This window comes from Candidatus Pantoea rara (assembly GCF_051136265.1).
In the GTDB taxonomy this organism is placed as follows: Bacteria; Pseudomonadota; Gammaproteobacteria; order Enterobacterales; family Enterobacteriaceae; genus Pantoea; species Pantoea rara.
Genome location: NZ_CP194943.1, coordinates 113,449 through 226,929, shown reverse-complemented (window position 1 = coordinate 226,929; position 113,481 = coordinate 113,449). Strand labels below are relative to the sequence as shown.

107 protein-coding genes, 3 pseudogenes and 1 riboswitch (1 of these 111 only partly in view) are annotated in these 113,481 nt (G+C 52.0%); of the genes and pseudogenes, 45 read left to right on the top strand and 65 right to left on the bottom strand.

Annotated features, from left to right (window positions below):
- Positions 1 to 59 precede the first annotated feature (59 nt).
- The 12 genes from ACR8BF_RS19555 to ACR8BF_RS19500 all read right to left on the bottom strand — a co-directional run bounded on the left by ACR8BF_RS19555 (position 60) and on the right by ACR8BF_RS19500 (position 10,861).
- Positions 60 to 401: a YebG family protein gene (locus ACR8BF_RS19555; RefSeq protein WP_434746201.1), complete on the bottom strand. Its 342-nt coding sequence runs from the start codon at positions 399 to 401 to the stop codon at positions 60 to 62.
- Positions 402 to 557: 156 nt separating this feature from the next.
- Positions 558 to 1,352: an SIR2 family protein gene (locus ACR8BF_RS19550; protein ID WP_010247078.1), complete on the bottom strand. Its 795-nt coding sequence runs from the start codon at positions 1,350 to 1,352 to the stop codon at positions 558 to 560.
- Complete coding sequence (locus tag ACR8BF_RS19545; protein ID WP_090965337.1) at positions 1,349 to 1,909, bottom strand: non-canonical purine NTP pyrophosphatase; 561 nt, start codon at positions 1,907 to 1,909, stop codon at positions 1,349 to 1,351. Before ACR8BF_RS19545 ends, ACR8BF_RS19550 begins: the two co-directional genes overlap by 4 nt.
- Before the next feature lie 148 nt (positions 1,910 to 2,057).
- Positions 2,058 to 2,957, bottom strand: a complete 900-nt coding sequence (locus ACR8BF_RS19540; RefSeq protein ID WP_434746200.1) for an ABC transporter substrate-binding protein — start codon at positions 2,955 to 2,957, stop codon at positions 2,058 to 2,060.
- Positions 2,954 to 3,748 (bottom strand): amino acid ABC transporter ATP-binding protein, encoded by a 795-nt coding sequence (locus ACR8BF_RS19535; RefSeq protein ID WP_434746199.1) that lies wholly within the window; start codon positions 3,746 to 3,748, stop codon positions 2,954 to 2,956. Before ACR8BF_RS19535 ends, ACR8BF_RS19540 begins: the two co-directional genes overlap by 4 nt.
- On the bottom strand, positions 3,732 to 4,658 hold the full coding sequence (locus ACR8BF_RS19530; RefSeq protein ID WP_434746198.1) for an amino acid ABC transporter permease: 927 nt from the start codon (positions 4,656 to 4,658) through the stop codon (positions 3,732 to 3,734). The genes ACR8BF_RS19535 and ACR8BF_RS19530 overlap by 17 nt, the downstream gene beginning before the upstream one ends.
- Before the next feature lie 9 nt (positions 4,659 to 4,667).
- Positions 4,668 to 5,180, bottom strand: a complete 513-nt coding sequence (locus tag ACR8BF_RS19525) for a GNAT family N-acetyltransferase (protein ID WP_434746197.1) — start codon at positions 5,178 to 5,180, stop codon at positions 4,668 to 4,670.
- Positions 5,181 to 5,190: 10 nt separating this feature from the next.
- Positions 5,191 to 6,132 (bottom strand): ABC transporter substrate-binding protein, encoded by a 942-nt coding sequence (locus tag ACR8BF_RS19520; RefSeq protein ID WP_434746196.1) that lies wholly within the window; start codon positions 6,130 to 6,132, stop codon positions 5,191 to 5,193.
- Entirely contained in the window at positions 6,125 to 7,456 is a 1,332-nt protein-coding gene (locus ACR8BF_RS19515) for an LLM class flavin-dependent oxidoreductase (RefSeq protein ID WP_179898300.1), read from the bottom strand. The genes ACR8BF_RS19520 and ACR8BF_RS19515 overlap by 8 nt, the downstream gene beginning before the upstream one ends.
- An 80-nt stretch (positions 7,457 to 7,536) precedes the next feature.
- Positions 7,537 to 8,688 carry an amidohydrolase gene (locus ACR8BF_RS19510; protein WP_434746195.1) on the bottom strand — a complete coding sequence of 384 codons (1,152 nt, stop codon included), beginning with the start codon at positions 8,686 to 8,688 and terminating at the stop codon, positions 7,537 to 7,539.
- Between the two features lie 19 nt (positions 8,689 to 8,707).
- Complete coding sequence (locus ACR8BF_RS19505; protein WP_434746194.1) at positions 8,708 to 9,706, bottom strand: MsnO8 family LLM class oxidoreductase; 999 nt, start codon at positions 9,704 to 9,706, stop codon at positions 8,708 to 8,710.
- 420 nt (positions 9,707 to 10,126) lie between these two features.
- Positions 10,127 to 10,861: a GntR family transcriptional regulator gene (locus tag ACR8BF_RS19500; RefSeq protein WP_179898297.1), complete on the bottom strand. Its 735-nt coding sequence runs from the start codon at positions 10,859 to 10,861 to the stop codon at positions 10,127 to 10,129.
- Between the two features lie 445 nt (positions 10,862 to 11,306).
- On the opposite strand from ACR8BF_RS19500, the gene ACR8BF_RS19495 reads away from it, so the two are divergent.
- The 8 genes from ACR8BF_RS19495 (at position 11,307) to ACR8BF_RS19460 (ending at position 22,094) form a co-directional block, all read left to right on the top strand.
- Complete coding sequence (locus ACR8BF_RS19495) at positions 11,307 to 11,756, top strand: PTS sugar transporter subunit IIA (RefSeq protein ID WP_179898296.1); 450 nt, start codon at positions 11,307 to 11,309, stop codon at positions 11,754 to 11,756.
- A 48-nt stretch (positions 11,757 to 11,804) separates the two neighbouring features.
- On the top strand, positions 11,805 to 12,077 hold the full coding sequence (locus ACR8BF_RS19490; protein WP_179898295.1) for a PTS sugar transporter subunit IIB: 273 nt from the start codon (positions 11,805 to 11,807) through the stop codon (positions 12,075 to 12,077).
- Positions 12,078 to 12,116: 39 nt separating this feature from the next.
- Complete coding sequence (locus tag ACR8BF_RS19485; RefSeq protein ID WP_179898294.1) at positions 12,117 to 13,490, top strand: PTS ascorbate transporter subunit IIC; 1,374 nt, start codon at positions 12,117 to 12,119, stop codon at positions 13,488 to 13,490.
- A 550-nt stretch (positions 13,491 to 14,040) separates the two neighbouring features.
- Positions 14,041 to 15,603 (top strand): pyridoxal phosphate-dependent decarboxylase family protein, encoded by a 1,563-nt coding sequence (locus ACR8BF_RS19480; protein ID WP_292986212.1) that lies wholly within the window; start codon positions 14,041 to 14,043, stop codon positions 15,601 to 15,603.
- A gap of 1 nt (position 15,604) precedes the next feature.
- The gene (locus ACR8BF_RS19475; RefSeq protein WP_434746193.1) at positions 15,605 to 16,897 is read left to right on the top strand and encodes a lysine N(6)-hydroxylase/L-ornithine N(5)-oxygenase family protein; all 1,293 of its coding nucleotides are present in this window, start codon (positions 15,605 to 15,607) and stop codon (positions 16,895 to 16,897) included.
- Between the two features lies 1 nt (position 16,898).
- Entirely contained in the window at positions 16,899 to 19,253 is a 2,355-nt protein-coding gene (locus ACR8BF_RS19470; RefSeq protein WP_434746192.1) for a GNAT family N-acetyltransferase, read from the top strand.
- 76 nt (positions 19,254 to 19,329) lie between these two features.
- Positions 19,330 to 20,559 carry an MFS transporter gene (locus ACR8BF_RS19465; protein WP_179898290.1) on the top strand — a complete coding sequence of 410 codons (1,230 nt, stop codon included), beginning with the start codon at positions 19,330 to 19,332 and terminating at the stop codon, positions 20,557 to 20,559.
- A gap of 365 nt (positions 20,560 to 20,924) precedes the next feature.
- Entirely contained in the window at positions 20,925 to 22,094 is a 1,170-nt protein-coding gene (locus ACR8BF_RS19460; protein ID WP_179898289.1) for an amidohydrolase, read from the top strand.
- Positions 22,095 to 22,117: 23 nt separating this feature from the next.
- On the opposite strand, the gene fhuE is transcribed toward ACR8BF_RS19460, so the two are convergent.
- On the bottom strand, positions 22,118 to 24,331 hold the full coding sequence (fhuE, locus tag ACR8BF_RS19455; RefSeq protein WP_434746191.1) for a ferric-rhodotorulic acid/ferric-coprogen receptor FhuE: 2,214 nt from the start codon (positions 24,329 to 24,331) through the stop codon (positions 22,118 to 22,120).
- Between the two features lie 442 nt (positions 24,332 to 24,773).
- Between fhuE and pagP the strand changes: the two genes are divergently transcribed.
- Positions 24,774 to 25,343: a lipid IV(A) palmitoyltransferase PagP gene (gene pagP, locus ACR8BF_RS19450; RefSeq protein ID WP_434746190.1), complete on the top strand. Its 570-nt coding sequence runs from the start codon at positions 24,774 to 24,776 to the stop codon at positions 25,341 to 25,343.
- A gap of 7 nt (positions 25,344 to 25,350) precedes the next feature.
- On the opposite strand, the gene ACR8BF_RS19445 is transcribed toward pagP, so the two are convergent.
- The gene (locus ACR8BF_RS19445) at positions 25,351 to 26,457 is read right to left on the bottom strand and encodes a tyrosine-type recombinase/integrase (protein WP_434746189.1); all 1,107 of its coding nucleotides are present in this window, start codon (positions 26,455 to 26,457) and stop codon (positions 25,351 to 25,353) included.
- A gap of 1,117 nt (positions 26,458 to 27,574) precedes the next feature.
- On the opposite strand from ACR8BF_RS19445, the gene ACR8BF_RS19440 reads away from it, so the two are divergent.
- Together ACR8BF_RS19440 and ACR8BF_RS19435 are read left to right on the top strand one after the other, a co-directional pair.
- Positions 27,575 to 27,766: a fimbrial protein gene (locus ACR8BF_RS19440; RefSeq protein WP_292986196.1), complete on the top strand. Its 192-nt coding sequence runs from the start codon at positions 27,575 to 27,577 to the stop codon at positions 27,764 to 27,766.
- A gap of 60 nt (positions 27,767 to 27,826) precedes the next feature.
- Positions 27,827 to 28,594, top strand: coding sequence for a hypothetical protein (locus ACR8BF_RS19435; protein ID WP_292986194.1), 768 nt, complete (start codon positions 27,827 to 27,829; stop codon positions 28,592 to 28,594).
- A 527-nt stretch (positions 28,595 to 29,121) separates the two neighbouring features.
- Here ACR8BF_RS19435 and ACR8BF_RS19430 read toward each other — a convergent pair.
- Positions 29,122 to 30,231 carry an SDR family oxidoreductase gene (locus ACR8BF_RS19430; RefSeq protein ID WP_292986193.1) on the bottom strand — a complete coding sequence of 370 codons (1,110 nt, stop codon included), beginning with the start codon at positions 30,229 to 30,231 and terminating at the stop codon, positions 29,122 to 29,124.
- A gap of 905 nt (positions 30,232 to 31,136) precedes the next feature.
- Between ACR8BF_RS19430 and ACR8BF_RS19425 the strand changes: the two genes are divergently transcribed.
- Positions 31,137 to 31,367, top strand: a complete 231-nt coding sequence (locus tag ACR8BF_RS19425; RefSeq protein WP_179898284.1) for a hypothetical protein — start codon at positions 31,137 to 31,139, stop codon at positions 31,365 to 31,367.
- A gap of 523 nt (positions 31,368 to 31,890) precedes the next feature.
- Here the strand turns inward: ACR8BF_RS19425 and ACR8BF_RS19420 are convergent.
- The gene (locus ACR8BF_RS19420; protein ID WP_434746188.1) at positions 31,891 to 33,045 is read right to left on the bottom strand and encodes an epoxide hydrolase family protein; all 1,155 of its coding nucleotides are present in this window, start codon (positions 33,043 to 33,045) and stop codon (positions 31,891 to 31,893) included.
- A 17-nt stretch (positions 33,046 to 33,062) separates the two neighbouring features.
- On the bottom strand, positions 33,063 to 33,962 hold the full coding sequence (locus ACR8BF_RS19415; protein ID WP_434746187.1) for an NmrA family NAD(P)-binding protein: 900 nt from the start codon (positions 33,960 to 33,962) through the stop codon (positions 33,063 to 33,065).
- Between the two features lie 110 nt (positions 33,963 to 34,072).
- Here ACR8BF_RS19415 and ACR8BF_RS19410 point away from each other — a divergent pair, with 110 nt between their 5' ends.
- Complete coding sequence (locus tag ACR8BF_RS19410; RefSeq protein ID WP_434746186.1) at positions 34,073 to 34,732, top strand: TetR/AcrR family transcriptional regulator; 660 nt, start codon at positions 34,073 to 34,075, stop codon at positions 34,730 to 34,732.
- Between the two features lie 522 nt (positions 34,733 to 35,254).
- Here ACR8BF_RS19410 and ACR8BF_RS19405 read toward each other — a convergent pair.
- Positions 35,255 to 35,899 (bottom strand): TetR/AcrR family transcriptional regulator, encoded by a 645-nt coding sequence (locus ACR8BF_RS19405; RefSeq protein ID WP_434746185.1) that lies wholly within the window; start codon positions 35,897 to 35,899, stop codon positions 35,255 to 35,257.
- Positions 35,900 to 36,057: 158 nt separating this feature from the next.
- Positions 36,058 to 36,369, bottom strand: coding sequence for an antibiotic biosynthesis monooxygenase (locus ACR8BF_RS19400; protein WP_434746184.1), 312 nt, complete (start codon positions 36,367 to 36,369; stop codon positions 36,058 to 36,060).
- 786 nt (positions 36,370 to 37,155) lie between these two features.
- Between ACR8BF_RS19400 and ACR8BF_RS19395 the strand changes: the two genes are divergently transcribed.
- On the top strand, positions 37,156 to 38,040 hold the full coding sequence (locus ACR8BF_RS19395; RefSeq protein ID WP_434746183.1) for a PhzF family phenazine biosynthesis protein: 885 nt from the start codon (positions 37,156 to 37,158) through the stop codon (positions 38,038 to 38,040).
- A gap of 137 nt (positions 38,041 to 38,177) precedes the next feature.
- On the opposite strand, the gene fetB is transcribed toward ACR8BF_RS19395, so the two are convergent.
- The 5 genes from fetB to cybB all read right to left on the bottom strand — a co-directional run bounded on the left by fetB (position 38,178) and on the right by cybB (position 41,705).
- Positions 38,178 to 38,960 carry an iron efflux ABC transporter permease subunit FetB gene (fetB, locus tag ACR8BF_RS19390; protein ID WP_434746182.1) on the bottom strand — a complete coding sequence of 261 codons (783 nt, stop codon included), beginning with the start codon at positions 38,958 to 38,960 and terminating at the stop codon, positions 38,178 to 38,180.
- Positions 38,947 to 39,615 (bottom strand): iron efflux ABC transporter ATP-binding subunit FetA, encoded by a 669-nt coding sequence (fetA, locus tag ACR8BF_RS19385; protein ID WP_434746181.1) that lies wholly within the window; start codon positions 39,613 to 39,615, stop codon positions 38,947 to 38,949. Before fetA ends, fetB begins: the two co-directional genes overlap by 14 nt.
- Before the next feature lie 82 nt (positions 39,616 to 39,697).
- On the bottom strand, positions 39,698 to 40,168 hold the full coding sequence (locus tag ACR8BF_RS19380) for a hypothetical protein (RefSeq protein WP_179898390.1): 471 nt from the start codon (positions 40,166 to 40,168) through the stop codon (positions 39,698 to 39,700).
- Between the two features lie 203 nt (positions 40,169 to 40,371).
- The gene (locus tag ACR8BF_RS19375) at positions 40,372 to 41,031 is read right to left on the bottom strand and encodes a DUF1345 domain-containing protein (protein WP_179898276.1); all 660 of its coding nucleotides are present in this window, start codon (positions 41,029 to 41,031) and stop codon (positions 40,372 to 40,374) included.
- A 149-nt stretch (positions 41,032 to 41,180) separates the two neighbouring features.
- Positions 41,181 to 41,705 (bottom strand): cytochrome b561, encoded by a 525-nt coding sequence (cybB, locus tag ACR8BF_RS19370; protein WP_434746180.1) that lies wholly within the window; start codon positions 41,703 to 41,705, stop codon positions 41,181 to 41,183.
- 592 nt (positions 41,706 to 42,297) lie between these two features.
- Between cybB and ACR8BF_RS19365 the strand changes: the two genes are divergently transcribed.
- Complete coding sequence (locus ACR8BF_RS19365; protein ID WP_179898274.1) at positions 42,298 to 42,645, top strand: hypothetical protein; 348 nt, start codon at positions 42,298 to 42,300, stop codon at positions 42,643 to 42,645.
- A 303-nt stretch (positions 42,646 to 42,948) separates the two neighbouring features.
- Here the strand turns inward: ACR8BF_RS19365 and ACR8BF_RS19360 are convergent, their stop codons facing one another.
- From ACR8BF_RS19360 to ACR8BF_RS19335, 6 genes and pseudogenes are all read right to left on the bottom strand, one after another.
- On the bottom strand, positions 42,949 to 43,968 hold the full coding sequence (locus tag ACR8BF_RS19360) for an alcohol dehydrogenase catalytic domain-containing protein (RefSeq protein ID WP_434746179.1): 1,020 nt from the start codon (positions 43,966 to 43,968) through the stop codon (positions 42,949 to 42,951).
- 117 nt (positions 43,969 to 44,085) lie between these two features.
- Positions 44,086 to 45,441: pseudogene (gene gorA, locus ACR8BF_RS19355) on the bottom strand (glutathione-disulfide reductase).
- Positions 45,442 to 45,512: 71 nt separating this feature from the next.
- Complete coding sequence (locus ACR8BF_RS19350) at positions 45,513 to 46,637, bottom strand: flavin monoamine oxidase family protein (protein ID WP_434746178.1); 1,125 nt, start codon at positions 46,635 to 46,637, stop codon at positions 45,513 to 45,515.
- Complete coding sequence (locus tag ACR8BF_RS19345; RefSeq protein WP_434746177.1) at positions 46,630 to 47,349, bottom strand: cupin domain-containing protein; 720 nt, start codon at positions 47,347 to 47,349, stop codon at positions 46,630 to 46,632. Before ACR8BF_RS19345 ends, ACR8BF_RS19350 begins: the two co-directional genes overlap by 8 nt.
- Before the next feature lie 28 nt (positions 47,350 to 47,377).
- Positions 47,378 to 47,722 carry a carboxymuconolactone decarboxylase family protein gene (locus ACR8BF_RS19340; protein ID WP_292986179.1) on the bottom strand — a complete coding sequence of 115 codons (345 nt, stop codon included), beginning with the start codon at positions 47,720 to 47,722 and terminating at the stop codon, positions 47,378 to 47,380.
- A 578-nt stretch (positions 47,723 to 48,300) separates the two neighbouring features.
- The gene (locus tag ACR8BF_RS19335) at positions 48,301 to 49,221 is read right to left on the bottom strand and encodes a LysR substrate-binding domain-containing protein (protein ID WP_434746176.1); all 921 of its coding nucleotides are present in this window, start codon (positions 49,219 to 49,221) and stop codon (positions 48,301 to 48,303) included.
- Positions 49,222 to 49,397: 176 nt separating this feature from the next.
- Between ACR8BF_RS19335 and ACR8BF_RS19330 the strand changes: the two genes are divergently transcribed.
- The 4 genes from ACR8BF_RS19330 to ACR8BF_RS19315 all read left to right on the top strand — a co-directional run bounded on the left by ACR8BF_RS19330 (position 49,398) and on the right by ACR8BF_RS19315 (position 51,984).
- Positions 49,398 to 50,174: an SDR family NAD(P)-dependent oxidoreductase gene (locus ACR8BF_RS19330; RefSeq protein ID WP_434746175.1), complete on the top strand. Its 777-nt coding sequence runs from the start codon at positions 49,398 to 49,400 to the stop codon at positions 50,172 to 50,174.
- A 47-nt stretch (positions 50,175 to 50,221) separates the two neighbouring features.
- Positions 50,222 to 50,623 carry an OsmC family protein gene (locus ACR8BF_RS19325; RefSeq protein ID WP_434746174.1) on the top strand — a complete coding sequence of 134 codons (402 nt, stop codon included), beginning with the start codon at positions 50,222 to 50,224 and terminating at the stop codon, positions 50,621 to 50,623.
- A gap of 193 nt (positions 50,624 to 50,816) precedes the next feature.
- Positions 50,817 to 51,650: a DMT family transporter gene (locus ACR8BF_RS19320; RefSeq protein ID WP_434746173.1), complete on the top strand. Its 834-nt coding sequence runs from the start codon at positions 50,817 to 50,819 to the stop codon at positions 51,648 to 51,650.
- A 124-nt stretch (positions 51,651 to 51,774) separates the two neighbouring features.
- Positions 51,775 to 51,984 (top strand): alpha/beta hydrolase family protein, encoded by a 210-nt coding sequence (locus ACR8BF_RS19315; protein ID WP_434746172.1) that lies wholly within the window; start codon positions 51,775 to 51,777, stop codon positions 51,982 to 51,984.
- Between the two features lie 258 nt (positions 51,985 to 52,242).
- On the opposite strand, the gene ACR8BF_RS19310 is transcribed toward ACR8BF_RS19315, so the two are convergent.
- The 4 genes from ACR8BF_RS19310 to ACR8BF_RS19295 all read right to left on the bottom strand — a co-directional run bounded on the left by ACR8BF_RS19310 (position 52,243) and on the right by ACR8BF_RS19295 (position 56,506).
- Complete coding sequence (locus ACR8BF_RS19310; RefSeq protein WP_434746171.1) at positions 52,243 to 53,166, bottom strand: substrate-binding domain-containing protein; 924 nt, start codon at positions 53,164 to 53,166, stop codon at positions 52,243 to 52,245.
- 86 nt (positions 53,167 to 53,252) lie between these two features.
- Positions 53,253 to 54,032 carry a TIM barrel protein gene (locus ACR8BF_RS19305; RefSeq protein WP_179898265.1) on the bottom strand — a complete coding sequence of 260 codons (780 nt, stop codon included), beginning with the start codon at positions 54,030 to 54,032 and terminating at the stop codon, positions 53,253 to 53,255.
- Positions 54,032 to 55,045 carry a Gfo/Idh/MocA family oxidoreductase gene (locus tag ACR8BF_RS19300; protein ID WP_434746170.1) on the bottom strand — a complete coding sequence of 338 codons (1,014 nt, stop codon included), beginning with the start codon at positions 55,043 to 55,045 and terminating at the stop codon, positions 54,032 to 54,034. Before ACR8BF_RS19300 ends, ACR8BF_RS19305 begins: the two co-directional genes overlap by 1 nt.
- A gap of 12 nt (positions 55,046 to 55,057) precedes the next feature.
- Positions 55,058 to 56,506, bottom strand: coding sequence for a sugar porter family MFS transporter (locus tag ACR8BF_RS19295; RefSeq protein ID WP_434746169.1), 1,449 nt, complete (start codon positions 56,504 to 56,506; stop codon positions 55,058 to 55,060).
- Between the two features lie 186 nt (positions 56,507 to 56,692).
- Between ACR8BF_RS19295 and ACR8BF_RS19290 the strand changes: the two genes are divergently transcribed.
- Positions 56,693 to 58,654, top strand: coding sequence for a sigma-54-dependent Fis family transcriptional regulator (locus tag ACR8BF_RS19290; protein WP_179898262.1), 1,962 nt, complete (start codon positions 56,693 to 56,695; stop codon positions 58,652 to 58,654).
- On the opposite strand, the gene ACR8BF_RS19285 is transcribed toward ACR8BF_RS19290, so the two are convergent.
- Together ACR8BF_RS19285 and ACR8BF_RS19280 are read right to left on the bottom strand one after the other, a co-directional pair.
- Positions 58,635 to 59,036 carry a YkvA family protein gene (locus tag ACR8BF_RS19285; protein ID WP_179898261.1) on the bottom strand — a complete coding sequence of 134 codons (402 nt, stop codon included), beginning with the start codon at positions 59,034 to 59,036 and terminating at the stop codon, positions 58,635 to 58,637. The genes ACR8BF_RS19290 and ACR8BF_RS19285 overlap by 20 nt on opposite strands.
- Positions 59,037 to 59,136: 100 nt before the next feature.
- Positions 59,137 to 59,757 (bottom strand): TetR/AcrR family transcriptional regulator, encoded by a 621-nt coding sequence (locus ACR8BF_RS19280; RefSeq protein WP_434746168.1) that lies wholly within the window; start codon positions 59,755 to 59,757, stop codon positions 59,137 to 59,139.
- 178 nt (positions 59,758 to 59,935) lie between these two features.
- Between ACR8BF_RS19280 and ACR8BF_RS19275 the strand changes: the two genes are divergently transcribed.
- Positions 59,936 to 61,147, top strand: a complete 1,212-nt coding sequence (locus tag ACR8BF_RS19275; RefSeq protein WP_434746167.1) for an MFS transporter — start codon at positions 59,936 to 59,938, stop codon at positions 61,145 to 61,147.
- Positions 61,148 to 61,286: 139 nt separating this feature from the next.
- On the opposite strand, the gene ACR8BF_RS19270 is transcribed toward ACR8BF_RS19275, so the two are convergent.
- Positions 61,287 to 62,240: an MBL fold metallo-hydrolase gene (locus ACR8BF_RS19270; protein WP_434746166.1), complete on the bottom strand. Its 954-nt coding sequence runs from the start codon at positions 62,238 to 62,240 to the stop codon at positions 61,287 to 61,289.
- An 82-nt stretch (positions 62,241 to 62,322) separates the two neighbouring features.
- Between ACR8BF_RS19270 and ACR8BF_RS19265 the strand changes: the two genes are divergently transcribed.
- Complete coding sequence (locus tag ACR8BF_RS19265) at positions 62,323 to 63,252, top strand: LysR family transcriptional regulator (protein WP_179898257.1); 930 nt, start codon at positions 62,323 to 62,325, stop codon at positions 63,250 to 63,252.
- A 1-nt stretch (position 63,253) separates the two neighbouring features.
- Here ACR8BF_RS19265 and ACR8BF_RS19260 read toward each other — a convergent pair whose 3' ends face one another.
- On the bottom strand, positions 63,254 to 64,123 hold the full coding sequence (locus ACR8BF_RS19260) for a LysR substrate-binding domain-containing protein (RefSeq protein ID WP_434746165.1): 870 nt from the start codon (positions 64,121 to 64,123) through the stop codon (positions 63,254 to 63,256).
- 158 nt (positions 64,124 to 64,281) lie between these two features.
- On the opposite strand from ACR8BF_RS19260, the gene bla reads away from it, so the two are divergent.
- Entirely contained in the window at positions 64,282 to 65,163 is an 882-nt protein-coding gene (gene bla / locus ACR8BF_RS19255) for a class A beta-lactamase (RefSeq protein ID WP_434746164.1), read from the top strand.
- Between the two features lie 161 nt (positions 65,164 to 65,324).
- Here bla and ACR8BF_RS19250 read toward each other — a convergent pair whose 3' ends face one another.
- The 8 genes from ACR8BF_RS19250 to ACR8BF_RS19215 form a co-directional block, all read right to left on the bottom strand.
- Complete coding sequence (locus tag ACR8BF_RS19250) at positions 65,325 to 65,798, bottom strand: NUDIX hydrolase (RefSeq protein ID WP_434746163.1); 474 nt, start codon at positions 65,796 to 65,798, stop codon at positions 65,325 to 65,327.
- A gap of 77 nt (positions 65,799 to 65,875) precedes the next feature.
- Positions 65,876 to 67,300 carry an alpha,alpha-trehalose-phosphate synthase (UDP-forming) gene (locus ACR8BF_RS19245; RefSeq protein WP_434746162.1) on the bottom strand — a complete coding sequence of 475 codons (1,425 nt, stop codon included), beginning with the start codon at positions 67,298 to 67,300 and terminating at the stop codon, positions 65,876 to 65,878.
- A gap of 115 nt (positions 67,301 to 67,415) precedes the next feature.
- The gene (locus ACR8BF_RS19240) at positions 67,416 to 67,964 is read right to left on the bottom strand and encodes a GNAT family N-acetyltransferase (RefSeq protein WP_292986168.1); all 549 of its coding nucleotides are present in this window, start codon (positions 67,962 to 67,964) and stop codon (positions 67,416 to 67,418) included.
- A 293-nt stretch (positions 67,965 to 68,257) separates the two neighbouring features.
- Positions 68,258 to 68,698 (bottom strand): GNAT family N-acetyltransferase, encoded by a 441-nt coding sequence (locus ACR8BF_RS19235; protein WP_434746161.1) that lies wholly within the window; start codon positions 68,696 to 68,698, stop codon positions 68,258 to 68,260.
- A 36-nt stretch (positions 68,699 to 68,734) separates the two neighbouring features.
- Positions 68,735 to 69,412, bottom strand: a complete 678-nt coding sequence (locus tag ACR8BF_RS19230) for an anti-sigma factor (RefSeq protein WP_434746160.1) — start codon at positions 69,410 to 69,412, stop codon at positions 68,735 to 68,737.
- A complete protein-coding gene (locus tag ACR8BF_RS19225) occupies positions 69,409 to 69,957 on the bottom strand; it encodes a sigma-70 family RNA polymerase sigma factor (RefSeq protein WP_179898249.1) in 549 nt (182 codons plus the stop codon). The genes ACR8BF_RS19230 and ACR8BF_RS19225 overlap by 4 nt, the downstream gene beginning before the upstream one ends.
- A gap of 61 nt (positions 69,958 to 70,018) precedes the next feature.
- Positions 70,019 to 70,579, bottom strand: coding sequence for a fasciclin domain-containing protein (locus tag ACR8BF_RS19220; protein ID WP_292986166.1), 561 nt, complete (start codon positions 70,577 to 70,579; stop codon positions 70,019 to 70,021).
- A gap of 169 nt (positions 70,580 to 70,748) precedes the next feature.
- Positions 70,749 to 72,317, bottom strand: coding sequence for a methyl-accepting chemotaxis protein (locus ACR8BF_RS19215; RefSeq protein WP_434746159.1), 1,569 nt, complete (start codon positions 72,315 to 72,317; stop codon positions 70,749 to 70,751).
- Between the two features lie 337 nt (positions 72,318 to 72,654).
- Here ACR8BF_RS19215 and ACR8BF_RS19210 point away from each other — a divergent pair, with 337 nt between their 5' ends.
- Positions 72,655 to 73,164: a GrpB family protein gene (locus tag ACR8BF_RS19210; RefSeq protein ID WP_434746158.1), complete on the top strand. Its 510-nt coding sequence runs from the start codon at positions 72,655 to 72,657 to the stop codon at positions 73,162 to 73,164.
- A gap of 110 nt (positions 73,165 to 73,274) precedes the next feature.
- Here ACR8BF_RS19210 and ACR8BF_RS19205 read toward each other — a convergent pair whose 3' ends face one another.
- The 3 genes from ACR8BF_RS19205 to ACR8BF_RS19195 all read right to left on the bottom strand — a co-directional run bounded on the left by ACR8BF_RS19205 (position 73,275) and on the right by ACR8BF_RS19195 (position 75,155).
- Positions 73,275 to 73,802: a rhodanese family protein gene (locus ACR8BF_RS19205; RefSeq protein ID WP_434746157.1), complete on the bottom strand. Its 528-nt coding sequence runs from the start codon at positions 73,800 to 73,802 to the stop codon at positions 73,275 to 73,277.
- Positions 73,799 to 74,116, bottom strand: a complete 318-nt coding sequence (locus ACR8BF_RS19200) for an ArsR/SmtB family transcription factor (RefSeq protein WP_434746156.1) — start codon at positions 74,114 to 74,116, stop codon at positions 73,799 to 73,801. The genes ACR8BF_RS19205 and ACR8BF_RS19200 overlap by 4 nt, the downstream gene beginning before the upstream one ends.
- Before the next feature lie 64 nt (positions 74,117 to 74,180).
- Positions 74,181 to 75,155, bottom strand: coding sequence for a D-2-hydroxyacid dehydrogenase family protein (locus ACR8BF_RS19195; RefSeq protein ID WP_434746155.1), 975 nt, complete (start codon positions 75,153 to 75,155; stop codon positions 74,181 to 74,183).
- 553 nt (positions 75,156 to 75,708) lie between these two features.
- On the opposite strand from ACR8BF_RS19195, the gene ACR8BF_RS19190 reads away from it, so the two are divergent.
- Complete coding sequence (locus ACR8BF_RS19190; RefSeq protein WP_434746154.1) at positions 75,709 to 76,881, top strand: EAL domain-containing protein; 1,173 nt, start codon at positions 75,709 to 75,711, stop codon at positions 76,879 to 76,881.
- A gap of 10 nt (positions 76,882 to 76,891) precedes the next feature.
- Here the strand turns inward: ACR8BF_RS19190 and ACR8BF_RS19185 are convergent.
- Positions 76,892 to 77,413 (bottom strand): annotated as a pseudogene (locus ACR8BF_RS19185) (GNAT family N-acetyltransferase).
- A gap of 492 nt (positions 77,414 to 77,905) precedes the next feature.
- Between ACR8BF_RS19185 and ACR8BF_RS19180 the strand changes: the two are divergent.
- The 3 genes from ACR8BF_RS19180 (at position 77,906) to map (ending at position 79,587) form a co-directional block, all read left to right on the top strand.
- The gene (locus ACR8BF_RS19180; RefSeq protein WP_292986159.1) at positions 77,906 to 78,154 is read left to right on the top strand and encodes a hypothetical protein; all 249 of its coding nucleotides are present in this window, start codon (positions 77,906 to 77,908) and stop codon (positions 78,152 to 78,154) included.
- 405 nt (positions 78,155 to 78,559) lie between these two features.
- Complete coding sequence (locus ACR8BF_RS19175) at positions 78,560 to 78,805, top strand: ParD-like family protein (protein WP_179898239.1); 246 nt, start codon at positions 78,560 to 78,562, stop codon at positions 78,803 to 78,805.
- Positions 78,802 to 79,587, top strand: coding sequence for a type I methionyl aminopeptidase (gene map, locus ACR8BF_RS19170; RefSeq protein ID WP_434746153.1), 786 nt, complete (start codon positions 78,802 to 78,804; stop codon positions 79,585 to 79,587). The genes ACR8BF_RS19175 and map overlap by 4 nt, the downstream gene beginning before the upstream one ends.
- A 27-nt stretch (positions 79,588 to 79,614) precedes the next feature.
- Here map and ACR8BF_RS19165 read toward each other — a convergent pair whose 3' ends face one another.
- Both ACR8BF_RS19165 and ACR8BF_RS19160 read right to left on the bottom strand, forming a co-directional pair.
- Complete coding sequence (locus ACR8BF_RS19165; protein WP_179898237.1) at positions 79,615 to 80,718, bottom strand: sensor domain-containing diguanylate cyclase; 1,104 nt, start codon at positions 80,716 to 80,718, stop codon at positions 79,615 to 79,617.
- Positions 80,719 to 80,903: 185 nt separating this feature from the next.
- Positions 80,904 to 81,212, bottom strand: a complete 309-nt coding sequence (locus ACR8BF_RS19160; RefSeq protein WP_179898236.1) for a hypothetical protein — start codon at positions 81,210 to 81,212, stop codon at positions 80,904 to 80,906.
- 230 nt (positions 81,213 to 81,442) lie between these two features.
- Between ACR8BF_RS19160 and ACR8BF_RS19155 the strand changes: the two genes are divergently transcribed.
- From ACR8BF_RS19155 to ACR8BF_RS19145, 3 genes are all read left to right on the top strand, one after another.
- Positions 81,443 to 81,667 carry a hypothetical protein gene (locus tag ACR8BF_RS19155; protein WP_179898235.1) on the top strand — a complete coding sequence of 75 codons (225 nt, stop codon included), beginning with the start codon at positions 81,443 to 81,445 and terminating at the stop codon, positions 81,665 to 81,667.
- Positions 81,668 to 81,669: 2 nt separating this feature from the next.
- Positions 81,670 to 81,912 carry a hypothetical protein gene (locus tag ACR8BF_RS19150; protein WP_434746152.1) on the top strand — a complete coding sequence of 81 codons (243 nt, stop codon included), beginning with the start codon at positions 81,670 to 81,672 and terminating at the stop codon, positions 81,910 to 81,912.
- 91 nt (positions 81,913 to 82,003) lie between these two features.
- Positions 82,004 to 82,690 carry a RipA family octameric membrane protein gene (locus ACR8BF_RS19145; RefSeq protein WP_434746151.1) on the top strand — a complete coding sequence of 229 codons (687 nt, stop codon included), beginning with the start codon at positions 82,004 to 82,006 and terminating at the stop codon, positions 82,688 to 82,690.
- A 215-nt stretch (positions 82,691 to 82,905) separates the two neighbouring features.
- On the opposite strand, the gene ACR8BF_RS19140 is transcribed toward ACR8BF_RS19145, so the two are convergent.
- Positions 82,906 to 83,955, bottom strand: coding sequence for an NAD(P)-dependent alcohol dehydrogenase (locus tag ACR8BF_RS19140; protein ID WP_434746150.1), 1,050 nt, complete (start codon positions 83,953 to 83,955; stop codon positions 82,906 to 82,908).
- 111 nt (positions 83,956 to 84,066) lie between these two features.
- Between ACR8BF_RS19140 and ACR8BF_RS19135 the strand changes: the two genes are divergently transcribed.
- Positions 84,067 to 84,459, top strand: coding sequence for a winged helix-turn-helix transcriptional regulator (locus ACR8BF_RS19135; RefSeq protein WP_434746149.1), 393 nt, complete (start codon positions 84,067 to 84,069; stop codon positions 84,457 to 84,459).
- A 26-nt stretch (positions 84,460 to 84,485) separates the two neighbouring features.
- Here ACR8BF_RS19135 and ACR8BF_RS19130 read toward each other — a convergent pair whose 3' ends face one another.
- Complete coding sequence (locus tag ACR8BF_RS19130) at positions 84,486 to 85,307, bottom strand: Cof-type HAD-IIB family hydrolase (protein ID WP_434746206.1); 822 nt, start codon at positions 85,305 to 85,307, stop codon at positions 84,486 to 84,488.
- 253 nt (positions 85,308 to 85,560) lie between these two features.
- On the opposite strand from ACR8BF_RS19130, the gene ACR8BF_RS19125 reads away from it, so the two are divergent.
- Positions 85,561 to 86,823, top strand: a complete 1,263-nt coding sequence (locus ACR8BF_RS19125; RefSeq protein WP_434746148.1) for a DUF1479 domain-containing protein — start codon at positions 85,561 to 85,563, stop codon at positions 86,821 to 86,823.
- Positions 86,824 to 86,899: 76 nt separating this feature from the next.
- Positions 86,900 to 87,649, top strand: a complete 750-nt coding sequence (locus ACR8BF_RS19120; RefSeq protein WP_179898229.1) for a DeoR/GlpR family DNA-binding transcription regulator — start codon at positions 86,900 to 86,902, stop codon at positions 87,647 to 87,649.
- On the opposite strand, the gene ACR8BF_RS19115 is transcribed toward ACR8BF_RS19120, so the two are convergent.
- The gene (locus ACR8BF_RS19115; protein ID WP_434746147.1) at positions 87,646 to 88,662 is read right to left on the bottom strand and encodes a LacI family DNA-binding transcriptional regulator; all 1,017 of its coding nucleotides are present in this window, start codon (positions 88,660 to 88,662) and stop codon (positions 87,646 to 87,648) included. The two genes, ACR8BF_RS19120 and ACR8BF_RS19115, sit on opposite strands and share 4 nt — an antisense overlap.
- A 258-nt stretch (positions 88,663 to 88,920) precedes the next feature.
- Here ACR8BF_RS19115 and ascF point away from each other — a divergent pair, with 258 nt between their 5' ends.
- From ascF to ACR8BF_RS19085, 6 genes are all read left to right on the top strand, one after another.
- A complete protein-coding gene (ascF, locus tag ACR8BF_RS19110) occupies positions 88,921 to 90,387 on the top strand; it encodes a PTS cellobiose/arbutin/salicin transporter subunit IIBC (RefSeq protein WP_434746146.1) in 1,467 nt (488 codons plus the stop codon).
- Between the two features lie 47 nt (positions 90,388 to 90,434).
- Positions 90,435 to 91,865 (top strand): 6-phospho-beta-glucosidase, encoded by a 1,431-nt coding sequence (locus ACR8BF_RS19105; protein WP_434746145.1) that lies wholly within the window; start codon positions 90,435 to 90,437, stop codon positions 91,863 to 91,865.
- Between the two features lie 61 nt (positions 91,866 to 91,926).
- Positions 91,927 to 92,029: riboswitch (TPP riboswitch) on the top strand.
- A gap of 69 nt (positions 92,030 to 92,098) precedes the next feature.
- Complete coding sequence (tenA, locus tag ACR8BF_RS19100; protein ID WP_434746144.1) at positions 92,099 to 92,800, top strand: thiaminase II; 702 nt, start codon at positions 92,099 to 92,101, stop codon at positions 92,798 to 92,800.
- Positions 92,797 to 93,537, top strand: coding sequence for an ABC transporter ATP-binding protein (locus ACR8BF_RS19095; protein ID WP_179898224.1), 741 nt, complete (start codon positions 92,797 to 92,799; stop codon positions 93,535 to 93,537). Before tenA ends, ACR8BF_RS19095 begins: the two co-directional genes overlap by 4 nt.
- On the top strand, positions 93,534 to 94,289 hold the full coding sequence (locus tag ACR8BF_RS19090) for an ABC transporter permease (protein WP_434746143.1): 756 nt from the start codon (positions 93,534 to 93,536) through the stop codon (positions 94,287 to 94,289). Before ACR8BF_RS19095 ends, ACR8BF_RS19090 begins: the two co-directional genes overlap by 4 nt.
- 24 nt (positions 94,290 to 94,313) lie before the next feature.
- Entirely contained in the window at positions 94,314 to 95,249 is a 936-nt protein-coding gene (locus ACR8BF_RS19085) for an ABC transporter substrate-binding protein (protein WP_434746142.1), read from the top strand.
- A gap of 35 nt (positions 95,250 to 95,284) precedes the next feature.
- Here ACR8BF_RS19085 and ACR8BF_RS19080 read toward each other — a convergent pair whose 3' ends face one another.
- Both ACR8BF_RS19080 and ACR8BF_RS19075 read right to left on the bottom strand, forming a co-directional pair.
- Positions 95,285 to 97,057 (bottom strand): putative bifunctional diguanylate cyclase/phosphodiesterase, encoded by a 1,773-nt coding sequence (locus ACR8BF_RS19080; protein ID WP_292986144.1) that lies wholly within the window; start codon positions 97,055 to 97,057, stop codon positions 95,285 to 95,287.
- Positions 97,058 to 97,209: 152 nt separating this feature from the next.
- Positions 97,210 to 98,436, bottom strand: a complete 1,227-nt coding sequence (locus ACR8BF_RS19075; protein ID WP_434746141.1) for an FAD-dependent oxidoreductase — start codon at positions 98,434 to 98,436, stop codon at positions 97,210 to 97,212.
- A gap of 157 nt (positions 98,437 to 98,593) precedes the next feature.
- On the opposite strand from ACR8BF_RS19075, the gene ACR8BF_RS19070 reads away from it, so the two are divergent.
- Both ACR8BF_RS19070 and clcA read left to right on the top strand, forming a co-directional pair.
- Positions 98,594 to 98,902, top strand: coding sequence for a YicS family protein (locus ACR8BF_RS19070; RefSeq protein ID WP_434746140.1), 309 nt, complete (start codon positions 98,594 to 98,596; stop codon positions 98,900 to 98,902).
- A gap of 95 nt (positions 98,903 to 98,997) precedes the next feature.
- The gene (gene clcA / locus ACR8BF_RS19065; RefSeq protein ID WP_434746139.1) at positions 98,998 to 100,389 is read left to right on the top strand and encodes a H(+)/Cl(-) exchange transporter ClcA; all 1,392 of its coding nucleotides are present in this window, start codon (positions 98,998 to 99,000) and stop codon (positions 100,387 to 100,389) included.
- A 17-nt stretch (positions 100,390 to 100,406) separates the two neighbouring features.
- On the opposite strand, the gene ACR8BF_RS19060 is transcribed toward clcA, so the two are convergent.
- Together ACR8BF_RS19060 and ACR8BF_RS19055 are read right to left on the bottom strand one after the other, a co-directional pair.
- The gene (locus ACR8BF_RS19060) at positions 100,407 to 100,931 is read right to left on the bottom strand and encodes a phenolic acid decarboxylase (protein ID WP_179898217.1); all 525 of its coding nucleotides are present in this window, start codon (positions 100,929 to 100,931) and stop codon (positions 100,407 to 100,409) included.
- A gap of 2,065 nt (positions 100,932 to 102,996) precedes the next feature.
- Positions 102,997 to 103,677: a type 1 glutamine amidotransferase domain-containing protein gene (locus ACR8BF_RS19055; RefSeq protein WP_434746138.1), complete on the bottom strand. Its 681-nt coding sequence runs from the start codon at positions 103,675 to 103,677 to the stop codon at positions 102,997 to 102,999.
- A gap of 161 nt (positions 103,678 to 103,838) precedes the next feature.
- Between ACR8BF_RS19055 and ACR8BF_RS19050 the strand changes: the two genes are divergently transcribed.
- Entirely contained in the window at positions 103,839 to 104,756 is a 918-nt protein-coding gene (locus tag ACR8BF_RS19050; RefSeq protein ID WP_434746137.1) for a LysR substrate-binding domain-containing protein, read from the top strand.
- Between the two features lie 109 nt (positions 104,757 to 104,865).
- The gene (locus ACR8BF_RS19045) at positions 104,866 to 105,081 is read left to right on the top strand and encodes a YdgH/BhsA/McbA-like domain containing protein (protein WP_179898214.1); all 216 of its coding nucleotides are present in this window, start codon (positions 104,866 to 104,868) and stop codon (positions 105,079 to 105,081) included.
- 63 nt (positions 105,082 to 105,144) lie between these two features.
- On the opposite strand, the gene ACR8BF_RS19040 is transcribed toward ACR8BF_RS19045, so the two are convergent.
- The 3 genes from ACR8BF_RS19040 to ACR8BF_RS19030 all read right to left on the bottom strand — a co-directional run bounded on the left by ACR8BF_RS19040 (position 105,145) and on the right by ACR8BF_RS19030 (position 108,060).
- The gene (locus tag ACR8BF_RS19040) at positions 105,145 to 106,347 is read right to left on the bottom strand and encodes an MFS transporter (protein WP_434746136.1); all 1,203 of its coding nucleotides are present in this window, start codon (positions 106,345 to 106,347) and stop codon (positions 105,145 to 105,147) included.
- Between the two features lie 166 nt (positions 106,348 to 106,513).
- On the bottom strand, positions 106,514 to 107,254 hold the full coding sequence (locus tag ACR8BF_RS19035; protein ID WP_434746135.1) for a nitroreductase family protein: 741 nt from the start codon (positions 107,252 to 107,254) through the stop codon (positions 106,514 to 106,516).
- Between the two features lie 434 nt (positions 107,255 to 107,688).
- A complete protein-coding gene (locus ACR8BF_RS19030; protein ID WP_434746134.1) occupies positions 107,689 to 108,060 on the bottom strand; it encodes a LysR family transcriptional regulator in 372 nt (123 codons plus the stop codon).
- A gap of 191 nt (positions 108,061 to 108,251) precedes the next feature.
- Here ACR8BF_RS19030 and ACR8BF_RS19025 point away from each other — a divergent pair.
- Positions 108,252 to 109,291 (top strand): annotated as a pseudogene (locus ACR8BF_RS19025) (UbiD family decarboxylase domain-containing protein); the annotation flags it as partial.
- A 394-nt stretch (positions 109,292 to 109,685) separates the two neighbouring features.
- Here the strand turns inward: ACR8BF_RS19025 and ACR8BF_RS19020 are convergent.
- The 3 genes in view from ACR8BF_RS19020 to ACR8BF_RS19010 are tightly spaced (each overlapping or abutting the next) and all read right to left on the bottom strand, a layout consistent with a single transcriptional unit that may run on beyond the window.
- Positions 109,686 to 109,910, bottom strand: a complete 225-nt coding sequence (locus ACR8BF_RS19020; RefSeq protein ID WP_434746133.1) for a tautomerase family protein — start codon at positions 109,908 to 109,910, stop codon at positions 109,686 to 109,688.
- Entirely contained in the window at positions 109,911 to 110,861 is a 951-nt protein-coding gene (locus ACR8BF_RS19015) for a pseudouridine-5'-phosphate glycosidase (RefSeq protein ID WP_434746132.1), read from the bottom strand.
- Positions 110,854 to 113,481, bottom strand: partial view of an amino acid adenylation domain-containing protein gene (locus ACR8BF_RS19010; RefSeq protein WP_434746131.1) — the 3' portion only. 1,266 nt of this gene lie beyond the right edge of the window; 2,628 of the gene's 3,894 nt are visible here — the last part of the coding sequence; the start codon falls outside the window, past its right edge — the gene reads right to left on this strand; it ends in the stop codon at positions 110,854 to 110,856. The genes ACR8BF_RS19015 and ACR8BF_RS19010 overlap by 8 nt, the downstream gene beginning before the upstream one ends.

Here is a 113,481-nt window from a genome sequence, read left to right as displayed (position 1 = left end):
GATCAACGCCCTATTCAGAAACAGCAACGCCGGAAGGTTCGCTTCCGGCGTTGTGGCGATTAAGCGGCTTTAACGGCGCGCACTTTCTTTGCCGCAGGCTCTTCTGCCTGCTCATCCGTACCATCGTCTGGCACGGCTTCAGCCTGGGTGACCGTTGCTGCGGCTTCAGGCAGTTTGCTGGTACGCAGAATATGCTGAACCGCATCTTTCTGTTCTGCAATCAGCAGGCCCAGCGTTTCCGCCTGAGATTCATCCAGGGCAGGTTGATGCTGTAACAGCCAGTCGGTGAAAGCTTCGGCCATATCGAGCATTTTGTCGTAGGCATCGGCCTCTTTCTTGTTGGCAAACGTCATCTTCTCTTCACCCTTTCTGACTACAACAAATTTTGTTTCAACAGCCATCTTTTCGCCCTCAGGTACTGTGTATACATACAGTATATCATGCCAGTTAGCCTTTGCCAGCAGAGAATAGGATATATCCGTCGTGCGCAGGCTAACCTTAACCGGGCGCAGGTTTTTTTCTTTTTCCTGACGCTTCTCTGCGGGAAATCAGGCCGACTACACCAGCAACTCTTCAAGGAACATCGCCAGCGCCTTGCGTGGATCGTCCTCTTCGGAAACGATCACCTCGATCCCCCACTGTCCCAGCACTTCTTTAGCCACCGGGTTATTGCGGTTGGTGAACAGATACGATTTTGGCCTGGCGGTCGCCAGCCCGGTACGGCCCCACATTTTGGTCAGGCGGTAAAACAGCAGGCGAATGTTGAAATCACTGATGCTGTAGCCGACAAACAACACGGAATTGCCCATCACATCGTGAGTCAGCTTGATGTCGAGCGGCGAGTCAAAATAGAGACGTTCAAAGTAGCTGCTCTCATCGAGCACGATTGAGGTGTCATCATCGAAGTCACCGTGAAGTTTGATGATGTGACGCTTATCTTCTGTCAAAGAGACGAGATCGGCAGCGTTGGCCACTTTGTAATAGGGTACGCCGTGCGCTTCATGCGCCGCTTCCAGCCAGCGATCGTAATTGGTGGTGTAGATACGCGAGAAATTACCCTGCGTAATCATGGTATGAATTTCAGAAGACCGGACATCGATATCCGGGCGATGCCACTCACGATCCATCCAGCTGCGCAGCGGGCCAAGCGACCCCTTTTTCTGTTTGTAATACTCCGCCAGCGACAGATGCGTGCCATAAGTATTGAAGATTTTTGGGTCATAGCCCAGTTCGTTAGCCAGATGAGCGATCAGTTCATGCCACTCGGGAAGGCCAAAATTGCGCGAAATACCGGCGCCGGCAAACAGAATCAGTTTGCCGGAATCATAGGCGCGTTTGAGTTCAGGTTTCATGCCACTCCCCGCGAGGTTTTTAAAAAGGTGGCGAAGCGATCCAGCGCGATGCGCCGCATCGAAATCTCATTCTTGAGTTCGCCCATTTCGGCAAAGGTCTGCTCATAGCCTTCAGGAATAAACACGCAGTCCCACTGGAAGCCGCGCGTCCCGGCAGGTTTCGCGGCGATAGTACCGCGCAGCTCACCCGAAAACTGGTACATTTTGCGGCCATCGCAGTAGCCCAGCACAGTTTTGGCCGTCACGGCCTGGCTGTCCAGCCCCTGCACCAGCGCGGTAAAGCGCTCCGCGTCCAGGCGGTTCCAGAAGATGCGGGTCAGACCGGCAGGCAGACCATTGAGGCCATCCAGATAGAGGCCGGTATGCTCAACAAACAGCGGTCGCCCAATCAGCGAAAAAGCTTTGGTGAGTTTATCGCGTACCAGGTCGAGCTCATTTTCAGTCTGAATTTCTTCGATGCGGCGGGCGATGGGCAGGACTTCGACCCCGATGGGTTCGAGTATTTTGCGCACCTCAGCCAGTTTTGGCTCATTGGCAGAAAGGAATCTGATTTTCATGGGGCTTCCAGGTCAATTACTCCGCCACACAGTGAGGATTTTACGGAAACAGGCGGGCAGGATAAATCACTAACGCTGGAGAGTGTAGTTCAATTCTGTGCTCATCAGGTTGAGAACCGACCGCAGCAGGCGAGCCGGTTCTGCAGACTCAGTAAACAATGCCCGGTGGATTGATCGTGGAGTGCGCAATGGCTTCATCCTGTTCGCCCCAGCGCGCCAGCACTTGCTGATACTGCCCACCTGCGATAGTGCCATCCAGCGCAGCCTGCAGCGCGGGGGCCAGTCCATTGCCCTTTTTGGTGGTCACGGCAACCCAGGCGCGAAACGGCCCACTGCCAACCAGCTTTGTCTGCCCGCGTGACGCCACTTTCCAGGCCGCCATGGAGTGAGGCCCGAACATTGCATCGGCCCGCCCCGACAGCAATGTCAGCGTCGCGGATGCATCATCAGTCAGATAGACAGGCGTTACCGCAGGCAGACCTTTGGCCCGGTTCTGCTGATCCCAGCTCAGCAATATGCGCTCCTGATTGGTGCCCGACGAGACGATAATCCGCTTACCGGCAATATCAGCCGGACTGTTAATACGGCTGATTTTACTGTCGCTTTTCACCGCAAAGGCGTGATTGTCGGCGCGATAGGTCGCAAAATCGAACTTCTTTTTGCGCTCTTCGGTAACGGCAATATTGAACATCGCGACATCATAGCGTCCGGCGCTGATGCCCAGCGGCCAGTCCTCCCACGAAGCCGGAACCAGCTTCAGCTTTAATCCCAGGCTGTCCGCCAGCAGCCTGGCAATATCAGGATCGCTGCCGATCCGGGTGACATTGTCTGACGCCAGCAGTGACAGCGGCGGTGAGTTGGTCGCCGAGGTCGCCACCGTCAGCGTACCGGGTTCAATAAAGTGGAAGTCAGCCGGAATTTTACTGATTGCCTGCGGATTGGCCGGGGCATGTATCGGCGTCTCGTTTTGCTGGACACTGAGCCTTTCGTCCGCCGAACAAGCCAGCGACGGGAGCAACGCCAGCACCGTTAACGTCAGCGCTCTCATAATACGCGCGCCAGGAAACGGCGGGTACGTTCATGACGCGGATTATTGAGCACCTGCAACGTGCTGCCCTGCTCTACAATCCGGCCATCTACCATAAAGACCACATTGTCTGCCACTTCACGGGCAAAGCCGATCTCATGCGTCACAATCACCAGCGTAGTTCCGGAACGCGCCAGCTTTTTAATCACGTCGAGCACTTCACCGACCAGCTCCGGGTCCAGCGCCGAGGTCGGCTCATCGAACAGCATGACACGCGGATTAAGCATCAGTGCGCGCGCAATAGCGATACGCTGCTGCTGTCCGCCCGACAGATGACGCGGCCAGGCATCCGCTTTATGGCGCAGCCCTACAATATCCAGCAGTTCGCCCGCATGCTGTATCGCTTCCGTTTTCGTTAACTGCCGATGCGCAATCGGCGCTTCAATCAGGTTATCCAGCACGCTGAGGTGCGGGAACAGATTAAAATTCTGGAACACATAGCCGACGTTAATGCGCTGGCGCAGAATCGCTTTCTCTTTCAGCTCATAGAGCTTATTGCCGCGCTGCTGATAGCCAATATAGTCGCCATCAATCTGAATGAATCCCTTGTCGACCCGCTCCAGATGATTGATGGTGCGCAGCAGCGTGGATTTACCGGAACCGGACGGTCCGAGGATCACCGTAACCGATCCGGGTTCCAGCGACAGCGAGACATCATCCAGCGCGTTGTGTTTACCAAATCGTTTACTGACGCCGGTAATGCTGATGGCACCTGTCGTGTTTGAGGTGCGGTAATCAATGGCTTCGGACATGGCTGATCTCCTCGGTTGGATGAAGGGGTGTAACGCGGTTGCGCCACTGTCGCCAGCGAGAGAGTTGCGGTTCACGCGTGACGCTGCGGGCCATCCAGCGTTCAGCGTTGTACTGAATCACGGACAAGACGGTAGTAATGATCAGATACCAGGCGGCCCCCACCATCAGCAACGGGATCACTTCCTGGTTGCGGTTGTAGATCATCTGGATGGTGTAAAACAGCTCCGGCATCGCCAGCACGTAAACCACGGATGTGCCCTTCGCCAGGCTGATGATCTCGTTAAATGCAGTGGGAATAATGGCGCGCAACGCCTGCGGCAGAATGATGCGGAAGGTGCGGCGCGTGGCGGAGAGACCCAGCGCGGAGGCGGCTTCCACCTGACCGTGATCGACGCCGAGGATCCCGCCGCGAATAATCTCCGCACTGTAAGCCGCCTGCACCAGCGTCAGACCGATAACGGCTGCCTGAAACTGACCCAGCACGTTAATCGTCTGAAACGCGCCCCACGACAGGCTGGTAAAGGGAATGCCAAGCGACAGGGTGTCGTAGAGATAGGAGAAGTTATAAAGAATAATCAGCACCACAATCAGCGGCAGTGAACGGAACAGCCAGATATACCCCCACGCCAGCGTGCTCAGCAGCCACGACGAGGAGAGCCGTGCCAGCGCCAGCAGACCACCAAAAAACAGGCTGAATACCGTGCCCAGCAGGGTCAGTAGCAACGTCTGGCCCAGGCCATGCAGGATCGCCGGATCAAAGAACCAGCGGGCAAACACGCTCCACTCCCAGCGCGGATTAAAGGCGACCGACTGCACCACGCCCGCCAGAATAAACAGCGCCACGATAGCCCCGGCAGTGCGTGCCGGATAACGCGCCGGCACCACCTGTAACTGTTGATGTTTGCTCATCGTTACTCCTTAACTCGCTTCGGCGACGTTATAGCCGCCGATCACTTTGATAAACCGCAGTCGCCCGTCGTGCGGCGGCTGGCCGTAGCGCTCCAGATCGCCGCTGAGGTCAAACTGAGGCTGATAGCCGTGACCGGTATAGAGCCGCACCGCCTCCGGCTGGCGGAAGCCGGTGGTGAGGAACAGCCGCTGATAACCCGCCTGCAGCGCACGCTGCTCCAGCGCCTGCAACACCACCAGCGCCAGCCCCTGACGGCGCAGATCGCTGCGGGTCCAGATGCGTTTCAGCTCGGCAGTCTGCGGGTCATAGGGTTTGTAAGCGCCCATCGCGATGATTTCGTCGTCACGTTCCAGCACAATAAACAGCCCTTGTGGTGGCAGATACCATTCGGTCAGTTCCTGCTCTTTATGCCGGGCAAAGTAGTCGCCGTAGCGCGCGGAATATTCACCAAACAGGCCGCTGAGAATGGGCTGGAGCTCTGGTGCATCGGGTGAAACTTCGCGAAAAGTGGATTCACGCATAGTCAGCTCCTTAGTCGCCCAGCCCGGCGGGATTGATTTCTGAACGGTCGATCTTCTCAACACCCTCGCCCCAGCGGTTCAGCACCTTCTGATAGTCACCGTTGTGGATTACGCCGTTTAGCGCGGTGCTGATCGGTTCCGCCAGACCGCTGCCTTTCTTCACGGTAACGGCGATGTGCGCCGCTTTTGGCCAGCCACCATCGACGCTGCCCACCAGGCGGGTTTTACCGGTCAGTGCCGCTTTCCAGGCACCAATCACGTTAGGACCAAAGTAGGCATCCGCACGGCCCGCCTGCAGCGCCAGCGTTTGAGCAGCGTCATCTTTGGCGTAGATAGGCGTAAAGGCTTTGAGGCCCTTTGCCTGATTCTCTTTATCCCACGCCAGGAGGATCGCCTCCTGATTGGTACCGGAACCCACAATGATCCGCAGCCCGGCGATATCCTCTGCTTTAGTCAGTGACTTTATCGGGCTAGTGGTTTTGACATAAAAACCCAGGGAGTCTTTGCGGTAGGTAGCAACGTCAAACTTCTCTTTGCGATCTTTGGTCACGGTGATGTTGGAGATCGCCGCGTCATACTTGCCCGAGGTCACGCCCAGCGGCCAGTCTTCCCACGACGCAGGCACGACGTTGAGTTTCAGTCCCAGACTGTCAGCGACCAGCCGGGCAATATCGACTTCACTGCCGAGCAGGGTTTTGTTGTCATCGGAAAACACTGTCAGCGGTGGCGAGTTCAGTGCCGCGACCGCCACGGTAAACGAACCCGGCACCACAAAATGATGACTGGCAGGTAGCTGAGCGATGGCGTCCGGATTTTTCACGGTATTAATCGGCGCTTTATTCGCTTCCAGGCTGACGCGCTGGCCGTTATAGGAAACGCTGCTCTCTTCAGCCAGCGCATGACTGCTGGCCGCCAGAACAAGCAGGGCGAGAAGACGCGAGTTTTTATTCATGGCTTGTGCCCTGTTTTAAGGTGAACTGATTAACGGGTTGTTTCAGGGCGAAGCTGTCGCGCAGGGTGCTGCCCGGATAGTCGCGGCGCGTCAGGCCGCGAGCCTGCAGAATAGGCACCACACGATCGACAAAACGCTCAAAAGTATCGGGCGTGCCGCCATTGATGATGAAGCCGTCAGCGGCCTGGGTCTCAAACCACTGCTGAAGACCATCGGCTACCTGTTCCGGTGTGCCGTGAAACAGCGGGCGCGGCGTTGCCGCTTCCAGCGCCGCCTGACGCAGGGTGTGACCGTGCTCTCTGGCTTTGCGTTTTATCTCGTCGGTGGTGCTGCGGAAGCTGTTCTGACCGATGTCGCCAATGTCCGGGAATGGCTGATCCAGCGGGTATTGTGAAAAGTCGTGATGGTCGAAGTAACGCCCAAGGTAATTGAGCGCATCGGTAATCGATACCAGCGCCGCCGTAGTCTGATACTGTCGCTCCACGTCGGCTGCATCATCGCCAACAATCACACTGACACCCTGGAAGATGTGCAGATCCTCTGGCTGACGACCGTTCGCCACCAGTTGCTGCTTCACATCCTGATAAAACGCCTGCGCCTCTTCCCGGGTAGGCTGGTGGGTAAAGATGGCATCAGCATGGCGTGCCGCCAGCTTTTTACCGTCCTCAGAGGCACCAGCCTGGAAGATAATCGGACGCCCCTGCGGCGTGCGGGCAATGTTCAGCGGCCCCTGCACCTGGAAGAAATCACCGTGATGATCGAGAGTATGTAACTTTGCCGGATCGAAGAACTGCCCGCTCTCTTTGTCGCGTACAAAAGCATCCTGTTCCCATGAATCCCACAAGCCTTTCACTACCTGCAGATACTCATCCGCAATGCGGTATCGCAACGCATGCTCGGGATGTTTCTGGCGGGAAAAGTTTTTCGCAGACCCTTCCAGCGGTGATGTAACCACGTTCCAGCCCGCGCGACCGCCGCTGAGGTGATCGAGGCTGGCAAACTGACGCGCCACGGTGAATGGCTCGCTGTAGGACGTGGAGACTGTGCCGACCAGCCCCAGGTGTTCCGTGACGCCTGCCAGGGCAGACAGGAGTGTCAGCGGCTCAAAGCGATTGAGAAAGTGCGGGATCGACTTTTCATTAATAAACAATCCGTCGGCGACAAACAGAAAGTCGAGCTTGCCCTGCTCCGCCTTGCGGGCGATTTTTTTTGCATAATCCAGATTGATGCTGGCATCGGCCTGCGCCGCCGGATGACGCCAGGCGGACATATTTCCCGATGCGCCATGCAGAATAGTGCCCAGCCGAAGTTGTCTTGTAGTCATGATGCTCTCTCTTTTTTTGTCGTAGCGATGCCCGACGGCGGTTATCAGAACCGTCGTGATTGAGTGGGCTGCAGATGAAGTCAGTTCAGAATGGCTTCCCGACATCGCGCATTAAGATGTTGTAGCGCCTGGCGGGCCAGTCGGGCGAAGTAGTCGGCGGCGGGGGCAATCAGCGCCTCATCCGGGGTAAAACTGGCGTGATGGAGACCAAAATCACTGGCGCTGCCGATGCTGACAAACGCACCCGGCACCTGTTGCAGATAGAAGGCAAAATCTTCACCCAGCAGATGCAAATCGGCGGCCTGCACCCGATAACCCGACTGCTGCGCCACTTCACAGCTGAAGTTCGCCCAGTGCGCGTCGTTAATCAGCACCGGCGGGCCGGGATGCCAGCTCAGTGTCGCCTGCGCGCCATTGGCTGCGGCGAAGTGTTCAACCAGCGTGCGCACCCGCTGTTCGAGTTCCGCGCGCAGCTGCAAATCGTGGGTTCGGGCCGTGCCGCCAAACTCAACACCACCCGGCAACACGTTCCAGCTTTTGCCGCCGTCAATGCGGGTAATGCTTAGCACCAGGCTATCCAGCGCACTGAAGCTGCGGCTGGTGAGTCCCTGCAGTGCCTGAATGATCTGGCTGGCGGTGACAATGCTATCGACGCCCTGTTCCGGATACGCGGCATGTGCGCCTTTGCCGGTAACGCGAATAATAAACTTGTCCGCATTGGCGTAGAACGCCCCGCTGCGGGTAGCGAAGGTGCCGACGGGCAGCGAAGGTTCGTTATGCATACCAAAAATGGCCTGCACCTCATCCAGTACGCCCGCGTCAATAAACTGGCGCGCACCGCGAGCAATCTCCTCGGCGGGTTGAAACAGGATACGCACCCGGCCAGGCAACTGATCGGCCTGCGCGTTGAGCTGCAGCGCCGCGCCCAGCATCACCGCACTGTGCAGGTCGTGACCGCAGGCATGCATCACGCCAGGATGGCGGGAATGAAAACGTACCCCGCTCGCTTCATGGATCGGCAGTGCATCAATGTCGGCGCGCAGGGCAATGACCGTCTCCCCACTGCCCGTCTCCGCCACCAGGCCCGTTTCCAGTGGATAATCCAGCAGCCTGATGCCCGCGGCCTCTAACCAGCCCCGCAGTCGCGCGGTGGTCGCAAACTCCTGCCCCGACAGCTCTGGCCAGGTGTGCAGTTCGCGTCGCCATTCGATCAGTTGTGACGTAGGGTTCATGATGATTCTCCACTGAGGTTCAGGCTGCGACCAGATGATGCGTGGCCAGCAGTTCAAGTGACTTCAGGCGGGCAACCGGCTCGGTAATCGGCGTGTCGATAATGAACTCGTCGATATCAAAATTATGATGAAGCGCGTCCAGCTGGGCATGAACCTGTGCCGCCGTGCCTTTCAGCAGTGACGGCGTGCGTGGCTCTATTGTGTAATCCTGATAACCACCCTGCCGTACATAACGTTCAGCCTGCTCCAGACTGGCAACGTTAACGCCCGGGCCATCTTTCACCGCCACGTGATAATGACGCAGACCGGAAACCAGCAGGTCTGCTCCAGCGGGTGAATCGGCCACCACCACCTGCACGGCAACCAATGCGCGCTGGCCATGACTCAGACGGGAGAAGGTACTCAATGCGTGCTCCAGCAACTGACGATCGCCATTCAGGTGGGCTGCAAAGACAAACTGCCAGCCCAGAGAGGCAGCAAGCCGGGCGCTCTCTTCACTGGCACCCAGCAGAAAACGGTTGGCCGGACGTGACGGCAGCGGCGTCGCGGCTAAACCCTCGTCGTCAGGATGTGCCTGCGCAGGCTTCAGCCAGCTATCCAGCCGCTGAAGCTGTTCAGCAAAGCTTCCTTTTCTGGCGGCATCGACACCCTGCTGCAGCGCATGGGTTGAGAGCGGTAACCCGCCTGGCGCCTTCCCTACGCCGAGATCGATACGGCCCGGCGCCAGGGAGGCGAGCAGATTAAAGTTTTCTGCCACTTTATAGGGGCTGTAATGCTGCAACATCACTCCGCCCGACCCGACGCGAATATGACGGGTCTGGGCAATGATCCAGGCAATCAACACTTCCGGTGAAGGACTGGCAAGCTGCGCGGTGTTGTGATGTTCCGCCAGCCAGAAACGGTGATATCCCCACTCTTCTGCCAGCCGGGCCAGCTGCAGGGTACGCTGTAATGCCGCGGTGGGCGTCTCGCCCTGCAGCACGGGTGCCTTATCTAACAGACTTAATCGATATGCCATTCACCTGGTCCTTGTTGATTACGGTTGCTGACCAGTGTGCTGCGCGGTCGAATATTGGTAAAACATCATATTGTTTTATGATTTTCTGGATTCGTCATAATGGGTAGGGCTGAAAGGAAAAAGGCAGGTAACGGCGCTGAAACAGGGTTTGATAATAAGATCTCGTGGATAACACAGCTTATTACCTGAAGGAAATGCGATTAAAACCAGCAAACTGGCAAAGTTATGCAGAAAATCATCTTAAGTATGGAAAGCTCTCAAGCGTTCTGCATCGACGCTGCCTTAATAACAGACATCTGCAATACAACACATTGAAGTCCATTCTGTACTGGCGGAAGAAAGCGCAGAACGTCAGGCAATTAAATAAGCATACTGAGCCTTCAATTGAGGAGAAGATAAGTGGCTACAGCATTATTTTTTCTACGGCCGTTGCGAATTTTGTTTCAACGGGAAATACCGGGTATTAATGATTGCTACATTGACTTCACAGGGGACACCGTCGTCGAGAAAAACGGTTTCATTCAGCTGAATGACCGCATCGCCTTCCGTTAAATTAAGTAACGCAATTGACTGTGTATCCGCAAGATTGACGGCCGTTAAATGCTGATCTCTGAGCTGGACTTTCTTACCAGTAACCTCTTCAATGTAGGCATATTTGGAGATTTCCAGCTTGCTGAACTCCATGCTGTTGAACAGGTTTACTGGCAAATGAATATGTTCCAGCGCCACGGGAATATCATCGAAACACATCAGTCGTAAAATTTTATAAATCTGATCGCTGTTCTTGATACGCAGTGCCTGGGCCATGTCCGCTGAAGGCACCCTGATGATACTCACAGAAATGATTTTTCTGACACCTTTATGGCCGTTTCTCTGCGCCTGATAATCAAAAGGTGAAAGCACATGATACCTGTGCGCCTGGCTACTTATCTCCGTGGAACCTACAAAAATACCCGAACCTTTTACCCGATATATTCTCTGCTGTTCCACCAGAATACGTGTCGCCTCACGCACCGTAGCACGTGTAATGCCAATATTTTTGGCAATTGATATTTCGGTATCCAGCTTTTCTCCGGGTTGAAGGCCATCATCCTTAATTTTATTGAGGATGTAATTAACCACCTCTTTTTGCTTTTCAGTCATGCCATCAGCCATTGGCTTTCTTCCCATTTGAGTGAAGGACAGTCTCCCTCTAATCCGTGTCAGTACAGTTCTGCCTGACATTGCCGGATGAGTACCACTACGGCTCGCTGAATATGTGATCAACTTATCAAATTGGCACTGATGTTAAGCCTGTGCAGCCAAATTTTAACTTTACATGTTGTGTCCGTACACGTCGAAGGACATCATCAGGATGACTAGACACCTTAAACATGTACAGATTTGATAGCGTCGGCGAAATATTAACTCAGGAACACAGTGAGAAACTATTATTTCCGTAACTCTATGAAAAACGGTTTTTTTAACCATTTTGTGTTCTTCAGTTTGTTTCGCTTTTCATGCGCACTGGTTGTCAGGAATTTAAGTGACAACGTTAAAAGGCAGCTTTTTCAATAAACTGACTGTACATATTCAGACATTTTTCAGCAGGAGCAAGGCGATGTCACACCTGGCTAAGTGGTTAAATAACGAAAAAATCCAGTATGTCGAAAGCGTTGCAGACTGGCGTGAAGCGTTAGTCATTGCGGGGCGTCCTCTGCTCCTTGAGGGCGCTATATCGCAGGATTACATTGATGCCATCATTCGACAAAAAGAAGAGATCGGGCCCTTTTTTGTTATCGCTCCGCAGATTGCCATGCCCCACGCGCGTCCGGAACAGGGCGCACACAAGCTGGGATTGTCGATTGTGCTGCTGGGTACACCCGTGAAGTTTGACTCTGAAGAGAACGATCCGGTAAAGGCCCTGTTTATGTTTGCCGCACCGGACAGTAATAGCCATATCGAAATGATTTCCGAACTGGCAGAGGTGCTGTCCGATGAAGAGATCATGACACAGCTCTTTAATGTGACCAGCAAAGAAGCGCTCATGGCGATTTTATCGGGCGTCTGAGCTGCCCGCTGAAACGCGAATTATCATTAACAGTTAATGAGGTTAGATATGAAAATTATGGCGGTTTGTGGTTCAGGTTTGGGTAGCAGCTTTATGATGGAAATGAACATCAAGAAGGTGCTTAAAAAAATCGGTGTTGAAGCGGAAGTCGAACATTCGGATCTCGGCTCTGTTACACCTGATGTGGCAGATGTTTTTGTTATGGCGAAAGACATTGCCTACAGCGCTAACCTTCCGGAACAGAAGGTCATCATCATCAATAACATTATCGACCTGAACGAAGTGGAGCAAAAAATACGCGAGTATTTTGAGAAAAACTGACACGAATAATCAGATAAACACCTTACCCTCGAGGTTAATATGTTTACTCAAAATCTTTTGCAGTTCGTCGTCGATGTGCTGAAAGTGCCCTCCATATTAGTCGGACTGGTGGCATGTTTCGGACTCATTGCGCAGAAGAAGCCGTTTCCTGATGTTATCAAGGGAACGGTTAAAACCATTCTGGGCTTTCTGGTGCTGGCTGGCGGAGCGACTGTCCTGGTCGGTTCCCTGACGCCACTGGGCGACATTTTCAAACATGCGTTTGATGTTCAGGGCATCATTCCGAATAACGAAGCGATGGTCTCTATCGCACTGGCAAAATATGGTGCACCGACCACGATGATCATGGCCTTTGGTATGGTCGCCAATATCATTGTCGCCCGATTTACCCGACTGAAATATATTTATCTTTCAGGGCATGTGACGTTCTATATGGCCTGTATGATCGCGATTATTTTATCGGTTGCTGGCTTTGAAGGTATTCAGCTGATCTACACCGGATCACTGCTCCTGGGTATTCTGATGGCCACCTTCCCGGCGATTGCACAACCTTATATGCGTAAGATCATCGGCGGTGACCATGTCGCCCTGGCGCATACCGGAACCATTGGCTATGTCTTATCAGGCTGGATCGGCTCTTTAGTGGGTAAAGGATCGAAATCCACCGAAGAAATGAACATGCCCAAAAACCTCAGTTTTTTGCGCGACAGTACGATCTCCATCTCTCTTACGATGATGATTATCTACTTAATCCTGTCGGTGTCTGCAGGTAAAGAGTATGTAGAGGCCAACTTCAGCAATGGTCAGAACTACCTGGTTTACTCCTTCATTCAGGCCATAACGTTTGCAGCGGGCGTCTTTATCATTCTGCAGGGTGTGCGCTTAATCCTGGCTGAGATCGTCCCGGCCTTTACCGGCTTCTCTGAAAAACTGGTCCCGGATGCCAGACCTGCGCTGGATTGCCCTATTGTCTTCCCCTACGCGCCGAATGCAGTACTGGTAGGCTTTATCTCCAGCTTTGTGGGTGGCCTGGTTGGGCTGTTTGTCCTCGGTCAGCTACATTGGGTTTTGATTCTGCCGGGTGTGGTTCCCCACTTTTTCTGTGGTGCCACGGCGGGTGTATTTGGTAATGCTACCGGGGGTAAGCGCGGGGCGATTTGCGGTGCCTTTGCTCATGGCCTGTTAATTACTTTCCTGCCTGTTGCCCTGCTACCGGTACTTGGACAGATTGGACTGACCAATACCACCTTCTCAGATACTGACTTCGGCGTGACCGGCATCCTGCTGGGTAATATGGCTCACTTTATGAATAAGGGCACCATTACCCTGATCATCACGGGTATATTTGGCCTGTTAGTGATTTATAACTTCATGGCCAAAAAGAAGGTCCCTGCTGAAACCCATACAGAGTAAACATAACGTGTAATGCAACCCGGTAAGGGCAATGCGCCCTTTCCGGGAGTTTCTGTAAATCCCTTACCGGCTCCGCTTAAATTCCACCCTGGTTCCCATCAGAATGACCCGCGCTTAACGTCAACAAAAGTCTCTTTTCCCGCTCTTTTTTGCCCGCCACTGATGTGTAGTCACTCATCGCAGCCCTCTTTACCTGACATTTACTGGCACTGACTGCTGCAAAAAAAGGACGATTCCGATCGCATAACGTGATCTGAATCACATTTTCCACATTAGGCATGCTAATAAATAAAATTTAACAACAAAACATTTGAATGATAATGATTAACATTTACACTCTCATCCGCATATAACAAAGCGTTAAACGCTGCTAAATCCACAAATAATATGCGGTATTTTCCCTTTTTAAGGTAAAAACCCTGGCCCACAGTGTTGTCAGGGTTTTTATCTGGTTAGTTAGTTTTATGTGTACTGGAGTTATTGAGCGGACATCCAACGCTGCTGGCTTTTTGCTGGCAGGGTCACTGGTAATCACGCACAGGAACTGAACATGCTTTTACGCTCATCCACTCAGGCGGCTCTGGATCTCGCGCCAGCCTCCAATGCCAGCGGTGCCGAAACGGCCATTTTTAACGATCAGCAACTGGCGGCCTGGTCGCAGCAGACTCAGGAGGTGCTGGCGCTGATGACCCGTACCGTTACCGGCGTAGAGAAGCCCTTCAGCGGTATTCTGCCCCACGAACTGGCGGCGGAGTTCAGCGAGGTCGATCTCGATCGCCCGCTGGGCAATAACGATGATGCACTGGCGGAGTTGAGCCAGCTCTATCTTCGTGACGCCGTCTGGTTTCACCACCCTAAATACCTGGCCCACCTGAACTGCCCGGTGGTGCTGCCCTCGCTGATGGCAGAGCAGATCATGGCCGCGGTGAACAGTTCCGTGGATACCTGGGATCAGAGTGCAGGCGGCACGCTGATTGAGCAAAAGGTGATTGACTGGACGCTTGGTCGTATCGGTCTGCCTGCCGGTTCCGATGGGATCTTTACCAGCGGCGGCACCCAATCCAACCTGATGGCGATGCTGCTGGCGCGAGACAGCTGGTGTGCCGCGCATCATCCGGGACACCTGATCAAGCATCGTGGCCTGCCAGAGACCGCGTCGAAATGGCGCGTGTTTACCTCCAAACTGAGCCACTTCAGCATTCAGAAGTCGATGGCGATTTTAGGGCTGGGCTATGACGCGGTTATCGCCGTCGATCACGATGATCATTACCGCATGGACGCCCAATGCCTGGCGCAGGAGATTGCGCGCTGCCGCAGTGAAGGGCTGATCCCGATTGCCGTGGTCGCCACCAGCGGCACCACCGACTTTGGCAGCATCGATCCGCTGCCGGAAATCGCTCGTCTCTGTGACGATTACGGTTTATGGATGCACGTTGACGCCGCCTATGGCTGTGGCCTGCTGGTTTCTGAAAATCATCGTTCCCGTCTGAATGGCATTGAGCGCGCGGATTCCGTGACCGTTGATTATCACAAATCGTTCTTCCAGACCGTCAGCTGTGGCGCGTTCTTTGTGCGGGACAGCCACAATCTGAAGCATGTCACGCACCATGCGGATTACCTCAATCCACTCAGCGCACAGCAGGAAGGCACGCCGAATCTGGTCAATAAAAGTATTCAGACCACCCGCCGCTTTGATGCGCTGAAGATGTGGCTGACACTGCGCGTCATGGGCCCGGCAGCGCTGGGTGACGCCTTCGATACCCTGATAGATCTGACACAGGCCGCGCATCAGCTGTTAACGGCGCATCCGGCCATTGAAGTGCTGCACGCGCCTGAGCTGACCACGCAGATTTTCCGTTACGTTCCCGGCAAACATACCAGCGACGCGCAGATCGATGAGATCAATGCTGCCATCCGTAAAGCGCTGTTCCGCTCCGGTAATGCGGTGATTGCGGGAACCAAAGTGGATGGACGGCAGTATCTGAAATTCACCCTGTTAAATCCCACCACGACCATTGCCGACATCGAAGATGTGTTGAGCCTGATTGCGCATTATGGTCGCGAGCAGGTTCGTGCCTCAGCGTTGAGCGCGGCGAATCAGGGAGCAATCTGAAATGAATAATCCTGTTTACGATTTTATTGGCATCGGCATTGGCCCTTTCAACCTGAGTCTGGCCTGTCTGAGTGAGCCGGTTGAGGGACTGAACGGTATTTTCCTGGATGAGAATCCGGGCTTTGACTGGCACACCGGCATGATGCTGGAAAGTGCCCATTTGCAGACGCCGTTTATGGCCGACCTGGTGACACTTGCCGATCCAACCAGTCCTTACAGCCTGCTTAACTACATGAAGGAAAAAGGAAAACTATACTCTTTTTATATCCGTGAAGATTTCTTCCTGATGCGCAAAGAGTATAACCAGTACTGTCAGTGGGCCAGCTCGCGCCTGTCCAACCTGCGGTGGAACAGCCATGTCGAGTATGTCAGCTACGATGAAGCAGCCGGGATCTATCAGCTTCAGGTGACCGATACCCGAAGCGGCGAGAAGCAGCACTATCAGGCGCGTCATCTGGTGCTCGGCACCGGACCAAAAGCCTGGATGCCGTCGTGCAGCCAGCCGCACCGTCAGCGCCTGACACACTCCAGCCATTATCTGGCCAACAAAGCGGAACTGCAGCAGAAGCGTTCGATTACGGTACTGGGCAGCGGCCAGAGCGCGGCGGAAATCTACTACGATCTGCTGACCGATATCGATCGCTTTGGCTATCAGCTCAACTGGATCACCCGCGCGCCGCGTTTCTATCCGCTGGAGTACACCAAGCTGACGCTGGAGATGACCTCGCCGGAGTGGGTGGACTATTTCCACGCCCTGCCCGCCAGCACCCGCGACGAACTGAATGCCCGCCATAAGAATCTCTACAAGGGGATTAACAGCAGTTTAATCAACGATATTTACGACCTGATGTATGTCAAACAGCTCGACGGGGATCTCAACGTCAACCTCTTTACCCATTCGGCGCTGACCGCGATGCGCTGGTTGCCCCAGGGCGAGTTCGAGCTGACGCTGCATCAGGAGGAGCAGGATTGCACCTTCACCCGTTGCACCGAGGGACTGGTGATGGCAACCGGCTATCACTACCAGCCACCGATGTTTTTAGAGGGCATCCACGCCCGTCTGCGCTGGGATGACAAAGGCCGCTATGACGTGCAGCGCAACTACAGCATCGACCATCACAATCAGATCTTCGTGCAGAACGCCGAGCTGCATACACACGGTTTTGTCACGCCTGATCTTGGTATGGCCTGCTACCGCAACTCGGTGCTGTTGCGTGAACTGACCGGACGCGAGGTTTATCCCATCGAGCGTCAGATCGCCTTCCAGACCTTCCCGGCTAAATCGGAGCACTGAGATGAGTTCACCCATACTGTTCAGGGCCGATCGTCCCGCAGGCCGTTTTACCCTGAGACCGATGCTTGAGAGCGATGCGTCGCTCATCCACAGCTGGGTCACCCGCGATTACGCCCGCTTCTGGGGCATGCAGCAGCAGAGCCTGGATCAGGTCGCGGCGTTTTATCAGACGCTGACCGCATCTGATCCCCATGCCGCGCTGATTGGATGTTGCAATGACGAGCCCGTCTGCCTGATTGAGTGCTATCGCGCCTGCGACGACGAGGTGGGCAAATTTTATCCGGCCGCGCCTGATGATTACGGCATGCACATTCTGATTGCCCCGGCCAGCCAGCCGATCAAAGCCTTTAGCTGGCAGGTCTTCACGCTGGTGATGGACTACATGTTCAGCCGCCCCGAGGTGCAGCGTGTGGTGGTGGAGCCGGACGAGCGCAACGAAAAGATTCACGTGCTGAATAAACGCGCCGGATTCCGATACCAGCACACCATCGACATGGGTCATAAAACCGCCTGGCTGGCCTTTTGCCAGCGGGAAGATTATCAACACGCGTTACAGCAGGAGTCGCAGACTATGTACACCCCCTCTTCACTGACCGACGGCACACATCTGACGGGCGACAACTGGACGCAGGCAAACCGCATGCTGATCCGCAAAGCAATTGCCGAGTTCGCGCATGAAAAAATCATTGCCCCGCAGGCATCGCAGGATGGCAGCTATCAACTGGCGGTGCCGGGCGGTGAAGCAACGTACCATTTCCGGGCAGCACGGCTGGCGCTGGATCACTGGGAGATCGATGCGGATTCACTGCGCAAGCAGGAGAACGGTCGCGATCTGCCACTGGATGCGCTGAAGTTTATTGTCGAGTTCAATGGAGAGATCGGGATTCCACAGGCGCTGCTGGCGACCTACATGGAAGAGATCAGCAGCACGCTGTGCAGCAGCGTTTACAAGCTGCAGAAGAATAATCCTGACAGCCAGGCGCTGGTCGCAGCCGATTTCCAGACGGTAGAAGCGGCGATGACAGAAGGCCATCCCTGCTTTGTCGCCAACAACGGCCGTATTGGCTTCGATGCACAGGATTATCTGGCGTACGCGCCGGAAGCCGCCGCGCCTGTTCAACTTATCTGGGTTGCGGTTCACCGGCGCAACGCCCACTTCTCCAGCCTCAGCGAGCTGAGCTATGAGCAGCTGATGCGTGATGAGCTGGGCGACAGCACCGTGGAGCACTTTAATACGCAGCTGGTGAACAAAGGGCTGGCGGTTGAAGACTATATCCTGATGCCGGTGCATCCGTGGCAGTGGCAGAACAAACTGCTGACTGTGTTTGCGGCGGACATCGCTAATCACGATATTGTTTATCTCGGCAGCGGCGACGATGCTTATCAGGCGCAGCAGTCTATCCGCACCTTCTTTAATCGCAGCCAGCCCGCGAAGCGCTACGTGAAAACCGCGCTGTCGGTGCTGAATATGGGCTTTATGCGCGGTCTGTCGCCCTACTATATGGCGACAACACCCGCAATAAACGGCTGGCTTGAAGAGCTGGTGGCGGGCGATGCCTGGCTGCAGCGCTGTGATTTCCGCATCCTGCGCGAAGTCGCCTCCGTCGGCTATCACAACCGCTACTACGAGCAGGCTATCAAAGGCGATTCCGCCTATAAAAAGATGTTCGCGGCGCTCTGGCGGGATAACCCTGCGGCCAGCCTGCAACCCGGTCAGCGTCTGATGACCATGGCCTCATTCCTGCACGTCGATCACCACCAGCAGGCATTGCTGCCCGCGCTGATAGCGGATTCCGGTTTGCCTGCGAAGCAGTGGATTGATCGCTATCTGACCTGCTATCTCAGCCCGCTGCTGCACTGCTTCTATCAGCATGACCTGGTCTTTATGCCACATGGTGAAAACCTGATCATGTTGCTGGAGAACAATGTGCCGGTCAGTGCATACATGAAGGATATCGGCGAAGAGATCGCCGTGATGAACCCGGATGCGGTGCTGCCGGAGGGCGTGCAGCGCCTGGCGGTGGATGTGCCGGAGAACCTCAAATTACTGTCGATCTTCACGGATGTGTTTGACTGCATCTTCCGCTTTGTCAGCGCGATCCTGCATCAGTCAGCGACGCTACCCGAGGATGAATTCTGGCAGGCGGTGGCGCAGTGCGTAAAGGATTACCAGCAGGCGCACCCGGAGCATGCCACTAAGTTTGCGCGCTATGACATGTTCGCGCCGGAGTTTACCCGCTCCTGCCTGAACCGCCTGCAGCTGGCGAATAATCAGCAGATGATCAACCTCGCTGATCCCGCGGAGAACCTGAAGTTCGCTGGAACGCTGGTCAACCCGATAGCGCGCTGGCGCTAAACGTTACGCTGTCACTCTAATGCTATGCGGTCACCCTGGTGGCCGCTTTTTAATGGTTTTATTGCAGGTATTCGTAATGGCTTCTTTTCTACCGGTGGCGCAACTGACCCGCCGACATCTGATCTTTCCGCTGTCGCTGGTGTTGTTTGAATTCGCCACCTATATCGCCCACGACATGATCCAGCCCGGCATGCTGCTGGTGACGCAGGAATTTAAGGTTGGGCCTGAATGGGTTTCTACCTCGCTGACCGCCTATCTGGCCGGCGGCATACTGCTGCAATGGCTGCTTGGCCCGCTATCGGATCGTATCGGGCGGCGTCCGGTGCTGCTCAGCGGCGTGGCCTTTTTTATGCTCTCGTGCATTGCAACCCACTGGGTGCAGAGTATTGAGCAGTTCGTCCTGCTGCGGTTTTTGCAGGGAATCAGCCTCTGCTTTATCGGCGCAGTAGGCTACGCGGCGGTGCAGGAAGCCTTTACGGAGTCGCTCAGCATAAAAATGATGGCGCTGATGGCCAACGTCGCCCTGCTGGCCCCCCTGGCCGGTCCGCTGGCCGGCGCGGCTTTTCTTACCGTAGGAGAATGGCGTACCCTGTTCTGGCTGATTGGCGCTGTCGCGGCGCTGTCACTGGCGGGGTTGTGGTATGCCATGCCTGAAACGGCGGGTGACCGGCAGACACCGCTGTCACTGCGATCGATTATCAGCGGTTATGCGGCATTGCTGAAAGAGCGTCAGGTGATGCGCGGTTCGCTGGCTATCGGACTGGTCACTGTGCCCTGCATCGCCTGGGTTGCGCTGTCGCCCGTGATTTTAATTCACGGCGCACAACTTAGCCGCATCGACTATGCCCTGCTTCAGCTGCCCGTTTTTGCCGCCATGATTGCAGGCAACCTGACGCTGGGGCGCTTATCCAGCCGTCTGCCGATTGAACAGCCAATAAGACTCGGTGCCTGGCCGGTGGTCTGCGGGCTGGCAATCGCGGTGACCGCCACTGTGCTGAACGCGCAAAGCTATCTGTGGCTCACCGCCGGAATGAGTCTCTACGGTTTCGGCACCGGGCTGGTTAACGCCGGACTGTATCGCATGACGCTGTTTTCCAGCAGTGGCGGAAAAGGCAGCGTGGCGGCGATGCTCGGCATGGTGAGTATTCTGATCATTGCGCTGGGCATTGAAGCCGCCAAAACGGCCTATTTCAGCTTTGGCAACGGGGGCTTCAGCATGGTGAATATGGTCTGCGGTCTGCTATGGCTGGGTCTGGTGAGTGCTTTCCTGCGCGCAGGTGAGCGAAAATTATGCGTGGAAACATAATTAACCTGCGGTAAGCCATTAATTAAAGAAATCGCGGAATGGCTGAACCTTATTAGTCATTCCGCAAACTCACCACACCGTTTAAATCCCTGTGATTCCGCATTGATTATTTTCAGATAAGCTTTGACCAAATCGTTACTTTATCTGTGTGTTGCGTCATTCGATGATGATTCCGCCTGCTGAGGCAATCTCAACTTACACGCTGGCTAAAAGCCATACGCTGATTTAGCAGGCACATCATTCTTCATGCCCCCGCAGGCTCCTTTAAAGGTATTTACGTTTTGACCCGTGACAGCATCCTGGCTGACAAACGCATCCTGATCGACGCTGGGCGAACCTTTTCTGCCGGAATAACAGGGATAACCATGACTTTGCCTTTAACCGAACAACTGGTGCAGTGGCGTCGCGAACTGCACCAGCACCCCGAACTTTCGAATCATGAATTTGCCACCACGGAACGTATTACCCGCTGGCTGGGTCAGGCCGGAATCCGGCTATTGCCGCTGGGGCTGAAAACCGGCGTTGTGGCAGAAATCGGTCAAGGCGAACCCCTGATCGCCCTGCGCGCGGATATTGATGCGTTACCGATTGAAGAAACCACCGGGCGCCCGTGGCGATCACAACAGCCGGGCGTGATGCACGCCTGTGGTCACGACGTTCACAGCGCCGTGATGCTCGGCGTCGCCCTGCAGCTCCAGCAGCAGGAAAAAACACTGCCGGGTCGGGTGAGAATTCTGTTTCAGCCCGCTGAAGAGACGTTTAATGGCGCACGTCAGCTGATTGAAGCCGGTGCGCTGGAAGGCGTTCAGGCGATATTTGGCCTGCATAACGCGCCCGATTTACCGCTGGGTACGCTTCAGAGCCGGGCGGGCGCGTTTTATGCCAACGTCGACCGCTTTGCGATCCGCATTGAGGGCAAAGGCGCACATGCCGCACGACCACAGGAGGGGATCGATTCAATTGTGATTGCCAGCCATATCGTGACGGCTCTGCAGACTCTGCCGAGCCGGGTATTCAGCTCGCTGGAAACGGTGGTGCTGAGCGTGACCCGCTTTACCGCCGGGAATACCTGGAACGTGCTGCCGCAAAGCGTAGAGCTGGAGGGCACTGTGCGCACTCACAACGGCGAGATCCGCGCGCAGATCCCGCACCGCATCCAGACGCTGATCCAGGGTATCGCCGCCGGATTTGGCGCAACGGCTGAGCTGGAGTGGACAGAGGGTCCGCCTGCCCTGATTAATACGCCAGGCTGGGTAGATGTAGCCCTGGAGGTTGCACATCAAAGCGGCTATCTCGCGGAGCATGCTGAGTCGCCACAGATGGGCGGGGAAGATTTTGCCTTCTATCTGCAACAGGTGCCGGGTGCGTTTGTCAGCATCGGCAGCGCCAGTAAATTTGGGCTGCATCATGCCGCCTTCGATCCGGATGAAGCCCTGATCGGCCCGGCGGTGGCGTACTTCACCCAGCTGGTGCCGCGTGCGCTGCAGATTGTGGCGGCGCAAGGCACAGACAGAGGTGAAAAACGCCTCAACTGAGGCGTTTTTCACCGTTACCACAATCAAAAGGTGTAACTGGCCGTTACCGAGACGTTACGTGGTTTACCATAGACCACGGAGCTGGCCACGTTGGTGTCATACTCTTTGTCGAACAGATTGTTCAGGTTGCCCTGCAGCGAAAGATTTTTGTTCACCTGATAGCGGGCAAAGAGATCAACCAGCGCATAACTGCCCTGACGCGCGCGCCAGGTGCCATTGCCTTCCGGGCCGCCGACGTCGTTCCAGACGTGGGTCTGCCAGTTCACGCCGCCACCCAGCGTCAGCTGTTGCAGCATCGGAAGACGATAGCTGCTGAACAGGTTAAAGCTGGTCTGCGGCAGTTGCGGATTAAAGGTGCTGCCATCGCGGTTTTCCGCAATGTAGCGCGTGCCACCTAAAGTCATCTGCCAGTTGTCAGTTAATGCACCGTTGACTTCGAATTCCACGCCACGACTCACCACGCCTTTACGACCAATGTAGGCAACATCGCCTGAACCCTGAATCGTCTGGGTAGTCGCTTCACCTGCGTTATCCAGCTCAGTGCGAAATACCGATACCGAGGTGGTTAAGCGGCTGTCCAGCCAGTCCGATTTCAGGCCTGCCTCGTAGTTTTTACCGATGACCGGCGACAGGTAGGCGCCACTGGCATCACGATAATCCTGAGGCTGGAATACCGAGGTATAGCTGGCGTAAGCCGACCAGTTCTCTGCGAAGTCATAAATCAGCCCGCCATACGGAGTGATATTATTTTCCTCCGCTTCGCCCGTTAAGGTTTCACGGTTCCAGTTGGTATAGCGGGCACCGAGAATCAGGTGCAGCGGATCGGCAAGTGACAGACGGGTCGCCATGTAAGTCGATTTCTGACGGACCAGTTGGCTATCACTGGCTGGCAAACGTGGCGTCCAGGCAGATTCCGGATACTGACCGTTAAAGTCATTGTAATTACCCAGTGACGCTGAAGAGATGTTCTCAAAGGTGCTGAAGTACTTGTTATCCTGACGGGTGTAATTGACGCCCACCATCAGCTCATGCTGACGCCCCAGCAGTTCATACGGTCCACTGGCAAAGGCATCCACTGCATCCACTTTGCGTTTGCCGGTGTTATAACCGGTTCCGCCCACTACCGGATAATTAGCATAGGAAGAGACACCCGCGCCGGTATTACGATCGAAATAACCATCGAGATAGATCTGCTTACTGTCCAGACGCATCTCGTTGTGCGCGCCGTTCAGGGTGATGTTCCAGCCGTTGTCGAAATCCTGCTTCAGATTCACAAAGAGTTTGCGGTTCTCTTTGTCGTTATAGGCCCAGTCAGGCTCGGTGTTGTAGCCGCGACGGGTATGAATCTGTGTGCCGTCGGTATACCAGCGTGGTGCTCCGCCCCACATGGTGGAGTCGGTATTAACCTGGCTGAACTCATAACCGACAGAGAGTGTGGCAGAGTCAGTCAGATCGGCGTCTACCACGCCGTAGATGAACTGTTTTTTCGCGCCGTAGCGTTCGATGAAGCTATTGTTGTCCTGCCAGCCAGCCACCAGGCGGCCACGCACATTGCCGGACTCACTCAGCGGCGCAGAGAGATCGGCAACATAACGCTGTTTGTTCCAGCTGCCGTAGCTGGCAGAGACGGTGCCGCCGAATTCTTTGCTGTCCGCATGTTTGCGTACCATGTTGATGGCGGCTGAAGGATTCCCCGGCCCGGTCAACAGGCCGGTCGCCCCGCGAACCACTTCAACGCGCTCATACAGCGCCATATCGGTCTGCGCATCGCCCAGATTCCAGCGTTCTGCAAACGCGGTAGGAATACCATCAACCATGTAGTTGTCGATCATAAACCCGCGCGCATAGTAGTTGGTGCGGTCCATATCCCCACTGATGCCCCGGATGCCGGTGGTGTTTACCAGCACATCATTCAGCGACTGAAGTTGCTGATCCGCCATTCGTTGCTTACTCACAATGCTAACTGACTGCGGCACATCACGCACGGTACCCAGCATTTTCGTGCCCGCACGGGTAACCGGAACGCTGTAATCGGTCTGAGGTGACGTTGTCACGGCATCATCGGCTGAAGCTGTCACGGTCAGAGTCTTATCATTGCTGACAGGCGTCTCTGCCGCATGAGCAATGTTATGCGTCAGCGATGAGCCGACCAAAAAAGTCAGTAAGGAGAGGCGGAATGGACGTTGAAGAGCAGAGGCGCTCTTCACCCTGGCGTGCTGAAGATCGAAAGCGTTCATTAATTCCTCAATTATCTTTATGTTTTTGAGCTGCCACTGTCACGACCCTGCGTCCTGCGAGCATTGCTACCCTGCTTAAGGTTTGAGGAATCAAAAACCTTTCCGTGAGCGCCTTCGCGCGGGTGTGATTAACATTTAAAGCAAATGAGAAATATACGCATTGCGATTATCAATGCAAGATTTTGTTAATGAATAATGCGAAATTTTTCAGGGGAATTTGTGGGCGATATCAGGTTATACAAGGCGATAACCAGAAGAAGACATGCTTTACCTGATTATGCCTGCTGAATGAGCAAGGCCAGGTGAATTTCGTTCGCTTTAATTAATTAAAAAATCCTGTAATAGCCGCTCATTTAACTGAAGTTTTCCTTCCTGATGCAACAATACCCGCCTTAAGCCATTTTTTTCCTTATTTAACACCAGATATTGCAGGAATAAGTACATGCGCAAAATCTTACCTCTTAAAGCGCTGATGATGACGTCCGTTTTTAGTCTGTTTTCAGCTCATGCCGCTACGTTAATGCAGAATGTAAATGCGGGCTGGGAAAGCTTCAGTGATAACGTTGCCACGACATGGCACCAGCCAGAGGGTATCGACTTTTATTTGCCCGCCATTACCTGGCACAATCGTGCCACTTACGACCGTGAACACATCGATAAATATAATGAAAGACCCTGGGGCGCGGGCGGTGGTATCTCCCGCTACGATGAAAAAGGAAACTGGCACGGCCTCTACCTGATGGCATTTAAGGATTCTTTTAACAAATGGGAACCCTTTGGTGGCTATGGCTGGGTGGCAACCTGGCGGCCGCTGGCCGACCAGAATTTTCACTGGGGCGCAGGTTACACTGTGGGCGTCACTGCCAGGCATAACTGGGACTATATGCCGGTGCCTGCCGTCCTGCCGCTGGCCTCCATCGGCTATGGCGCTCTCGACTTCCAGATGACCTATATTCCGGGCACCCACAACAACGGGAATGTTTATTTTGCCTGGCTTCGCTATCACTTCTGATCGTTATTTAGCGCGACATCGCCATGACAGAGAGATCGTTCAGGGAGAGAGTCTCACCCTCATAGCGATGTCGCAGAAGATGATAACTTTCGCACTCAATAATCTGCTCAACCGCATCTGAAAAGATGTTCATCGCGCTGCGCATCTGGCTCAGATAGTCATGAGTGTCGTAAACCCTGTCGATGCCTTCCAGCGCATGGTTCATGATTTTTCGGGCAACGTCATTCGGCGTATCGAGGGCGGAAAGTTTGGACCGCGCGGTGCGACGCAGGTCGCGAGGAGTAAAAGCCTCCAGCCCCAGCCCTCTTGGCGCGCGGATCATCCGGCGCAGTGCCTGATTCAGCGCGCCTTTTGACAGCGGTTGTTGGGGATCGCGGGGCGCGGGAACGAGCCAGGGTGAGTCGGGATCGGCGGCGCGCAGCAACGCTTCAATGCACTGACGCATCAGGGGTGAAATCGGCAGCACATGCTCGCGCTGCGATTTATTGCGTGTACCCTGCATCCACAATCCTAACGGCAGATCAAACTCGGCTTTCTGCGCCTGAACAATCTCATCCGGCCGTCGGGCGCTGACCAGACATAAACGCAGCGCCCAGCGCGCCTGCTCCGATAATGCCCAGTTATCCAGTCCGTGCCAGAAAACCCAGATTTCAGCGTCAGTGAGTTGCCTACTTCGCGGCGGCGTAGCACGACCCGCAACATCCCGTTTTTTCATGGAAGCGAGGGGTGAATGTTCGAGATAGCCCTGCATCTCCGCCCAGGCGAGGAATTGTTTGGTCAGTGCAAATACCCGACGCGCCTCCTCTTTTTTACCGTCAGCGATCAGGATGTTGTAAAGCCGGTTGAGGCGGAGACGGTTTAGCGTTTTAAGTGGCTGGGAACCGATATTGGGCAGGACATGTTTCAGCAGAGAAGAGATGGCGATCTCAGGCCGTCGCCGGCTGATCAGCAAAGACAGTTTTACCCAGACCTTCATCACCTGCTCTACCGTGCCTTCATCACCAAAATTATCCAGCTCGCCAAGCGAAGCGGTCTTCACCTGCTTCAGCCAGATCATGACATGGCGCCCGACATGCGCAGAATGGTCGTCGGTGTGAGTTAAATCTGTCGTCATTTTGATGCCTGTTTACTACATGTGAAGCGGGCCATTCTAACGACACTTTATCTGTGACTCCAGACCTAATAAGTCTGGAGTCATAAAGATGCTTTTTGATGAAATCTGAGGGCGTTTACGGGGTTTGATGCTGGTGTTTTAGGGCGGTTTTCTCAAGGAATTGCGCACGACTGGAAGGGCGTTTACTCACTGAAACCTGAACGTTTTGTTCTGGTTCTCTGTACTTCTATCTGATTACCCTCCATGGCGGAAAAGAAGTTATGCTTTTCCGGAAAGCAGCTCAGGAGCGCTGCCGTGAACGATTACCTGAAATCGACCTGCATCAGTTCAGCAATCGTTGAATCACGCGTCGTTATTACGCAGCAATCCCGATAATCAGCGAACCGGCAGGATTTGGGTTCGTCATACCAGGTGAATGGAGACTCATCAAGCCAGAATGTCAGTGAGCCCAGATTGACACGGGTATTAATGTTGACGTTCGCAGTGGTGATGTTTGACTTTTGCTTTGCCAGGGGATGCCGCTACATTGCAGCCAGTATATCCAACATGACTTCAGTGATGGTTAAAGTTAATTAATCACCGGGGGCTGTCGTAAAATCAATAACGTGGGGAACAGGAATTTCATCGTTTTCGTGTCAATATTTGTCAGCGATCCCTAAATTAACGTTAAACCAAATTCACATTGCACTCATCATGCGAGTGAAATATATACTCACAATTTGTTAAAAAATTGCTTCCAAATACAAAAAACATCTTCCTTTATTATTAATAACTCCTTGTTAAATCTGATCTTAAATTTTTAAAATGCTGCAAAATTGATCGTCAATCACGATTAATCAGGCATACCAGATAGGCCAGATCTATCAATATTTGAGAATCGATCGTTTTAATTAATTAGCACTTACGTTGTCTCTCGATTAAAAATAGGCCTGGTTTATGAGTCTTATCATAAATAACGGAAGTTTATTTTCATTAAATTTCAGTTCAGGATGACCTGTTAATGGAGAGTTTTTTCATGAAGAAAAAAGTATTAATTGCTGCATTAATTCCTCTGGCATTTAAGCTGTCACACAACACATTTGCTGAAGAAGTCGATTAGCCTTCAGCAGTAACCCCGATGACGGTGTCAGGCTGCATCATTCAATTTACCGGTTCCATCACTGATGCCTCCTGCATTGTGAATGCCAGCGCGGACGTGCAGACAGTGGCGCTCGGTCAGTACGGTACAGCAGACTTCACCAGTTCCCCCCAAAACTTCAACATCAAACTCAAAAACTGCGCAGTTTATGTCGGCACAAAAACAATGTGAAAGCCGGCGGTTTAAGCATCGTGGTGAATATGACGTTTGATTATCAACAGTGAATAAGATATGAAAAAGCTCGGAACCTTAACAGTCGCAATGTTACTGGGACATCTATCGGTGAGTAACGCGACAACCATTTCCGCAGTCACTCCGATAACAGGCAAACTAGCGACGAACCACACTCAAGGGCGTAACTATTTTGATTATCTGTTCGGAGTGATTGAGTTAGAAGGAGAAGAAATATCAGCCATGAGCGGGACATACTGTATGTATTGGCGAGAAACGGACAGCAAATACCCCTCCCAGGAACCGTCCTGTGGAGCACTGACAGGTGCCTCTTCCCAACGCACAGAAGCGAAATCCCCGACCTCCTATGCCATCGCGAACCTGGAAGTCACTTATCGATACAGCGGATCCAAGCCAGTAAGGATGACTGTCTCGGTCAGGAATACTAATCTTCCTCGTACTCCGCGGGGAGAACAATCCGTGAGTCTGGAAGGAATAACGTGTGCTGTGGATGTCAATACACGCCCAACTATCCCCGTTCTTAATCCTGCCTCCGATGTTGACATTCCGGGTATAATATCAAATCCAGTTGGAGCAGCTACGGTTACGTTTAAACCAGGTTTGTTATCCACTGGGATGCAAAAGGGCATACTTACTTTAAATGGTAACACAAACGGATATTACGCAATTAACAACAACCCCGTTGATTCCAATGGAGTATGGGTAGTCGATTCAAACAGTAACCCGCGCCTTAATGTTCGCTCGACCGGTGATGCAGAACCGGGTGAGATGACAGGATTCATGACGGCAACAATTGCATGTCCTTAATTATGCTGAATACGTTCTTTGACGTGTTTTCAATGGTGTTAGCCGTCAGCCATCATCATACTGCGCCCATATTCAAACCCTGAATCCCCCGGCACTTACACTGCCAGAATCCGAAAGGGTTACACTTTTGATTTGGTTAAGCCGTAATGGTATTTGAGTAAATAGTTAAATTACACAGTTCAATAAATTGACACAAGGTGGATCCAACATCTGTCGTTATACTCGTTTAAAAGATCTCATGAGGCATATCAGAGCTGGATGTCACCCTATATATCCGGCTTCACCTTGCGCGACTCTGCCAGATCATCTGGCGCTGGAAAAATATGCTGATGACGCTGGCTTTCCCGCTCTGTGGATGAGAGAGAAGCCCTTTTATAACTCGCGGTTTGGTGACATCCGACAGATGCTGCATCCAATAGCCTACTCTGGATTTCTTACCTCTCAAACTAAACGCATAAGGTCGTTTAGAAAGCGCAAAATAAATTATGTTTTTCCGGAAAGCAGCCCAGGAGCGCTCCCGTGACCGATTACTTGAAATCGACCTGCATCAGTTCGGCAATCGTTGAATCACGTGTCGTTACTACGCAGCGATCCAGATAATCAGTGAACCGGGAAGGTTTCTTCATGCCAAGCTGCAGCAGTTTGGAATTATCAAAGACCACATTCAGGTTTGAGAAATGCCCGTACAAATTCATGGCGCGCAGCATGATTCGTTCGTTGCAAGGCCCGAACAGATCCTTAAAGGTTCTTCTGCTGTCAGAAAGCTGTTTATAGGACACCTTCTGATAATCAACGCCGAGCGCCCTGCTTCCGGATGCTTTTGCCATCGCCTCGTCAATTTCTGCGAAAGTCACACTACTCTGTGTGCCGGCAGAGATATGGATCACCTCATTGATGACGTCTTGTGCGTCAAGCAGTAAGACCAGCGCATCGGCACAGTAATCAACCGGAACAACATCAATACGATCATCCAGGTCGCAGGTGAATTTTCCGAGTGCCAGCGCCATGCGGAATACCCAGAAAATACTGGCTGACGGCAGACAGCCTTGATCGGAATGACCCACTACGATTGATGGCCGGGCAATGACCAGCGGCAGATCCGGTAGCTTTTCGGTCATTAGCTTTTCAATCGAGGCCTTACTCCACGTATATTCGACGACATGCTGATCCCGGCTGGAATTGAGTCCGCCCTCAGTGACCAGCGAGCCAGGTTCCGGCGCGCATGACATTGCCGTACCAACGTGAATGAATTTCTTTAGTCCCGCGACGCGGCTCATGCGTTCAGCGAACCTGAATGTGCCTTCAACATTCACTTTCCAGATAGTGGGATTGTTACCAAAAGAGGCAACGGCAGCACAGTTAATGACGTGGGTAACGTCGTCAATACGTGAGTCACTAATAAAGTTCTCAGTTAAAGCCAGATCACCCAGAATGATGTTTTCAGGTGCTATCGTGTTGATAATTGACTCATTTAAGCCAAAATTTTTCAGGTTTGCTTTAAGCCTGTTTAGCCCTTCCTCAACAGTCTCGCCTCTGACCAGCAGCAACAGTCCATCCTTAACCCTGTTCTGTAATAAATTTGCAACGACAGCCCCGCCTAAAAAACCAGTAGAACCAGTAATAAGGATTTTTTTCATGATAGTGCCATTTAAATTAGTTGATGAAAGGGGAGCATTAACGGAACGCTTTCCGAACAGGTTAAAAATAAAAGAACGTGTTGTGGCTAAATTATTTATGCTGAGCTTAAGGATAAATTAAGTTTTGACGCTAAATCTCATCCTCATGTCTTAATCACGTATCACGTTACACACCAAATCAGTATATAGCTAATAAGTATCGCCAGGTTAAACAGCACTGCAGATATTTTATGAAACTTTTCCATTTAGATTCTGTTTATACTTAATGCTCAGAGAGGAATGCTTAAACACCCACACTCCTGCTGATTGCATGATCTGATTTGAACAATTTCCGCTATTCAGGATCAAGTTTTATTTATTTTATTTTTGATGAACTTTATAGGGATTTTATAAATGCGGCTTCTTAATCATTTATTAAGGCCGGAAGCTTTGCACACTATTTCTGCATGTTAAACGAAGCAGGTTTAAATTATTATTCAGCAACTGTGTTTAATCATTGTTTAATTAATATCAATTTTTTCCTGTCTTAAAATAACTGCCAGCAGAATCCTGAGGCGCGCAGTGACCGTTGTCAGAAGTGATGCTTACCTTGCGGGAGTGTTAACTGGCTACTCTGCTCAGGCTACAGGCGTGTTTTTCATTGAACTTGAGGCTGATGGCTTCCAGGTGTGAAGGCCAGTCCCCCGGGCAGGTGGCTTATAAAATCTGACTGAAATGCCATCTCAGGGTGCTGAAGAGTTGAAGTTATGATTAATAAATCGCCAACTGCTCTGCTTATTGTGTGAAAAGCGTAACCACAGGTAACTAACTTCATGATTACTGTATCGCGGACAGCGAAACGCCACAGACTATGGCTATGCTCTGATGAGTTCAATGTGCAACTATGACTATCAGGATATTACGTGATGAAAAAATTATCAGTTATCGTTATTGCTACTGGCCTGTTTTTGTCAGTGAATTTACCGGCTAATGCCGAAGGATGTCTGAAAGGCGCCGCAGTGGGAGGCGTTGCAGGTCATGTTGCTCATCATGGTGTCGCCGGGGCAGCAGCAGGCTGCGCAGTCGGCCATCATATGGCGAAGAAAAAGCATAAAGAAGCTGACAAAAACCAGCAGGCTCAGCCAGCACAGAATTAAGCTGAAAGCTAATGCTGAGGTAAACCAGCGGTTACCGGACACGTTTTTGTCCGGTAATTAATGAGCATCAACTGTTCTGAATCTGTTAATTATTAATACTGTTTCAGGTTAACATCAGTTCTACTAAGATGATGGTTAATATTCCCCGCCATTAAAATACTTTCCCGCGATAATTTATGCATTATGGCTGTTGCGCCACTCACCCCCCTTTTTTTCTGTACCCGTAAAGCAGCAGCGATGCTGCACAGGACCCATGAAGAGAATTAAATGAATTCACACAGTCAGCAACAGATTGCGTCCGCAGTTCGTTAGAAAATAAAGTACGTATGCAGGGACTCCCTCATGGTTTTATAGAAAAAATAACATTCAGCTTCGAAAAGGAACGCTCTTTAGCAGCCAGCGGCGCAAGACTGAGCGGTCAGGCTTCATTCCCGACATGAACGCTGACAGTAATAAGAATTTGTCAGTAGTACGTGAACAAAAGAAGGACGGTGATAAATGGGCTTTCCCGATATTAAACCTGTTAGCGCAGCGTAAGAAAAGTCTGGCGAATATCTGAAACCAAACTTTCAGGCGCCTCCATTGCGGCAAAGTGACCACCACGAATATGTTCTGCAAAGTGCACTAACTTTTCAAATCGATTCTTTGCCCATTGTTCGGACAGTCGGACTTGTTCTGCAGGAAACATACTGATGCCGGTGGGTATCCGTATTTTGTCATACGCTTCAGGACGATTACGCATTGCCTGCATACTCTCCCAATATAATCGGGCAGAAGTGGGGCCAGCGTTTGGAAGCCAATACAGCATAATGTCATCGAGCATATCATCGAGTGAAAATATACGTTCAGGCTGCCTGTCGCTGTCTGAAACGTCCTGAAATAAAGCATAGATCCAGGCAGCCAAACCCACTGGTGAATCGGACAGTCCAAATGCAACTGATTGTGGACGTGTACTCATAAGATTCATGTAAGCAGAGTATTCAGTACTGTATCGTTTGGCATCAGCGAGCATTTTTTGCTCTTCTTTTGTTGCGTCGGCGACTTCCTGCCCGGTGGGCTGAAAAGGCACAAAGTTTAAGTGAATACCGGTCAGGCCTGGCGGATTCATTTGAGCGAGTGTTTGAGTGACCAAAGCCCCCCAGTCTCCACCCTGTGCTCCCCAGTGGCTGTATTCAAGACGGGACATTAATTCAACCCAGGCCTGCGCAATACGCCCGATATGCCAGCCAGGTTCAGTTGGCTTACCCGAAAAGCCAAAACCGGGCATAGACGGTATAACTAAATGAAAAGCGTCCTGTTCAGTGCCTCCATGCGCTGTAGGGTTAACTAAGGGGTCAATGATATGTCTGAATTCTAGTACCGAGCCAGGCCATCCGTGCGTAAGAAGCAACGGCATTGCGTTTTCGTGTTTTGACCGAATATGCAAAAAATGGATGTCAATGCCGTCAATAGTCGTGAGGCTTTGACCTAAAGAATTTAACTTATGCTCACATCGCCGCCAGTCATACGATGTACGCCAGTGCGTTACAAGTGCCTGAAGATTTTGTAATGACGGCCCTTGCTGAGTACCCTCTATTGGCGAAGCACTCGGCCAGCGAATTCGATCAAGACGATCGGTAAGGTCATCAAGATCTGCCTGAGCAATATCCAGTTTCATGGGTGAAATAATGGCTTTCATGATACATCCTTTTTAATTCAGGTAATTAAGAGCGTCGCCAACATTGTTTCAATATTCGTCCAGTCTTTTTTTCCATAACGCTCGTTGTCCAGCGGCGTCAGCAAACCTCGTCCGCTCATCATATCGCGCAGGTATTGCATACCTTGCCAGGCAGGGAAAATATCATGAGGAGAGGGTGCCACTGTTTTAATCAATGAAATTGCCCAGCTAAGCGTGTTAATACTGCCCGCGCGTATAGTTCGGTACTTCTTTCCAGAGAGCTGGGAGGCAATTCTTGCTATTTCCTGAGGTGAAGCGCTGCCACCCGCAATTCGGAGATCTCGCGGTGAGTTTCTATCTAATGCCGCATCTGCCGTAAAGTCAGCAACATCATTTTTAGTCGTAAAGTTCAGCATTTGACTCTTGTGTCCCCAATGCAACACACGGTTCCATTTCGGCAGCAAGATAGGTGCATCCTGAGTCAGGACCGTTGAGAAAGCGCCATTCAGTATTGATGTAGCCTGAATCGGTGCTGCGTTTAACCGTGCCCGAAATAAACGCCGTAGATCCATATTCCGATTCTGGCCCGGCTGTGTCCTGGTATAATCCAGTGAAAAATCTGAAGGGATAAATCGTGGTACGCCAGCGGCCACAGCCGCATCAAGTAAGGCACCCTGTTGAGTGATAATCGTATCCTCAAGACCGTTAATAGCAGATACCACACAGTCAGCCCCGCGACATAAGGCGGTCAAAGAGGCTAAATCATACGAACTTTCAACACATTCAAATCCTTGTGCCTGAAGAGTACGTCTGATTTCATTTGATGTTGTCGGCCTTATGATGGCCCGAACCAGCCCCCCTTTGTGCATAAGCTGCAGACCAATGCGACCTCCAAGGTCTCCGGTAACACCAGCCAGAACCACTGTGTTCAGCCCCATATTTTATTCCCGCATTCAGGTGGACTAAAAAGTCAGTATAGGCACTTCTGCAAAAAATGGAACGGCACCGTTCAATTTTATATTCTGTTGATTGTTGGTATACTCGGCACATGACAGATGAACCTAAAACAGACAAGCCTTCAAGAGTCGGTCGTCCCCGACGCGAAGCCGCAGGGGATGTAGACACAAGAATCCTTTCTGCCGCGACAGCGCTATTCTTAGAAAGAGGATTGGCTGCGACGAGTTGCGAAGCAGTCGTTGCAAAAGCTAAGGTTGGGAAAGCCAGTCTTTATTCACGATACTCTGGCAAAAATGCGTTGTTTGAGGCCGTGATCCGCCAGGCGATTGATAACAGCGAATTATTACTGACGAAAGCAGACATCCCTTCGGCTTCGCTCCGTACCCGACTGGCGATGGCAGGTAAAGCCGTAATCAGGCAAGCAATAGAGCCCGTTCCGCTTGGATTGATGCGGCTTTTTCTGACTGAAGCCCCACGCTTTAATGGGCTTATTCAATCTTTCGACCAAATGGCTCGGGATCGTGTCATAGAAATTGTGTCTGAAAGCTTGATGGAAAACGATATGCTCAGTAAGGCTGATGCAAATGCCCTTACCCGGCACTTTTTAGATTTGACGTTTGCGCCAATTTTGCTGGCAGCGCTGATAGGCCATTCTGAAGAAACCTCTTCTGAAGCTATCGATAAGCGCATTGAATATGCGCTAAACATGTTAGAAAAATCAGGCCATCTGACCGGTAATGTCGCCAGCTAGGGCGCTGGTGTATGCTTATGTTCGTGTTGTTTTTAGTTTCAATGACGGGTTCAAATGAGTCACTGCCCATGGCGTCAGCCCCTGTCATGATCCACGTTTCTTAGGATGAGAAATGTCTATGGCTTATGGGGCATTTCGGTATTCGTGAAAAAACTGTTTCACGCATTCTTCTGAATAACGCAGCCATAAAAGGTAGATGCCTTATTAGCAGTGACGCTGGCTACTGCTTTTAAACGTTAGCAGATCTTTTAAGCAGCTTTTAATATTTTCAGGGAGTCTGCCCGATTATTACTTAGATATGACATCACGTTAAAATAATCTTTTCTGATTACCATTATGAGATTTATGTCAGCGACCAGAAGCTTGAATAAGGCACGCATAGGCTCAACTCAGACAGGTTAAAACGTCTTTTAAAAAAACGTCCTTTCTCAATCCACCCGCATAAGATCATGTCGTCTGAGCATTCAAGCACAACCATTGTTTTTCTTCTTTTTTGTCGACGAACAAGGGTGCCCACCTCGATCATACGGATGACCTAACCGCACTATTCCCGGTTCCATCAGGAATATTTACAAGTACCGTTCTGACAATAAAGTCATTACATTTTCGAAGATCTTTCATCTCTGGCTGAAGTTTGCCATATATCCTCATGCCTTCAATCATCATAAAAATGCTTTGAGCCATTACTCGGGCATTTTCATCCTGACGAAAAACCCGCTGTTGCTGACCCCTTAGTAAGATGCTCTCTAATTCACTAATTATATAATTGAATTTAGAAGAAACTTTCGCTTTTACTTCGTCATCACCAGGTAAAAGCTCACTGGCTGCCGCAATAGTAAAGCAGCCTTTTTCTCCAGCAGGAGCAGAGGATAACCGGGCCACGAATTCGAGCATCTCTCGCAACGCGACTTCAGGCGAGATTTCTGCACGTCGCGTCACTGTTCTGGAAATGCCTTTGTCAATGTACCGCTGCAATGCTGCGAGGTAGATAGCACGCTTATCAGCATAAAGTTTATAGATGCTGGCACTTGCCAGACCCGATGCTTTTTTTAGGTCTGCCATGGATGTTGCCTGATATCCGTTTTGCCAGAAACAATCGAGCGCAGTGTCGAGAAACGCCTCGGGATCGAACTCTCTGGGTCTGCCTGCTGCTGCTTTTGCTTTCATAATCTTCTCCCGTGCTGAAGAGTCATTGTAGATCGACCAATCTACAATTAAAAGTTTTTCTTACCACCAGGCGTAAGGCCATGAATTCTATGTTTTATAGTGCAGTCGGCAGGCTAAGGTAAGCGAAAGGCCGCCTTAATGCGGCGGCGGGCACATCGCTATATTGGCGTGACAGTCTGGACGTGATGCTGAAAAACGTAAGGATCGGATAGCAGTTCAAATTGCTCGTCATCCGGATAGGTCACGGCTATCTGAAACTGTTCTCCAGCAAACGCTTTTATTGCTTCTAAATCTTCCCAGTACGTAGCAAGGAAAAAATGCTCCCATTCCCCCTGCGTTTCTCTGCGGACATAAGCGCCCAGATTTCCAGGTGTTCCCTGTGAATGTTCAACGCCCGTATTCTGCAAATGGCTTGCAAAGCCTTCTGCAAGCCTGACAGGTACGCATCCGTGCCATGTTCTGACAATCATGCCGCTATCCTTATGTTGTAAATTGCTTTTAACCATAACATGACAACGGATGAACCGGGATTTGTTATTGGGGTGTGGGCAATGGGATGTTAATAAGTTGGGTAATGAACAGCTATTAGTTTTCTTGCGATAAAAAATGCCGGAGTTCAGCGATAACTTTTTGCGGGGCCTCTTCAGCCATATGGTGACCGCTGGCTATTGCATGACCCTGAACATGCGGTGCCCAGGCAGGCGCAACGCCGGAACCCGATAAAACGCTGACCTCGTAGAGAGGAAAGGAGATGGCGGCACATGCCTGCTTCACGCTGACTACGGATATCAAGGTGTGGTTCTGTGAACCTCGAAATCCAGGGTAACGAGGGCCATCGGGAAGACTAACGGCCTGCCAGGACAATATCTTCCAGAAGGGAGCGACCTCTCCCTTTACTTGCAGAGACAACACCACGATATTCCTCGCGTCCTTAATCAACGACCGCGCAATACACTAAACTATGATACGCAAGCCCAGAGGTTTGGCCAGTGTGTTGCATCCAACGACTGAATCCACAGCCGACTGCCATGTCCCAGTATTGGCTTTCAGATGCGCAATACGTGCCGCCAATGCATGGGATTTACAGCCTCTTCAATTCCAGCGGTGCTTACGAAACCGGCGCTCATGGTGCTCAGGCATAGACTGCTACGTTTCAACGATGAGCAAAACGGACGCACGACGTCTGTAGCGGAATACACAAAAGCTATCGTAGACGCAGTTGCACCTGCGATGCCTCAAGCTTAAGGAACACCGAAATGACACCAGAAGTTCATTTGATTAATGTCTTTCCTGCGGACCGTAACGGCGGTAATCCGGCGCCCATCGTGGCTCATGCGGATGGCATGACATTAGCCGACATGCAGGCGGTCGCCCACGCGTACGGGCATGAATGTGGCTTTGTTTGTTCACCGCCGGCCAATTCGGACTACGATTTCGCGTTCCGTTTCTGGGTGCCTAATCATGAGATGGAAATGTGCGGACATGCCACGGTCGGGGCGGTATGGTTGCTGGACAAACTCGGACTGCTGCCGAAGGATCAGTTGTCAATCTGGACGCTGAGTGGCCGGGTAGAGGCGAGAGTGTCGCGTGACGAAGCCCATAGGGCGCACGTTGAAATCACCCAGCCTCAAGGCTTAGTTGAGACACTTTTGGCGCCAGACATCGAAGCAGAGATCCTTTCGGTGCTTGGCATCAGTTCAAATGAATTAGCACCGCTACCAATCCAGAATGCCTCAACCAGCAGGGTCAAGACTTTAATCCCACTCAGGGACGTCGCCGTGCTGGACAGTCTGAAACCTGATTTCCGCAGGATAGAACCGTTGTGTGAGCGTATTGGCTCGACCGGTTTATATCCCTACGCTGCATCGGATCCTGATGCCCGACAATTCGACGCGCGGCAGTTTCCCAGGTCCTCAGGATATCCCGAAGATGCAGCAACCGGCATTGCTGCGGCTGCACTGGCCTTCGGACTGTTGGAACTCGGCCTGGTCAGCGCAGATGATCGAACGGTGAGGATTCGGCAGGGCCGAGCCATGGGCCGACCTTCCGAAATTTCATTGCGCTTTCGGCGCAATGCCGAAGGGCAGGTTCAGGGCTGCTGGCTCGGTGGAGATGTAAGTTTTGTCGAAGAGAAGATATAAGTCATCGTGCAAAGCTGAGAGAGATGATTCTGCAATTGCCCGAACCACCGGCTCCCCAAGGGTAATTATGTTCCGGTGGTAGTGCACGGCGGTATTGCTTATGTCAGTGGCCTGACCTACCGAGCCGCAAACCTGTCTCACTCACCCAGCGAACCATCCATAACTTTCAGCTGCGCCCTTGCAGTATAAAAACGTCGATACGATAAGTAGACTGCGATGATGGTGGACAGACTGGCGGTACCAATGAGCATAAACGTTACCATAATCTGATACTTAATCGCTTTAAGCGGATCTATCCCGGCGAAAATTAATCCTGACATCATACCTGGCAGACTGACCAGACCAACGGTTTTGGCGGCATCTACTGTCGGGATCATGGCTGTCCGAATGCTGTCAGCGATAATACGTCCCGACGCCAGCTTCACCGATGCGCCCAGGCTCAACATCTCCATGATGCGCTGGTGATTATCGCGAAAGCGCTGGTTCAGATTGCTGTAACAGAGTCCGACCGCGACCATCGCATTACCTGCGATCATGCCTGAGATGGGAATGACCTGCATCGGCACAAAGGCTATCGCGCCGCTAAGCACCAGAATAGTCAGCGTGATGACGGTGCCACTCAATATAGCGACAAACGATATCGTAAAGGCGTTATCGATATTGCGGCCACGTTTGCGTGCATTGATCGCAGCATTCACGCAGATGAACAACACCATTAACACCGTCAGCCAGCTGTTATTGATATCGAAAATCGACTTCAACACAAAGCCCACGATGACCAGCTGAATAATCGCCCGGGAGACACTCCAGATAATGTCTTTGCTCATACCGAGCTTTTCTTTCTGGCTGATAAGCAGCGCGATAACGACCAGCGTCAGCGACAGCATCAGAGAAGTGTCACTGATATTATGCTGATTCACGCGCATTCTCCTTTTCTGATGGCTCAAGGCGAAGCACCTGCTCAGCCTGCTGAATATCGTTAACATCATGGCTGATCCGCACCACGACCACCTTCTCTTCCGCTGCGATCCGGTTAATCAGGGAAAGCACGGCCAGTTTGTTCTCTTCATCAAGCGCGCTGGTGACTTCATCCAGTAGCAGTACCTGAGGCATAAACTGCAGATTGCGGAGCAGCCCGACACGTTGTTTTTCTCCCCCTGAAAGTTGTTCAATCGATTTATTCAGCATGTCCGATGAGAGGTTCACGCTTTCCAGGTGCGCAACGAGTTTATCCTGCTGAGGTTTCTGGCGACGAATCTGCCACGGCAGCGCAAGATTGTCATAAACCGTCTGGCCAAACAGCTGCGGCGTCTGAAAACAGTACGACACCTGCTGCCGATAGGCCTCTGCTTTCAACGTGGTTATGTCACTGTTCCTGAAAATAAGTTGCCCGGAAGTGGGGGTAAGAAGCGAAGCAATAATTTTCAGGAGCGTACTTTTTCCGCTGCCGGATGGTCCGGTCAGTAACACGCAGTCGCCCTCATGTAACTGCAGAGACACCGGTCGCAGTAGCTGACGGTCCCCGACTGAAAAAGCAACGTCCTTAACATCCAGCAGGGGTAAAGCATCGTCCATTTTTACGCCTCAGGAGCTTTAAAAAGTGATGGGGGGTTGTATCAGGTTGAATCAGGGCGGCAGACCCGCTGCCACCCGATGATTATTTGTTTTCCCAGCGGGTGGAGACCGGATTGGTAACCGTATTTTGTTCCTGAGTATAGGTGCCATTCTGCTGCGCGATGGCCTCGCCGGTATCCACAATAGCGTTTTGAATAAAGACGTTCTGCTTCTCACTTTTAATAAAGGTTAACTGGTGAAAGGCCGTTTTATTGCCCCAGTCAGCAGAAGGCAAAGAGATAAAACGCACGGTGAAGGTTTCATCATCAAACTTCCCCTGCAAAACATAAACGCCATAGTGGTTTTCGCCCTGAGAAATGATCTTATACGTCCCGTTGTCGTAATAATAAATCTCAGCATCAGGAAACGGCTTTTTGTCATACATTTTGCGGTAGTGGAGAACCTGTTTGATAGCAGGCCGGCCGAAACTGACGGTGAGATTTTTACCCTCTGCCGTTGTCAGACCTTCAGCATGAACACTGCTCATCATCATTAACAGGCTGGTCGTGACCATTGCGGTTACTTTCACTCTCTATCTCCTTATCGGATTATGGGGACAACAAGCGTAAGACACTTAGGAACTTACACGGCATCAGGTGTCTGTTGAAGAGGCTGATAACACCTTATTACACATTGTTATAATCACGATAAGTGACAAGATGGTTACGCGAGGTCATGCCGTTAAAATGACACTCGTCTGTCGATTTATAAAACAGCTTAGTTAAGCAGCCCTGCCCCAACATTTACTGATAACCCAAGAATAGCCAGATTAAAAATGAAAGAGATGACAGACTGCAGCAGCGCCAGTTTACGCATCTCTGTAGTGCCGGTGGCGACATCCGCCGTTTGCGAGGCAACCGCGATGGTGAAGGAGAAGTAGAGGAAATCCCAGTAGCCGGGATTCTTCGTTTTATCCGGGAAGATCAGCGGACTCACCTCGTTATTACGGTAAAGGTAGTGCTGATGGGCATAATGCATCGCAAACGCGCTGGGCAGCATGGCCCACGAGGCTATCAACGTCATGGCTGTCAGCAGCAGATGCAGCAATCGCGGCGTGTCAGAGAGTCCTTTAAGCGTGGGGAGTTCACTCAGAATGGCAACAATGCTAACCATACAGGCGACGATCACAATGCCGAGCACCAGCGCGGCACTCTGGTCCTGCTGCTGAGCAATCCGCTTGATCCCCGCCGCATCGGTACGCAACATGCGAAACCAGAGAATACAGAGATAGAGCCAGGCCCAGACGTTCCAGCTAATCAATAAACGCTGCATCTGCCCAAAGTTATCTGAGAGCAAAAAATAACAAATCAGTCCGGCCGTGATCGAGAGCAGCAAACGCAGGCGCGCATAAAGCGTGGCAGTTAAAGATGTCGGCATCGTCAAACCATTGTGCTTTGATTGTGGTGATATCAACTGTAGCTAAAAACGGCACGACCAGAAGAAGAGTGAGTGTCTGGTTACTGACAGCCAGAAGCTACTTTCCTCTGGCTGCCAGGACATCACGCTCAGGGTAGTTAAACGCGTGGTTACGGCATCATTCTGCGCAGCGTGTCGTCTTTCATAAAATAGTGGTGAAATAAAGCCGCTACCGCGTGCAGACCAATTAACCAGTAGCCCAGAGGCGCCAGGGTTTCGTGCCAGTCAATTAGCATACTGGCTGTGGCGGGATCCGGAGTCGTCGCGACAGGCATGTTTATCCCGAACAGGGCCCACTCCTTGCCACGCAGGAAACGCGAGCTCAGTCCCAGAACCGGTAAGACCACAAAGAGCGCATAAAGCAGCGTGTGCACCAGATGAGAAATACCGGTCTGCCATCGCGCAACAGGTGGCGTGATCGGCGGGGTTTTTGTCCGGGTGCGCAGGAAAAGACGGGCCATCATTAGAATCATCACGCAGAAGCCTGCGGAGAAGTGCGTGATCATCACCACATTGCGCTGCCAGGTTCCCTTCTCCGCCATCCAGCGCAGCTCAATCGTGGCGTAGGCCACAATAATCAGCAAAACCGTCAGCCAGTGAAAAAGGATTTGAGAACCTCTGTATTTCTTCAGCATAGATAAACTCCCGTCACTATTTTTGTGCGTCACTATACCAGTAAATTATTAGATGATTATTAGGAGTTTACTTGTTACTGATGACAGGCTCGTCATCTTTCATAACCGCCTTCGGTTAAGGGTATTCCGCAGCAAGGCATACCGACATCACATGTGTGTGACGCTTGTGCGCGGAAGGCAACGCGAGTGAGTCATCAGCAGATTTCACATACAGGCCCTTTAATTAAACATGATGGTCAGAGTAAGAATCGATGCCTTAACACAGCGATAAATCTTAAACTTAATCTAATGTTCATTCTGTAAAATGGCTGAAACACGCCCTTAAAGCGTTAAGCGCGTCTGTAAATACATTCCTCACTGGAACGATTAGTCTTCACTGTGCTGGCGTTTATTTAAGTCAAATCCGCGCTCTACCGCCAGGAGCCGCTTACGCTTCGTTTATTTATAGTACCAGTCTAAACTGGGGTTAAAATAACGCGCGTTATCGTAACATTAGAACTCTACATTTCTCATTCAAAAACAGTAACTTCTCCTCTGATTAGAGTTCGCCTATGCTGGCTGCTCACTACGTTTTGGGTCAGAGGGATCTGTTATGTTTATTGCGTCCGCCTCCTACAGTGCAGAGGCTGTTGAGTGCCTTTATGAAGTCATCGGTATGCTCAACCTGAATAGCATACGCTGCCACGTTATTTTCGATAGTCAGGCATCCCGCGCCGCGGTAATTGAGGCGGACGCGACAGAGGAACACGGCGAAATGCGCCATCCTGTGCTGGCCGTGCTGGAAATGGAGCGTGTCACCAGTATCAACACCATACTGCGCATTAAATCTTTCTGGACCGATCCAGATGGGGTTCATTCGGGCGTGGAACCCGGCAGCCTGGCACAGGCGCTGTATAAAGCGCTGACAACCAAAAAGCATATTACGCTGGTGGGTTTGTAATGCAGACAAAGCCCGTGTAGCGCGGGTTTAGACTGTCAGGAGAGGAATCTGGAAGCGCAAAACAGACACCCGCTATGACATTCTGCGTCAGGCTTCCTCCTCGCTTTCAGGACGTTGTTGTGCTCTCAACACATAACCGATACAACCTTATTCACATCAAGCCTCTTGTCGCGTTATTCAGACGATGCCTGTCCATTATTTCAATGCTCGCCGCCATGCATAAGCGCTTATACAGCTGGCACACCTATCAGGGTGCCAACCCCAGCAAAGGGTCGTGTGTCGGGCAAACATCTTTCACAAAAGTTAAAGATCCATTGTGAGCACCATACGAAACTTCACATCACCGGATCGCATACGCTGGTAAGCTTTTTCAGCCTCAGCCAGCGGCGCGGTTTCAATCTGTGCGCGAACGCTGGTCAGCAGACTGAATTTAAGGGCACGTTCCGTTTCGTAAGGCGTACCGGTAAGAGAGCCCTCCAGCTTTAGCTCGTTTCCGACCATCGCGCCGGGCATGATTAAAAGCGGAGAACTGCCTGCGCCCACGACCAAAAATTTACCCTGTGGCGCGAGTGCTTTTACCAGTGCTGAAGCCGCTTCACTGTCAGTGATGGTGGTCAGGATAACCTGCGCGCCACCCGCTTTTTTGATTTCTGCCACGGCGTCTGACTGTAACGTATCAATATACTGATGTGCCCCTAAGTTCAGGGCATCCTGCCGGATGTCACTTCCGCGTCCGACCGCAATAACCCGGTAACCCATTTTTTGTGCATACTGTATGGCCAGATGACCCAGACCACCGATACCCTGAACAACAATTGTATCGCCGGGTCGGGCGCCTGACCTGCTCAGCGCGTTGAAAGTGGCAATGCCTGCACAAAGCAGCGGAGCGGCCTCTGCTGCCTGAAGCTCGTCGGGAATGATCACCAGACCCGTGGCACGTGCCAGCATCATTTCCGCATAGCCACCATCACAGGAGCTGCCGGTGACGGGCTGGTCAGTACACAGAACAAACTTACCCTGCCGGCACTGCTCGCACTCGCCGCAGTATCCCCTCAGGCGCCCTACACCGACCCGCTGCCCTGGAGAAAGATATGAGGGCACCCCTTGCCCCAATGCCAGGATGCGGCCCACCACTTCGTGGCCGGGAATGCGCGGAGAGGTTGTGCTTTTTTCAAAGCCTTCAACTGCACCTGCATCCGCGCCGCAGATACCACAGGCCTCCACCTTCAGCAGAACCTCGCCGTGACCGGGTTCCGGCACAGGACGCTCTACCATCTCCATCCTGCCAGGTTCGGTAATCTGCATTGCCTTGAATGTATTCATTTTTACCCCACTCTCTGATATGTAAAACTGGTTGCCGCGCAGGTGCCGCGAGGCTGCCGGGAAGCGCAAATTTGGTCACCGATTGGGCAGAGCCACATTCGGCGGCTATTTATCCGCTCAGCCCTTCATCGTGACGAACTCTTCGGCAGCGGTGGGATGAATGGCCACGGTATTGTCCAGATCCCGCTTGGTTGCGCCCATTTTGAGTGCCACCGCAAAGCCCTGAAGGATTTCGTCCATACCTTCTCCGATGCCGTGAATACCCACAACCTTCTCATCGGGCCCGGCGCATACCAGCTTCATCTTTGTCGCCTGACGGTGGGACGTTACTGCAGTGAACATCGCGGTAAATGACGCACTGTAAATTTTAACGTTCTGGTCGCCGAATTTTTCACGAGCCTGGGGTTCAGTAAGTCCGACAGTGCCGATAGGCGGATGACTGAATACGACAGTGGGGACATTCTGGTAATCCAGATGCTCATCCGGCCTGTTGTTGAACAGGCGCTCAGCCAGGCGACGACCGGCGGCAACGGCAACCGGAGTAAGTTCAAGCTGACCGGTAATATCACCAACGGCATAGATGCCTTCCGCAGAAGTGTTCTGATATTTATCCACAGTGACGTAACCTTCGTCACTGAGCGCCACCCCTGCTGCTTTAATGTTTAAGCCAGAGGTATTGGGTTTGCGGCCGGTTGCCCAGATCACGACATCCACTACAATCTTTTCTCCTGAAGCCGTGACCACTGCGACAGAACCGTCCGGCTCTTCTGAAAGTGACGTGGTAACGGTCTGGCGATGAAGGCGGAGCCCGGATTCTTCCATCATGGCAGCCAGGGTATCCCCGAGAAGGGGGTCAAAATGGCGCAGAGGTTTATCACCTCGAACAAGAAGATGTGTTTCCGTCCCGAGAGAATGCAGCACGCCCGCCAGTTCAACGGCAATGTAGCCAGCACCGATGATGGCTGCCCTGCGGGGCAGTGCGCTCAGTTAAAAAAAACCATCCGAGTCAATGCCCAGCTCTGCGCCGGGTACAGAAGGACGAACGGGGTGCCCGCCGGTGGCGATAAGAATATGATCGGCCGTCAGCGTTTCGCCATTGACCTCAATGCTGCGGGGGCCTGTGAAACGGGCTGTTCCGTGAATGACTTCAACTGCGTTCCTGCTGAGCACCGCATCATAGGAACCGTGAATGCGTTCAATGTACTCGCTGCGGTTTTTCACCAGTGTAGCCCAGTCAAATTCCTATCCCGACACGCTGAAGCCATAGCCAGGACTGTAAGTGCGGAGGGTTTCTGCCACCTGTGCGGCATACCACATCACTTTTTTTGGCACACATCCCACGTTCACACAGGTTCCGCCGATGGGCCCTTTCTCAATAAGGACACATTTCTGTCCATGTGCAGCCGCGCGATTTACGGAGGCGATTCCGGCGCTGCCGCCGCCAATTGCAATGTAATCAAAGTGTCGGGTCATCATTATTCTCCAGCCTGTATTCAGAAACGGGAAACCGGCGCGTGCTGATTCAGGCCGCCAGCCATATTTGCTCAGTTCTTTTGGGCGATGCTTTGGTGCACCTGCCTGACGCCCTCCAGTGAGGCCTCAATTGCGCCTGCAAGGTATCCCGGAAACTGCGCTGACCATTCACTGCCTATTCCGCGCAGGCAGTCCGCCCAGGGTCCCCGATCGGCATAAGCCGCAGGCACGCTATGTCCGGCCTGAATAAGTAAATCTTTTTCCGTGGCGGTAAAGGGATCATCTGCCCAGTCCTTGAAGTATTCAGCCACGGGCTTTGAGGCTTTCTCACCAAACAGCCGGGTGAGCTGCGCCCGGCATAAGGCCTTCAGGTTCTCTTCACTGGTAGTCCAGCGGGACCGTGCCGGGATGCCGATAAAGCCGAAAAGAGCATGAACCTGGCCGGGAACGGAGGCGTCATGGATCTCAGCCATCGGGCCGACGCTGCTCCGGGCTTCACCTGACAGTCCCGCCTGTCGCCAGAAGTCGTGCTCATAAATGGCTACGTATTTGGCATGAGGAGCCATCCATGTGCCGGTTCCGGCCCACTCACCGGCTAAACCGGCAGGGAGTGTCGGAAGGTATTCGATACCGGCAGCGAGAGCAGGCGGAAGCGCGAGCAGAACGGTCTGCGCCGTAAACATGCGACCGTGTTCGTCAGACGAAACGGTATGAACCTGAACCTCACTGACGGTCCGTTCAATGCGCATGACGCGGGCATCGGTGACAACCTGCTCAGCCGCTATCCGCGCCTCCAGCCGCTCAGTGAGCTGGCGCATCCCGCCGGCGATCCGCATAGACGGAGGAGACGACGCATAGCCGGGATGGCGGGAGGGAGGCTGATGGTGAGCGCGTTCATAGAGCATGTCGCCCTCTTCAGCCTGCGGTATCAGCGCAATATCCAGCTCTGTCGTCAGGGCTGCCAGTAAGGGCTGAAAAGCAGGCCAGATCCAGGTTGCGCCAAGGTCAACCCGCCCTTCCGCGTCCGCAGAGCGTGCGGCGTCAGCCGGTCCGTTAGCGCAGGAAAGGATCCTGCCTCCGGTCTGCGCTCGCGCTTCCAGGACCACATAACTGATACCGGCCTTATCAAGCTGGTAAGCGGCATAAAGCCCGCTGAGGCCCGCGCCGATAATGGCGACCTGCACATGTTCATTCATGCTGGGCTCCTGTCAGCGCGACCTGATCAAGATGGCCGGTTTTAAGATAAATCAACGTACCCGTCTCTCCGGAAGTCAGGCAAGGAATGTCACCCGGGGGAAACCGGAGCCAGCTACCTGCAGGCCACACCTCTCCCTTTTCATAAAGAGTGCCGCTTAGCACGAGAATTTCAGCTCCCCTGTTCAGGTCATCCGGCAGAATCGGGCGATGGGGATGAAACCGGCGGAGCGACACATTTTCATGCGCACTGCTGAAAAGCGGGCACTCCTCACCGTCAACAGTTTTATGCCAGTTATCACTGTCGTTCGTGTCCAGCCTTAAATGGGTATGTTCGCCCTGCTGCATCTGCCGGAGTTTCACAAAAATCGTGGCACCACTGACACTTGATGGCTGATGTGCAGAGTCAGGCGGATTACGCATATACCAGCCAGCAGGATAGTGATGCTCTCCTTCTGAAAACACGCCGGTGAGCACCAGGATTTCTTCGCCATCCGGATGATGATGTTCAGGAAAATGAGAATCCGGATGATATTTAACAATGCTGGTGGCACGTGCTTTTTCTGCGCCGGTACGATCAAGCATGACACGATCGACTCCGGCCCGGGGCGAAGAGACCCAGTCATAATCTGTGGGTCTGACAGAGGCCCGGCGAGTGAAATCGTGATTAACTAACATGGTTATATCCATTTCAGTAAAGATGGCGCTCAGCACGCGGGTACGAAGCGCCGTCATCAGTTGCTTATGCGTTGGGTAACGCATCAAACGCATCAAGTGCGTGAGCCGTGTAGGTCAGTGCGGCACCGGTATTCAGTGAAATCGCAACGGCAAGCGCTTCGGCGATTTCTTCCCGCGTAGCGCCCTGTCTGGCTGCCGCTTTAACATGAACGGACAGACAGCCATCACAGCGAGTGGTGATTGCCACGGCCAGCGCAATCAGTTCGTGCGTTTTCTTATCCAGATGCCCCATCGCCGACGCACCGGCATCCATTTTCATCAGGCCTTTCATGAACTCTGGTTGCAGTTTTGCATACTCGCCCACTACGCCAAGCAGTTCATCGCGATGGCCATTCCAGTCTAAAAGCATAATAATCTCCGGTAGTTAATAAAAAATTAAAGCGAAGTGTTCGCCAGCATGTCAGACAGCGGTGAGGTCAGGCAGGCATGCGACTGAGTGACAGACATAACGCCATGTCACACATGCACGTCGTCGTCCTGCTCGAGCCGTTCTTTGGAATGAGCGGCAGCGATATTCTTCACTGATGTTCAGCGTAATTTGCAGATAAGCCATACGGTATTGCCTGTCGGAGGTCGTGGCGGAAACGGTCTCCGTAACCTGACATCGCAATAAATTCATACAGCTTAATATTTTCAGTGGGAAATTTGCCCGACCGCATCATGCAGTACCCTGTTGCTGTTGGGCATTATGGGAAGATTGCCAGCGGTGGACAACTCAGATAATCTTGACTACCGGAAAAGAATTTCTTTCTCAGGTAAGAATAGCTGTCCTTCTGAATGTGCTGCGTGCAGCAGAAGCCAGCACACACCATAAAGCTTTTACCCGGCGGCAGAAGAATGCCCTGCCACGCCGGCAGCCGTCTGACAACGGGTCAAAACGCTTTAGGATACGATGGGCTGTGATGACAGAGGCCGTAGTGATAAACCTTAATCTCCAGTATGAAGATCTGTGACGTCCTGAACCAGCCAGTCATGCAATACTTTAACTTCAGGACGCATCCTTGAGTGCTCTGACATAACGAGATAATAAGACCACGTCAGGGGCCAGCGATACTCCGGGAAAAGTAATATCAGCTGGTTGGTGTCGATCAGTTGCTGAACCAGTGCGCGTCGGACGACCGCTACGCCACGTCCGCTGAGCGCAGTCATGATCGCGGCTGCCGTTGAGTTAATGTGTAAATTTGTCGTGTCTGCCGGCGGTGCATTCAGGCGTTCAAAAATTGTCTCCCATGAAGGAAATCCGGCACCCGGATGGGGGGTATCGTCCTGTATCCGTTTTTCGCTGGCCAGCCACTGCGGCGAGGGCCGGGCGCCCGACGCAAGAAGCCGTGGGCTGCAGACGATGACGGCTTCTTCATCCATCAACCAGGTTTTGCTGAGCCCTGCCCAGTCGCCAGGTCCACATCTCACACCAAGATCGGCTTCGCCGTGGATCACATCAGACAACCTTTCTGTCACATCAAAACGGATGTCGATGTTCTGATGCTGCTCAGAAAAGCGGTTCAGGCGCTCCATCAGCCAGTTCATCAGCAGAACCTGAGAAGCCGTCAACAGGATCACTGAACGTGCTCTGCGCCCGCGCAGCTTGTTCAGCCCTGATTCAAGCTCATCCAGACCATGTGAGATGTCCTGCAAGGCCTCCTGAGCCTCACTGACCAGCGTTAATCGCGTTTTTCCACTGCGTGAACGCAACAGCAGAGGATGTCCGACCCACTCTTCCAGTGCCCGGACCAGCTGGCCAACGGCTGCAGGCGTTACGCCCAGCTCGTCAGCAGCCCCTTTAAAACTTCCATGACGCGCTGTTGCCTCAAAAGCATGAAGCCATTTCAACCTGTTAAGTGATCGCATACGTTTCCTCCGGCCTCTATGCTGCCACACTGCCGCGCAGTGAGATAGTTTTTCTTTCCCGTTAGTTTAGTTCTTATGCCTCGTGCAGCGCATGCTGACATGGCAATCTCTTTCTGGCAGGGAGAGAGCGGCATATTCCGCTACTCCATAAATTAATTTAAAGGTCGAGGTATACGATGACAGCATTATTTTCAGGTAAAAAGCTTCTGGTTGTTGGTGGTACAAGCGGTATGGGTTTTGAAACCGCCCGTCAGGTGCTCAAAAACGGCGGCAGCGTGGTTCTGGTAGGGAACCGTCAGGATAAAGCTGAGCAGGCACGCAGCACGCTGTCAGCAGACGGTCAGGTCTCGATCATTATTGCCGATCTGATGAAAGAAGAAGGCCTGAAGCACGTGACTGACGTCATCAACCGCGAGCACAAAGATATCAGCCTGATGGTTAACGCTGCCGGCGTTTTCTTCCCGAAACCGTTCACCGAACATGAAGAAGCGGATTACGACATGTATATGTCCATTAACCGTGCGTCATTCTTCATTACTCGTGACGTGGTCCGCAATATGGTGAGCGGGAATATCAAAGGCTCTATCGTTAACATCGGTTCTATGTGGGCAAAGCAGGCTATCGGCGCAACGCCGTCATCCGCCTATTCCATGGCGAAGGCCGGACTTCATGCCCTGACAAAAAACCTGGCTGTTGAACTGGGTGAAAAAGGGATCCGCGTGAACGCTGTTTCCCCGGCAGTGGTTCATACGCCAATCTATGAAGGCTTTATTCCCAAAGATGACGTTAAGAGCGTAATGAACAGTTTTGACAGCTTCCATCCGATTGGACGTGTCGGCACACCGCAGGACGTTGCTGAAGCCGTGTGTTTCCTGCTGTCTGACAAAGCCGGCTGGGTCACCGGTGCTGTATGGGACGTTGATGGTGGGGTGATGGCTGGCCGTAATGCCTGATTTTACCCGGCCCGGCCCCCTGGGTCCGGGCCAGAAAGGTCATTCAAATGGACACATACACGAATAAGGCTGTACCGGTCCCGCTGCATCATCAGCCGGGGGGCTGTTCAGCTGAACAGGCTCCCGGACAGGCGGTTTTCAGCGTCAGTACGTGCTGGCAGGGTGGACTGAAAAGTGAGACGGTTTGTCATGCATCCGTCGTCAATGGCCAGACACTCCACGGCGAAGGACACCGCCTTTATTCTGATGAACCTGAATTGCTGGGCGGCAGCGGTTCCGCACCAGGCCCTCAGGAACTACTTCTGGCCGCGTTTAATGCCTGCCTGACCGCATCTTATGTCATGGCTGCACAAGCAGAAAAAGTGCATCTCGACAGGCTGAAGATCACGACGTCAGGCACGCTAGATGTGAATCGCTTTCTGGGTCTGGAGATCACAGGAACACCGTGACGGGAAATCGTGCGCTACGTAATCACCGTAAGCGGCTCCGGCTCCGTTTCCCAGTTTGAAAAGATCCATCAGTCCGTCATAGCCACCTCGCCTAACCGATGGATTATCGGTGAAGGGATGCTCATTGAAGGTGATCAGGTTATTACGTAATTTACCGTCCTGACTCCCTTATTCTGAACATGAAGGAATGCCTATGTACAGCCGGGTTGCACTGGCAATGGTGGCTTTTGCGGCTAATTCAGTGCTTTGCCGCCTTGCACTTCAACAGCAGCACATCGATCCCATCAGCTTCAGCGGGCTCAGGATCGTCGGTGGCGCAGTAATGCTGGGTCTTATGCTTCTGGGCTCCCGCCCCCGGCGATATCCGGAATTCAGCTGGGTCAATGCATCGCTGCTGTCAGCGTATGCATTTGCCTTCTCGGTGGCCTATGTTGCGATAGATGCCGGAACAGGTGCCCTGCTTTTATTCGGCACGGTTCAGCTGATTATGACGGCATGGGGGCTCTGTAAGGGTGAAAAAATGACGGTGCTTAAAGCAACAGGGGTCGCGATGGCCGTGGCGGGGATAGGCATTTTACTGTTCCCGACAGCCAGAGCGCCATCACCCTCTGCGGCACTGCTGATGGTGATATCTGGCGCAGCGTGGGCAGCTTACTGTATTACCGGTAAAAAAGTCAGGCATGCAACTGCGGCCACCGCCGGCAATTTTCTGATGGCAGCGCCCCTTGCTGCGCTGTTTATGCTGCTGAACCGGCATGATGCACATGCAGAGAGTGCCGGTATCCTGCTGGCGTTGACTTCAGGCGCCATCACGTCTGCCCTTGCCTACGTAGTCTGGTACTCGGTCCTGCCCGGTCTTTCATCCACCATGGCCTCAGCTGTCCAGCTGAGCGTTCCCTGTCTGGCCGTGCTGGGCGGCGTCATGTTCATGGGGGAAACGCTGGATCTGCACATCATCGTGTCTGCCGTCATTATTCTGGCTGGCATTGGCCTAATCAGTGGCGCTGAAAAGTCCCGCAGTCCGTGAATCTGTATCGCCACAGCAACCGGGCAGAACGTCCAGTAAAAGAGCGGATAAGACGAAGCAATATCGATCAACAGGCGGACCCGGCCCGCGGTTACATCAGAAAGTAGCGGAAAAAGTTTTCAGCATGAATAAGCCCCTTCTTGTCTTTCACGCGCCGGAAGATGATACGGTTCTGATAGAGCAGGCTGAGCATATATTCAGATCGGCACGGCATCCGAAAAGCTTCATTTCCCTGCACGGTGCCGATCACCTCCTGTCGGATAATAAAGATGCCGACTATGTGGGGGAATGCATCGTGGCCTGGTGCTCACGTTATCTTGACCAGGCACTCTGATAGAACGGTAGAGAAGCCGTCCATCAGGGCTGCCGCTCTGGAACAGAACATCATGCGCGTCCTGAATAAACAGCAGTGGGTCGCTGATGGGCATGAAAATGTAAGAAAGGTAAACTGGCAATATGCGCACGGTCCTGACCACTTGCCGCTTTTTACTTAGAGCGATCCTGAACCCGCGCGCATATTCATTATTTCTCCGTCAGGGTGATTCACTTTCTCATGGATGATGTGCGAGTGAGAAAAATGTTAACCGAAAAACTATTTTGAATTTTCAGCAGTAAAGCTTTGGTAATTTTCGGGGGTAATAAGCTTATAAGGCACCCAGTTAAGCGTCTCTACCTTTTGCTTATTCAGCAGGGCTTTAGTCACCTGAACGGCGCCGGTGGCCTGCCCTTTCGCATCCTGAAAAATGGTCAGTGCCATCTTGCCGTTTTTAATGAACTGCTGACCGTCCGGGGTTCCGTCAATACCCGCCACAAGGATTTTGTCATTCTTCGCCTGGCTTAACGCCATGATGGCACCAATGGCCATCTCGTCGTTGTTCGCAGCAATGGCGTCAATCGGGCGCTGATTCAGCAGCCAGCCAGACACCACATCGACCGCTTCATTGCGTTGCCATTTCGCCGTCTGCTTCTCAATAACTTTCATGTTTTTATATTTGCCGATCACCGCTTCCACGGCGCGGGTGCGCTCACGGGCCTCTTCGTTCGACAGCGCGCCCATCAGTATCGCAACATTGCCTTTGTAGTTCATTTTTTTGGCCAGTGCTTCCATCTGCATGTCACCACCCAGCGCCGAATCAGAGCCGACATACGCCATGTCTGCGGGTAGTTTCACTTCCGGTTTTCGGTTCACAAAAACCAGCGGAATACCGGCTTGTTTTGCCGCATTGATCATGGGTAAAACGCCCTGGGTATCAACCGGATTGAGGATAATGGCGTCCACGCCCTGGTTAATAAAGTCATCGACCTGCTGAACCTGTAGTGCGACATCGCCTTTGGCATCGACAAACTGACTGTTGAGCTGGCTGGCATTGAGTTCCTGCTGCATCTGAGTGCGCAGGATCGAGACAAAGTTAAGATCAAAGTTAGCCAGCGCGACGCCAACGGTCGGCGTTTTGGCGCTGACACTTAAACTCAATAGCAGGGAGCAAAAGCAAAGAAGAAGGTTTCTGATGTTCATAGTGTTTTCCTGTAGGGTTGAGGTTGTTATTGTTTTCACTGACTATTTCTGCGTCGGGTAACAGGCAAATACCCGACGCATGCTGCTTACAACGTAAAGTGATCGCGGAACTGCTGGATAGCTACCGTGCTATCGCCGCTGGCCCAGCCCTCCATGGCGACGGTGCCGCTGTAACCCATCTCCTGTAGCGTCCGGGCAATAGCACGGTAATTAATTTCTCCGGTGCCGGGCTGCTGACGGCCCGGGACATCGGCAACCTGAATTTCACCAATGGCGGTTCCGCAACGCCTCAGCAGTTCAATCAGATTGCCTTCGCCAATTTGTGCATGATAGAGATCGAGATTCATCTTCAGTGCCGGGCTGTTCACCGCTTCAACCAGCGCCAGTGTCTCAGAGGCCAGGGCAAAGGGCGTGCCCGGATGATCAACCGGCAGATTAAGGTTCTCCAGGGTGAAAACCCGTCCGGCACGTTCGCCCAATAGCGCGACCTGGCGGAGCGTATCGGCGGCCCTGAGCCACATTGCGCCCGTTACCGTTTCCACAGGTTTTACCGGCAAGCCGCGCTCATCCAGCCCGGTGCCGTGCAGATTCAGTACCGGACAACCGAGACGTTCAGCCACCGCCAGCGACGCTTCAGCACTCTGTAGCAACAGCTGTATTTCCGCCTCATCCGTCAGGTTGCCGCTCAGGTAACCGGTCATCGAGGTAAAGCGCGCACCGGTCGACACCAGCGCATCAATATCCTTATTGGCCCACCCCCAGATTTCGACGCCAAAACCCAGTTCGTGAATGCGTTTTACGCGCTCAACAAATGGCAGTTCCAGAAAAACCATTTCAGCGCATACGGAAAGTTGATAACCGGCCATCAGCGAACTCCCAGCTTAACGGGCAGGTTGCACTGCACAGATTCAATACAGGCCAGCGCAATTTCCAGCGCGTTACGCGCATCTTCTCCGGTGGCGCGAGGCGTCTCACCGCTGCGAATACAGCGGGCAAACTCTGTCATTTCAGCCACATAAGCTTCACGCAGCAGATCTGAATCCAGCCTCGACGTATCGACCGCTATTCCGCTGGCGGTGTAACGCACACAGTGATTGGCATTAATGTGGCCCGCCTGAAGCATGCCTTTGCTGCCAAAGACTTCGCCGCGCACGTCATAGCCATAGACCGCCTGAAAGTTAGCCTCAGCAATAGCAATAGCGCCGTTGTCGAAGCGAATAGTGACAACTGAGGTATCCAGCAGTCCTTTGTCTTTAAAATCTGGCCGTACCAGCGCATCGGCCAGCGCATAGACTTCTACCGGCTTTGCGCCAGGATTGAAGTGCAGTAGCGTGTCAAAATCGTGGATTAGCGTTTCAAGGAAGATTGTCCAGTGCGGAATCGGGGCAGGATCGTTCAGGCCCGGGTCACGGGTCACCGAGCGGCTAAGCTGCGTCGTGCCATTTTCACCGTTTTTTACCGCCGCAATCGCTGCCGCAAACCCGGAATCAAAGCGGCGATTAAAGCCCACCTGTAACACAACGCCTGCCTGTTTTGCCGCCGCGATGGCGCGATCAGCCTCTTCCAGCGTGACAGCCATAGGCTTTTCGCAGAACACATGTTTGCCGGCTCTGGCCGCGGCAATCACCCACTCCGCATGCGTCCGCGCTGGCGCGGCAATCGCAATGGCGTCGATTTCCTCATCCTGAAGCAGCGCATGCAGATCGCTGTATGATTTGCTAACCCCAAGCCGGCTGGCGAGCTTTTCCGCCGCGCCAGGAAACGGATCGGCCACCGCCGCCAGAGTAGCACCAGGCACACGCCAGGCCAGATTTTCTGCATGGAAGCTGCCCATGCGCCCTGCGCCGATTAAACCCACGCGCACTATTTGATGGTTCATAGAAACTCCTTATTATTTCGCTTTAGCCCAGGCGGGCGAGGAAGGGTTTTGATCAGGTCGCTGCGCATCAGCGGCGAAACGACGGGATTTGGAGAGCATCAGCGGTTCAATTTGCTCCAGCGAAACGCCCCGGGTTTCCGGTAAAAAACGGCGGACAAACCAGAATGCGATAACACATCCCACTGCACACAGCATCAGCGGGAAGGCACCATGAAACTGCTCCATCAGCACCCGGCTGCGGTTCATCATTGGGAAGCTTTGGGTAACGATAAAATTCGCGACGTACATGGAGGCAAAGGCAAAACCCATCGCCACGGCGCGTATACGATTAGGGAAGATTTCTGAGATCAACAGCCAGGCACCCAGGCTCCATGAGAGGCCAAATATCAGCACGAAGGCTAACAGCCCAATCACTGGCAGCATGCCACCTGCATCGGCGATAAAAGCCCAGGCAGTGAAGGCCATTGAAAGTGCACATCCCAGTGCCCCCCAGCGCAGCAGCAGCGTCCGGCCCAGACGATCAATGGTACTCAGACAAACGGCCACGCCTGCCAGCAGCGCAAGGCCAAGGAAAATGCTATGAAACAGGGAAGCCTGCGTACTGCCGGTGATGTTTTGCAGGAGTGACGGCGCGTAATAGAGCAGGATGTTGATACCTGAGATCTGTTGCAAAATAGCAATGGCACAGCCAATCATCAGGATATAGCGGGCGCGCGCATCACGCAGGATGCCGCGCTGACTGGTCTGGATGTTGTCATCCCGATTTGCCGTCAGGATTTCCTGTAGCAGCCGCTCGGCGTGCCGGGCATTTGAAAGACGGGTGAGCACGGCGAGGGCACGTTCTTTTTTGCCGTTCAGTGCCAGCCAGCGCGGCGACTCTGGCATGAAGGGCACCAGCAGCAGGAATAGCAAACAGGGCACAACGCCCGAGGCCAGCATCCAGCGCCAGCCTTCACTGACAATCCACTGATGCGGCATACCGCGTGCAATCAGATAATTCACGATATAGACCGTTACCTGTCCGCCGACCATCAGCATCTGCTGCAGGCCCAGCATCCGTCCGCGCCAGTCTTTCGGCGAAATCTCCGCGATATAAAGCGGCGTAATCGCAGAAGCCATCCCGACCGCCAGCCCGCCGGTGAGTCGCCATATAACGAAATCCGTCAGCGAACTGGCCAGCGCAGCGCCCACCGCAGAGATCAAAAAGAGTATGGCGGTGACGATTAAGGTCGATTTGCGGCCGATGCGATCTGAAATAAAGCCAACGCCCCATGCACCGACGATGCAGCCAAGAATGACATTTGACACCGCCCAGCCACTTTCCCACGGGGTTAAATTCAGATGTTCTGTCAGCGGATCGATGACCCCTGAAATCACGGAAGCGTCATAACCCAGAATCACGCCACTCAGTGAAGCAATGGCACAGATAAACAGAATCAGCCGTAAATTATGTTTGCGCATAACCACTTATTTCCCCTGGCTTGTTGGATTTATGTCGTTGCAACCCCTGTTGCAAAGGTGATGCCAACCGAAATCCGGCAAATTTTGTGAGCGCTGCCACAGCGCCACGTCACAAACTGGCAACAAAGTTTACATGTCAACTTAACATGTCAATAAAATGGACATTAAATTGAGAGGGAGTAGCCGGTGAATCAGCAACTGTTATTACGGGATGAGAGTGACGCGATTTTCAGCCTGCCAGATCGTGAAGGCGCTGATAGCTGGGACGCCCTGCTATGGCAGAGCTGGCAGCGTTTTACCCAGGGCGAACAACCGCCAGCGCTGCGACAAACGATTCTGCACTCCTGGCAGCGCTCGCAGCAGTACGCTATCGATCCCCACTGTTTTAGCTATACCGCCCCGCCAGCCAGTGAGCTGACAGCCATTCTTGAGAACAATGCTGAACTAATACTTGTTGCGCGCAGCATTATGGAAAATTTGCTCGCCTATAATCCGGACGGGCACATAAACCTCACCGACGCCCAGGGCGTGACGCTGCATTATTGCGGTGCCGACCTGACACCCGTCGGCAGTATTCTGCGTGAAGAGATATTGGGCACTAACTGTACTGCGCGTTGCCTGATTGAACAGCGGCTGGTGTATGTGCTGAGCGGTGAGAACTGGAAATTTGATCTGCGTAAACGTCGCCGCCAGTGTGCTGCGGCACCAGTGCGCGATGAAAATGGACAGTTGATTGGCGTGCTGACGCTGACCGCCACGCCGGATAACTTTAACGCCCACACGCTCGGTACCGTACAGGCGGCGGCGGAAGCTGTCGGGCAGCAACTGATGTTACGACGCCTGCTGGCTGAACAGCAGTCCATTCTGGAGACGCTGAATGAAGGTGTCATTGTCTGTGATAAACAGGGGCGCATCAAAACGCTTAACCGCTATGCGCGCCAGATTTTCAGCGGGCTGGATCCACGCGATACTCCGATTGATGAACTGCTCAAGCCGCAGAGCGGATCGCTGCTTTCCATGCCTTTCTGTAATGACCTCGAACTGCAGTTCCGGCCCGACGGCCTCGCTCCCCTCTCCTGCCTGATATCGTTGATGCCCGCACCGGATGGCGGGCGGGTCTTGTCACTGCGTGAAAATCAGCGTATCCGCGCCATTACGCGACGGGTAATGGGTGTCAGCGCCAGTTACACGTTTGAGATGATTCGCGGCCATTCACCCCGCCTGCAGCAGGCGATACACAAGGCACGTATCAGCAGTCGTACCGACAGCACAGTGTTGCTCAGCGGTGAAAGCGGCACCGGCAAAGAGTTATTTGCTCAGGCCATTCATAATGCCAGTCCGCGCCAGCAGGAAGCATTTATCGCCCTGAACTGCGGCGCGTTACCGCGGGATCTGGTGCAAAGCGAGCTGTTTGGCTATGCCGATGGTGCCTTCACGGGTTCACGGCGTGGCGGTTCAGCGGGCAAATTTGAACTGGCTGACGGCGGCACCCTTTTTCTGGATGAGATTGGTGAGATGCCACTCGAAGCGCAAACCAGCTTATTACGGGTTTTACAGGAGAGCGAAGTGCTGCGTATCGGCGCGGCGCAGCCAGTGAAAGTGAATGTGCGCATTATCGTGGCAACCCACTGCAACTTACTGGACGCCGTGGAGAAAAACGCCTTCCGGCGCGACCTCTATTATCGTCTTAATGTGATTTCACTGGAAATCCCGCCGCTGCGCGATCGTCGCGAAGACATTCCGGAGCTGGTTAACATCTTTATTCAGGCACTCTGTACTCGTATAAAGCGTATTCCGCCGGTGGTCGCGCCTGACGCAATGGCCTGTCTGCAAGCCTGGGATTGGCCGGGAAATGTGCGCGAGCTGGAAAATGTCATCGAGCGGGTCATCAACCTGAGTGAAGGGTTAGAGATTACCCGAGCCGATTTGCCTGAATCTCTGCAGGACGTCTTAGCCAGTGATGCGTCCGGGGATAGTCAACCCTCGTTGCAAAACCTGGAGCGCATGCATATTTTACAGGTTGTCAGTGAACAACAGGGGAATCTGCGTCAGTCGGCGCAACTGCTCGGGATCTCACGCACGGCGTTATATAACAAGCTGAATGCATGGAAAATCGACTACCGTGCTTTCAGAAAAAATGATGCCTGAACGCAGCCATGAGCTGACTTAACAGTACGGTGGTACAAACAATCCATATCACGATAAAGATCCCAGCCGTTATACGACTGACCGGACGTTCACTGGCTTGCGCTGCAGTTTCACGATGTTCGCGCATCACCTCGGGGGGAATAAGACGCACCACCAGCATGATCCCCAGCGGTACAATAATCAGGTCGTCGAGATAGCCAATAACGGGAATAAAGTCGGGTATCAGATCGATGGGTGAAACCGCATAAGCCGCGACGATCAACGCCAGCACTTTAGCAACCAACGGCGTAAGGGGATCGCGTGCGGCAAGCCATACCGCATGCACATCTCGTTTGATGTTTCGCGCCCACGTTTTCGCGTCAGCAATAAGCTTGATTGCCACGATTCGTCTTTTCCTTATTGAGAACGGCGGGTATTACGTTCACGCACAACTGCCCTCTGAGATGAACACGCGTCGTATTAAGCCTGGGCGTCGTTTTCTGTCAATCAACAGCGTTAAGGACAGCGGCATCCCAGGTCTTCATGGCGGTTAATACCGCCGCATCAAGTTCTTTACCGGTTGCACCATCGCGGGCTTCGGTAGACAGGCCGATTTCAAAACTGTGAAAGAACCTGGCCAGTGCCTGCACGTCTGTATCGGAAGCCAGAATTCCCGCCTCTTTCGCGCTGTTAACACATCGCAAAAATCCCGCTCTGGTCCTGGCGCGTTGCGCTGCAAGAATCTCACGAATGTGTGCGTTTGCAGGTGAACAGGTATTAACGGATAGCGCGATCAGGCAACCGCTGGGATGCCCCTGTTCGGTCTGCATCTTTGCGGAACGCCGTAACGCGAGTTCGATAGCCTGTCTTGGTTCAAGCGTGTCGTCCCAAAGACAATCGTTCACCTGACCATATGTCGTCATATAGCATTCGACAACCTCTTCGAATAGCGCCTCTTTAGACCCAAACGCGGCGTAAAAACTGGGTGCGGTGATACCGTTACCAAGATTCGCCTTGAGCATGGCAAGCGAAGTGGACTCGTAACCATGCTGCCAGAAAAGTGTCATTGCCTGAAGAATTGCCTCGTCACGGTCAAATGTTCGTGGACGTCCCATCTGAGCCATATCCGTTCCTTTTTAAACTTGCCTTAGATAAATACTAATCGATACATATGTGCTTGACAAGCTACCTGACGGCCTATAGTTTCGAATATATATACCGATCGTTATGTATATCAACCCACCCGTGACCACACGGATTTTCTCAATTTTTAAGCGTTACAAACTTAAAAAAGGACTCAACGTGCACGCCCATACCGCATTCAGTGAAACCACAACACACCGAGGCCTGCCTCTGGCTTCCCTGCTGGCCTTTGCCATGACAGGCTTTATTGCCATCCTGACTGAGACCCTTCCGGCGGGTCTGCTGCCGGAGATCGGAAAAGGGCTGGGTGTTTCTCAGGTAATGGCAGGCCAGCTGGTCAGCATCTATGCGCTTGGATCGCTGCTGGCGGCGATCCCGTTAACGGTTCTGACCAGTGGATGGCGACGTAAAAAAGTGCTGCTGCTTGCCGTTGGGACATTCCTGATTTTCAACACCGTTACCACCCTTTCGTCCAGCTACTGGCTGACGATGGCAGCCCGCTTCATGTCCGGTGTGGCTGCCGGACTTGCATGGGGAATCCTGGCGGGCTATGCGCGCCGCCTCGTTCCTGCTGAGTTGCAGGGCCGCGCGCTGGCCATTGCGATGGTCGGAATACCGGTTGCCCTGTCGCTGGGAACCCCGGCAGGCGCATGGCTGGGCAGTATGATGGGATGGAGAGTCTCCTTTGGGATCATGGCAGCACTGGCCATTATTCTCTTTATCTGGACATGGGTCGCGGTTCCTGACTTGCCGGGCCAGCAGGCTGACCGTCGACTGCCGGTATGGCAGGTTTTCCGTATGCCCGGCGTCAGACCCGTTCTGGCGGTTATCCTTCTGTGGATGACGGCTCACAACATTCTTTATACGTTCATCGGGCCGTTTCTGCAGTTGTCGGGGCTGACCGAAAACGTTGGGCTTATTCTGCTGATGTTTGGCATTGCAGCACTGGCTGGCATCTGGATTACCGGCATGCTGGTGGATCGCCATCTGCGCAATCTGGTTCTGCTCAGCCTTGTGGCACTGGCGGCGGTTTCTGTGGCGCTGGCCGCTGGCATGTGGGAACAGATTGTGGTCTATGTGGCTGTCATTGTATGGGGATGGTCTTTTGGGGGGGCATCCACTCAGATGCAGACGGCCGCTGCTGACGCGGCAGGCAATCATGTCGATGTCGTTCAGGCGATGGTGACAACCGCATGGAATCTGGCCATCGCCAGCGGTGGCGTCATTGGAGGTCTGCTTCTTAATAACGCCGGTGCGGTCTCTTTCCCCTGGGCGCTCCTGGCCTTTATGGTTGTTGCGTTTATCATCGCCTGGCGTGCAAGAGAGCATGCCTTCAGGCCTGGTGCCAGAGGCAGCACGATGAAAGAGTGAATTTAAGGGGCATCCGGAATGGATGCCCGATGATGGCTCAACCTGCTTAGTTTTAAGCTTGTGACGGATAAGTCCGCCTAAAACGCTTAACTAAACCAATTATTTATAACGTATTGCAATAGTTAGCCTCACTAAAAACTTACTGCCCGAGCTGCGTGGTGTAATTAGCAGGCACCCAGCGATAAGCATCACCCTCGTACATAACATGGCCCAGACCAGGGAAGGCGATATGCGCCGCAGCGACCCAGTAGCCCTTATCAGCAGCCTGTTTCAGTACCCTTTCACGTGTAGTGACAGCCCGTTTCTGATCGACATCAAAGTGTATAGCTACCTCCGGATCGGGCATTTGCACTGCTCTGGCATGGATGATATCGCCCCACAATACCAGCGTCTGCCCTTCACTCTCTACGTGATAAAGTACGCTGCCCGGTGTGTGACCGGCTGTCGACTCAGCGCGAATTCCTCCCGGTAAGGTGGCTGGCGCCATGAACGTTCTAAGCAGGCCAGCATTGATGAGCGGGCGAAGCGTCCGTTCAGACTCAGCAAAGGTATGAGTCTGACTGGCCTCCACCCTGCTGACATTAGCCGGATCAAGCCAGAAATCGACATCCCGTTTATCGACGAACACCCCGGCATTTGGAAAGGCAGGCTTGCCTGCACGCGAGACACCGCCTGAGTGATCGGCATGGATATGGGTCAGAAGCACGGCATCGATCGACTCTGCCGGATAGCCAGCGGCTGCCAGATTAGTCAGCAGATGGCCGCCATGGTGACCGAATAGCTCGCCGGCTCCGGTATCGATTAAGATTCGCTGTTTGCCATCGTCTATGACAAAGGCGTTAATCGATGTTTCGGCCTGCGGCGTCATTGCGTCTGTGGCCATTGCTTTGCTGAGTTTATCCGGTGAAATATTTGTCAGTAATGTATCAAGAGGAATCGTCACCGTGCCGTCGGAAACGGCGGTAATGCGCAATTTCCCCAACTTCATCCGGTAATAGCCCGGGGCCTGCTGATCCAGTGCAGACGGCTGTTCGGCAGCCTGGACAGAACCGAACGCGATAAGTGAAGCCAACAGTATTAGTAAAATTTTCATCAATTTCTCTCCTGGAAAGTGTCATCACAACCTGGTGGGCAGTATCCTTACGCAACCTGTATCACTCAAATTGATTAAACTGATGCTGACTATCAAAGAAGATGATTTTCATCGTATCGATCTGAATTTACTGATGGTGCTGTTAGTTCTGAAGCGGGAAGGCAGCGTTACTCGTGCAGCAGTAAAGCTGCATCTGGGTCAGCCTGCGGTCAGTAATGCTCTGGCCCGGTTGCGGGTGATGTTCAGCGATCCCCTGTTTGTGCGCACGGCGAGAGGCATGGAGCCTACCCCGCGAGCTGAATCGTTGATCGCTGAGCTGGGCCCTTTAATGGCGCATATGCAGAACATTCTGTTTCAGCCAGCATCCTTCACGCCTTCTAAGGCGACGCATGTTTTCCGACTGGGGATGAGTGACTGGGTTGAACGCTGGCTGATGCCAGAACTGTATACGCGCATTTCGCGCACCGCTCCGGGCGTTACGCTTCAGGTCATAGCCAGCGATCCCTTTCGGGATGCGGAACTGGTCGCGCGTGGAGAGATCGATCTTGCTATTTCAGTGGGTGATAATATGCTCGCCACGCTGCGGCGCGAGAAGATTGTCTCACATGAATTTTGTACGGTGTGGCACCCGCGACAGCTTTCGTTGCCTGCACCACTAACACTGGAGGATTACGTGGCGCACGATCATCTGCTGGTCTCTTATCGTGGAGCGACCTGGAGCGCCATTGATGACCAGCTTGCAGCAGTGGGAAAGGCACGTTCGATTCGCTACGTGACGCCGCATTTTTCCTCTTTGCCTCCACTGCTGGTTCGCACACCCGCCCTGGCTACCGTCCCTGCCGGGCTGACCGATGACTGGGTGACTCATTACGGCTTATGCTGCAGTCCTGTACCAGTAGCAACGCCTGAAATCGCCCTTTCATTGCTTTGGCATAAACGCTTTGATAACGATATGCCGCTGAGCTGGCTCAGGGAGGAACTGCGTAACGTAATGACAGATCGAACTGGATAAATCACGGTGTAATTATTTGCTGAATAATCCATTCCCGGAATATATTCATCGACTGGGTTATTTTTCTGGATCTCTGCCACGTTAACCAGTACCCATCATGTCCTGAATAAATATCAAAGGGTCTGGCAAGTAAGCCTTGCTTTATTTCCGGTTGAAACATGACATCAGGAGCCAGTGCTACGCCGCCAGTGATCATCACGGCATCAATAATAAGGCGTGAAGAATCGAAAACAGGTCCATTAATTCTGAATGGCGGGATGCCTGCCGCAGCAAACCAATTTTCCCACTCTTCCAGACGATAAGAACGTAATAAAGTCTCGCCGGATATATCACCAGGCTTTAGCAGTCTCTTCGCTGTTTGAGCCCGACACAGTAGCGTTAGCGGCGCATCCATGATTAACAGGTTATGCGATGAGGTCCAGTTGCCAGAACCGTATCTTATAGCAAAGTCGACACCCTCTCCGGCGAGGCTTACAACGTTATTGTTCGTCTGGATACTCAGTTCGATAGCAGGATGCCTCTGCTGAAAATCTTCAATTTGTGGTAAAAGCCAGCCCAGTGCAAATGTGCCCACACAGGAAATAGTCAGTGCCTCCCTGACTTTCCCTCCTTCAAACTGGCGATAAGCCTTTTCAATTCCATGAAATTCTTCTGAAATTTTGGAGAAAAGTAACCGGGCTTCATCGGTCAGCTCAAGGCCCCGTGAAAGCCTTTTAAATAAAACCAACCCTAATCTTTCTTCAAGCAGCCTGACCTGCTGACTGACCGCCGCCTGAGAGACGAACAGTTCCATGCCAGCCCTCGTAAAGTTGAGGTGTCGGGCAGAAGCTTCAAACGCACGCAGCGCATTGAGCGGGATGTCACTTTTCACATCAGACCCCAGAAATCCTTATGACTGGTATCAATTTATACCGTTTTTTCTTACAGGAAAATTGGTTTATTTTGAGGCAAGTAATTTAAGGGATGAGAAGTTATTCCCGCGTGAACTCAAGCACACTCTGATTTATTGATTTCTGAAAAAGGTAAAATATGAAGGTGAATTTTAAAACAAGCCTGGCCGGCATTGCACTGCTCGCCGCTGCAGGTTGCTCAGTCTCAGCCTATGCTGCGTTCGACCAGCAAACGTTAAAAAGCCAGTTTGAGACACTGGAAAAGCAATCAGGTGGAAGACTCGGCGTGACAGTTCTTGACACCTCAGATGGTTCAAAATATTCATGGCGAGGCAATGAGAGATTTCCGCTCTGCAGTACGAGTAAAGTGATGGTAGTTGCGGCGATATTAAAGAAAAGTGAAAGTAACCCTGGTTTGCTTAATAAAAAAATTCATATAAATAAAAGTGACATGGTTAATTACAACCCAATTACCCAGAAACATATCGACTCATCCATGACTGTCGCTGAGTTGAGTGCTGCGGCGTTGCAATACAGTGATAACGCTGCGATGAATAAATTACTCACTTATCTGGGGGGCCCGCAGCAGGCCATCAAATTTGCCCGGACAACAGGTGATACGGTTTTTCGTCTGGACAGAAAGGAACCTGAACTTAATACAGCAATTCCGGGTGATGTGCGTGATACAACGACACCATCAGCGATGGCTGACACACTTAACAAGCTTGTTCTGGGACCTGCACTCAAAGAAGAGCAACGAACAAAGCTTTCAGATTGGATGAAGGGCAATACTACGGGTGTAAACAGCATTAAAGCGGGTCTTCCGGCTGACTGGATAGTGGCAGATAAAACCGGCAGCGGAGACTATGGCACAACTAATGACATTGCCGTCATCTGGCCAAAGAATCACGCCCCCATCATTCTGACGACCTACTTCACGCAGCACGGTAAAAACGCAGCCGCGCGGAAAGATGTACTGGCCAGCGCAGCAAACCTGGTAGCTGACGCAATCAGTAAATAAAATAGTTCAACGTGCCGGCTACGTTCTACTGATCGGCTCGGTATGAGCCGATCAGTAGCCTGATAGCCCGAAAAACGGGGTCGTCTGTGCTGTACCGCACATGCATCATGCACACCTGTGAGTCAGACTGCCCCTCAACAGACGGGTTAGCGAACGTCGGATCAGGATGGCGTAAGCGCTGAGGAACCCGCTAATTTGCTTTTAAGCAGGTTAATGATGAGGTCGCGTGGGAAGATCGTTTCATCAGACTTTATGAGTTCTTCTAAAGTCCACCAATGATGCCCGCGAATGACATCCTTTTCATTGCGACTCCATCCTGAGGCGTCAGGATCTGATCTTTCTGCATAAATGATGAAATAACGCTCTTTAGCAAGAACATTCTCCCCATCAGGCAACATCATGGTGAAGTCCCGCGACGCTATCTGCGGCCCTGGCGTTGTTCTTCTCAGACCCGTTTCTTCAAATAACTCGCGCAAAGCCGCCTGTTCGTAAGATTCCTGGTCCTCAAGCCCGCCACCCGGTGTCGCCCAGTATGATTTTCCGCTCAGAGCATCACCTTTATGGCAGAAACTAAAAAGAAGAACGCGATTTTCAGGTGAAAGAATGAGGAGTCGGGATGACGGTCGAATACGCACAAAGCCCCCTTAATTAATAGTGAATTCCGATCGCCGATACACTCAGTTTATCAATTCCTGCTTTATAACTTTAAAACTCAGTACCTCGCCCGGCTACTGCTAAGGCGCGGAGAAAAGGCAGGCGGCGGCAAGGCTTCCGGGGCAGCAGGCTCAGCGTTCAGCAGGCGCAAAAATGACCCAGCCCAATGATGACTGTTGTGCATATGCAGACCTTTCATCAGACGGGCATGCAAACTTCGCCGTTCGTGTAACGGCATCTGCAGGGCACGATGCACTGCACTCGCCATGGCATCTGGGTCATAAGGATTGACGATGATGGCACCCTCCATTTGCTCTGCTGCCCCGGCAAACTGCGAGAGAATAAGCACGCCGGGATTTTTCGGGTCCTGCAGGGCGACATACATTTTCGCCATGAGGCTCATGCCCGCCATTAATGGCGTTACCAGCGCAACGCGTGAGGCACGATAGATACCGGCCTGTTCTTCCCGGCTGTAGGTGTGAGTCAGATAGTTGACCGGATACCAGTTCATTGTGCCATGCACGCCATTGAGCTCGCCGCACAGTGCTTCCAGTGCATGGCCGAGTTCTGACGCATCATGTGCGTGTCCGGCTGACGGCGGTGCCAGTTGCAACAACGTGATATTTTTCTGATAGCAATCATGCCTTCTCAGTAGCACCTCCAGGGTGCTGATCCGGTAAGGCAGCCCTGAACTCTCATCAAGATGGCCACCGCTGAGCACGGTATTTTCAGGCAGGCTTTCGCGACACTGCATCTCCATGTAAGCACAACTGTTGCTCTCGCGCAGACACTGGACGTCATCAAGGTCAATTCCGACCGGGAACACACCCACCCGGATAATCCGGCCATGAATGCGGAAGCTCTGGGCCTCCAGCCGCTCCAGCCGGAATTCGCTCTCCAGCCAGACGAGAAAGTTATTCATATCCTGTACTGTCTGGAAGCCAATAAGGTCACAACACAGTAATGAGTCCGTCAACCAGCGCCATTCGGGAATGGTTTCAAACATTCTGCCAGCCGGGAAAGGCTGATGCAGAAAAATACCCACCGGGTTAATCAGTCCTTCCTCACGAATATAAAAAGCACAGCCAAGCAGATGATAATCCTGAATCCAGATAACATTGTCGGGTGTGGCATTTTCGCAAATGGCGCGCGCATAGGCCTTATTAAGGTTTTTATATTCCTGAAAGCCACTGGTTGAAAATCGGGCCATGTCAGGGCGCTGGTGAAACACAGGCCAGAGTCCTTTGTGAATATAGTTGTGGTAACCCTCATTCAATTCGCCCGGCGTATAGGGGAAGGTTACGGTTTCATACTGGCCGGCCTGCTGCACGGAGTAGGATCCTGACACATCCCGAGGCATGACAGTGCTTTCACCATCCCAGCTAATCCACAGCCCTCCCTGACGGGAAAGTATGCCTTCATAGACGGCAGTAAGCGTCGATCGTTGACACTGATTATGAGAAACAAGGACAAGGCCTGACATGGTGTGTTCCTTAAGAACCCGCTGCGAAAAGGCAATCGTGCCTGGCAGCGAGCCGCTATTAATCGGAGGTCGGAGAATGAACTGGAGAAAACCGCTCATAAGCGTGCACCTGGACTTAATGCCGGCTGCGGCTTTGGGCGCAAATCGGGTCGTAGCCCCCATCGTGCAACGTTGTTACATAGATGCCGGGCAGTGAGGGAAAAGCCATAAATCCGTTGCGTTCGAAAAAATCCGGTGCGGGCTCACCCATCGCAATGATGCTGCGGCAGCCTCTGGCGCAAGGATGAGACAGACAGCAGTGCAGCAGCCATGAGCCGAGGCCGATAAAGCGATATTCCGGCGAGATGTACAAATTGCGGATTACCCAGGTCTCCGCCATGTCGGTCACCACACGGGCAAATCCAATTTGACGGCCATTGCGATAAAGTCCAAAACAGAGGCTGTTGTTCAGCGCCAGAGTCAGAGAACGAGTATCCGGTATCGATTCGCCCAGCCACTGAGCAATCAGGCGATAGTTCAGCAGTGCCGGATCGGTACTGGCTTCTATGGCATCTCTGAACCATTTGCGAGGCGAAATAAGGCGAAGGCGCTGCTGTTCAGCAAGCTCAGCAACTGCAGCATCGCTGCATCCCGATATGGACCAGGGCTTGTTAATACATTTCATCCACGGCTTCCTTGAACATAGGCGCATAAGCGCCCGGTGCCGTTAATTAAACCGTTCGGCCTGTAAAAAAAGCGTAAAAAGTGGCAGATGAAATGTAAAAACGCCGCAAAGCCTCCGCCGTCTCAACATGAGCGGCCTCGAAAAGTCAGCGAGTTGAATACAGGGAGGGCATGCAGTAATAAATAAAGAGGAGGGGGTGCCCCAGGTCTACTTGCCCCTGAAGCGGGTTTGATGAATGCGTCGCCGGGTCGTTTTAGTGCAGAAGCAGAAAGTCTGAACATTCCTATGCTCTTTCAGAACGTAGCCATCATTGTCTGAAATGATACGCCGTTGAAAAACTTAACCTCTCCCACTTTCTTAAATCCCAGTTTTTCATAGAAGGAAACAGCGAAGAGTGAGGACCGTACACTGATTTCTGAATGTAGCACGGGAACTACCTGCTGCCAGAGTGCTCTCGCTACCCCTTTACGGTGAAACTTCGGATGCACAAAAAAGTATTTCACTAAGTTGCCTTCGAAAAGGGTGAGTACGCCTGTTACCTCACCTCTTTCCTCGGCAATCAGCCAGAGATAGTCATCTGAAGCGATAAATGGCTTAAGCACATCGGGCTTTATACTGTCGGCAAACCATTGCGGACAGGGCTCCATCTCTGAAAAATTACATTGCAACGATACCTCATGTATCAGCTTACTGATGGTTACCGCATCTGATGCAGTCGCGTCCCGGATTTCCATTTTTACGCACGCCTCCTTAATCCGCACCACCAAAGCTTAAAGCAGCGTCACTTTGCCCTGGAAAATCACCGGCCCGGACGGCCCGCTGAGCTTAGATCCCCCCACCGGCTCCAGACTCACCGCCAGTACCGTCTGATTATTCAACTCACCGGGCGGTAAACGGAAAGCATTGTTATTCGTGTGATTGATCAGTCCCAACGATTGTGGCGCAGCACTGCCCCTGATCAGCCAGAGTTGCAGAGCTTTATTCTCTGGCAGCGTGATGTTGAGCGCGGAGACCTGAATGCGTGACGCTGACTTATCCAGACTCACAACAAACTGTGCGTTGGGCTGCACGCCATTGAGTACCGCAATGGGCTGCAGGGAATGCGGTGTATCCGGTTTAATCACCTGGTTGTATATGAGGATGCCTGCCATTGCTGCCGCAAGACCCCAGCCGAGCCAGAAGCCAGGTTGCCTGCGTATTGATGACGTGCCTGAGATGCCAGCGTTCAGGTGAAGATCCTGCACAATCAGCGGCCAGACGGTAGGAGGCGGGATAACATCGTGGGTGAGCAGATCGATGCCGCTGAATGCTTTCTGCCAGTGCAGCACTTCTGCAGCAAAGTGTGAATCGTCGTTGAGGCGTTTATCAAGCCGATGACGTGTCGCATCGTCGGTAAGACCCAGCACATATTCCGCCGCAGTAAGATCATGGTGTTCCTGAGCAGTCATAGGCCTATGCACTCCCGAAGATGGATTAACGCGCGACGGATCCAGCTTTTCACCGTACCCTCAGGCTGGCTCATGGAGAGCGCAATCTCACTCTGCGACAGGCCACGATAATAGGCGAGCGAGATGCTCTGTCGCTGTTCTGAAGGTAAGTGCGCCATACAGTGCTGGAGGCGACGTGCCTCCGCATGACTCTCATCTGAAACCAGTGGCATCTGGACACCCGCTTCCGCTTCGCTGATATCATCCACCGAACAGCATCGGTTTTCATGCTTGCGCAGGAAATCAATCGCCCGATTTCTGGCGATGTGGCTGAGCCAGATGTGCGGTTCGCTGCGCTTATCGTCGTAATAATTTGCCGACTGCCAGATATGAATAAACGTGTCGTGCAGAATCTCTTCTGCCCAGTCCCGGCGTCTGACCATCCGCAGGATGATCCCATAAAGTCGGGGCGACAGGACGCGATAAAGCTGCTCAAGAGCAGCTTTATCGCCGCAGGCTATCAGGTTCATTAAGTCGGCCTGAATGTGGGGCACATTTTTTGTCATCGGCTTCCCTGTAAATGGTGTAGCCACGAAATGAGTGGCCACACTCAGTATAGGTAATGCTTTACGGCATCAGAACGGTATCGATAACGTCAATCACACCGTTGCTCTGGTTCACATCATAAGTTGTGATACTGGCAACATTGCCCTGAGTATCTTTAAGCTGAATGTTGTGTGGCCCGTTCGCCATCACCCACAGCGATTCACCATTGACCGTTTTAAGCTCGGCTTTACCGCCTCCGGCTTTGATTTTTTTCTCCAGTGCTTTCATGTCCAGTTTTCCTGCGACCACGTGATAGGTCAGCACGCTGGTGAGTTTTTGTTTGTTCTCAGGCTTAAGCAGGGAATCAACAGTGCCCTTAGGCAGTTTTTCAAAAGCGGCATTCGTCGGGGCAAAAACGGTAAACGGCCCCTTGCCTTCCAGTGTCGGGACCAGCCCGGCAGCTTTAACGGCGGCCACCAGCGTGGTGTGATCTTTCGAGTTAACAGCGTTCTCAACAATATTCTTAGATGGGTACATGGCAGCACCACCGACCATCACCGTGTCACTGTTCATGCTGGCCGCGTAAGAGGCGCCGCTGAAGACTAAGGCAGAAAAAATCAGAGTTGGCAGGATTGGTTTCATTTTCACTTCCCCTATTGAGTTTACAGGCAGGGCCAGAGTGCCCTTATCTGTTAATACGAATGGGGAAGGAAAACGGATGCAAAAAAATTTAATTTTTTTGAGCAGGGACGTTCAGGCTAAGGCGATATCGCATGAGCCCGCCTGAGCAGGGCTCATCTTATCGCATCATTTAAATGCGGAAGGCATTCACTGCTTCACGTAGAGAGTGCGCCTGAGCTGAAAGCGATTGCGAAGCGGAAGAGGATTCCTCAACCAGCGCGGCGTTATTCTGCGTGACGCCATCCATCTCGTTTACCGCGATGCTGACCTGTGAAATACCCTGCATCTGTTCAGCAGAGGCCAGTGATATGTTATCCATCGCGACGGCTAATTTTCCAACCATCTCATTGATATCAAGAATGCTCTTGCCGGTTCCGGTTGCCACGACGACGCCACTTTCAACCTGCGTTACAGCTTCTTCAATCAGATGTTTAATGTCTCTGGCTGCCGTCGCACTGCGCTGAGCCAGCGTCCTGACTTCACCCGCAACAACAGCGAAACCGCGGCCCTGCTCGCCCGCTCGTGCGGCTTCGACCGCAGCGTTAAGCGCCAGAATGTTGGTCTGAAATGCAATCCCTTCGATGACGGAAGTGATGTCCCGGACTTTCACCGCGCTTTTTGAAATATCATTCATCGTCTCTGACATGCGTTGCATATTGTGTTCACCCGAACGCGCCAGCGCAGCGGTTTCACGGGCTGAATCCGCGGTCTGCTGTGCGCCCGCCGCGTTACTTTTTACAGTCACGGTAAGCTGTTCAATACTGGCAGCGGTTTCCTGCAAAGCGGCGGCCTGCTGCTCGGTGCGGGAAGAGAGTTCGGTATTGCCCTGAGAAATTTCATCGGCGGCCATCGCGACCGAAGTGGAAGAGTCTTTGATATGCGAAACCAGGCTGCGCAGATTGTTTTGCATGCTATCCAGCGACGCCATCATGCTGGTGGTATCTCCCTGACGAAGGGTTACGGTTGTCGTCAGATCACCAGCCGCGATCGCGGCAGCCAGGCCCTGCGCATGGGAAGGTTCCCCACCCAGCTGCACCTTAAGCCAGCGGGTAATCAGGCCACTCATCACAAAGCCCATAATCACAAACAGGGTAGTCAGTCCAGCCAGCGTCATGTAGACACCAGAGAGCGCCTGCGTGGACGTTTCCGCCGTTTTACTCGTTACCCTCGCCTGATAATCAACCATCCCATCCACCGCACTGCGGTAAACAGAGAGTGCAGGAATCAGTTCGCTACGCAGTTTTTGCTGGAATGCAACGGCATCGGACATAAACAGATTTTTCTCTGCCTGTTGAAGCGGACCCGTTGCGACTTCAATTTTATTCAGTTGCGTGGAAGCCTCTTCAACTTCAGCAAGATTGATCCCCGGAATACTTTTGGCACCGTTGATCAGTTCCCGAAAATGCGCAGTGGTGTTGTCACTGTTGGTCTGCAATGCAAAGAACTGCGTTTTTAATTTTTCCTCAGGCTGAGTGCCTGATGCTACCGAAAGTAAAAGCGCCGTTTGCTGGGTTAAGTTGTCTTTCAGCGTCTGAAGGGCCTGGAGATCACCCAGTCGCGCGCGCGTCAATTCCTGCTGATCGCTGGCCGTGTTGAGCTTGAATCCGGCAAAGCCTGTCACAAAAATACCCGTTAAGATGACAGCAAGGAATGCGCCAGTGAGCATCACGCTCAATTTCATTTTTTTATTCCGATACATAGAAGACCTCACGTCTGATTTATTGGATTATCACCGACGTTCCGCATCTATGGCTCGCTGGTACTTGATCTGGTTATCGGCAGCGATCAAGGAAATTACAGTAATGAAAAAACGCAGACGTCACGATTTTGTGCGGAGCAGGCTGGCAAACTCAGGTTCGATGTCAGCCTGTTAAAGGGAGAAAATATGAAGGACTAAGAGATTCATTTTTTTATGAAGTTCAGCATATTCATGTGTGTCCTGATAATTATATGCTGACCAACCGGGTAATCAGACCTGCCATGATCATTCAAACAGTTTGAATGCAGGCATCGATACACAAAGAGTGGACGTAATTATGCGCACAATCGTAGTGGTGCCATACAATGAAAAATGGCCTGAAGCCTTTTCTGATGAACGTTCGCTGATAAAGGAAATGCTCGGCGACGTCGCGGTGACTATTTACCACATTGGCAGTACAGCAGTACCGGGTCTGTCAGCAAAACCCGTGATCGACATACTGCTGGAGGTCTCAACTATAGACGAACTGGATAAGTGCCAGACAGCAATGAGCAACGCTGGATACGTTGGTCGCGGTGAGAACGACATACCGGGGCGCAGATACTTCATAAAGGGGGGCAATCGCCGCAGCCACCAGGTTCATGCCTTTTCGACGGGACATGAACAGATTGAAAGGCACCTTGCCTTTCGTGATTATCTCAGAAAAAACAGTGATTCTGCTGGAGCCTATGCGGAGATAAAGCGTGCTGCTGCACGGGTTTGTCACAACGATCCGCAAGGTTACAGTGCGCTAAAAGCGAAGTTTATTGAGCATCATCTGCAACTCGCGTTGAATGACGGTGCATGACTGGAAGTGCGTTGCATGCCGCGCGCCCTGATTTTTTCAGACTGAAACCTTCAGGCGAGCGCAGTAACCCGTCAGGCGCTGTGATTATTATGGGTAAACAGGGCACACATTTATTTAGCGGCTTTATTCCAGGGCATTTTTTGCAGCAGGCTCGCCATCCCACAAAAACCACTGACGCCAGAAAAAATTAACCCGGCACCAATAAAGCCTGACAGTAAAAATAAGCGACTATCTACGGCATAACCCGCTATCACACCCACCAGAACAAGAATACCTGCGGTGATATGAACCTGTCTTATAATGGGCAGTGGTTGTTTTTTATCTTCAATAATCGGGAGTGCGGCACTCTTCCACGCATTAATACCACCAGACATCAGGAACACGTTCCCGGAACTGGCTGCTCTCATGAGTTGTTCAGCATTATTGGTGGTTCGCATGCCTGCCTGACAGTGAAAAATCACTGGCTGCTGATCTGAACCTTCAACGGTTTTACCCGTGTTAATTTCTGTCAGCGGCAGGGAGAGGGCTTGCGGAATGTGCTCTCTCAGAAAATCAGCACGATCCCTGATATCGACCAACACCGCGCCCTGCTCCAGGAGTTTACTGGCTTGCAACGGCGATAGTATTTCTGGCTTCATTTGAAATCCTCCGGGCAGTAAATCTCTTTTAACGTGGACACCACTTTTTTGACGGCGTCGTCTTTGATGAAATAATTCACTCTTTGCGCCACCCTCGAAGACGAAATCAGACCGTCCTCTTTCATTTTCGCCAGATGCTGAGACGTGGCTGAAGGCGTCAGACCGCTCTGCAGGGCCAGCTCCCCTGACGATGTTCCGGGTTTTTCGATAAGGATGCAGAGGATTAAAAGTCGATGGCTGTTACTCATCGACTTAAGCAACGTGGTTGCCATCGAAGCGCTTTCCTGCAACCGGACAAGCTGACTGTTTTTCATTTCATTACTTTAGAGATTGCTAAATTAAGTAAACACTAAAATAAGATGAGGCGGGATGCAATGACTATTTTTGCTGGTCATGTGTGCCATTAATGACATGTGAACTGTCGCCCTCGAAGTAACGCACGACATTATCAAAGGCCGTTTTGAAATAAAGTTCATAGCTGGCCTTCTCGACATAGCCCAGATGTGGCGTGCAAAGCACATTCGGCATCTGCAGGTAAGGATGTTGAGTGTTGTAGATCGGCTCTTCTTCATAAACATCCAGTGCCGCGAATCCAGGTCGACCCTGTTTCAGGGCGTTCAACAACGCGCCTTCAGCAACAAGTTCGGCACGGCTGGTATTCACGAATAACGCATCTGTTTTCATTAACGCAAGATCTGTTGGCGTAATGTTACCTTCCGTAGCCGTCACCAGCCTTTGGTGCACGGTTAACACATCACATGTGGCGAAAAATTGCTCGCGACTTCCGGGAACCCGCCATCCGTCAGCACGCGCCTCTTCCTGCGCTCGCGGGCTTCCCCATACCTGCACCTGCATCCCAAAAACGGCTGAACAGGCCGCGATGCGTTTACCTATTTTTCCATAACCCAGAATGCCAATGACCTGATTGTGAACCGCCGAGCCGATTTCTGTTTGCCAGCGCCCCTGAGCCATCGCGTCCACTGACGAGACTAATTTCCTTCGGGAGGCCATGATCAGGAGCCAGGTTAGCTCAGCAGGCGCAATCGGGGATCCGCTGCCTTCCACAATGGCGATACCCGCCCGTGTACAGGCATCAATATCTACATTTCTGGCTAGCTTGCCCGTCTGACTGATTAATTTAAGTTTTGGTGTGCGTCGCAGAAAGGTTTCATCGATCACTGTCCTTTCCCGGATCAGAATTAATGCCTCTGCAGAGGATAACTGAAGATCTGCCCGCGAGTCCTTGCTAAGGTCTCCCAATGCTGAGCAGTGGAATTTCTCGTTTTGCTGGAGGAAACCTAACGGCTTAGTTGCAAGCTGATAATCATCTGGAATGACAATATGAATGGCCATCAAAAATCCTCAATTTTGATCATGCTGGACACCATTATTTTTTGATGATGTTACGTTGTATCATGTAAATGACCCAGACTCCTCAATCGTTCATGATCTTTTACAACATGATATAAATGTTCTTATACTCTCTTACGGAAACGCCGTAAGGAGCTCACATTGATTCGGATTATGACCTCGTGATTTCGTACGGAACCGGTTGCGCACACGCTCCCGACCACAGAAAGGCTAAACGAATGCCATAATGCCGAGCGATATTTTACTAACGGTCCTGCTATTGCGATCTAATGAAAAATGAGCCTTAGCCGATAATGATAAAATTGTATTCTGTGTCAGAGTTATAATATAACTGTACTGACTTTGAATTGTTAATGACCCATCTAAGTTAAGGGAGTCTTAATATATCCACCCCGTGAAACAGTGTTCTCCTGAATAGCTTTACTGACACAATATAAAATAATTAAGCTCAACTGATGTTGCTGAATATTACCACGCATAAGACCTGAAGGATTGTCTGTTAACCCTCAGAAAATCAGGTCGTAACAGGAATAAAATGAAACATGGCGTAAGAAATGGCGAGCCGCGCGAACTTTTGCAGCAGCGTATAAAAAGAGGAGAATTTCATCCGTTTTTCCAGCCGATAGTCTCTTTGGAAGATCTGCGCGTGATGGGGTTTGAAATGCTTGCGCGACACATTTCGCCCAAAGGGTCGATCACGCCTCCGGCAAATTTCATTCCGGCTATGGAGCGAGCAGGCCTGCTTGACGAACTGATGTTCAGTCTTATGGTCCAGGGGTTTAAAGCGGCGGCGGCGTGGCCGGACCATCAATTTTTATCAATGAATGTTTCCCCATCTCAGCTTAACGGCAGGTATCTTACTGAAACCATCAGGAAAACGGCCCTTAAATCTCAGTTTGATCTGGCCAGGTTAAAGATTGAGATTACCGAAACGGCCCTGCTAAATGACATAAAATCCGCCCGGACCGAAATTGAAGCCTTATCAGAGATGGGCTGTACGATCGCGATGGATGACTTTGGTACAGGCTATTCCAGCCTTGCGTGGCTGATTCAATTACCAGTAAACACACTTAAAATTGATAGCAGCTTTATCCGGTCCATGCTGGACAAAAAAGACAGCCGGAAAATTATTTCCAGCGTGGTCGGTCTGGGCAGAAGCCTTGATATGGATGTCATTGCTGAAGGGGTTGAAACAGTGGAGCAGGCTGAAATGTTACGGGGCATTGGCTGTCTGTATGCGCAGGGTTATCTTTTTGGACGGCCGGTATCAGCTGCAGAAAGCTGCCAGCTGCTAACGACGGCCAATGACAAGGGGTTCATCCAGCGGGATGCGAGACTTTCTCTCGATCAGCGAGCGCATCAGATATCATCAATGTATGCTGTTCCAGGCACCTCCATTTGCTTTCTTAATCCAGAGTTAATGATTGTTGATGCAAGCGACACATTTGCGGAAAGGGTCGGCTGGGCCCCGCAGGATGTTATCCATAAATATATTTATGAGGTGATACCGTCTCAGGCTGACAAGTTACTCTGGTTGCAGGCGTTCCGTAAAAAAGGACTTCCCTATCCTCCTTATGAGGTGGTGCTGCCTGACGGTTCGTCCGATCTTGTCATGGTGACGCGAGTGGAAGATGAAGCAAAGGATTTACTGGGTTTCTGCGTGTTTGGTGTCAAACTGAGCAACCGTGAAAGCAATGGCAAAAATTGACGGGAGTGCCTCACCCTTCTCCATGGTGCCACTCATCCCGCTTCAGGCTAAACAGCATGCTGGCGGGCGCGTTTTCGACATCATGAATATCCCTGATATGCCTTAGTCCCGCTTTGACGAGAACTTTTTGTGAAGCCAGGTGATTCGCTCTCACGACTGCAGATATCTCAGGGAGTGTTAATTCATTGAATCCGTAACCGACCGCATAGTTCGCAAACTCCGTCGCCAGACCTTTCCCCCAGGAATCAGTAGAAAAGCGATAACCCAGATTGTTGATGGTGATATCGGCAAATTTTTTGATACTCAATCCGCCAAAACCGATGACTCTGTCAGGATGGTCCCGGAGCAGGATAGCCCAACTGCCAAAACCATGCGATTCCCAGTGGCTAATCGCGCGGGACAAAATATCCTAGGAATGATGAATATCCGGATGCGGACCCGCTGGATTAAACGTGTTGGTCGCTGGATCGCCATAGATTCTGAAAAGATCATCGACATCTGCTGGCGTGACTGGACGTATAAACAACCGCATAGCGTCTGGCTGCAAAAGAACCTCCTGAATTTGGTTTTAGAAAAGGCTATATCTGATAATAATCGCCTTACACGCGCCGATCACGACGTAAATATCTCACCTGACCAGCATAGTAGCGATGCGATATCAATAATTTCATCGGTCTTCAGTCCCGGTAAGTCAAATTACGGATGTTGTGCATAAACAGCGTGTCGTTAATAACTTAAGTCAATCTGAAAAATATTGCATATATGGCTGAAGATATCCCGATGCTTGTCGAAAATATGACTAGTGAATAAGAATAAAACGGGAGAAGTCATAAATGGCGCTCTGCCCTGACTGTCTGTAAGGACAACATCAATTTATTTAGAAGCCTCGCGGCACTGGAACGACTATGAATCAATATATTACAGGAAGCAGAAACGTCCGGAACGGTATTTGCAACATAACGGAGAGGCCACATGCTGATTTCTCCCTGGCAATCTGGACTTTAAGCATTAAAGGAAATGGCTAATGAGCATTGTTTACATACCCGCGCTTATCCCATTACTGATGAAAAATGAGAATGAGAAAGGCAGCCCGCTTACAGAGGCAGAAGTCAGCCACATCCGGGATAATGCTATCTGTATTGAAGTGCCGGGTGACGTTGCTTTCGCTATGGCTGAATGCCGCGGTTATTTTGATATCAATCCTGAACGTTGCTGGCCAGAATGGAGTGCGTACCGACGTAAGAATTTGCAGTCTGCAGCTGACAACGTATGACGCATGATGGTTCACAGTGTACATCTGCACTTCACGTTTAAGCAGTCGGCCCCGGAACCTATGACGCCAGAGATCGCCATGTTGATCGCTCACTCCAGGCTGGTTTAAGCGTCTATGATGTATAGCCATGCAGCAGACGATGGATTTACTCACTCCCCGCCAGCACATACACAACTGTCTCATTCGAACATCGCATCGCTCAGTGTGGTTTGTTGAGGCTTGCATCACTGTTACCCGGCCAAATGAACTTCTCTGTGACGTGTAAGTCTTTCTGTTTTCAACAAATGCATGGCTGCAGGTGAAAGCGCTATACCGCCTTTCAGCCAGGCAACAATTTCACCTCTTTTCAAACCACCCCGCTGGCGTTAATATATACAAAACATATACGTTTTATATAAGGCTCACATGGGTATCGTAAAAATCTCCGACCTGATGCATGAGAATCTGCGCATCGCCAGTCAGGCGATGAGCCGCTCAATTAATTCGCAGGCAGAACACTGGCTTAAGCTTGGCATGCTGGCTGAACTGTATCCACAGAAAACTCAACACCAACTGGCGCAGATGCTGATCCGGCTCGAACTGGAAGGCAGCGCTGACATCCGCAATATGCTCCCTAAAGAGAGCCTCACTACACAAGGAGACGTGTCATGAACACCGTTAAAATTCATACCGCCGCGGAGATTGAAATGGCGCGGGCAGCCGGACAGGCTGCGGCTCAGGTGCTGGCAATGATCACCCCTCACGTCCGCCCTGGCATTACGACTGAAGAGCTGGATGATATCTGCCACGACTTCATTGTGAATGAACTTAAGGTGACGCCCGCTAACATCGGTTATCACGGCTATACCCGCACCACCTGCACGTCGGTCAATCATGTAGTGTGCCACGGTATTCCGGCCAGCAAGAAGCTCAAGGATGGCGATATCGTCAATATCGATGTGGCGATTATTAAAGATGGCTGGTACGGCGATACCAGCCGGATGTACTTTGTCGGCACGCCGTCGGTTCGCGCCAAACGTCTGGTTGAGATCACCTATCAGTCAATGGTCGCAGGCATTAAAACCGTCCGTCCTGGCGCAACGCTGGGCGATGTGGGCGCGGCGATTCAGCGTGTAGCGGAAGGCGCTGGCTTCTCTGTGGTGAGGGAGTATTGCGGTCACGGCGTCGGTGAGATTTACCACACCGATCCGCAGGTGCTGCACTACGGCACGCCGGGCGAAGGCATGCCGCTAAAGGCGGGGATGATTTTCACCATCGAACCGATGATTAACGCCGGTAAAGCCGGGACCAGCGTGCTGTCAGATGGCTGGATGGTCGTGACCAAAGACCGTTCGCTTTCTGCGCAATGGGAACATACCATCGCCGTCACCGAAAAGGGTTTTGATTTGCTGACGCCGTGGCCTGAAGGCACCGGCGACTACCCGGCGATTTAACCCTTCAGCCTGAGATGCTGTCTCAGGCTAGATTCTCTGTTTGCTGCTGACTTCACTCAGCGTTTCCCGCGTACCGGCATGCCACACCTGAACATTGTTGCGTCCGGCGCGCTTGACCTGATAAAGCGCCTCATCAGCGCATCTTAGCCACTCATGAATTGATGATGCATCACTCGCTGGTGCAATGCCGATACTCACCGAACACTGAAAGGTGGATGACGCTGGCAACCGCAACAGGGCAATCCCCTGTTTAATCTTTTCTGCCAGCAACAGGATGCTGGGTTCATCCGCGTCCCGTACAATCACACATAATTCGTCACCGCCAAAACGGGCAGGAATATCCTTCAGGCCGACGCTGTCTCGCAGCAGTGCCGAGATTTCTGACAGTAAAAAGTCACCCGCTTCATGCCCGAAGGTGTCGTTAACCTGTTTGAAGTGATCGACATCCAGGAGCATTAACCAGGCTTTACCCTCACCTCGCTGCGTCCGCAAAAATTCACTTTCAAGCCGCCGCTCAAACAGACGACGATTTGGAATCTTCAGACCGGGATCCATCAGCGCAATGCGTTCGAGTTCGCGGTTCTTTTTGCGCAGAGTCAGGGTCAGATTGTGCGAAACGATACTTAATGCCAGTAGATATACGCTTGCAAGCGGTAGTGTCAGCCAGACGGTACGGGTACTAAAGGTCAGTAATAGGGTTGCCCTTTCCGCCAGCCACACCAGCACGAAAGCTAACAGAAAGGCCTGCAATGCGGACTTAAGCTGGACCCAGCCTCCCGCCGAATAACGATCGGAGATTAGCACCGCCATGATAATAATCGAGGGGAGCGGACTCAACGCCATGGAGGCCACCCAGAAACCGCCAAAAGCCGCATCCAGCGTCAGATTCTTACGCTCAAATCCTGTGGGATCGCGCGACTGCAATGCCAGTCTGTAGGCTGCATAAGGCCAGGCAAAGGCATTAGTAAACAGCAGAGCACAGAGTTCCGGGCTTTTACCCATCTCCATCAGAACGGACAAAATAGGCAGAAAACAGAGAAAAGTGCCCAGTTGGCGCATCATAAACATGCGACGCACAAATCGCTTTGAGCGCTGCTTCAGTTGAACATCATCGTGTGTGTAATAATTCATATGCGTACTGAAGCAGCTAAAGGTTATGGCAGTTTATCGGCAAATGATGGAGCAGGGTTAGTATTTTGCAGAATATTCTTATTGCAGCTTAAAATTCTCGCAAATTATAGCCGTTAGTGGCAGGCCTGAAACGAAACCAGCGGGGAAAACAGGCCGCGCGCCATTGCATGGCACGCGGTTGTGGATTATCTGCGGCCTTTAACGATTGAAGCCGACCAGTTGAAATCGCTGACTTCACTGGCGGTCAGTGAAGAAGGTTTCTTTTTGCGCAGCGGTTTTTTCTTCGCCTTTTCTGCCAGCGCTCTTTCCTTCTCCATTTTACTGGTCATAACGATCTGACGCGCTTCGCTATTAAATTCTTTATCTTTCTTACTATCGGGCTCTTTACCGGTTCGTTGACGGTACTTCTCCGCCAGGCCCTTATAGGTTTGCTCGACGGCCAGTCGTTCATCAGCGTTGAACTGATCAATGGAAATCATCTTTTTATCGTTCATAGCGGCGTGTCCTGTGGCGAGTTATCCGGGCAAGTGTACCGCATTTGCGGTCCGTTAACGCAGCGAATGGCATTAATCAGATCGCATGATAGTTTCTACAGCCCACCCACCGGGTAATTCTTCTGAAACTCACGCTTAAACCCTGCTAAAAGCAGGGTTATCTCTTAATATAAAACTAATGTTTATCAGGTTTACTGGCAGTGACCACGTACTGCCGAGGAGCTGAAGGAATGATAAAAGAGACCGATCGCCTGTCACAGGCATTATTACGGCGGCATGGGATTGGCGTGAAACAAAAACGTATACACTTTCGCGGCAGGGATCTGCTGTTTCAGCTGCACAATACCCGATATGATGTTTTTAACGGTGATCGATGCATTGCGACTGTCGATACGAATAATATTAATGAAGCCATCAGACAGTTTAAAGCGCTGGATAATCCTGTGGAGAAATAACCATGCCAGACTATCGCCTGTTTCAGAAGGATCACACACTCAAAGCCGTGAACATAGTGCGGCAGGATCAGCAAGACGCGTTAACTTCCGAGGGTTATAAGAAAGTGTGGCACGAGGTGCATGCCGATAACGCGGATGCCGCCCTGCTGCGCTATCAACAGATGCGTTATGAAGAAGAGAATGCCGCACACTCCTTTGCAACTGATTCAGTAATAAGCAGTCTGCTGAGCCTGATATCCCGGTAAGCCGGTGTGGGGCCGCCGGTTTAGCCAAAGTTACTGTTAATTCATCGCGTGCTGATTAGAATAAAGAAAATTCCCCGAATACAGGTTTCTGATGAAAATAACCATTCACAAAGAAGATGAGCTGTTTATGCACAACTTCTTTGCCGCGCCATGCCACACCATTGAAACAGGCTCACATGAAGCTCAACAGATTCAGCAATCGCTGCAGCTGGCCATTCAGCAAAAAGGATTAGAGGCCGATGGCGACTGGAAACGTAGCCTGACCTTTCTGCTGCTGTTTCTCTTTCTGTATGCTGCACTGGGCGCCTCACTGACGCTTGATCTCAGCGCCGCCGGCACGGCACATAAGAGTATTGCCTATGCGCTGGAAGCCATACCGGTACTCATCGCCTTCTCCGGTTTCTTCATCTCCATCCTTTATCTTTTTCTGACCCGTGCCAGTGCGCGGAAACAGCGCAACTGGGAAAAGAGTATTCTGGTGCTGGAGAAATACTCCATCGGAAACCTGTTCAAAGCGACACACACCCAGGGCGGTGGCACCAGCAATTACTCTGTTCCCAATCTTTCCATTTCGCTTTCGCTGTTTATCTGCGTGACCTGGCTGGTGATTTACAATTATCTGACCTTTACCACCAGCGGCGTGTTTGGCAGTGTGATTTCTCTGTTCATTAGCACTATGGTGTATGTGATCCTGGACATTCAGCTGCTTAAACCTTTTATTCATGTGGTTGAGCAGGATCAAACAGTAAAGCGTGACGCGGATAAAGAGCAGGATTAACTGGCATCTTTATAAGGTTAAACAGATACCCGGTCATTAAACCGGGTATTTTTTTGCCCGGATTTTGCTGCAAGACCGATTGAGTACCGAGGCTTCAACAGGCAATGATGTTAGCAGATAAATGTATGTTGTAACTATAAGCCTCTCATCTGCCTTTCTCTGTTCAGACCTGCTGCAGGGAGGAAATAGACCCGCTTTCACAGCGGGTCAATGACTTACCAGCGGGTTTTCTGCATATCGATGACAAAACGATATTTCACATCACTGGTCAGCATACGCTCAAAAGCCGTTTCCACCTCATCCCCCAAGATCATCTCTACGTCAGCTGTGATGTTGTGCTGACCACAGAAGTTGAGCATCTGCTGCGTTTCCTGAATACTGCCAATTGAGGTGCCCGTAATGCTCAGGCGGCGAAACACCATTGGTGTGACATTCGGTGATGGATGCGGCTGATCGGGGATCCCAACCAGTACCAGCTGGCCGTTGGTTTTCAGCGCGTTGAGATAGGGATCGAGGTCGTGCGGTGCAGAGACACAGTCCAGAATGATATCCAGCGATGCCTGACACCTTGCCATTTGTGCAGCGTCGCGCGAGATCACTACATGTTCAGCGCCAAGACGGCGTGCATCCACCCCTTTCGCCGGAGAGGTCGTAAACAGGGTAACTTCTGCGCCCATCGCGCTGGCCAGCCTGACTGCCATGTGACCCAGCCCGCCAAGACCCACCACACCTACACGATCGCCCGCTTTGATATTGAAGTGCTGCAACGGTGACCAGACAGTGACGCCAGCGCACAGCAGTGGAGCTACCGCGTTCAGCGCCAGATTGTCGGGTACCGTAACCACGAAATGCTGGTCGGCAATAACATGCTGCGCATAGCCGCCAGAGGTTGTGTTACCCGTGTATTTATCAGTGCCGTTGTAGGTTGGCGTGAAACCCGCCTCACAATATTGCTCTTGATGATGCCTGCAGAAGTGGCATTCGCGGCAGGAGTCGACCATTACACCAACACCTACCGTATCACCGACTGAAAACTTAGTGACATTGTCACCCACTGCAACGACGTTTCCAACAATCTCATGCCCCGGAACCAGGGGATAGCGGCTGACGCCCCATTCATTGCGCGCCATGTGAAGGTCAGAATGACAGACGCCACAGAAAAGGATTTCGATTTTGACATCGTCAGCCTGCATGTCACGTAGCTCAATCTGGCCGGCCTTTAGCGGTTGATCTGAGTGGAATGCTACCAGCGCGTTAATTTTCATCTGTTGCCTCTTATCACCTGATGGTCGTAAAGAAAGCGGCCAACTATAGACACACGGAAACTCATTTGGTAGTAGTTACCTTTTGGTTACCATGAAAAAGGGTGTATGATTATGCCGGTCTGGGTTGAAGGAAAACTGTGCTTTTATGCGGACTCACCGCCGCGCCGACTGCTGGAACTTTTTTCAGTGAAATGGAGCACGATGGTGCTGCATGCGCTCTATCACTGGCCAGATAACAGGGCACGCACGGGCGAACTTGAGCGCAGGCTGCAGGGCATTTCAAAGAAAATGCTGATTCAGACGCTGCGGGAGCTGGAGCAGCGCGGACTGGTGTCGCGACGGGTCTGGCAGGTGGTGCCGCCAAAAGTGGAATACAGCCTCACGGCACTCGGTCATACCTTCGCAGAGCCGATTGAACTGATGTATGAGTGGGGTCTGGAGAATCAGGCTGCGCTGGATGAAATGGAAAATCACGCGCGCAGCCATCACGAGAGTAACGGGTAGAACCGCCCGTGTTGACGTTAAAGAGGTTAATCGAACGGGAATTCGCGCGCCAGCACGCGCGCAATCACATTCAGCGCACCTTCGTCATTGTTGCTCTGAGTCTGATAGCGCGCCACGGCGGCTACAGCATCAGCAGCATTCGCCATTGAGAAGCTAAAGCAGGCCTGACGCAGCATCTCGATGTCATTGGCGCTGTCACCAATCGCCAGTACTTCGCAGTCGCTGATACCCCATTTTTCCTGCAGCAGCGCAATACCATGTGCTTTATGGCAGCCGGGGATAATCAGATCGATAAAGCCAAACCCGCTGGAAACCGGATGCATGATGTTCTCCAGTTCGCCCAGGCTGGAATGCAGTCTTTGCAGCAGTGCTTCTACACCTTCATTCTCCAGCTTCAGCGAGAATTTGAAAATGGTGTCGTCGATGGCATAGAGGTCATCGCGTTTTTCAAGCCGGTGATAGTGGTTAGCAAGCATCGCCATCACCTCGTCAGAGGTGGATGAAGGCATATACGCGCCATTGCGTCCACAGACCACCACCGCGATGTCAGGCTCATGCGCCAGAATATCGAGGATCTTATGCACCTTCTCCTGCGCTAACTCGCCGCAGAAAATCTCTTCGTTGCAGTCAGAGACCCATGCGCCATTTTCCGCCACGAAAGCGATCTCATCTTTGATATCGGGAAAATAGCGCTGTAACTGGTAATACTGATTACCACTGGCCACCACAAAACGGATGCCCTTCTGCTTCAGCAGCGCATACTGACGTAAAAACCGCTGAACGTTGTACTGCTTATTGTCGTCCAGAAAGGTGCCGTCCATATCCACCGCAATCATCTTAACCGCCATCTCGCCTGCCCCTTTACGTTCGCCGTTCTGTCCTTTCGGCTGATTGATTTGATTCATAAAGCTTACTCGCTGTGTGGATTAATGAGAATGCAAATAGTGACTTTGCTAACGGCTTTCAGAGCGTTCCGGTTCAGAAGTTGTGTTATCACGCACGTTTTTCTCCGTTAAAAAAATGTTAGCCTCAATCGCAAATTACGAATGAAGGTTATTTTAATTACATTCGTAACTCAACCCGAATATTGAGGAGCATGTGATGCGTGATGAAACCCGATCTACCCCATTACCCGACGACGTTAAAGCTGCAATCCGCGCGATGAAAAAGCAGTTACGCCAGCAAATCGGTGATGTCGATACGCTGTTTCAACAGGTGTGCGACAACATCACAGCCGCGATTGCTGAAGCAAAAGCAGATGAAAAGCGCACGGGCAGCGCCTGGCCGAGGGTGCCAATGCAGGACATTGCAGCAGGAAGGGTTTCGGATGGAACCCGGGCGCGGATTAAACGTCGCGGCTGTGTGGTAATTAAGCAGCATTTCGCGCGTGAGCAGGCGCTGGCATGGGATAAGTCAATGCTCGACTATCTCGATCACAACCGGTTTGACGAACAGTATCGCGGCCCTGGCGATGACTTCTTTGGATCGCTGGCCGCCTCCCGCCCCGAAATCTATCCCGTTTACTGGTCGCAGGCGCAAATGCAGGCACGGCAGAGCGCGGCAATGGCTGATGCGCAATCCTTTCTGAACCGGTTATGGACGTTTGAATCTCAGGGTAAGCAGTGGTTCAATCCGGATATCAGCGTTATCTATCCCGATCGTATCCGTCGCCGCTTGCCGGGCACGACCTCAAAAGGATTGGGCGCCCACACTGATTCTGGCGCGCTGGAACGCTGGTTACTCCCCGCGTATCAGCAGGTTTTCAGTAAGCTTTTTCACGGTGATTTTGCCGCTTACGATCCCTGGGATGCGGCATACCGCACCGAAGTGGATGAATACGATCTGCCGGGTACCACCAAATGTTCCGTATTCCGCACTTTTCAGGGCTGGACCGCAATGTCCGACATGATCCCAGGTCAGGGGCTGCTGCATGTGGTGCCTGTGCCGCAGGCGATGGCTTATGTTCTGTTGCGTCCGCTGCTTTCAGATGTGCCAGAAGATGAACTGTGCGGCGTCGCACCGGGTCGGGTATTACCCGTCAATGAGCAGTGGCATCCACACCTGATGGCCGGACTCTGTTCGATACCTGCCTTAGAGGCGGGCGATTCGGTATGGTGGCATTGTGATGTGATCCACGCTGTAGCGCCGGTGGAGGATCAGCAGGGCTGGGGCAATGTAATGTATATCCCCGCTGCGCCGATGTGCGACAAAAATCGCACCTATGCCCGGCGGGTTGCACAGGCGCTGGAGCACGGACGTTCGCCAGGAGATTTTCCACCGGAAGATTATGAAACAGAGTGGGACCAGCGTTTTACGCTGCAGGATCTCAATCTTAACGGACGCCGATCGCTGGATTTGTCCTGACCCGAATCCCGCGTTGTACACCGGCGCGGGATATCCCTGTTACACTGAAGCTCCTTTTTTTCTGCGAAACGCAATTATGAATCCGCGACATCATCAGATTATTCAACTGGTTAATAGCCGTGGCAGCGTGACCGTTAGTGAACTGGCGCAGCTCACCGGGGTTTCTGAAGTGACGGTGCGTCAGGATCTCACGCTGCTGGAACGCGATCGTCTGCTGCGCCGGGTTCACGGCTCAGCGCTGGCGCTGGACAGCGATAACGTCGGCACCCGAATGAATACCCGTTATCCCATCAAGCAGGCGCTGGCGAGACATGCGGCCAGCCTGGTTCAGGCAGGCGAATCGGTATTCATCGAAGGCGGCAGTACCAATGCGCTGCTGGCGCGTGCGCTGGCTGACCGGGCCGATCTCACGCTGATTACCGTCAGCCACTATATTGCCCAGCTTCTTCGGGAAGCCGCCTGTGAAGTGATTGTGCTCGGGGGATTACTGCAGAAAAGCAGTGAGTCTGTAGTCGGTCCGCTGACGCGTTATTCCATTCAACAGATCCACTTTCACCGGGCGTTTGTTGGCGTGGATGGCTGGCATCCGGAGACCGGTTTTACCGGCCGCAACATGCTGCGCTGTGATGTGGTGGATGCGGTGCTGGCGAAAGGCGCTGAAAGCTATGCCCTGACTGATGCCTCCAAATTTGGTCTGATTCACCCTTATCCGCTCTCCTCCGGTTATCAGGTCGGGCATGTGATCACTGATGAGACGCTGGATGCAGCAACGGTCGCGCAGCTCAGAGATCAGACGATTGAGGTCATGCAGATCACGGCGGGTTAAGTTAATCCTGGCCCTTTAGTGACGGAATCGCGCAACATCAGGCTGGCTGTGAACGGCGCCGGGGTACGCCAGTCACCGCCATCCAGCATCGTCAGCAGCCGGTTAATCGTCTCATCGATCATCTCCGTGACCGGCAACTTCATGCTGGATAATGACGGCGTAATATAAGGTGCCAGCGGGATATCATCGAAACCCATCACCGAGACCTGTTCAGGCACCGCAATATGGCACTCGGTCAGACGCTTGATGGCACCAATCGCCATCTCATCATTACTCGCCACCAGCGCTGTGAATGGCACGCTGCGTTCCAGCAGCGTGTCCACGGCGGCCATCCCGCTCTTGGCCGTCCATTTACCCGCCACCACCCGACGGTCGTCGGTTTCAACACCCTTTGCAGCCATTGCAGCGTGATAGCCGGAAAGGCGTTCTGCACCGGTCGGGGAATCCAGCGAGCCAGTGATAAATGCAATATCACGATGTCCCTGATTCAGCAGATGGCTTACCGCCATAGCGCTGCTGGCGTGCTGATCGCTGTAAATGCAGTAGCTATGATTGACGCGCAGCCGCCGGTTGATGACGAGGATAGGCTGTTTGTGGCGGGTGATAATCGCATCAAGCGCGTCAATGCTCAGGAAGCGCGGGTAGATGATGATGCCGTCACAGCGCAGGTCGAGCAAAAACTGTATTGCTGCCTCTTCCTGTTCAGCGGTGTGTTTGCCGTCCGCCAGAATCAGCTGGCGCCCCTGCTGCTCCATCATGCGCGCGGAATGCGCCATTAACTCAGTAAAGTAGCTGCCGCTATAGAGCGTATTCGTGATGACCAGCCCGATAGTCTGAGAGGTTTTCGTCGCCAGGTTGCGCGCCAGCAGATTGGGCCGGTAGCCGGTTTCTGCGATCGCCTTCAACACTTTCTCACGCTTTTCCTGCCCGACATAGCCATTGCCGGAGAGCACACGTGACACTGTCGCTTTTGAGACGCCCGCCCTGTTAGCCACTTCCTGAATCGTTGCCATGATGATGTTCCTTGTCTGCGTCGTCCTGCAGTTTACCTAAGCCTCTCAATGTTGGAAATATTTACCCGGACTCAGCACGAAGTAATCTGAGGCAGACGGGTGATCTACTTCACAAAAAATAAATGTGGCTGATTTCACCTCTTGTCGGCGCAATGAAAGCACTTCATGATTTTGTGAAACCGGTTTCCTATTTGCCTGCCTGCAGGCGCTAAAACATAAAAAAACTTTGACCGATTTACCCTACAGAGAAAAACGATCATGCCCATAAACTATGCCGAGGTGTCACGCGCCATCGTCGATGCGCTAGGCGGCCTCACCAATATCGAAGCCGTCACTCACTGCATGACCCGTTTGCGGTTCGTGCTGAAAGATGAAACGCAGGTCGACACTCCCCGCCTCAAAGCCATCAAGGGCGTAATGGGTGTGGTGCATAACGATACCCAGTGCCAGGTAATCATTGGCAACAATGTTTCGCAGGCTTATCAGGCGGTGCTGCAACTGGGATCGCCTGGCGTTGCACCGAGCGTGCCGGTGAAACGTAAAATCACCCTGAGAGGCATCGGTGCGGGTATTCTGGATGCGCTGGTGGGCACCATGTCACCGCTGATCCCGGCCATTATTGGCGGATCGATGGTTAAACTGCTGGCGATGATTTTGGATATGGCGGGCGTGTTTGAAAAAGGGTCGTCAACGCTGGTGATCCTTAACGTCATTGGCGACGGGGCCTTCTTCTTCCTGCCGATCATGGTAGCCGCCTCTGCAGCGCTGAAATTCAAAACCAATATGTCGCTGGCGATCGCCATTGCAGGTGTGCTGGTCCATCCCAACTTTGTTGATCTGATGGCCAAAGCGGCGCAGGGTCAACCGGTCGAGTTCGCCTTCATCCCGGTGACGGCGGTGAAATATACCTATACGGTGATTCCGGCGCTGGTGATGACCTGGATCCTGTCGCACATTGAGCGCGGCGTAGATCGCATTACGCCTGCCGTGACGAAAAACTTCCTGAAACCGATGCTGATCGTACTGATTGCTGCCCCTATCGCGATTGTGCTGATTGGCCCGATTGGCATCTGGATCGGCAGCGGCATCTCCGCACTGGTTTACACCGTCCATGGCTATCTTGGCTGGTTGTCCGTCGCCATTATGGGGGCTATCTGGCCGCTGCTGGTCATGACCGGGATGCATCGGGTGTTTACGCCGACCATCATCCAGACCATTGCCGAAACCGGCAAAGAGGGCATGGTAATGCCGTCAGAGATCGGTGCCAACCTGTCGCTGGGTGGATCATCACTGGCGGTGGCGTTTCGCACCAAAAACCGGGAACTGCGTCAGACTGCGCTGGCGGCAGCGGCTTCCGCCATTATTGCCGGAATTTCAGAACCGGCGCTGTATGGCGTTGCGGTCCGGCTTAAGCGTCCGCTGATCGCCTGTCTGATCAGCGGTTTTATCTGTGGCGCGGTCGCGGGTATCGGCGGGCTGGCCAGCCACTCAATGGCCTCTCCCGGCCTGTTTACCAGCGTACAGTTCTTCGATCCTGCTAATCCCATGAGTATTGTCTGGGTCGGTGCGGTCATGGTGTTGTCGGTGGTGCTGTCGTTTGTGCTGACGCTGCTGTTAGGGTTTGAAGATATTCCTGAAACAGAGCCTGAAACGAAATCCGAATCCGGTACCGTCCCGCAACCTGCGTCTGTTACTGAGCGCACCAACGCGGTTAATAGCCTTTAAACTGCCACTTAAGGAAAGGGTCATGCTGACCCGGAAAAGAGGATTGCATGTCTGATTTAAGGTTCCCGCAAGGGTTTTTATGGGGTGGCGCACTGGCTGCCAACCAGAGTGAAGGCGGTTTTCGTGAAGGTGGAAAGGGCTTAACCACCGTTGATATGATTCCGCATGGCCCGCACCGTACGCCGGTCAAGCTGGGTCTGGAGAAGCGTTTTACCCTGCGTGATGATGAATTCTATCCCAGCCATGAGGCCATCGATTTTTATCACCGCTATCCGGAGGATATCGCGCTGATGGCCGAGATGGGGTTCAGCGTGTTCCGCACGTCGATTGCCTGGAGCCGCCTCTATCCCAACGGCGACGAACTGACGCCTAATCCGGAAGGGATTGCTTTTTATCGCGCGGTATTCGAAGAGTGCCGTAAATACAATATCGAACCGCTGGTGACGCTCTGCCATTTTGATGTGCCGATGCATCTGGTCACGGAATATGGCTCGTGGCGCAACCGCAAAATGGTCGACTTTTTTGCCCGTTATGCCCGCAGTTGTTTCGAGGCGTTTAACGGGCTGGTGAAATACTGGCTGACCTTTAACGAGATCAATATTCTGCTGCATAGCCCGTTTTCCGGAGCTGGCCTGGTGTTTGAGCCTGGTGAGAACAGGGATCAGGTGAAGTATCAGGCGGCACATCATGAACTGGTTGCCAGTGCGATGGTGACGCGGATCGCGCATGAAGTGAATCCGGCCAATCAGGTCGGCTGCATGCTGGCAGGCGGAAACTTCTACCCGTGGTCGAGTAAACCCGAAGATGTCTGGGCGGCACTGGAGAAAGATCGCGAAAACCTTTTCTTTATTGATGTGCAGGCGCGCGGCGCCTATCCGGCCTACGCCGCGCGCGTGTTCCGTGAAAAAGGCGTGACGCTTGAGATTGAAGACGGTGATGCTGACATCCTGAAAAACAGCGTCGATTTTGTCTCATTCAGTTACTACGCCTCACGCTGCGCTTCGGCGGAGATGAATGAGCAGAACAGCAGCGCCGCCAATGTGGTGAAATCCCTGACCAATCCTCACGTGCCACGCAGCGAATGGGGATGGGGTATCGATCCGCTAGGCTTACGCATCACTATGAATATGATGTATGACCGTTACCAGAAGCCGCTGTTCCTGGTCGAGAACGGCCTGGGCGCGCGCGATGAAATCGATGCGAATGGCGAGATTAACGATGATTACCGCATCAGCTATCTGCGTGAACACATCCGCGCCATGGGCGATGCCATCCAAGATGGTGTGCCGGTGATGGGTTACACCAGCTGGGGCTGCATCGATCTGGTTGCTGCATCGACCGGTGAAATGAGCAAGCGCTACGGTTTCGTCTACGTTGACCGCGACGATTTGGGCAACGGCACACTGGCGCGCACCCGTAAGAAATCGTTCTGGTGGTATAAGAAAGTGATTGCCAGCAACGGGGCCGATCTTGAGTGACAATGTCACCTAAGATCGCTCGCTCGTGCCGTTGTACTCTGGCACAAATTATCGTATAACGAATGTCTCCGAGGGGTGTCCTGTAATGGGCTGAGATGGCGTAAGCCGAACCCTTTGAACCTGATCTGGGTCATGCCAGCGAAGGGACGGGTCGGCAGATTTTTCTGCGTCATCTCCTGCACTATTCCCTGTTCCAGACCGTATGCCCGGATCTCACTGTTACTGGAGATCCCATGTCACATCCGCTTTTCGAGACCGGCTTGTATGGTCGTCTGCGCCAGCAGGCAGGCACTCAATGGCACGCGTATGTCAGGCACGATTTTGTGCAGCAACTCGGTCAGGGCACGCTGCCACCCGCCGCTTTCCGCCACTACCTCACTCAGGACATGCTGTTCCTGCTGCACTTCGCGCGTGCCTGGGGTCTGCTGATCAGCAAACTCTCTGAGCCCGCCATGTTACGCAGTGCGACCGCGTCGCTTAACGCCATCGTCAACGAACTGCCGTTGCATCTGGCTTACTGTCAGCAATGGGGTATCTCCGAGGCAGAGATGGCGAGCGAACCCGAAGCAATGGAAACGATCAACTACACCCGCTATGTGCTGGACGTAGGGCACACCGGGGATGCGCTGGAGCTGATGACGGCACTGATGCCGTGTGTCGCTGGCTACGCTGAAATTGGTCTGACGCTGCTGGATGATCCCTCGACTCGCTTTGAGGGAAATCCTTACGGCCCATGGATAGAGAATTACGGCGATGAATCCTACCTGGCAGGCGTCGGTTCCTCACTTTTGCTGTTTGAAGCTCTCGCTCAGCAGCGCGCGGGTGAACAGCGTTTTGATCGGCTGGCGGAGATTTTCAACACTGCGACCCGGCTGGAAGCAGCATTCTGGCAAATGGGGCTCAACCATGCTGCCGCTTTTCGGGTCAGCCCATGAACCCGCCTGTTGATGGCGTGCCGCCTGGTATTTCCATTCGCCAGCTCTGCCTGACGCTGGGTCAGCAGCAACTTTTCAGCCAGCTTGATCTGGAGATTGCGGGCGGTGCATTTACCGCTTTACTGGGTGCCAGCGGCGTTGGTAAAAGCAGCCTGATGCGGGTCATTGCCGGTCTGACGCCACCGACTTCCGGACAGATTAGCGGTAGCGACGGTCTGCCGCTGACCGGTCGCATCGCCTGGATGGGACAACAGGATCTGCTCTATCCCTGGCTCACAGTGCAACAGAATGTCTGCCTCGCCAGTCGCCTGAAGGGCGAGAAAGCCGACCATGACTGGGCGCAGCATCTGCTGGAGCGGGTGGGCCTAAGCAAATATGCCCGCGCACGACCCGCGACGCTCTCCGGCGGGATGCGTCAGCGTGCCGCGCTGGCCCGTACTCTTTACACCCGTCAGCCCATTGTGCTGATGGATGAGCCGTTTTCCGCGCTGGATGCACTAACACGCAGTCAGATACAGACGCTGGCCGCAGAAGTGCTGGTCGGGCATACCGTGCTGTTAATTACTCATGATGCCGCAGAAGCCTGCCGACTCAGTCATCATCTGCTGGTGATAGGTGTGGCGGGGATAGAAGCTTGCACGCCTCTGCAGGGCCAGCCACCGCGGGCTCCAGACGACATCCATGTCATCCAGAGTCACTCCGCGTTACTGAAGCAGCTGTGCAGGATAGTCCGATGAGAAACCATTTCGCCGGTATTCGCCGGGGCGCGACGCTGTTTACCGGACTGATTACGCTGTGGTGGCTCGCCACGCTGACCACCATTCCGGCGTTTCTGCTGCCCTCGCCCGCTGCGGTCGCCGCCGCGCTGTGGCAGAACGCTGACTATCTCAGCCATCACACGCTGATTACCCTGACCGAAATCCTCAGCGGCATGGCGCTCGGCGTGCTGCTGGGTGGCGCGCTGGCGCTGGGCATGACATTTTCGCCATGGTTACAGCGCTGGATGATGCCGCTGGTAATCACCAGCCAGGCGATTCCGGTGTTTGCCCTGGCGCCTTTGCTGGTGCTCTGGTTTGGCTTTGGCATAGGCGCCAAAGTCGCGATGGCCGTGCTGGTGATCTTCTTTCCGGTAACCTCCAGCTTTTTTGATGGACTGCGCCGCGTCACCCCCGGCTATCTCGATCTGGCTCGAACGATGGGCGCTTCACGTGCCTCACAACTGCGTCATGTCCGACTGTTAGCCGCGCTGCCCGCGCTGGGTTCAGGGCTGCGGATGGCGGCGGCCGTCGCGCCAATCGGGGCAATCATCGGTGAATGGGTTGGCTCAGCCGAAGGGCTGGGCTTCGTAATGCTGAATGCTAACGCACGGATGCAGAGCGACCTCTGTTTCGCTGCGCTTTTCATTCTGGTGCTGATGACGCTGGGCCTGTGGCTGACTATCGACTTCCTGCTGCGCCGCCTGATTTCCTGGGCTCCCGAGACAATTTAATGACCTCCAAAGATGAGAAAACTCATGACTAAACTGCCTCTGTTTACCCTGCTGTTCAGCGCCGCCTTAACCACTCAGGCTCAGGCGATGGAAAAACTGACGCTGGTGCTCGACTGGTATATTAATCCCGATCACGCACCTATCATGGTGGCGCAACAGACCGGTGCGTTTGCAGCTGAAGGGCTGGATGTAAACATCGTGCCGCCTTCCGATCCGGCGCTGCCACCACGTCTGGTGGCAGCTAAACAGGCGGACTTAGCCATTACCTATCAGCCGCAGCTGCATTTTTTCGCCGACCAGGGCCTGCCGCTGATGCGGGTGGGTACGCTGATTAACACGCCGCTGAACACGCTGATGACGTTAGACAAAACAGTAAAAAAACCGGCAGATTTAAAAGGGAAGCGCATCGGCTACTCGGTCAGCGGCATTGAGCAGGCGACGCTGGCGACTATGCTGGCCCATGATGGGGTCAACGCCAATCAGGTGAAGCTGGTTAACGTCAATTTTCAGCTCACCAGCGCGCTAATGACAGGCCAGGTGGATGCAGTGATAGGCGGCTATCGCAATATTGAAGCCCTGGAGATGAAACTTGCGGGCAAAGCGCCGGTGGTGCTTAACGTCGAAGATTATGGTGTTCCGGCCTATGATGAGCTGATTATCGTTGCTAACCGTGATGAAGCCCACTCGGAGAAAATCCAGAAATTTCTGCGGGCACTGAAGAAGGGAAATGCAGAATTGCAGGCGTATCCCGAGCAGAACTGGCTGACGTTTGTCCGGGCCCATCCGGAACTGAACACGCCGTTAAACCATCAGGCATGGCGTGCCACCCTGCCGCTGTTCGCAGCCGACCCGGCTAAACTGGATCGCGCACGTTATCAGGCTTATGAGCAATTTCTGTTTGATAATAAGCTGATTAAAAGCATTACCCCGGTAGAGCGCTACGCCATCGGCAGTGAGTGATAAGAGAGCCCGCAGCGAATGCTGCGGGCAGGTTACTAGCGTGACTTCGGATACAACCAGTGTTCAATATCGCTGGCGGGCAGCGGTTTTGAGAAGAAGTAGCCCTGGATTTGATCGCAACCGTAAGCTTTCAGCAATCCCAGGGTTGCTTCTGCCTCGACGCCCTCGGCAAGCACGGTGTAATTCAGTTCTTTGAGCATCTGAATAATACATCTGACAATGATTTTCGATGCATCATCTTCACCCATACGTGAGATGAGTGACCGGTCGATCTTGATCACATCGAGCGGAATATCCTGCAGATAGCTGATGTTGCTGTAGCCGGTGCCGAAATCATCCAGTGATATCACAAAGCCCCTGGATTTCAGCGCTACCAGCCCTTTGATCGCCACATCGCTTTTGGTGATTAACTCATTTTCCAGACACTCAATGCCCAGGATAGCGTTGGGTAACTGAGCCGCCGCTAATTTCGCCACCAGCTTGTCGGCAAAATCCGCTTTTGCGAAGTCGCGCTCACTGACGTTAATCGAGACCGGAATCAGGTCATATTCGCGATTCCAGCGCGCCAGCTGTTCAACGGTATGATCGATAACCCAGTTAGTCAGATCGGAGATCAGGTTAGTTTTACCCGCTAACGGGATAAATTCTGATGGGAAGAGCTCGCCCCGCTCAGGGTGATTCCAGCGGATCAGCGCCTCCAGCCCGACCGTTTTACCGGTTTTGAGACAGACTTTTGGCTGCCAGGCCAGGTAAAGCTCTTCGTCTTTATTCAGCGCCTGAGCCAGGTCGTTCATGATCATGAAGTCATCGGTGCGCCGCGAGTCGTAACTCTGTTCAAAACACATCGCACTGATGTTTTCATCAATCCCTTCATGCAGCGCACTCACAGCCTGGCGCACCGTTTCGTTGGCATCCATCTTACCCGGTACAAACTCTGTTTCACCGGCAAAAACATCCAGGTCGAGCGTGATATTTTCGGACAGATCGGCCTTCATGCCCTTAAACAGGTCGGGTAAATTATGTGCGGTAAAACGGCCTGAATAAGGCTGAACGATCGCATAACGGCCGGGGGCAAAAGAGTAAAGCGTGTCATTTTCAGCCAGATTGAGCCGATGTGCGACATCCTGTGCCATCTGTTTCAGAAGTTTCTCCATCGGTCCAATACCCACCGCGCGGGTAAGCTCATATGCGCGAATGATGTCGAGGCAGTCGATAAGAATCAGGCGAAAGCGGCTATGGGGTGCAGTAAGCGTCAGTTGCTGAATATCACGAATCAGGCGTGGGCGATTCGGGAGGTGTGTAATAACGTCAGCATAACCTGCGTTATTCCAGACATCCAGAAAAGAGGTTACCAGCGTAGCCAGCGAACGCAGCGTGACGAGTTTCTCTTCACTGAAGGAATGTGGCTGCGTGTCGGTCACACAAAGCGTACCCAGCGTCGCACCGTCGAGATTCTGCAGAGACACACCAGCATAGAAGCGAATATGCGGCTCTCCTTTAACGAACGGATGCGTCACAAAGCGCTCGTCCAGTAACGTGTCCACCACCACAAGATGCCCATCCCCGTCGATAACGTGGCGGCAAAGAGATTCATCCCGGGTCGATTGTTTAAGATCGAAGTTCCGTGATGCTTTAATGTATTGATTATGATCGTCAATAATCGAAATGAAGCTGCCTGAAATACCCAGCACCTGGCTGGCGAGATTAACAAATCTCTCCAGCACTTTATCCCGGGCTTCGTCCGGAGACAAAAGTGCCCTGATTGCGCTCCGACGTTTTACATCGCTGCCATTTTGCTCGTTATGCACTGAAACCTCTCTTATGCAGGCGCAAAAATCGAAAATAATTTAGCTTAACAATGCTCAATTAGCGCCCAATTATCAGATGAATAGCGGCTCAACCTGACAGTACTTTCACAGCGAAACAGTGTCGCACGATATAGAATCGCTGTCGAAATCATTTAACGCTCTTCTTTTACGCGCGCGATCTGTGGCGATTCCGTCCTGAAGCCAAGACCAATCAGGCGCCCCAGCACAAAACGGAGGAACGGCAGGCGCTGGATTATCGCGGGAACCTTGCTGCTTCCCGTAGGTTTCCTTTTCGCTTTGTTGCGGCTCATTTTGATCTGCAAAAATTGTGTGGCAACAGTGGGGAACTGACGACGCTTCTGCACTTTTTCCAGATCGCGTGGCTGCAGTTCACCCCGCTTCAGGGGGTCACTCAGAAGGTTCGCCGTCGCTACGGCATCCTGAATCGCCAGATTAACGCCAACGCCGCCAATCGGTGACATAGCATGTGCAGCATCACCAATGCAGAGCACGCCGGGTTTTGCCCACTTATCCAGCCGGTCAATCTTTATCGACAGCAGCTTAAACGCTTCCCAGTGGGTGATCTCCGCCATGCGCGTCGCTTCAAAAGGCGATAGTGCGGCCACTTCTGTTTTAAACGCGTCGAGTCCGGCGACCTGTTTCGCCTCAAACTCCCCTTTCGGGATCGTCAGCCCACATTGCCAGTAGTTGCCACGATCGATAACGATAAAGTTCTGCCGTGGTCCTTTATGACCCATGCCCAGTTCGGGATCGTGCGGCTGCTTACTTAAGCGGAACCAGATGACATCGCGCGCTGCGCCAAATTCCTGACCGGTCAGTCCGGCCGCTTCGCGCACCCGCGAATGGCGGCCATCTGCACCGACCACCAGTTTACAGGTGATATGCAGCTGCTGATTACCGCGTGAGGCCGTCACGCCGCTGACCGTGCCATTTTCCAATGTCAGGGATTCAAACGAAGTCGATTGCAGCAGGCTGAAGCCCGCGTAACGGGCACTCTGCTCTGCCATATAGTTCAGGAAATCCCACTGCGGCATAAAAGCGATAAATCGGCATTTAACCGGCAAACGTGAGAAATCGGCCATCGTAATACTTTGTCCGGCAATTTCCGCCTCCAGCTTTTCGGCACGCTGATGCGGCAACGTCAGGAAAGATTCCAGCAGACCGAGCTGATGCATAATCTCCAGCGTCGAGGGGTGGATGGTGTCTCCGCGAAAATCGTGGAGAAAATCGGCGTGCTTTTCAATCACCACGACGCGCAGACCTGCACGGGCAAAAAGATAGCCCAGCATCAATCCGGCCGGGCCACCGCCGACAATACAGCAGTCAGCGGTAATAATTTCAGTGGAATGTGGCTGCATGTCAGCTCCCTGTCACGCCAGTATTGCTATGATAATTATGCCAGCCGTTGCGATGTAACCGCAGTCGGTCAATGGTGCTGTGCTCAGGCTAATCACTCAATGCGATTAAACTCAACTGAAAACTGCCGAAGACGCAATCCGCAGCCAGGAGATCATCATGAACGTGATCCGCAATACGCTGTTTATTCTGCCGCTATTAAGTCCACTTGTTGTGGCAGCCGCGCCCTATGACACGCTGAAATTTGCGCTGCGTAAGCAGCAAATTACCGACGACCTGCGCCAGAAGTGTCAACTTCCGCCAGCGACTTCTGACGAACAATTGCGCCAGACATTTCTCAATGATAAGCCCAACCTGAAACAGAATCAGGTCACGCTGACCGCAGCGGTTCAGGCGCTAAAAAATCAGGACAATCCAGCCTACCGCGAACGCATAGCTCAAGTGGTTTGTCCACCACAAACCGATTAACACTTTTACTCCGTTGAAATTGATCCTGCCGTTTGTTTTCACTTTATCACTCAGTAAACTGGCACGCTGGTCTGGTTGAACAAGAATCTCTCTCAATGAATGAAGAATCACCGCAGCCTGTTTATGTTCCTCGCTCCATCGCGGCGCGCAGCCGGATGTTTCGCGCCCTGCTACATCGGGATAAAACGCCGCTGGCGATGCTGTTCTGCGCCGCACTGGTCGGTACACTGGTTGGCCTGGCGGGCGTGGCGTTTGCCCGGTCCGTTGAGGCAATACAGCAGTGGCGCGCCGACACGCTGACGCCTGAACAGTTTCAGGGCTGGATGCTTTATGCCGCGGCCTTTGCCATCTCAGCTCTGCTGGCGATGGTAGGTTATTTCCTGGTACGACGCTTCGCTCCCGAAGCGGGCGGTTCCGGTATTCCTGAAATTGAAGGTGCGCTGGAAGAGCTGAGGCCGGTTCGCTGGTGGCGGGTGATCCCAGTGAAATTCTTTGGCGGTCTGGGCACGCTGGGTGCCGGGATGGTGCTGGGACGGGAAGGCCCAACGGTGCAGCTGGGTGGCAACATTGGCCGCATGGTCATCGATATTCTGGGGATGCGCAGCAATGAAGCACGTCATACGCTGCTGGCAACCGGTGCGGCGGCCGGTCTTGCGGCGGCGTTTAATGCGCCGCTGGCGGGCATCCTGTTTATCATCGAGGAGATGCGTCCGCAGTTCCGTTATAATCTGATTTCGATCAAAGCCGTGTTTACCGGCGTGATTATGGCGAGCATCGTGTTTCGCTGTTTCAACGGCGGACAGGCGGTGATCTCTGTGAGCAAGCTGGCTGATGCGCCGGTGCAAACGCTGTGGCTCTATCTGGTGCTCGGCATGATCATCGGCATGGTCGGCGTGCTGTTTAATCGCCTGATATTTATAACTCAGGATCTTTTTGCCCGCCTTTATGCCGGTAAAACAGCTCGCGTGGTGCTGGCGGGTGCTTTGCTTGGCGGCGGCTGCGGTATTCTGGCTCTACTGTTCGCTCCTGGGGCAGGCGGAGGTTCATCGCTGATTCCACAGGCAGTTCATGGTGTATTCCCTTTCGCTCTGCTGCTGGTTGTTTTTTTGGTCAGACTGGTAACGACACTGCTCTGTTTTGGCTCAGGGGCTCCGGGCGGTATTTTTGCGCCAATGCTGGCACTGGGAACGCTGCTTGGAACCGCCTTTGGGGTGGCAATGACAGACCTGTTCCCGTTTTATCATCTGGAAGCAGGCACCTTTGCAATTGCGGGAATGGGCGCACTGTTTGCAGCATCGGTCAGAGCACCGCTGACAGGGATTGTGCTGGTGCTGGAGATGACCGATAACTATCAGCTGATATTGCCGATGATTATTACCTGTCTTGGGGCGACGCTGCTGGCCCAATTTCTGGGGGGAAAACCGCTCTACTCATCCATTCTGGCCCGCACGCTGGCGCGTCAGACAGAAGCTACCCGCTCACAATGAGCAGGTAGCCAGGTTAATCATTTACCATCAAAATAGTCAGCAGGCATCTGTCCGGGTGCCTGATTGATCACTTCATCGTTATCAGGTCCTTCGTTTTTCATATAAGTCACTTTAGCAAACTCAGGAATGATCACGTAGGGATAGGCCGGACCTTCATCACGGAAGCGGTGCATATCTTCAATGAAGTCATTCTGATAACAGATAGTTTTCTCCGGGTGCTGACCTTCTCCGGCAATCCACTGCGGGAAGAAAATAGTGCCGTGAACCAGAGTGCGATTCAGATCAAACAGCAGGCTGACGCAGGTGCCAGTGGGCTCATGCCAGTCTACTTTGTAGATGCCCGGGGCAAACTGAATCGCGTGCATTTTCTGGTTAGTCACCCAGCGGCCACCTACCAATCCCTGATGAATGCGGTAATCGCAGGTGGTTTCGTTACGAGCGTACCACTCATATTTCCAGCCATTATCATAGGTGTAGACAAAATGCGTACCAACGAACTTAGAAAGATCGCCTGAAATATTCTCTGGAGATTCAGTAGACATTTTAACCTCTGTGGTAATAGCGCACATAACATACGCAGATGATTTAAAAACAAGATATAGCGCAATTAATCAGCGAATATTGACTATGACGCAGATTGATTTTTTTACCATCATTAAACGAAAATCCTTCGCGATGGAAAAATAGTAAGATTAATAAATAAAGCTGTCTCACTTCACTCAGCGTAACAGATGCAAAAAAAGCGACCCTTTTACATACAACACCCTGAAACATTGGGTAATGCAGTGACTTTAAACGGAGTATTCATTCGTCATGAATCACTCAGCGAAAAAATAATTTAATACGATAAATCCATATATTTTCAATATTATCAACAGCTAATAGGGTTGTTGATATAGACTTCAGCTCTTTTTATTTTTTAAGTACCCACCTTTCCCTGTTAAATGAGTGAGTGAATAGTAATAATAAAAAATTAAAACTTAATTGTTTTAAATCAATAATTTAAATCTAATGAATTCAATTTTAATGTTTATCCAACTTCAAATGACGATTAATTTATTTTTGCTGATTTATTGAGTTTTCCTGACACTTTTGTACACGACCCAAGCTCAGGTACTCATTGGGTGCGAGAAGCGCGATACCACTAAACACTCTGTTCCTCAGAGAAACAAAGATTAAAAGGTACAAATTGTCGATATAGAAAAGATGCCTCAGACCTGTCAGGTAAACTCTTCTGTTATTATCAATTTTGTGAGACATAAAACGGCGCACACTATCTCTCGTATTACACACATAAGAGGGCGGCGTTATTCGAGGCTTATGTTAATAGTAAACCCTGCCGGAAGAGGAAACCGACATACTGAAAACGCGCTGGTCATAAATTATCACGCTGATCACCCGTTAGCGTTTTGCCGACCTTGCCGCAGCGACAAGTCCATTCAGCCACTGCTGTTACCCATTGATTATCGGATGAGGTTTAGCGATCATCCGTGCTTTTCTGATCATATTGCTGCTAACGCTAAGCATCGCTGGCTTCAGCAAAATCATGGCCCGGCATGACCTAACCTATCACCATAAGGGGCATAAGTAGTTACGTGAACGACTGGCGTCCATGGCTGAAAAGGTAGAATCACTCTTTGGATATCGATAGTGGTTTAAAAATTGATGCCGGGTTGAGCAGGAAAGAGAGTGTTGAATTGACGAAAGAATAGCAGGGAGATAAATCGCGCGTGACTCAAACGTGTTTTTATCGGTACACGTTGCCCTGGTAAGCGTCATTACTAATATCAACGTCCTGAAAAGAACTGACAGACATCACAAAATGATAAAAGCCCTGACTGAAATAGCCAGGGCTTTTAAGGTACTACAGATTTTACGTTTACCATTAACTAACTTAATTGATAGGTACTACTTCGATACTGCTATTTATGAACAGATCCTGCGGATAATAATGATCACAATATTAAAATGTCACTATTATTAGCGGTTTCAACCACCTGATAGTCTTTCAGGAGACAAAGACAGGTCAGGCCCGTATAAACCTGCACACCCCCATCGCGATATATAATTTTGATGCGTTGCCTTACTTTCATTACGACGTTTAAACCGCAACCGTATCCTGTCGTAACGTAACGTTCAGAACTACGAGGCCTTACATCATCGCGACGCGATACTACAAACTGCTAAAGACTTACTTCGACTCCATTTAACAGGGTTATCATTAACTAACGAACAGTTTTTAAAAACAATGTTTAACAGAACCACCGACAAGTTCAATTCTCAAATTTGTCGGGCCTTTTTACTTTACTCGTAACACTTTTTCGGTTTATCAGGGCAACTGCACGCCGCTGATGAGTCCTACTTTACGTATATAAAAAACGATGTCAACACTGGTTTTAAAAACATGTTTATATTCTCAGTGGGACAAATGACACGTAATTCAGGCCGTAAAATTCTTATACAATGATTATCAACCTTAATAAAAATAGAAGACTGATCTTATCAATTTGAACAATTTACCCTGGTACTATCCGCCGCGGTACTTTAAGGGTGCAATAAAACAGGCGCCCTCAGGCGCCTGTATAACTCTTTACACTTGAGAGCACTTTAGCTGGCCAGACTTGCCAGTAAAACCTTCGCGGTCTCGGCTGACGAACCTGGGTTTTGACCAGTAATCAGCAAACCATCCTGAACCGTATAAGACTGCCAGTCATCGCCTCGTGAGTAGAGTCCGCCATTCTGTTTCAGCACATCTTCTACGAGGAACGGCACTACGTTGGTCAGGCCAACGCCCTCTTCTTCACTGTTGGTAAAGCCAGTCACTTTCTTGCCTTTGACCAGCGGCGTGCCATCCGCATTTTTCACATCACGCAGGACACCCGGAGCATGACAGACCAGCGCAACCGGTTTGCCCGCCTGCAGGGTTTGCTCAATCAGCGAGATAGAGTGTTTGTCGTTTGCCAGATCCCATAAAGGGCCATGGCCGCCTGGATAGAAAACGGCATCAAACGCGGCCTGGTCAACCGTATCAAGCTTGACGGTCGAGGCCAGCACGGCCTGAGCAGCAGAGTCGGCGTGGAAGCGGCGGGTCTCATCCGTCTGAGAATCGGGTTCATCACTTTTTGGATCGAGTGGAGGCTGTCCGCCCTTTGGCGAAGCCAGAGTAATGTCGGCGCCCGCATCCAGGAATGCATAGTAAGGAGCCGCAAGCTCTTCCAGCCAGAAACCGGTCTTCTTACCAGTGGTGCCCAACTCATCATGCGAGGTCAAAACCATTAAAATTTTCATTTACGCTCCATATAACCGTTAGTCGGTCTCAGATGTAAGGATAGTCAGAACCAGCGTGTTAACCGCCGTCTTCTGCGTTGACCTTTTAATCATGGCGGGCTTCAGAATATTTATGAAATTTATTTCTTCAATTTCAGTTATTCACATAGCATTATACCTTAATGAAATATGATCTGAATTTACTGCCGGTTTTGCTGGTAATGATGGAAGAGCGCAATGTGACCCGCGCTGCGGAACGGCTGGGTATTACTCAGCCGGCGCTTTCTAATGCTTTGAACCGGTTACGCGAAACGCTCAACGATCCCCTGTTTATCCGTGAGCGTTACGGGATGCGTCCGACACCTAAAGCAGAACAACTGGCCCAGGTGGTCAGTGCTGCGCTGTCATCCATCGATAAGGTTATCCTTGGTCAGCAGGACTTTGATCCGCTGCACGCCACCCGGCTTTTCACGCTTGCACCTAACAGCTATGTCGAATTCATCATGATGCCAGCCGTCGTGGCTCGCCTGAGGACCTGTGCGCCCGGCATCAGACTTCGTCTCACCCCTTTCGGCAATGACGTCGCAGAAACCGGCGTGATTTCAGGCAACACCGATATGGTGCTGGGCCGTATCGTTGATCCACCCGATAATCTGGTGGTGCAGCACCTGATGAATGAAGGCCTGGCCTGCGTATTACGCGCGGATCATCCGCTGACAGACGATAACCTCAGCGCAGAACAGTATGAACAGCTAAAGCACGTCAATGTTCTGCCGCCTGGGCGTATGCGCGCTGGTTTGTATCAGGCACTGGAACAAAGGGGCCTGCGTCGCCAGGTTGCCGTGTCCGTCACACACTTTCTGGCCGTGCCGGAAATGATTGCGGTCACAGACTACTGCGCGACCCTGCCACGTTTGATCTGTCAGCATCTGTCACGCGATGAGCGGCTCAGAATCGTTCCTGCGCCGGTTGACCTGGGTACTTTTCCGGTTGAGATGGGCTGGCATGCACGCTATCGCGATGATCCTGCCCATCGCTGGTTCAGGACGTTGATTTCTGAGACGGCCCAGTCGCTATCTGACCCTGCGATAAACAATTAGCATGATCACCATTGCCGCACTAATAGTTAATATTGATATTGTAACCTGAGTTATTATTATTCCCATCGGAGGCCAACAACCTCCCCATTCATAATTCAGGAATATGACCATGAAAAACGTAAAAGCACTCTCAATTGCCGCAATCGCTGCCCTTTCAATGATCTCATTTAGCAGCTTTGCTGAAACCGTCTCTGTTACCTCTTCCACCCTGGATGGCGCAGAATCAAAAATCGCTGCTCAGGCTCAGGAACAGGGCGCGCAGTACAAAATTACGGAAGCGAACACCAATAACCGTGTTCACATGACCGCAGAACTGTACAAGTAACGGATGGTCGCAAACGGATTTGCCAGAAAAGGCTGCCCATTGGGCAGCCTTTTTTGTGTCAGATCAGGCAAGACGCGTGGCTGGGGAACTGCCAGTTCGCCACCATATAATCAGTGCTGCCAGCGCTATTGCGCCGAGTACCGCGAACGCAGTGCTGTAGGAATAACGCGCAGCTATCATGCCAGTCATAGCAGGACTTAGCGCTGCGCCCACGCCCTGCATCAGCATAATGACGCTCTGCCCGGCGTTGACATGGCCGGTGCCCCGCATCAGGGAAACGATGTAGCCCGGCACCGCCACGCCCAGGATCCCAGCGGCAATACCATCCAGCACCTGAACCGGAATCACAAAAATTGGCCCGGCAAAGCCTGCCGCGATAACCGCGCGTAGCGGCAAAATCATAAGAGCAACCATGATGAACAGTCGATAACCATGCGTTTCAACCCGCTTCGACACCCACAGCGCAACCGGTATCATCACCAGCTGAGAAATCACCACTGTCGCCGCAGCATACAGACCTGGACTGACCGCCGCCTGTCCACCTGCGGAGGCAACACGCATGCTCAGCATCGGCAGCAGCGCGGCATTGGCAAGATGGAACAACAGTAGCGTCACACCCGCGGTCATCAGGGCCGGTTTACGCATCAGCATTGATAAGCTCAGCGCGGGCTGACGCTCTTCATGCTGTTCATACCCGCGTGCCACATCATTGTCGATCTCATCACCCCGAATCGCCAGCGTGGCAAAAGCAGCGAAAACGGCCATTACCGTCATGAGAATAAAAACAGCCCCCATTCCCCAGTACCAGGCTGAAAAACCGGCCAGCAACGCTGCAATGGTGTTACCGCCATGATTGAAGGCTTCATTGCGTCCCATCTGATGGTTGAAGCCGCGCTGACCCGTGAGTCCTAAGGTGATACCAGCTACGGTCGGGCCGATAAACGCCGCCGCAATTCCCGCCACAATTTGCGAGACCATCGCCGTCCAGGTCTGATTGCTGTACCACAGCAGCAGCGTGGCAACGGTGATCACCAGACAGCCTAGCAGCACGATCATTTTTTTATGGCGGGTTGCATCGGCGGCGATCCCGGCAGGCAGCGTGGCAAGTAATCCGGCAATTCCGCCGCAGGTCATCACCAGACCAATTTCATCGGGACGCCAGTGTCGCTCCGTCAGAAAGATGCCCAGAAAGGGCCCCAGACCGTCGCGGACATCGGCCAGAAAAAAGCTCATTAAACAGAGCGCAAAGAGTGAACGCTGAGACATGTTATTTCCCTGGAAAGTATGAGTTAAAGGCAGTTGCGCTTCGGTTAACAGGGAAATTATGTGTTACAACCTGAGAAGTCACCTTTCGTTATAGTAACAAAATGAAAAAAGCCACCCGTCACGAAGTACGGATGGCCTTTGCTGGTCACTCAATGTAGCGTGCGGATTATTTATCCGTGCCGAAACCCTGCTTTAACAGTGCTGGCAATACTGCAGGGAAATAGATGTTTTTGTAGTAACCGCTGACGCTTTCGCTCCAGCTCTCACCGTCGTTACGACCGATGTTTTTCCAGTGCTGAACCATTTCTTCGTTGTAAGCCGCAATCTGCTGCTCCAGACCTTGGGTCTGATAAGTCTCATCATGGCGGAACGTTGCCAGAGGCAGACGCGGTTTCTGATGAGCGGGCTCGTCAACGTGACCGATCACCACGCCCGCAACCGGGAAGGTCATCGGCGGCAGATCCAGCAGTGAAATCATCGCCTCCGGATCGCGACGAATCCCCCCAATCGGCACAATTCCCAGGCCTTCTGCACGCGCAGCGGCCATTACCGATCCCAGCGCAATACCGATATCGGTAGAACCCGACACGATGCTCTCAATACTCTGATGCGCGATTTGTTGCTGATCGACAGCGGACATGCCCACCGCTGATTTATGCATATCCAGCACAAAGGTGATGAACACCGGTGCTTTGGCAATCCACGGCTGACCGCCCGCGATAGCGGCGATCTCTGCGCGACGTCCGGCATCACGCGTAATCACGACAGAAACCTGCTGCGAGTTTACTGATGTCGGTGCGCGATAAGCGGTACTGATAATACGATCCAACACCGCTTCATCGACAGGCTGCTCAGTGAAACTGCGTTCACTTTTATGACTTGTAAAAATATTAATCAGTTCGCTCATGGTTCCTCCCATTTAAAGCGCAACTATAACAGTCGTGTGTCTACGCGCTTGGTAATAAAAGGGTTTTTGGCATGCTTTTTGTAACTGCTTTTTATTATGTACAAGCCTGTGTACACATCTGAAGATCTATGGCGGAAGTCATAAATTAAAATTGCAGGCCGGAGCGGCTCATACACCGCAATGATGGTGGCCGTGACTTTTCCCGGCACAATGATCCCCTTAAGCACTGCTCCGTCGACTGTCTCACCATCATGCGTGATAGTCGGACTGATGGGCCAGGCATGGCAGAGGGCGGAAGCCACAAACAGATTGAGTCTCCCTGTTTAGGCAGGATTGAGCCGTCGATTATCTCCACGCCACCACACGTAAAATGCGAAATAATCAGCACACACCGGCAGTAAACAAAACTGCTCTGCCACGCTTAATTCTGAAGCTTAAGGAAGCACGTCAGGAAACGAAGACCTGAACGTTTTTATCGCGCTCACAATCAGTGATTCGAGTACCGAGGTTCCGACATAGCCCAGCCTTAATACCGTACTCCCGCCACCAGCCACATGTCTCACCGTGTCTGATAGCCGGTTCATCTGCTGAACTGTTCGCTCTGCCTCAGCTACAACCATTTTTCCCCCAGCAGTCAGACAGACATGACGTTTATCTCTTTCAAACAGTCTGACTCCCCAGCTCTGCTCAAGCGACTTTATGTGCTGGCTCAGCGCAGGCTGAGTGATGTTGACCTGAGATGCCGCCTTTGCGAAATGCAGTGTTCGGGCCCGTGCTAAAAAAGATTCGAGCTTCCTTTTATCCATAATTTCCAGATAACAAAACCTTATTAATTATCCGTAATATTTAATTGAATACTTATTAGCACTGTGTCTGCGTCCTGCTCATCTGGATGGACAGCAAATACGCAATGACATTTTATGGGCCCAGGTCATATCTTCCGGGTATCACACCCGAATGATTCTCCGCAGTTTAAATACCCGTCTCAGGAAAAATTATGTTGGATACTGAACAAAGCCAGTCAGGCTGTCAGGTTTTCGATTTAAGAAGTGCCCCTGAAATCATTAAACAGTGTGAGAATGAATATATTGAAACCAGCGAGCCGGTTGACCCTGCTGCTGAACTGTCAGGTGTTTACCGCTACGCGGGGGCTGGCGGCACTGTCATGCGCCCTACCCGCACCGGGCCAGCAATGATATTCAACAAAATTAAGGGGCTACGATAATTTCCGGATTCTGATAGGCCTGCTGGCCTCACGTCAGCGTGTTGCGCGCCTTTTCGGGGTGCCCAAAGAAAACCTGGCACAGCTCCTTCGTGATTCAGTGCATTCAGCGGTAGCGCCTGTGGTTATTCCAGCAGAACAGGCAGTGTGCCAGGAAGTTGTCCATCTTGCTTCGGATGAAGGCTTTGATATTCGCACGCTGCTGCCCGCACCGACCAACACACCTGAGGACGCCGGTCCCTATTTTACAATGGGTATGTGCTACGCAGCCGATCCGGAAACAGGCATGCATGACGTAACCATTCACCGGCTATGTGTGCAGGGCAAAGACGAAATATCAATGTACTTTGTGCCGGGACGTCACCTTGACCAGTTCCGTATTAAAGCGGAAGAAGCAGGAAAGGCTCTCCCCATCACCATCAGTATTGGCGTAGATCCGGCAATCGAAATCGGAGCCTGTTTTGAACCACCGACGACACCTCTGGGCTTGGACGAATTAGCCATCGCCGGCGGTCTGCGGGGCCGCGCGGTTGAGCTTGTCCAGTGCGTTGCTTTAAACGCCCGGGCAATCGCTAATGCAGAAGTCGTCATCGAAGCTTTACTGGTACCGGGTTACCGCGTTCAGGAGGATCAGCATACCCACAGCGGAAAAGCGAAGCTTGAGTTCCCCTGCTGCACCTGAGAAGCACAGACTGCGGTACCGGTCATTAAGTAAGGCCGTCACGCACCGCAGAAATCCGATACTTCAGACCTGTACCGGACCGAATGATGAACATACCAGGCTCGCCGGAATACCAACCGAAGCAAGTATCCTGGATAGGGATAAGAGTCGGCACGGCTTGAGTGATCAGATGCCCCCGACGAAATATAAAAAACAATATTATTAACGGCACAGAAGTGCTTGCAGTGTCCGTGGCGAGTTATATGAAGCATAATAAATGCCAGAATATTGCGTATTGCAATATGGCTTTCAATTAGCATCTGAATTAAAACCTACAATGAAAAACCAGCGCACGGTTTAAAATATAAACTTTGAAACTATATCCTATAGTAACAGTGCCCATCCCATTTAAATGTTGGCAGCTTTACTTACTCAAGCCGAATAATAAATGGCCTGAGTAAGCTTCCGGATTTAGACTATATAGTTCCTGAATAACTGCCAGCCTCTCCTATTAAGAGTTACTTGCTGCTGGATGGACATGCTTTAATTTAGTAAGTAACCGGCTTCACCACCTGATAACCCGATTGATTAATGTATTTGTCTATTACAAGAACACACCAATCTTCCTTTGCAACCGGCTGAATGGTTATCGATACATACTGACTTTCCACACCTAATTTTTTTGTAACGATCTCAGTAAGCGCCTGAGAGAGCGCCTCAGGGTCAAGGGTCTCTTCAGGGCCCTGATGAAAACTCAGGTTAATATGAGGCATTTATATGGCTCCTCTTTCATGTTTGTCCCGGCAATATAAATGATGCGCCATAGCAATCTCTCCAGCCACTCGCGCCGTATTAATCAATACTGCCTTATTCGCTTTTGCAGAACGTCCTGCCGTTATCTCTTCCACAGATTTCATGATAAATTTCGTCACAGCATTGCCGCTGATAGAATTCAACTTCGCCTGCACGATAGCAGAATGTATGGCATGCTGAACATCTTCGCTGTTAATGGCATCTTCTTCCCGTGTAGGGGAAGCAATGACCATTCCAGCGGCACCGGGAAGTTGACGGTTAATCTCTATAGCTCTGGCGAGTTCTTGTAAAGAATCAATACGCATTGGACTTTTAAAGCCGCTATCACGACAGTAAAATGCAGGAAATTCATCTGACTGCCAAGAGACCAGCGGAACACAATGTGTTTCAAGGTATTCAAGGGTAAGTCCGACATCAAGAATATTTTTGACACCTGCACAAACTACAGTCACCTTTGAGCGTGTCAACTGAATGAGATCTGCCGATATATCCATCGTGATTTCCGCACCACGATGAACGCCACCCAGCCCTGCTGATGAAAAAAAAGGGATACCTGCCAGTTCAGCAATCACAAGTGATGATGCAACACTTGTTGCGCCCATTGCACCTGATGCAAGAATAAATGGTAATTCGCGACTGGATACTTTGGAAATTTCTTTTTGGGTGGCAAATCGTTTTATTTGCTCGTGGTTCATCCCAACCAATATTTTACCATTATCGATGCCCACTGTTGCCGGAATGGCACCGCTCAGCCGTATAGCTGCTTCCACTTTAAGGGCGGTGTCAACATTATCAGGATAATTGAGTCCATGAGAAATGACGTTTGACTCCAGCGCGATAACGGGCTGGCCGGTCTCAAGTGCTTGTTTGACTTCCGGCTGATATTCAAGATCGAACTCGTGATTACGCATGCGCATCTTCCTTTCCCTTCTGAGAATGATATAAAGCATGAATCAGCTCACTAATACCGAGCTCCCTGAGCACGCCATAGTGATCGACCTGCAACTCAACAATTGATGGCGGTTGCAGGCTAAACGCTGGTGTATGTTCTAAAAACGAGTAATGGTCACCTTGTGCTTTGATTATCGTGACAGGAGCTTTGAGCTGACGGTTCTGCAATTCATTAAACTGATAACTGAAAGCATAAGTGGTTTCGACTATACGGATGATGCGATCAACCATCTCATGCTGTAGCAGTGGAAATCGTTGGCAAATGAAGGCAATAAAATCCACTCTGGTTTGGCAACTTGCCATGCAGCGCTCAAATAATGGGCCGTCAATTTGGTGGGCAAAAACAGAAAAAAGAATGGCCAGAAACACTGGATTATCGAAAGCAGCTTTGTGCTCGTAACGTTGCTCTCGCTCCATCTGGGTGATGGGTGCACCAGGTGCCAGCAAACAAAGCGATTCTACCACATCACCCTGGGCTTCTAACTGTGCTGCCGTTTCAAAAGCTACACGCGCACCAAACGAGTATCCCCATAAGGTATAAGGGCCCTCTGGCTGTATTGTCTTGATCTGCCGAATGTCCTCCTGTGCCATTTGCTGGATAGTTTCCAGCGGTATTTCGCCCTCACTTATACCCCGCGCCTGAATACCGTAGAATGCGCGTTGCCCGGGGAGACTCTCCGCCAATTTCTTAAGATTTAACGGATAACCCCCTAATCCAGGCCAACAGAATACTGGATTTTTCGTAAATCCATTGAGTTTGATTAGGCGGGAATATTCCACATTTCTTCGACTACACGATTCCACAGCCTTTGCCAGTCCCACAATGTTTGGTGTGTGAAAAATTGCCTGTAACGGAAGTTTAATACTAAATTTTTTATTGATGCGGTTCACCAGAGCAACGGCTGTTAAAGAATTACCACCACCGTCAAAGAAGTCGTCTGTAGCGTAAACAGCCTCCCATTTCATTACAGCACACCAAATTTCAGCAATTGCTATTTCAATATCGGTTTTAAGTGGAACCTTTTCACGCCCATCGTCTGAATTGATTAATTCAGGAAGCGATTTCAACGCTTTAAGATCAATTTTGCCATTTACTGTCTGAGGCAGATTATCAAGAATAATGACTTTGTTGGGAATCATGTATTTTGGTAGCTGTAACGCCAGATCTTCCTTAAGTATTTCAACCGGCCCCTGCATATGAATGCGGTCTTCATTCATTCCTTGATGCAGAAATTGTTCCTGGCTTATCGGTCCACCAACACAAAAATAAAGGCTATCCATCGGCAGCTGTTGCTGATTGAGGATCTCACGCATCCTGATTGCAGCTGGTAAATCGTTGTTACTCTTTGAACTGTATCCAGATGACATCAGCCCAAGCAAAAGATTGTTGCTTTGAAGCCGGTGCATTTCACGTCCTGCAAGGATGTAATGCTCATCGCGATTACCTCCATTGCAAACCACACTAATACCAAACTGTGCTCGCTCGAAGACTCTCTGATTGATGGCGATGACATGCTTTTTCTGCAACATGCTGGCTGTTAAAAAATGAAGCTCCCCTTCAGCGTAACGATAGAGACCTGCATCTATTCCGGATAGAGGTTGATGAACCTGCAGATAGAGTTCAGCAACAATATGGCCGGATGAAACAGGCCGATCACATACCGCATAACCTCCAATATAATCATCCGCTTTGCTGCCTTGATACCAGACAGGTAATGCACCGCGTAACTGCGCTGCTCTCTCAACATTTAGCCCGAACTGAGGAAGGAGTTCATCAAAGAGGCCGAGCATGTGGCCGGTTTCCATCTCCAGAACTTCACGAACATTATTTTTGTAAACAGGTTCAATCGCTTCCCGGTTACCAACAAAATGCAGCCTGAAAGTGGGCTCAATCGTGGACTGCAGAGGTGCAACTAGCAACAGGCAATGGTGCACAGGATGGTAGTAGTAGATACCTGAGGGTAACCCTGCACAACCGTTAAGTTCGAGATAGAGCTGTGTTGCATAAAGGGCGCCAGGCGATGCGTAGGAATATTTAGGCAGCAACCGCTCTTCACTTAGAAACTGCCCAAAATTTCGAAGCAGTCTGCCGAGTTTGTCGATTGTCAGCCGACAAAGTGTTTCACTTACCGGGTATGCGGTTGGTTGACGTTTAAGAAGTTCGATTAAACTCTGACGAGTCACTTCTGATTTACCTTCAAAAAATCGATAGCTCTTTCGGCCAAAAGCCGTCAGACGCTGTTCCTCATTGGATTCTTTAGATGGTAGTGAGATACAGCAGGATAATTGTGACGCTGAGAGAGGCAGACAGGCAGCGTTGGATAATTGTGCTTTTACCTGTAGTTTGCTGCTTTTGGATACATGGTGGCGATCATGATTGCCCTGATCCATCAGAGCAGCCTGCCTTTTATCCAGTTCAACACATGCAACCAGAGTCTGATAACCTGAGCGAGGATCCTGCTGAACAACAACAGCGGCGGTTTTTACCCACTGATGTTTTTCAATTGCAAGCCGTATCTCATCCAGTTCAACACGATAGCCGCGAAGTTTGATCTGGTTATCCAGGCGAGCAGCAAAATG

Excerpts from the sequence above, each read along its gene's own strand:
- ACR8BF_RS19555 (WP_434746201.1), bottom strand. The coding sequence starts at position 401 with ATGGCTGTTGAAACAAAATTTGTTGTAGTCAGAAAGGGTGAAGAGAAG.
- ACR8BF_RS19550 (WP_010247078.1), bottom strand. The coding sequence starts at position 1,352 with ATGAAACCTGAACTCAAACGCGCCTATGATTCCGGCAAACTGATTCTG.
- ACR8BF_RS19545 (WP_090965337.1), bottom strand. The coding sequence starts at position 1,909 with ATGAAAATCAGATTCCTTTCTGCCAATGAGCCAAAACTGGCTGAGGTG.
- ACR8BF_RS19540 (WP_434746200.1), bottom strand. The coding sequence starts at position 2,957 with ATGAGAGCGCTGACGTTAACGGTGCTGGCGTTGCTCCCGTCGCTGGCT.
- ACR8BF_RS19535 (WP_434746199.1), bottom strand. The coding sequence starts at position 3,748 with ATGTCCGAAGCCATTGATTACCGCACCTCAAACACGACAGGTGCCATC.
- ACR8BF_RS19530 (WP_434746198.1), bottom strand. The coding sequence starts at position 4,658 with ATGAGCAAACATCAACAGTTACAGGTGGTGCCGGCGCGTTATCCGGCA.
- ACR8BF_RS19525 (WP_434746197.1), bottom strand. The coding sequence starts at position 5,180 with ATGCGTGAATCCACTTTTCGCGAAGTTTCACCCGATGCACCAGAGCTC.
- ACR8BF_RS19520 (WP_434746196.1), bottom strand. The coding sequence starts at position 6,132 with ATGAATAAAAACTCGCGTCTTCTCGCCCTGCTTGTTCTGGCGGCCAGC.
- ACR8BF_RS19515 (WP_179898300.1), bottom strand. The coding sequence starts at position 7,456 with ATGACTACAAGACAACTTCGGCTGGGCACTATTCTGCATGGCGCATCG.
- ACR8BF_RS19510 (WP_434746195.1), bottom strand. The coding sequence starts at position 8,688 with ATGAACCCTACGTCACAACTGATCGAATGGCGACGCGAACTGCACACC.
- ACR8BF_RS19505 (WP_434746194.1), bottom strand. The coding sequence starts at position 9,706 with ATGGCATATCGATTAAGTCTGTTAGATAAGGCACCCGTGCTGCAGGGC.
- ACR8BF_RS19500 (WP_179898297.1), bottom strand. The coding sequence starts at position 10,861 with ATGGCTGATGGCATGACTGAAAAGCAAAAAGAGGTGGTTAATTACATC.
- ACR8BF_RS19495 (WP_179898296.1), top strand. The coding sequence starts at position 11,307 with ATGTCACACCTGGCTAAGTGGTTAAATAACGAAAAAATCCAGTATGTC.
- ACR8BF_RS19490 (WP_179898295.1), top strand. The coding sequence starts at position 11,805 with ATGAAAATTATGGCGGTTTGTGGTTCAGGTTTGGGTAGCAGCTTTATG.
- ACR8BF_RS19485 (WP_179898294.1), top strand. The coding sequence starts at position 12,117 with ATGTTTACTCAAAATCTTTTGCAGTTCGTCGTCGATGTGCTGAAAGTG.
- ACR8BF_RS19480 (WP_292986212.1), top strand. The coding sequence starts at position 14,041 with ATGCTTTTACGCTCATCCACTCAGGCGGCTCTGGATCTCGCGCCAGCC.
- ACR8BF_RS19475 (WP_434746193.1), top strand. The coding sequence starts at position 15,605 with ATGAATAATCCTGTTTACGATTTTATTGGCATCGGCATTGGCCCTTTC.
- ACR8BF_RS19470 (WP_434746192.1), top strand. The coding sequence starts at position 16,899 with ATGAGTTCACCCATACTGTTCAGGGCCGATCGTCCCGCAGGCCGTTTT.
- ACR8BF_RS19465 (WP_179898290.1), top strand. The coding sequence starts at position 19,330 with ATGGCTTCTTTTCTACCGGTGGCGCAACTGACCCGCCGACATCTGATC.
- ACR8BF_RS19460 (WP_179898289.1), top strand. The coding sequence starts at position 20,925 with ATGACTTTGCCTTTAACCGAACAACTGGTGCAGTGGCGTCGCGAACTG.
- fhuE (WP_434746191.1), bottom strand. The coding sequence starts at position 24,331 with ATGAACGCTTTCGATCTTCAGCACGCCAGGGTGAAGAGCGCCTCTGCT.
- pagP (WP_434746190.1), top strand. The coding sequence starts at position 24,774 with ATGCGCAAAATCTTACCTCTTAAAGCGCTGATGATGACGTCCGTTTTT.
- ACR8BF_RS19445 (WP_434746189.1), bottom strand. The coding sequence starts at position 26,457 with ATGACGACAGATTTAACTCACACCGACGACCATTCTGCGCATGTCGGG.
- ACR8BF_RS19440 (WP_292986196.1), top strand. The coding sequence starts at position 27,575 with ATGACGGTGTCAGGCTGCATCATTCAATTTACCGGTTCCATCACTGAT.
- ACR8BF_RS19435 (WP_292986194.1), top strand. The coding sequence starts at position 27,827 with ATGAAAAAGCTCGGAACCTTAACAGTCGCAATGTTACTGGGACATCTA.
- ACR8BF_RS19430 (WP_292986193.1), bottom strand. The coding sequence starts at position 30,231 with ATGAAAAAAATCCTTATTACTGGTTCTACTGGTTTTTTAGGCGGGGCT.
- ACR8BF_RS19425 (WP_179898284.1), top strand. The coding sequence starts at position 31,137 with ATGAAAAAATTATCAGTTATCGTTATTGCTACTGGCCTGTTTTTGTCA.
- ACR8BF_RS19420 (WP_434746188.1), bottom strand. The coding sequence starts at position 33,045 with ATGAAAGCCATTATTTCACCCATGAAACTGGATATTGCTCAGGCAGAT.
- ACR8BF_RS19415 (WP_434746187.1), bottom strand. The coding sequence starts at position 33,962 with ATGGGGCTGAACACAGTGGTTCTGGCTGGTGTTACCGGAGACCTTGGA.
- ACR8BF_RS19410 (WP_434746186.1), top strand. The coding sequence starts at position 34,073 with ATGACAGATGAACCTAAAACAGACAAGCCTTCAAGAGTCGGTCGTCCC.
- ACR8BF_RS19405 (WP_434746185.1), bottom strand. The coding sequence starts at position 35,899 with ATGAAAGCAAAAGCAGCAGCAGGCAGACCCAGAGAGTTCGATCCCGAG.
- ACR8BF_RS19400 (WP_434746184.1), bottom strand. The coding sequence starts at position 36,369 with ATGATTGTCAGAACATGGCACGGATGCGTACCTGTCAGGCTTGCAGAA.
- ACR8BF_RS19395 (WP_434746183.1), top strand. The coding sequence starts at position 37,156 with ATGACACCAGAAGTTCATTTGATTAATGTCTTTCCTGCGGACCGTAAC.
- fetA (WP_434746181.1), bottom strand. The coding sequence starts at position 39,615 with ATGGACGATGCTTTACCCCTGCTGGATGTTAAGGACGTTGCTTTTTCA.
- ACR8BF_RS19380 (WP_179898390.1), bottom strand. The coding sequence starts at position 40,168 with ATGGTCACGACCAGCCTGTTAATGATGATGAGCAGTGTTCATGCTGAA.
- ACR8BF_RS19375 (WP_179898276.1), bottom strand. The coding sequence starts at position 41,031 with ATGCCGACATCTTTAACTGCCACGCTTTATGCGCGCCTGCGTTTGCTG.
- cybB (WP_434746180.1), bottom strand. The coding sequence starts at position 41,705 with ATGCTGAAGAAATACAGAGGTTCTCAAATCCTTTTTCACTGGCTGACG.
- ACR8BF_RS19365 (WP_179898274.1), top strand. The coding sequence starts at position 42,298 with ATGTTTATTGCGTCCGCCTCCTACAGTGCAGAGGCTGTTGAGTGCCTT.
- ACR8BF_RS19360 (WP_434746179.1), bottom strand. The coding sequence starts at position 43,968 with ATGAATACATTCAAGGCAATGCAGATTACCGAACCTGGCAGGATGGAG.
- ACR8BF_RS19350 (WP_434746178.1), bottom strand. The coding sequence starts at position 46,637 with ATGAATGAACATGTGCAGGTCGCCATTATCGGCGCGGGCCTCAGCGGG.
- ACR8BF_RS19340 (WP_292986179.1), bottom strand. The coding sequence starts at position 47,722 with ATGCTTTTAGACTGGAATGGCCATCGCGATGAACTGCTTGGCGTAGTG.
- ACR8BF_RS19335 (WP_434746176.1), bottom strand. The coding sequence starts at position 49,221 with ATGCGATCACTTAACAGGTTGAAATGGCTTCATGCTTTTGAGGCAACA.
- ACR8BF_RS19330 (WP_434746175.1), top strand. The coding sequence starts at position 49,398 with ATGACAGCATTATTTTCAGGTAAAAAGCTTCTGGTTGTTGGTGGTACA.
- ACR8BF_RS19325 (WP_434746174.1), top strand. The coding sequence starts at position 50,222 with ATGGACACATACACGAATAAGGCTGTACCGGTCCCGCTGCATCATCAG.
- ACR8BF_RS19320 (WP_434746173.1), top strand. The coding sequence starts at position 50,817 with ATGTACAGCCGGGTTGCACTGGCAATGGTGGCTTTTGCGGCTAATTCA.
- ACR8BF_RS19315 (WP_434746172.1), top strand. The coding sequence starts at position 51,775 with ATGAATAAGCCCCTTCTTGTCTTTCACGCGCCGGAAGATGATACGGTT.
- ACR8BF_RS19310 (WP_434746171.1), bottom strand. The coding sequence starts at position 53,166 with ATGAACATCAGAAACCTTCTTCTTTGCTTTTGCTCCCTGCTATTGAGT.
- ACR8BF_RS19305 (WP_179898265.1), bottom strand. The coding sequence starts at position 54,032 with ATGGCCGGTTATCAACTTTCCGTATGCGCTGAAATGGTTTTTCTGGAA.
- ACR8BF_RS19300 (WP_434746170.1), bottom strand. The coding sequence starts at position 55,045 with ATGAACCATCAAATAGTGCGCGTGGGTTTAATCGGCGCAGGGCGCATG.
- ACR8BF_RS19295 (WP_434746169.1), bottom strand. The coding sequence starts at position 56,506 with ATGCGCAAACATAATTTACGGCTGATTCTGTTTATCTGTGCCATTGCT.
- ACR8BF_RS19280 (WP_434746168.1), bottom strand. The coding sequence starts at position 59,757 with ATGGCTCAGATGGGACGTCCACGAACATTTGACCGTGACGAGGCAATT.
- ACR8BF_RS19270 (WP_434746166.1), bottom strand. The coding sequence starts at position 62,240 with ATGAAAATTTTACTAATACTGTTGGCTTCACTTATCGCGTTCGGTTCT.
- ACR8BF_RS19265 (WP_179898257.1), top strand. The coding sequence starts at position 62,323 with ATGCTGACTATCAAAGAAGATGATTTTCATCGTATCGATCTGAATTTA.
- bla (WP_434746164.1), top strand. The coding sequence starts at position 64,282 with ATGAAGGTGAATTTTAAAACAAGCCTGGCCGGCATTGCACTGCTCGCC.
- ACR8BF_RS19245 (WP_434746162.1), bottom strand. The coding sequence starts at position 67,300 with ATGTCAGGCCTTGTCCTTGTTTCTCATAATCAGTGTCAACGATCGACG.
- ACR8BF_RS19240 (WP_292986168.1), bottom strand. The coding sequence starts at position 67,964 with ATGAAATGTATTAACAAGCCCTGGTCCATATCGGGATGCAGCGATGCT.
- ACR8BF_RS19235 (WP_434746161.1), bottom strand. The coding sequence starts at position 68,698 with ATGGAAATCCGGGACGCGACTGCATCAGATGCGGTAACCATCAGTAAG.
- ACR8BF_RS19230 (WP_434746160.1), bottom strand. The coding sequence starts at position 69,412 with ATGACTGCTCAGGAACACCATGATCTTACTGCGGCGGAATATGTGCTG.
- ACR8BF_RS19225 (WP_179898249.1), bottom strand. The coding sequence starts at position 69,957 with ATGACAAAAAATGTGCCCCACATTCAGGCCGACTTAATGAACCTGATA.
- ACR8BF_RS19220 (WP_292986166.1), bottom strand. The coding sequence starts at position 70,579 with ATGAAACCAATCCTGCCAACTCTGATTTTTTCTGCCTTAGTCTTCAGC.
- ACR8BF_RS19215 (WP_434746159.1), bottom strand. The coding sequence starts at position 72,317 with ATGTATCGGAATAAAAAAATGAAATTGAGCGTGATGCTCACTGGCGCA.
- ACR8BF_RS19210 (WP_434746158.1), top strand. The coding sequence starts at position 72,655 with ATGCGCACAATCGTAGTGGTGCCATACAATGAAAAATGGCCTGAAGCC.
- ACR8BF_RS19205 (WP_434746157.1), bottom strand. The coding sequence starts at position 73,802 with ATGAAGCCAGAAATACTATCGCCGTTGCAAGCCAGTAAACTCCTGGAG.
- ACR8BF_RS19200 (WP_434746156.1), bottom strand. The coding sequence starts at position 74,116 with ATGAAAAACAGTCAGCTTGTCCGGTTGCAGGAAAGCGCTTCGATGGCA.
- ACR8BF_RS19195 (WP_434746155.1), bottom strand. The coding sequence starts at position 75,155 with ATGGCCATTCATATTGTCATTCCAGATGATTATCAGCTTGCAACTAAG.
- ACR8BF_RS19190 (WP_434746154.1), top strand. The coding sequence starts at position 75,709 with ATGAAACATGGCGTAAGAAATGGCGAGCCGCGCGAACTTTTGCAGCAG.
- ACR8BF_RS19180 (WP_292986159.1), top strand. The coding sequence starts at position 77,906 with ATGAGCATTGTTTACATACCCGCGCTTATCCCATTACTGATGAAAAAT.
- ACR8BF_RS19175 (WP_179898239.1), top strand. The coding sequence starts at position 78,560 with ATGGGTATCGTAAAAATCTCCGACCTGATGCATGAGAATCTGCGCATC.
- map (WP_434746153.1), top strand. The coding sequence starts at position 78,802 with ATGAACACCGTTAAAATTCATACCGCCGCGGAGATTGAAATGGCGCGG.
- ACR8BF_RS19165 (WP_179898237.1), bottom strand. The coding sequence starts at position 80,718 with ATGAATTATTACACACACGATGATGTTCAACTGAAGCAGCGCTCAAAG.
- ACR8BF_RS19160 (WP_179898236.1), bottom strand. The coding sequence starts at position 81,212 with ATGAACGATAAAAAGATGATTTCCATTGATCAGTTCAACGCTGATGAA.
- ACR8BF_RS19155 (WP_179898235.1), top strand. The coding sequence starts at position 81,443 with ATGATAAAAGAGACCGATCGCCTGTCACAGGCATTATTACGGCGGCAT.
- ACR8BF_RS19150 (WP_434746152.1), top strand. The coding sequence starts at position 81,670 with ATGCCAGACTATCGCCTGTTTCAGAAGGATCACACACTCAAAGCCGTG.
- ACR8BF_RS19145 (WP_434746151.1), top strand. The coding sequence starts at position 82,004 with ATGAAAATAACCATTCACAAAGAAGATGAGCTGTTTATGCACAACTTC.
- ACR8BF_RS19140 (WP_434746150.1), bottom strand. The coding sequence starts at position 83,955 with ATGAAAATTAACGCGCTGGTAGCATTCCACTCAGATCAACCGCTAAAG.
- ACR8BF_RS19135 (WP_434746149.1), top strand. The coding sequence starts at position 84,067 with ATGCCGGTCTGGGTTGAAGGAAAACTGTGCTTTTATGCGGACTCACCG.
- ACR8BF_RS19130 (WP_434746206.1), bottom strand. The coding sequence starts at position 85,307 with ATGGCGGTTAAGATGATTGCGGTGGATATGGACGGCACCTTTCTGGAC.
- ACR8BF_RS19125 (WP_434746148.1), top strand. The coding sequence starts at position 85,561 with ATGCGTGATGAAACCCGATCTACCCCATTACCCGACGACGTTAAAGCT.
- ACR8BF_RS19120 (WP_179898229.1), top strand. The coding sequence starts at position 86,900 with ATGAATCCGCGACATCATCAGATTATTCAACTGGTTAATAGCCGTGGC.
- ACR8BF_RS19115 (WP_434746147.1), bottom strand. The coding sequence starts at position 88,662 with ATGGCAACGATTCAGGAAGTGGCTAACAGGGCGGGCGTCTCAAAAGCG.
- ascF (WP_434746146.1), top strand. The coding sequence starts at position 88,921 with ATGCCCATAAACTATGCCGAGGTGTCACGCGCCATCGTCGATGCGCTA.
- ACR8BF_RS19105 (WP_434746145.1), top strand. The coding sequence starts at position 90,435 with ATGTCTGATTTAAGGTTCCCGCAAGGGTTTTTATGGGGTGGCGCACTG.
- tenA (WP_434746144.1), top strand. The coding sequence starts at position 92,099 with ATGTCACATCCGCTTTTCGAGACCGGCTTGTATGGTCGTCTGCGCCAG.
- ACR8BF_RS19095 (WP_179898224.1), top strand. The coding sequence starts at position 92,797 with ATGAACCCGCCTGTTGATGGCGTGCCGCCTGGTATTTCCATTCGCCAG.
- ACR8BF_RS19090 (WP_434746143.1), top strand. The coding sequence starts at position 93,534 with ATGAGAAACCATTTCGCCGGTATTCGCCGGGGCGCGACGCTGTTTACC.
- ACR8BF_RS19085 (WP_434746142.1), top strand. The coding sequence starts at position 94,314 with ATGACTAAACTGCCTCTGTTTACCCTGCTGTTCAGCGCCGCCTTAACC.
- ACR8BF_RS19075 (WP_434746141.1), bottom strand. The coding sequence starts at position 98,436 with ATGCAGCCACATTCCACTGAAATTATTACCGCTGACTGCTGTATTGTC.
- ACR8BF_RS19070 (WP_434746140.1), top strand. The coding sequence starts at position 98,594 with ATGAACGTGATCCGCAATACGCTGTTTATTCTGCCGCTATTAAGTCCA.
- clcA (WP_434746139.1), top strand. The coding sequence starts at position 98,998 with ATGAATGAAGAATCACCGCAGCCTGTTTATGTTCCTCGCTCCATCGCG.
- ACR8BF_RS19060 (WP_179898217.1), bottom strand. The coding sequence starts at position 100,931 with ATGTCTACTGAATCTCCAGAGAATATTTCAGGCGATCTTTCTAAGTTC.
- ACR8BF_RS19055 (WP_434746138.1), bottom strand. The coding sequence starts at position 103,677 with ATGAAAATTTTAATGGTTTTGACCTCGCATGATGAGTTGGGCACCACT.
- ACR8BF_RS19050 (WP_434746137.1), top strand. The coding sequence starts at position 103,839 with ATGAAATATGATCTGAATTTACTGCCGGTTTTGCTGGTAATGATGGAA.
- ACR8BF_RS19045 (WP_179898214.1), top strand. The coding sequence starts at position 104,866 with ATGAAAAACGTAAAAGCACTCTCAATTGCCGCAATCGCTGCCCTTTCA.
- ACR8BF_RS19040 (WP_434746136.1), bottom strand. The coding sequence starts at position 106,347 with ATGTCTCAGCGTTCACTCTTTGCGCTCTGTTTAATGAGCTTTTTTCTG.
- ACR8BF_RS19035 (WP_434746135.1), bottom strand. The coding sequence starts at position 107,254 with ATGAGCGAACTGATTAATATTTTTACAAGTCATAAAAGTGAACGCAGT.
- ACR8BF_RS19030 (WP_434746134.1), bottom strand. The coding sequence starts at position 108,060 with ATGGATAAAAGGAAGCTCGAATCTTTTTTAGCACGGGCCCGAACACTG.
- ACR8BF_RS19020 (WP_434746133.1), bottom strand. The coding sequence starts at position 109,910 with ATGCCTCATATTAACCTGAGTTTTCATCAGGGCCCTGAAGAGACCCTT.
- ACR8BF_RS19015 (WP_434746132.1), bottom strand. The coding sequence starts at position 110,861 with ATGCGTAATCACGAGTTCGATCTTGAATATCAGCCGGAAGTCAAACAA.